Annotated in this window: 104 protein-coding genes and 5 tRNA genes (2 of these 109 running past the window's edge); 80 read left to right on the top strand and 29 right to left on the bottom strand. The window is 45.6% G+C overall.

Annotated features, from left to right (window positions below; genetic code table 11):
- The 4 genes from NWE73_RS04890 to NWE73_RS04905 form a co-directional block, all read left to right on the top strand.
- Positions 1–584, top strand: partial view of a sensor histidine kinase gene (locus NWE73_RS04890; RefSeq protein WP_277577165.1) — the 3' end only. The gene continues 1,630 nt to the left of window position 1, outside the view; 584 of the gene's 2,214 nt are visible here — the last part of the coding sequence; the start codon falls outside the window, past its left edge; the stop codon is at positions 582–584.
- A 46-nt stretch (positions 585–630) separates the two neighbouring features.
- Entirely contained in the window at positions 631–2,007 is a 1,377-nt protein-coding gene (locus tag NWE73_RS04895) for a sigma-54-dependent transcriptional regulator (protein ID WP_277577166.1), read from the top strand.
- Between the two features lie 36 nt (positions 2,008–2,043).
- Positions 2,044–3,546, top strand: coding sequence for a proline--tRNA ligase (gene proS, locus NWE73_RS04900; protein ID WP_277577167.1), 1,503 nt, complete (start codon positions 2,044–2,046; stop codon positions 3,544–3,546).
- Positions 3,547–3,760: 214 nt separating this feature from the next.
- A complete protein-coding gene (locus NWE73_RS04905; RefSeq protein WP_277577168.1) occupies positions 3,761–4,465 on the top strand; it encodes a L,D-transpeptidase in 705 nt (234 codons plus the stop codon).
- A 291-nt stretch (positions 4,466–4,756) separates the two neighbouring features.
- Here the strand turns inward: NWE73_RS04905 and NWE73_RS04910 are convergent, their stop codons facing one another.
- Positions 4,757–6,001 (bottom strand): hypothetical protein, encoded by a 1,245-nt coding sequence (locus NWE73_RS04910; RefSeq protein ID WP_277577169.1) that lies wholly within the window; start codon positions 5,999–6,001, stop codon positions 4,757–4,759.
- Between the two features lie 345 nt (positions 6,002–6,346).
- On the opposite strand from NWE73_RS04910, the gene pyrF reads away from it, so the two are divergent.
- From pyrF to NWE73_RS05150, 48 genes are all read left to right on the top strand, one after another.
- Positions 6,347–7,066: an orotidine-5'-phosphate decarboxylase gene (pyrF, locus tag NWE73_RS04915; RefSeq protein ID WP_277577170.1), complete on the top strand. Its 720-nt coding sequence runs from the start codon at positions 6,347–6,349 to the stop codon at positions 7,064–7,066.
- Positions 7,053–7,970 carry a TrmH family RNA methyltransferase gene (locus NWE73_RS04920; protein ID WP_277577171.1) on the top strand — a complete coding sequence of 306 codons (918 nt, stop codon included), beginning with the start codon at positions 7,053–7,055 and terminating at the stop codon, positions 7,968–7,970. Before pyrF ends, NWE73_RS04920 begins: the two co-directional genes overlap by 14 nt.
- A gap of 56 nt (positions 7,971–8,026) precedes the next feature.
- Positions 8,027–8,102, top strand: a tRNA-Thr gene (locus NWE73_RS04925).
- A gap of 27 nt (positions 8,103–8,129) precedes the next feature.
- Positions 8,130–8,215 (top strand) — tRNA-Tyr (locus NWE73_RS04930).
- Between the two features lie 74 nt (positions 8,216–8,289).
- Positions 8,290–8,366, top strand: a tRNA-Gly gene (locus tag NWE73_RS04935).
- Between the two features lie 20 nt (positions 8,367–8,386).
- Positions 8,387–8,461 (top strand) — tRNA-Thr (locus NWE73_RS04940).
- Positions 8,462–8,536: 75 nt separating this feature from the next.
- Positions 8,537–9,727, top strand: coding sequence for an elongation factor Tu (gene tuf, locus NWE73_RS04945; RefSeq protein WP_277577172.1), 1,191 nt, complete (start codon positions 8,537–8,539; stop codon positions 9,725–9,727).
- 251 nt (positions 9,728–9,978) lie between these two features.
- Positions 9,979–10,054: transfer RNA gene (locus NWE73_RS04950), tRNA-Trp, on the top strand.
- Positions 10,055–10,078: 24 nt separating this feature from the next.
- Complete coding sequence (gene secE, locus NWE73_RS04955) at positions 10,079–10,456, top strand: preprotein translocase subunit SecE (RefSeq protein WP_277577173.1); 378 nt, start codon at positions 10,079–10,081, stop codon at positions 10,454–10,456.
- Positions 10,457–10,466: 10 nt separating this feature from the next.
- A complete protein-coding gene (gene nusG / locus NWE73_RS04960; RefSeq protein WP_277577174.1) occupies positions 10,467–11,000 on the top strand; it encodes a transcription termination/antitermination protein NusG in 534 nt (177 codons plus the stop codon).
- Positions 11,001–11,064: 64 nt separating this feature from the next.
- Entirely contained in the window at positions 11,065–11,490 is a 426-nt protein-coding gene (gene rplK, locus NWE73_RS04965) for a 50S ribosomal protein L11 (RefSeq protein ID WP_277577175.1), read from the top strand.
- A gap of 10 nt (positions 11,491–11,500) precedes the next feature.
- Positions 11,501–12,199 (top strand): 50S ribosomal protein L1, encoded by a 699-nt coding sequence (gene rplA / locus NWE73_RS04970; protein ID WP_277577176.1) that lies wholly within the window; start codon positions 11,501–11,503, stop codon positions 12,197–12,199.
- Between the two features lie 302 nt (positions 12,200–12,501).
- Positions 12,502–13,032: a 50S ribosomal protein L10 gene (rplJ, locus tag NWE73_RS04975; protein WP_277577177.1), complete on the top strand. Its 531-nt coding sequence runs from the start codon at positions 12,502–12,504 to the stop codon at positions 13,030–13,032.
- 82 nt (positions 13,033–13,114) lie between these two features.
- Positions 13,115–13,480, top strand: coding sequence for a 50S ribosomal protein L7/L12 (gene rplL / locus NWE73_RS04980; RefSeq protein WP_277577178.1), 366 nt, complete (start codon positions 13,115–13,117; stop codon positions 13,478–13,480).
- Between the two features lie 682 nt (positions 13,481–14,162).
- Positions 14,163–18,362 (top strand): DNA-directed RNA polymerase subunit beta, encoded by a 4,200-nt coding sequence (gene rpoB, locus NWE73_RS04985; protein ID WP_277577179.1) that lies wholly within the window; start codon positions 14,163–14,165, stop codon positions 18,360–18,362.
- A gap of 26 nt (positions 18,363–18,388) precedes the next feature.
- Complete coding sequence (rpoC, locus tag NWE73_RS04990; protein WP_277577180.1) at positions 18,389–22,522, top strand: DNA-directed RNA polymerase subunit beta'; 4,134 nt, start codon at positions 18,389–18,391, stop codon at positions 22,520–22,522.
- Positions 22,523–22,713: 191 nt separating this feature from the next.
- On the top strand, positions 22,714–23,088 hold the full coding sequence (gene rpsL / locus NWE73_RS04995; protein WP_277577181.1) for a 30S ribosomal protein S12: 375 nt from the start codon (positions 22,714–22,716) through the stop codon (positions 23,086–23,088).
- 14 nt (positions 23,089–23,102) lie between these two features.
- A complete protein-coding gene (gene rpsG, locus NWE73_RS05000; protein WP_277577182.1) occupies positions 23,103–23,576 on the top strand; it encodes a 30S ribosomal protein S7 in 474 nt (157 codons plus the stop codon).
- A 9-nt stretch (positions 23,577–23,585) separates the two neighbouring features.
- The gene (gene fusA / locus NWE73_RS05005) at positions 23,586–25,694 is read left to right on the top strand and encodes an elongation factor G (protein ID WP_277577183.1); all 2,109 of its coding nucleotides are present in this window, start codon (positions 23,586–23,588) and stop codon (positions 25,692–25,694) included.
- A 203-nt stretch (positions 25,695–25,897) separates the two neighbouring features.
- Positions 25,898–26,215, top strand: coding sequence for a 30S ribosomal protein S10 (gene rpsJ, locus NWE73_RS05010; protein ID WP_025308875.1), 318 nt, complete (start codon positions 25,898–25,900; stop codon positions 26,213–26,215).
- A 9-nt stretch (positions 26,216–26,224) separates the two neighbouring features.
- On the top strand, positions 26,225–26,893 hold the full coding sequence (gene rplC / locus NWE73_RS05015) for a 50S ribosomal protein L3 (protein WP_277577184.1): 669 nt from the start codon (positions 26,225–26,227) through the stop codon (positions 26,891–26,893).
- A 1-nt stretch (position 26,894) separates the two neighbouring features.
- Positions 26,895–27,524 carry a 50S ribosomal protein L4 gene (gene rplD, locus NWE73_RS05020; RefSeq protein ID WP_277577185.1) on the top strand — a complete coding sequence of 210 codons (630 nt, stop codon included), beginning with the start codon at positions 26,895–26,897 and terminating at the stop codon, positions 27,522–27,524.
- Positions 27,524–27,802 (top strand): 50S ribosomal protein L23, encoded by a 279-nt coding sequence (rplW, locus tag NWE73_RS05025; protein ID WP_277577186.1) that lies wholly within the window; start codon positions 27,524–27,526, stop codon positions 27,800–27,802. Before rplD ends, rplW begins: the two co-directional genes overlap by 1 nt.
- 2 nt (positions 27,803–27,804) lie before the next feature.
- Positions 27,805–28,623, top strand: a complete 819-nt coding sequence (rplB, locus tag NWE73_RS05030) for a 50S ribosomal protein L2 (RefSeq protein WP_277577187.1) — start codon at positions 27,805–27,807, stop codon at positions 28,621–28,623.
- A gap of 9 nt (positions 28,624–28,632) precedes the next feature.
- A complete protein-coding gene (gene rpsS / locus NWE73_RS05035; RefSeq protein ID WP_277577188.1) occupies positions 28,633–28,920 on the top strand; it encodes a 30S ribosomal protein S19 in 288 nt (95 codons plus the stop codon).
- A 9-nt stretch (positions 28,921–28,929) separates the two neighbouring features.
- Positions 28,930–29,262, top strand: a complete 333-nt coding sequence (gene rplV, locus NWE73_RS05040; RefSeq protein ID WP_277577189.1) for a 50S ribosomal protein L22 — start codon at positions 28,930–28,932, stop codon at positions 29,260–29,262.
- Between the two features lie 2 nt (positions 29,263–29,264).
- Positions 29,265–29,930, top strand: a complete 666-nt coding sequence (gene rpsC, locus NWE73_RS05045; protein ID WP_277577190.1) for a 30S ribosomal protein S3 — start codon at positions 29,265–29,267, stop codon at positions 29,928–29,930.
- The gene (gene rplP, locus NWE73_RS05050) at positions 29,917–30,324 is read left to right on the top strand and encodes a 50S ribosomal protein L16 (RefSeq protein WP_041577922.1); all 408 of its coding nucleotides are present in this window, start codon (positions 29,917–29,919) and stop codon (positions 30,322–30,324) included. Before rpsC ends, rplP begins: the two co-directional genes overlap by 14 nt.
- Before the next feature lie 2 nt (positions 30,325–30,326).
- Positions 30,327–30,518, top strand: coding sequence for a 50S ribosomal protein L29 (gene rpmC / locus NWE73_RS05055; protein WP_277577191.1), 192 nt, complete (start codon positions 30,327–30,329; stop codon positions 30,516–30,518).
- 3 nt (positions 30,519–30,521) lie between these two features.
- A complete protein-coding gene (gene rpsQ / locus NWE73_RS05060; RefSeq protein ID WP_277577192.1) occupies positions 30,522–30,794 on the top strand; it encodes a 30S ribosomal protein S17 in 273 nt (90 codons plus the stop codon).
- Positions 30,795–30,805: 11 nt separating this feature from the next.
- Complete coding sequence (gene rplN / locus NWE73_RS05065) at positions 30,806–31,174, top strand: 50S ribosomal protein L14 (RefSeq protein ID WP_277577193.1); 369 nt, start codon at positions 30,806–30,808, stop codon at positions 31,172–31,174.
- 10 nt (positions 31,175–31,184) lie between these two features.
- Positions 31,185–31,724, top strand: a complete 540-nt coding sequence (gene rplE, locus NWE73_RS05070) for a 50S ribosomal protein L5 (RefSeq protein WP_277577194.1) — start codon at positions 31,185–31,187, stop codon at positions 31,722–31,724.
- 8 nt (positions 31,725–31,732) lie between these two features.
- Positions 31,733–32,038, top strand: a complete 306-nt coding sequence (rpsN, locus tag NWE73_RS05075) for a 30S ribosomal protein S14 (protein ID WP_277577195.1) — start codon at positions 31,733–31,735, stop codon at positions 32,036–32,038.
- A gap of 10 nt (positions 32,039–32,048) precedes the next feature.
- Entirely contained in the window at positions 32,049–32,438 is a 390-nt protein-coding gene (rpsH, locus tag NWE73_RS05080) for a 30S ribosomal protein S8 (protein ID WP_277577196.1), read from the top strand.
- Positions 32,439–32,445: 7 nt separating this feature from the next.
- The gene (gene rplF / locus NWE73_RS05085) at positions 32,446–32,988 is read left to right on the top strand and encodes a 50S ribosomal protein L6 (protein WP_277577197.1); all 543 of its coding nucleotides are present in this window, start codon (positions 32,446–32,448) and stop codon (positions 32,986–32,988) included.
- 9 nt (positions 32,989–32,997) lie between these two features.
- A complete protein-coding gene (gene rplR / locus NWE73_RS05090; RefSeq protein WP_277577198.1) occupies positions 32,998–33,363 on the top strand; it encodes a 50S ribosomal protein L18 in 366 nt (121 codons plus the stop codon).
- A 10-nt stretch (positions 33,364–33,373) separates the two neighbouring features.
- On the top strand, positions 33,374–33,835 hold the full coding sequence (rpsE, locus tag NWE73_RS05095) for a 30S ribosomal protein S5 (protein ID WP_277577199.1): 462 nt from the start codon (positions 33,374–33,376) through the stop codon (positions 33,833–33,835).
- 17 nt (positions 33,836–33,852) lie between these two features.
- Positions 33,853–34,038 carry a 50S ribosomal protein L30 gene (gene rpmD, locus NWE73_RS05100; protein ID WP_277577200.1) on the top strand — a complete coding sequence of 62 codons (186 nt, stop codon included), beginning with the start codon at positions 33,853–33,855 and terminating at the stop codon, positions 34,036–34,038.
- A 3-nt stretch (positions 34,039–34,041) separates the two neighbouring features.
- Positions 34,042–34,479 (top strand): 50S ribosomal protein L15, encoded by a 438-nt coding sequence (gene rplO / locus NWE73_RS05105; RefSeq protein WP_277577201.1) that lies wholly within the window; start codon positions 34,042–34,044, stop codon positions 34,477–34,479.
- Entirely contained in the window at positions 34,479–35,807 is a 1,329-nt protein-coding gene (gene secY / locus NWE73_RS05110) for a preprotein translocase subunit SecY (protein WP_277577202.1), read from the top strand. Before rplO ends, secY begins: the two co-directional genes overlap by 1 nt.
- A complete protein-coding gene (locus NWE73_RS05115) occupies positions 35,807–36,442 on the top strand; it encodes an adenylate kinase (RefSeq protein WP_277577203.1) in 636 nt (211 codons plus the stop codon). Before secY ends, NWE73_RS05115 begins: the two co-directional genes overlap by 1 nt.
- Before the next feature lie 129 nt (positions 36,443–36,571).
- Positions 36,572–36,685, top strand: a complete 114-nt coding sequence (gene rpmJ, locus NWE73_RS05120; RefSeq protein WP_011165332.1) for a 50S ribosomal protein L36 — start codon at positions 36,572–36,574, stop codon at positions 36,683–36,685.
- 2 nt (positions 36,686–36,687) lie between these two features.
- The gene (gene rpsM, locus NWE73_RS05125) at positions 36,688–37,062 is read left to right on the top strand and encodes a 30S ribosomal protein S13 (protein WP_277577204.1); all 375 of its coding nucleotides are present in this window, start codon (positions 36,688–36,690) and stop codon (positions 37,060–37,062) included.
- Between the two features lie 17 nt (positions 37,063–37,079).
- Positions 37,080–37,478 (top strand): 30S ribosomal protein S11, encoded by a 399-nt coding sequence (rpsK, locus tag NWE73_RS05130; protein WP_277577205.1) that lies wholly within the window; start codon positions 37,080–37,082, stop codon positions 37,476–37,478.
- 10 nt (positions 37,479–37,488) lie between these two features.
- Entirely contained in the window at positions 37,489–38,115 is a 627-nt protein-coding gene (rpsD, locus tag NWE73_RS05135; protein WP_277577206.1) for a 30S ribosomal protein S4, read from the top strand.
- A 20-nt stretch (positions 38,116–38,135) separates the two neighbouring features.
- Entirely contained in the window at positions 38,136–39,167 is a 1,032-nt protein-coding gene (locus NWE73_RS05140; protein ID WP_277577207.1) for a DNA-directed RNA polymerase subunit alpha, read from the top strand.
- A 183-nt stretch (positions 39,168–39,350) separates the two neighbouring features.
- On the top strand, positions 39,351–39,884 hold the full coding sequence (gene rplQ, locus NWE73_RS05145; protein ID WP_328517224.1) for a 50S ribosomal protein L17: 534 nt from the start codon (positions 39,351–39,353) through the stop codon (positions 39,882–39,884).
- 108 nt (positions 39,885–39,992) lie between these two features.
- The gene (locus NWE73_RS05150) at positions 39,993–40,553 is read left to right on the top strand and encodes a TlpA family protein disulfide reductase (protein ID WP_277577208.1); all 561 of its coding nucleotides are present in this window, start codon (positions 39,993–39,995) and stop codon (positions 40,551–40,553) included.
- 87 nt (positions 40,554–40,640) lie between these two features.
- Here NWE73_RS05150 and NWE73_RS05155 read toward each other — a convergent pair whose 3' ends face one another.
- From NWE73_RS05155 to NWE73_RS05165, 3 genes are all read right to left on the bottom strand, one after another.
- Positions 40,641–41,732 carry a hypothetical protein gene (locus NWE73_RS05155; RefSeq protein WP_277577209.1) on the bottom strand — a complete coding sequence of 364 codons (1,092 nt, stop codon included), beginning with the start codon at positions 41,730–41,732 and terminating at the stop codon, positions 40,641–40,643.
- A 496-nt stretch (positions 41,733–42,228) separates the two neighbouring features.
- Entirely contained in the window at positions 42,229–44,196 is a 1,968-nt protein-coding gene (locus tag NWE73_RS05160) for a TIGR03545 family protein (protein WP_277577210.1), read from the bottom strand.
- A gap of 12 nt (positions 44,197–44,208) precedes the next feature.
- Positions 44,209–44,733 carry a TIGR03546 family protein gene (locus tag NWE73_RS05165; RefSeq protein ID WP_277577211.1) on the bottom strand — a complete coding sequence of 175 codons (525 nt, stop codon included), beginning with the start codon at positions 44,731–44,733 and terminating at the stop codon, positions 44,209–44,211.
- 104 nt (positions 44,734–44,837) lie between these two features.
- On the opposite strand from NWE73_RS05165, the gene NWE73_RS05170 reads away from it, so the two are divergent.
- On the top strand, positions 44,838–45,815 hold the full coding sequence (locus NWE73_RS05170; protein WP_277577212.1) for an HAD-IIIA family hydrolase: 978 nt from the start codon (positions 44,838–44,840) through the stop codon (positions 45,813–45,815).
- 68 nt (positions 45,816–45,883) lie between these two features.
- Here the strand turns inward: NWE73_RS05170 and NWE73_RS05175 are convergent, their stop codons facing one another.
- Positions 45,884–46,879 (bottom strand): lysylphosphatidylglycerol synthase transmembrane domain-containing protein, encoded by a 996-nt coding sequence (locus tag NWE73_RS05175; RefSeq protein ID WP_277577213.1) that lies wholly within the window; start codon positions 46,877–46,879, stop codon positions 45,884–45,886.
- A 161-nt stretch (positions 46,880–47,040) separates the two neighbouring features.
- Between NWE73_RS05175 and NWE73_RS05180 the strand changes: the two genes are divergently transcribed.
- Complete coding sequence (locus NWE73_RS05180) at positions 47,041–48,417, top strand: mannose-1-phosphate guanylyltransferase/mannose-6-phosphate isomerase (RefSeq protein ID WP_277577214.1); 1,377 nt, start codon at positions 47,041–47,043, stop codon at positions 48,415–48,417.
- A 61-nt stretch (positions 48,418–48,478) separates the two neighbouring features.
- Here the strand turns inward: NWE73_RS05180 and NWE73_RS05185 are convergent, their stop codons facing one another.
- Positions 48,479–49,279 (bottom strand): murein L,D-transpeptidase catalytic domain family protein, encoded by an 801-nt coding sequence (locus NWE73_RS05185; protein WP_277577215.1) that lies wholly within the window; start codon positions 49,277–49,279, stop codon positions 48,479–48,481.
- Between the two features lie 265 nt (positions 49,280–49,544).
- On the opposite strand from NWE73_RS05185, the gene NWE73_RS05190 reads away from it, so the two are divergent.
- From NWE73_RS05190 to NWE73_RS05205, 4 genes are all read left to right on the top strand, one after another.
- Positions 49,545–49,802, top strand: a complete 258-nt coding sequence (locus NWE73_RS05190) for a hypothetical protein (RefSeq protein WP_277577216.1) — start codon at positions 49,545–49,547, stop codon at positions 49,800–49,802.
- A gap of 181 nt (positions 49,803–49,983) precedes the next feature.
- Positions 49,984–50,574 (top strand): hypothetical protein, encoded by a 591-nt coding sequence (locus NWE73_RS05195; protein ID WP_277577217.1) that lies wholly within the window; start codon positions 49,984–49,986, stop codon positions 50,572–50,574.
- The gene (locus NWE73_RS05200; protein ID WP_277577218.1) at positions 50,552–51,505 is read left to right on the top strand and encodes an HTTM domain-containing protein; all 954 of its coding nucleotides are present in this window, start codon (positions 50,552–50,554) and stop codon (positions 51,503–51,505) included. The genes NWE73_RS05195 and NWE73_RS05200 overlap by 23 nt, the downstream gene beginning before the upstream one ends.
- Before the next feature lie 226 nt (positions 51,506–51,731).
- Entirely contained in the window at positions 51,732–54,773 is a 3,042-nt protein-coding gene (locus NWE73_RS05205; protein WP_277577219.1) for a hypothetical protein, read from the top strand.
- Between the two features lie 92 nt (positions 54,774–54,865).
- Here NWE73_RS05205 and NWE73_RS05210 read toward each other — a convergent pair whose 3' ends face one another.
- Entirely contained in the window at positions 54,866–56,416 is a 1,551-nt protein-coding gene (locus NWE73_RS05210) for an acyl-CoA dehydrogenase family protein (protein ID WP_277577220.1), read from the bottom strand.
- A gap of 125 nt (positions 56,417–56,541) precedes the next feature.
- Between NWE73_RS05210 and NWE73_RS05215 the strand changes: the two genes are divergently transcribed.
- The 4 genes from NWE73_RS05215 (at position 56,542) to NWE73_RS05230 (ending at position 60,266) form a co-directional block, all read left to right on the top strand.
- Complete coding sequence (locus tag NWE73_RS05215; RefSeq protein ID WP_277577221.1) at positions 56,542–57,429, top strand: S1 family peptidase; 888 nt, start codon at positions 56,542–56,544, stop codon at positions 57,427–57,429.
- A gap of 143 nt (positions 57,430–57,572) precedes the next feature.
- The gene (locus tag NWE73_RS05220) at positions 57,573–58,226 is read left to right on the top strand and encodes a chalcone isomerase family protein (RefSeq protein ID WP_277577222.1); all 654 of its coding nucleotides are present in this window, start codon (positions 57,573–57,575) and stop codon (positions 58,224–58,226) included.
- Positions 58,227–58,235: 9 nt separating this feature from the next.
- Positions 58,236–59,228, top strand: a complete 993-nt coding sequence (locus NWE73_RS05225; protein WP_277577223.1) for a hypothetical protein — start codon at positions 58,236–58,238, stop codon at positions 59,226–59,228.
- 69 nt (positions 59,229–59,297) lie between these two features.
- Positions 59,298–60,266 (top strand): YeiH family protein, encoded by a 969-nt coding sequence (locus tag NWE73_RS05230; RefSeq protein ID WP_277577224.1) that lies wholly within the window; start codon positions 59,298–59,300, stop codon positions 60,264–60,266.
- On the opposite strand, the gene NWE73_RS05235 is transcribed toward NWE73_RS05230, so the two are convergent.
- Genes NWE73_RS05235 through NWE73_RS05245 form a run of 3 tightly spaced genes read right to left on the bottom strand, consistent with a single transcriptional unit; the run spans position 60,263 to position 63,165 of the window.
- The gene (locus tag NWE73_RS05235) at positions 60,263–61,540 is read right to left on the bottom strand and encodes an Nramp family divalent metal transporter (RefSeq protein ID WP_277577225.1); all 1,278 of its coding nucleotides are present in this window, start codon (positions 61,538–61,540) and stop codon (positions 60,263–60,265) included. The two genes, NWE73_RS05230 and NWE73_RS05235, sit on opposite strands and share 4 nt — an antisense overlap.
- Positions 61,541–61,566: 26 nt before the next feature.
- The gene (locus tag NWE73_RS05240; protein WP_277577226.1) at positions 61,567–62,196 is read right to left on the bottom strand and encodes a hypothetical protein; all 630 of its coding nucleotides are present in this window, start codon (positions 62,194–62,196) and stop codon (positions 61,567–61,569) included.
- Between the two features lie 18 nt (positions 62,197–62,214).
- Positions 62,215–63,165: a YajG family lipoprotein gene (locus NWE73_RS05245; protein WP_277577227.1), complete on the bottom strand. Its 951-nt coding sequence runs from the start codon at positions 63,163–63,165 to the stop codon at positions 62,215–62,217.
- A 378-nt stretch (positions 63,166–63,543) separates the two neighbouring features.
- Here NWE73_RS05245 and NWE73_RS05250 point away from each other — a divergent pair, with 378 nt between their 5' ends.
- The gene (locus NWE73_RS05250; RefSeq protein ID WP_277577228.1) at positions 63,544–63,753 is read left to right on the top strand and encodes a hypothetical protein; all 210 of its coding nucleotides are present in this window, start codon (positions 63,544–63,546) and stop codon (positions 63,751–63,753) included.
- A 56-nt stretch (positions 63,754–63,809) separates the two neighbouring features.
- Here the strand turns inward: NWE73_RS05250 and NWE73_RS05255 are convergent, their stop codons facing one another.
- Entirely contained in the window at positions 63,810–64,595 is a 786-nt protein-coding gene (locus NWE73_RS05255; protein WP_277577229.1) for a transporter substrate-binding domain-containing protein, read from the bottom strand.
- Positions 64,596–64,723: 128 nt separating this feature from the next.
- Here NWE73_RS05255 and NWE73_RS05260 point away from each other — a divergent pair, with 128 nt between their 5' ends.
- From NWE73_RS05260 to NWE73_RS05280, 5 genes are all read left to right on the top strand, one after another.
- Positions 64,724–65,137 carry a CBS domain-containing protein gene (locus NWE73_RS05260; protein ID WP_277577230.1) on the top strand — a complete coding sequence of 138 codons (414 nt, stop codon included), beginning with the start codon at positions 64,724–64,726 and terminating at the stop codon, positions 65,135–65,137.
- 155 nt (positions 65,138–65,292) lie between these two features.
- On the top strand, positions 65,293–65,562 hold the full coding sequence (locus NWE73_RS05265) for a hypothetical protein (protein ID WP_277577231.1): 270 nt from the start codon (positions 65,293–65,295) through the stop codon (positions 65,560–65,562).
- A gap of 89 nt (positions 65,563–65,651) precedes the next feature.
- Positions 65,652–66,902: a TolC family protein gene (locus tag NWE73_RS05270; RefSeq protein ID WP_277577232.1), complete on the top strand. Its 1,251-nt coding sequence runs from the start codon at positions 65,652–65,654 to the stop codon at positions 66,900–66,902.
- Positions 66,899–67,351, top strand: coding sequence for a hypothetical protein (locus NWE73_RS05275; RefSeq protein ID WP_277577233.1), 453 nt, complete (start codon positions 66,899–66,901; stop codon positions 67,349–67,351). Before NWE73_RS05270 ends, NWE73_RS05275 begins: the two co-directional genes overlap by 4 nt.
- Before the next feature lies 1 nt (position 67,352).
- Positions 67,353–70,493, top strand: coding sequence for an efflux RND transporter permease subunit (locus tag NWE73_RS05280; RefSeq protein ID WP_277577234.1), 3,141 nt, complete (start codon positions 67,353–67,355; stop codon positions 70,491–70,493).
- 76 nt (positions 70,494–70,569) lie between these two features.
- Here the strand turns inward: NWE73_RS05280 and NWE73_RS05285 are convergent, their stop codons facing one another.
- The 3 genes from NWE73_RS05285 to NWE73_RS05295 form a co-directional block, all read right to left on the bottom strand.
- A complete protein-coding gene (locus tag NWE73_RS05285) occupies positions 70,570–71,220 on the bottom strand; it encodes a hypothetical protein (RefSeq protein WP_277577235.1) in 651 nt (216 codons plus the stop codon).
- Positions 71,221–71,380: 160 nt separating this feature from the next.
- A complete protein-coding gene (gene chrA / locus NWE73_RS05290) occupies positions 71,381–72,559 on the bottom strand; it encodes a chromate efflux transporter (protein WP_277577236.1) in 1,179 nt (392 codons plus the stop codon).
- A 38-nt stretch (positions 72,560–72,597) separates the two neighbouring features.
- Positions 72,598–73,452: a LysR family transcriptional regulator gene (locus NWE73_RS05295; protein ID WP_277577237.1), complete on the bottom strand. Its 855-nt coding sequence runs from the start codon at positions 73,450–73,452 to the stop codon at positions 72,598–72,600.
- A gap of 86 nt (positions 73,453–73,538) precedes the next feature.
- On the opposite strand from NWE73_RS05295, the gene NWE73_RS05300 reads away from it, so the two are divergent.
- Positions 73,539–73,883, top strand: a complete 345-nt coding sequence (locus NWE73_RS05300) for a hypothetical protein (RefSeq protein WP_277577238.1) — start codon at positions 73,539–73,541, stop codon at positions 73,881–73,883.
- On the opposite strand, the gene ubiG is transcribed toward NWE73_RS05300, so the two are convergent.
- From ubiG to asnS, 4 genes are all read right to left on the bottom strand, one after another.
- Entirely contained in the window at positions 73,880–74,641 is a 762-nt protein-coding gene (gene ubiG / locus NWE73_RS05305; protein ID WP_277577239.1) for a bifunctional 2-polyprenyl-6-hydroxyphenol methylase/3-demethylubiquinol 3-O-methyltransferase UbiG, read from the bottom strand. The two genes, NWE73_RS05300 and ubiG, sit on opposite strands and share 4 nt — an antisense overlap.
- Before the next feature lie 72 nt (positions 74,642–74,713).
- Entirely contained in the window at positions 74,714–75,619 is a 906-nt protein-coding gene (locus NWE73_RS05310; RefSeq protein WP_277577240.1) for a LamG domain-containing protein, read from the bottom strand.
- Between the two features lie 7 nt (positions 75,620–75,626).
- Positions 75,627–77,663 (bottom strand): hypothetical protein, encoded by a 2,037-nt coding sequence (locus NWE73_RS05315; RefSeq protein ID WP_277577241.1) that lies wholly within the window; start codon positions 77,661–77,663, stop codon positions 75,627–75,629.
- Between the two features lie 155 nt (positions 77,664–77,818).
- Entirely contained in the window at positions 77,819–79,210 is a 1,392-nt protein-coding gene (asnS, locus tag NWE73_RS05320; RefSeq protein ID WP_277577242.1) for an asparagine--tRNA ligase, read from the bottom strand.
- Positions 79,211–79,426: 216 nt separating this feature from the next.
- On the opposite strand from asnS, the gene NWE73_RS05325 reads away from it, so the two are divergent.
- Positions 79,427–80,011: a hypothetical protein gene (locus NWE73_RS05325; RefSeq protein ID WP_277577243.1), complete on the top strand. Its 585-nt coding sequence runs from the start codon at positions 79,427–79,429 to the stop codon at positions 80,009–80,011.
- A gap of 13 nt (positions 80,012–80,024) precedes the next feature.
- Here the strand turns inward: NWE73_RS05325 and NWE73_RS05330 are convergent, their stop codons facing one another.
- A complete protein-coding gene (locus NWE73_RS05330; RefSeq protein WP_277577244.1) occupies positions 80,025–80,789 on the bottom strand; it encodes a substrate-binding periplasmic protein in 765 nt (254 codons plus the stop codon).
- A 105-nt stretch (positions 80,790–80,894) separates the two neighbouring features.
- Between NWE73_RS05330 and NWE73_RS05335 the strand changes: the two genes are divergently transcribed.
- A complete protein-coding gene (locus tag NWE73_RS05335; protein ID WP_277577245.1) occupies positions 80,895–82,727 on the top strand; it encodes a sensor histidine kinase in 1,833 nt (610 codons plus the stop codon).
- 15 nt (positions 82,728–82,742) lie between these two features.
- Here the strand turns inward: NWE73_RS05335 and NWE73_RS05340 are convergent, their stop codons facing one another.
- The 8 genes from NWE73_RS05340 to NWE73_RS05375 form a co-directional block, all read right to left on the bottom strand.
- Complete coding sequence (locus NWE73_RS05340; protein WP_277577246.1) at positions 82,743–82,952, bottom strand: hypothetical protein; 210 nt, start codon at positions 82,950–82,952, stop codon at positions 82,743–82,745.
- Positions 82,953–83,223: 271 nt separating this feature from the next.
- On the bottom strand, positions 83,224–87,600 hold the full coding sequence (locus NWE73_RS05345) for a tail fiber domain-containing protein (protein ID WP_277577247.1): 4,377 nt from the start codon (positions 87,598–87,600) through the stop codon (positions 83,224–83,226).
- A gap of 151 nt (positions 87,601–87,751) precedes the next feature.
- Complete coding sequence (locus NWE73_RS05350) at positions 87,752–88,075, bottom strand: KH domain-containing protein (protein ID WP_277577248.1); 324 nt, start codon at positions 88,073–88,075, stop codon at positions 87,752–87,754.
- 122 nt (positions 88,076–88,197) lie between these two features.
- Positions 88,198–89,064, bottom strand: coding sequence for a hypothetical protein (locus tag NWE73_RS05355; RefSeq protein WP_277577249.1), 867 nt, complete (start codon positions 89,062–89,064; stop codon positions 88,198–88,200).
- Between the two features lies 1 nt (position 89,065).
- Positions 89,066–89,971 (bottom strand): TIGR02147 family protein, encoded by a 906-nt coding sequence (locus NWE73_RS05360; protein WP_328517225.1) that lies wholly within the window; start codon positions 89,969–89,971, stop codon positions 89,066–89,068.
- A 6-nt stretch (positions 89,972–89,977) separates the two neighbouring features.
- Positions 89,978–90,325: a KH domain-containing protein gene (locus NWE73_RS05365; protein ID WP_277577251.1), complete on the bottom strand. Its 348-nt coding sequence runs from the start codon at positions 90,323–90,325 to the stop codon at positions 89,978–89,980.
- Positions 90,326–90,477: 152 nt separating this feature from the next.
- The gene (locus tag NWE73_RS05370; protein WP_277577252.1) at positions 90,478–91,329 is read right to left on the bottom strand and encodes a hypothetical protein; all 852 of its coding nucleotides are present in this window, start codon (positions 91,327–91,329) and stop codon (positions 90,478–90,480) included.
- The gene (locus NWE73_RS05375) at positions 91,326–92,072 is read right to left on the bottom strand and encodes a TIGR02147 family protein (protein ID WP_277577253.1); all 747 of its coding nucleotides are present in this window, start codon (positions 92,070–92,072) and stop codon (positions 91,326–91,328) included. Before NWE73_RS05375 ends, NWE73_RS05370 begins: the two co-directional genes overlap by 4 nt.
- Before the next feature lie 254 nt (positions 92,073–92,326).
- Here NWE73_RS05375 and NWE73_RS05380 point away from each other — a divergent pair, with 254 nt between their 5' ends.
- From NWE73_RS05380 to NWE73_RS05415, 8 genes are read left to right on the top strand one after another with little or no spacing between them, the layout of a single operon-like run.
- On the top strand, positions 92,327–92,578 hold the full coding sequence (locus tag NWE73_RS05380; RefSeq protein WP_277577254.1) for a hypothetical protein: 252 nt from the start codon (positions 92,327–92,329) through the stop codon (positions 92,576–92,578).
- Complete coding sequence (locus NWE73_RS05385; protein WP_277577255.1) at positions 92,571–103,094, top strand: hypothetical protein; 10,524 nt, start codon at positions 92,571–92,573, stop codon at positions 103,092–103,094. The genes NWE73_RS05380 and NWE73_RS05385 overlap by 8 nt, the downstream gene beginning before the upstream one ends.
- 50 nt (positions 103,095–103,144) lie before the next feature.
- Complete coding sequence (locus tag NWE73_RS05390; protein WP_277577256.1) at positions 103,145–103,720, top strand: class I SAM-dependent methyltransferase; 576 nt, start codon at positions 103,145–103,147, stop codon at positions 103,718–103,720.
- Complete coding sequence (locus NWE73_RS05395) at positions 103,720–104,742, top strand: glycosyltransferase family protein (RefSeq protein ID WP_277577257.1); 1,023 nt, start codon at positions 103,720–103,722, stop codon at positions 104,740–104,742. Before NWE73_RS05390 ends, NWE73_RS05395 begins: the two co-directional genes overlap by 1 nt.
- Complete coding sequence (locus NWE73_RS05400) at positions 104,714–107,983, top strand: RCC1 domain-containing protein (protein WP_277577258.1); 3,270 nt, start codon at positions 104,714–104,716, stop codon at positions 107,981–107,983. The genes NWE73_RS05395 and NWE73_RS05400 overlap by 29 nt, the downstream gene beginning before the upstream one ends.
- 38 nt (positions 107,984–108,021) lie before the next feature.
- On the top strand, positions 108,022–108,849 hold the full coding sequence (locus NWE73_RS05405) for an FkbM family methyltransferase (RefSeq protein WP_277577259.1): 828 nt from the start codon (positions 108,022–108,024) through the stop codon (positions 108,847–108,849).
- Positions 108,846–110,255 carry a tetratricopeptide repeat protein gene (locus NWE73_RS05410; RefSeq protein WP_277577260.1) on the top strand — a complete coding sequence of 470 codons (1,410 nt, stop codon included), beginning with the start codon at positions 108,846–108,848 and terminating at the stop codon, positions 110,253–110,255. The genes NWE73_RS05405 and NWE73_RS05410 overlap by 4 nt, the downstream gene beginning before the upstream one ends.
- Positions 110,256–110,257: 2 nt before the next feature.
- Entirely contained in the window at positions 110,258–113,530 is a 3,273-nt protein-coding gene (locus NWE73_RS05415) for an RCC1 domain-containing protein (RefSeq protein WP_277577261.1), read from the top strand.
- A gap of 53 nt (positions 113,531–113,583) precedes the next feature.
- Here the strand turns inward: NWE73_RS05415 and NWE73_RS05420 are convergent, their stop codons facing one another.
- Together NWE73_RS05420 and NWE73_RS05425 are read right to left on the bottom strand one after the other, a co-directional pair.
- Positions 113,584–114,306 carry a substrate-binding periplasmic protein gene (locus tag NWE73_RS05420; RefSeq protein WP_277577262.1) on the bottom strand — a complete coding sequence of 241 codons (723 nt, stop codon included), beginning with the start codon at positions 114,304–114,306 and terminating at the stop codon, positions 113,584–113,586.
- A 59-nt stretch (positions 114,307–114,365) separates the two neighbouring features.
- Positions 114,366–114,620 carry a hypothetical protein gene (locus NWE73_RS05425; RefSeq protein WP_277577263.1) on the bottom strand — a complete coding sequence of 85 codons (255 nt, stop codon included), beginning with the start codon at positions 114,618–114,620 and terminating at the stop codon, positions 114,366–114,368.
- A 179-nt stretch (positions 114,621–114,799) separates the two neighbouring features.
- Here NWE73_RS05425 and NWE73_RS05430 point away from each other — a divergent pair, with 179 nt between their 5' ends.
- Positions 114,800–115,343: the 5' portion of a hypothetical protein gene (locus NWE73_RS05430; RefSeq protein ID WP_277577264.1), read on the top strand. 299 nt of this gene lie beyond the right edge of the window; the window shows 544 of its 843 coding nt (coding positions 1–544); its start codon is at positions 114,800–114,802; its stop codon lies beyond the right edge, outside the window.

The following is a 115,343-nucleotide window of genomic DNA, read 5'->3' on the forward strand; positions in this document are numbered from 1 at the left end:
CGGATCCTGCATTCAACGAATGTACGACTATGATTGTTAAGCAAGTCGATGGCCTGAAAAATCTTGTGAATGAGTTTTCTAATTTTGCCCGTTTGCCTCAGGCTCGTCCGGTGGTGGCTAATTTGAATTCAGTGGTTGAGGAGTCCTTGGGGTTATATCGCCAAGCTCATCCACAGGTTCATTTTGATTTTGCTCAAGACTTCGAATTGCCTGATTTTAAATTCGACCCTGATCAGATCAAGCGGGTTTTGGTCAATCTGGTTGATAATGCGGTGTCGGCTGTTGCGAAAGAGCCACAACCAACTGTGCAAATTATCACCCGTTACGACCGCGACATCAAAACCGTGCGCCTGACAGTGGCAGATAACGGCGAAGGCATCCCTGCGGCGGATCGAAATCGCATTTTTGAGCCTTACTACTCTACAAAAGAGAGTGGAACTGGATTAGGATTAGCCATCGTGAAAAGAATCATCGAAGACCATAACGGTTTCATCCGCGCTACTGCGAATGAGCCTAAAGGGGTGAAGATGGTGATCGAAATGCCCGTGAATGAAGTTGGCGCTTGGAAGCCATCTGAAGAGTAAACTGTGGTATCGGCATTTGCCGATACAATGACGAAAGAAGGTCGCTATGACGGCTCTATCTACTAAAATTTTGATTATCGACGACGAAGCTCCGATTCGTGATGTGCTTTCGGCCTCTTTAAGAGACGAAGGCTACCAGGTTTTCTTGGCACATGATGGGGAGTCGGGATTGAAAGCGATCCGCGAGGTTCAGCCTGATATCGTTTTCCAGGATATTTGGATGCCAGGAAAATACGACGGTATCGAAGTTTTGACCTTGGCTCGTAAAGAATTCCCTCATGTGGAATTTGTGATGATCTCTGGCCACGGAACGATTGAGACCGCTGTAAAAGCAACCAAGCTTGGCGCCTGGGACTTTATCGAAAAGCCGTTGTCGATGGATAAGATCCTGATCGTGATTTCAAACATCATGAGCTACCAACAACAAAAAGAAGAGAAAGCTCTTCTTTTGAACAAACTTAGAAAATCGATCGCTTTGATTGGGGAAGCTCCCGCGATCATCGCGACCAAGCAGATCATCGCGCGTGTGGCGCCAACAAACTCTTGGGTTTTGATCCAAGGGGAAGTGGGCTCTGGTAAAAAACTAGTTGCCGAAAATATCCATTACATGAGCCCTCGTGCCAGCCGTCCTTTTGTAGACATCAACTGCGGTGGCGTGCCGGAAGATCTTTTGGCTTCAGAAATCTTCGGGATTGAAAAAGGGGCTATGCCTGGCGTTGAGCGCACAAAAAAAGGAAAGTTGGATCTGGCTGCTGGCGGAACTCTGTTTATCGCTGAAATTGCAGAGATGAACAAAGAGGCCCAAGCGAAGCTTTTGGCTTACCTGGACGAGAAAAAATATACTCGCGTAGGAAGCACAGAGACTGTTGAGAATGACGTGCGTGTGATCGCCGCTTCCAGTAAGGATCTCGACAAAGAAGTTAAAGAGGGTCGTTTCAGAGAAGACCTGTACTACCGTTTGAACGTGATTCCATTCCGTGTGCCTTCTTTGAAAGAGCACGCTGAAGATATTCCGGTTTTGAGCTCTTACTTCGCTGATAATGTCGCCCGCGAAAGCGGATACCCTAAAAAGGCATTCTCAGAGCAGGCAATGGCACATATGATTTCATACCAATGGCCAGGGAATGTGCGTGAGCTTAAAAATTTCATCGAGCGCGTGTATATTCTTACTCCTGGAGACTTCGTCGATCTTCACGACGTGCGTTTTGCTGGCTTAGTGGATCAAGGGGATGGCAAATCTATGGATTTGCAGGATCTTTCGACCTTCCGAGAAGCTCGCGCACAGTTTGAAAAGGAATATCTTCTTAAGAAGATCGCCGAAAACAGTGGGAATATCAGTCGCACGGCAGAGGTGATCGGGCTTGAACGCAGTTACCTTCACCGTAAGATCAAAGCCTACGGAATTGATTCCAAAGATAATTAATATTTACTAAGTTAAGACTTTTTAGAAAGAAACAACATGGCAGATACAGCGATTACACCTACACGTTCTGAAAACTATCCTGAGTGGTACCAACAGGTCATCACCGCAGCTGACATGGCTGAAAACTCTCCAGTTCGTGGTTGTATGGTGATTAAACCCTGGGGTTATGCGGTTTGGGAAAACATGCAGGCCGTTCTTGATCGTATGTTCAAAGATACAGGACATGTGAATGCTTACTTCCCCCTTTTGATCCCACTTAGCTTTTTGGAAAAAGAAGCTGAACACGTAGAGGGATTCGCGAAAGAGTGCGCAGTTGTCACTCATCATCGTTTGAAGGGTGATGGAAATGGCAAACTTGTTCCTGATGGCGAACTTGAAGAGCCTCTTATCATTCGTCCAACCAGCGAAACGATCATCGGTCACCAATTTGCAAAATGGGTGAAATCTTACCGTGATTTGCCAGTGTTGATCAATCAGTGGTGTAACGTCATGAGATGGGAAATGCGTACACGTATGTTCCTAAGAACGGCAGAATTCCTATGGCAGGAAGGTCATACAGTTCATGCCACGGCGAAAGAAGCTCAGGAAGAAACTTTGCAGATGTTGGACGTTTACTCTGACTTTGCTGAGCAGTACATGGCGATGCCGGTGATCAAGGGTATGAAAACCAGTGATGAACGATTCCCGGGTGCTGTTGACACTTATACGATCGAAGCATTGATGCAAGATCGCAAGGCATTGCAGGCGGGCACTTCGCATTTCTTAGGTCAAAACTTCGCAAAAGCCTCTGGCATTAAGTATCTAAGTGCTGAAGGCAAAGAAGAAACGGCATGGACGACTTCATGGGGTGTTTCAACTCGTCTTATCGGCGGTTTGATCATGACCCACAGTGATGACAACGGATTCGTTGTTCCACCAAGAATCGCCCCATTGCATGTCGTAATCATTCCGATCTATCGCAATGATGAAGAGAAAAAACAAGTTCTCGAGTACGTACAAAGTCTTGCAAAGGAATTGAAGGCGCAAAGCTATTCTGGCGGCGCAGTTCGTGTCAAAGTCGACGACCGCGATATGCGCGGTGGTGATAAAGCATGGCAGTACATCAAACAAGGTGTTCCTGTACGTGTTGAAGTAGGGCCTCGTGATATGGCCAAAGGCGAAGTCTTTGTCGGTCGACGTGATCGTGGACCAAAAGAGAAAGCCGGTCAGGCGCGTGATGCCTTTGTCCAAAACATTTCAAGCACTCTTCAGGAAATTCAAGATGGCTTGTTTGAAAAGGCGAAAAAATTCAGAGACGAAAACATCAAACGTGTGACTTCTTTGGCGGACTTTGAAGCTTATTTCAAGGGCAACGATGAGACTTCGGCGCCAGGCTTTGCACTTGTACCTTGGTGTGAAGAAGGTATTGGTCATGACTTGCTTGCCACGTTGAAAGTGACTCCACGCTGTATTCCTTTGAATCAAGAGCCTGTTCAAGGTAATTGTATCTTCTCTGGAAAGCCTGCAACGAAATGGGTGCTTTTCGCTAAATCGTACTAATTTAGTAAATGGAATGAACTCACAATCAAAGGGACCATAAGTCTTGAGAGAGTGAACCATGTTTCAAAAAAAATCTGGAAATTTGTCAAACGGAGGGGATAACCCTCCGTTTTTTTATTTCATTTTGACCGATTCAAAACCCGAGCAGAATATTATTCCTAGAGCTATGGAGGACGTAAGCTAAACAAACTGACCAAATATTTGGGAGGGTCTGATGAGAGCTTTAATTCTTTCCTTTTTCTTGTTCATAGCCGCTTCTTCCAGTCTTGCAGAGGATGGTCTTAACGGTTCACCACAGCTGGATGACTTAATGACTCCGGACGAGCTTGCTGCGGAAGTAGGGGCACCACGAACGGAAATGAATCGTCCGGTGATTAGTCCTGAGGCTATCGCCGCCAATGACGGGATCGACGTTTTTCGAGAATACGCGATTGTCATCGAAGTGAATAAGGCTGCGTTCGGGTATGGCGCTCAACAAATGACTGTATCAGAAAATGGTGTGACGACGGCTGTCTGGCCCGTTTCTACGGGGCGGGAACAATACGAACGGGCCAAGAGTGGTCGTTGGTATTGGACCGTGACTCCCGCCGGGACGTTTTCGCCCTATCAATTAATCCGAGATCACTATTCGCAAACTTGGGAGGCGCATATGGAGTATGCCGCTTTTTTTAACGGTGGAATTGCGATCCATGCGACAACTCCGGATCACTATAAACAGCTAGGGACCCGGGCTTCTGGTGGCTGTGTTCGGTTGCATAAAGACAATGCGAAAATTATCTACGGAAAAATCCTGGCGCAAGGTCAAAGACTTGTGCCGCTTTTCAATATGAATGGCCGGGTCGCGCGGGACGTGAACGGAAATCCAATTCGTGTCATGGGATGGAATACCCTGATCATTGTTCGTGACGGGCTCTACTAGGTTGGCAACTAATTTTCAGATTAGATAAAAGGCTCGGCATCAGCGGAGCCTTTTATTTTCTCAAGTCTGGGGTTGCAGAACCTTGATTTGCAAAGGTCGGTTCAGCTTTTTTAGGTTCCGTATTTCTCGAGAAGATAAAACTCGAAAAAAATAAAAGCAGACAAATAATCACGGGAGTGATGGCTTTGAGGTTCATATAAATCCTCCGACTGAACTATCTTCGCCAGATCGGAGAGTAAAAGAAACTCTTCTGTAGTAGAGTTTCGATTACATTCTGAACATCATCGGGTGTTACCTTGCAAACGCACCATGCTTCAACAACTTAGGAGCAGCATAAGCTTTGAAAAGCTCATTTTTATTGCGCTCATTGAATTTTCCAGCGCGACTGCACATCAAATTGTCGAGGTCGAACTGATAACTCACAAATGCTTTCTCTGTGTCATCCCAGAACTCAATATAACAGTCTGGAAAGCCCAGTACGTGGCCATACTCATGGCGAATTGTCCACTGTGAGTCCCAAGACTCAATGGATACCTGAGAGTCCATGGTGATTGTGTCGCCACCAACATCTTCCACATATGCCACAGTGCCAGGGATGAATCGGATATTTGCAGCCGCTTTCGAGTCAAAATTTAACTTCAATCCGCCAGTGGTCCATTGCCATTCCGCTTCGACATTGTTTTTCACGAACAAATTGATCGCATCATTTTCGCTGGGCTTAAAACCCATCACCAAGCTACCTGCAGAGCTGTAAATATCTTTTCGAGGATTGGTGACTTCAAAAAGCTTTTCATAATTTCTTTGCGCCTGATCCTGATATTTTTTGTACATCTCAAAAAGAGTGCTATTGCGAAGAGCTCTCTCCATCAAGGTGTCGCAAGTAGGATCCCACTTTGTAGCATTGAAGCAAACGTCCCAAACCCAGCCTTTAAGTTGCTGTTGTCTTTCGACTGGCAAAGACTTGTAGTTTTGAAGTTCTTCTTTGAGTTTCTCATCGCCGATTTTTCCCAGAAAGCGAAGACCGCGGAAATCGAATATCTTCTGAGTGCGGAAGTAGGGAATATTCTTGCGCATTCCATTCCAGCGCAATGAATGAGAGTAAATCACGTCAATTTTCCGCGCCCACAAGCGATAAACCTCGAGGTCGACGGGGAGTGACGTCGGCAGGGAGGCTGTGCCCAGTAAGACGGTTTTGAGTTCCGGTGGCAGATCTTTCTCAATCAGCATCCAGCGCTCATTTAATAGAGCATCATTATAACGGAGCGGATCTTCCATCGGAATGCCTTTGGAGGACCCTGGATTTGAAAGCTGAATCTTATCTTCAGGTTTGCGATGAGCATTGAGAAGATTCAGCCATTCCAAGTTGCGAGGACCGATCGCCAAGGCATTATGCCAAGCTTGAGGAGGTTCTGCGACCAAGCCTTTAGTTGAACGAAACTCTTCAGGATAAGCCATCGAAGAAGCTTCCAAATCCGGAAGGCCATGAAAATGGCGGTGTAAAGCGGGGGAGGCTTCAACAGGGGACCAAAACTTCATTATAAGGAATAGTATCAACATGCGGCGGATAATAAGGAATGATAGTGAGGGGTCAAATGATTCCAACTAACAAGGCGTGTTGAACTGTTGAGCTATCAAGATGATTGCAAGGCTTGTTCTGTCCACAAAGTTGGGCTCATCATTTTGAGAGGATCGCTGTCTCAGTCCGAGCGGTCACGGGGGGAGAGGGGGGGCTCGTATTTGACTTTCATAAGGGCACTTCATATATCTTTAGCATAGAATATTGTTTCTTTAATCTGATGAACTCAGAGTTAAAAATCATTTCAAATGAGTTGAAGTGACAGTCCATTCTTCAGCGGTGCTGAAGTGCAAACCGGAGAGGCTATGAAGCGCAACCTCAAAGCAAGCCCGATGAAAAATCCAATCATCCTTGCTCTCGATGTAGATACAAAAGAGCAAGCCCTCAAAATTGCAGAGGAGCTGTCTGAAATTGTCGGTGGCTTTAAGCTTGGTCCCCGCCTCTGTCTTAGATATGGAATGGACTTCGTCAAAGAGATCGCAAAGCAGGGTCCCATTTTTTTGGACAATAAACACTTCGATATTCCCTCCACAATGGAAGCCGCCGTCAGAGCGAGTTTTGAGGCGGGTGCTTCCTTGGTCACTGTCCATGCTTTAAGTGGTCTTGAGGCCCTGAAAAAAATGGCTGAGGTTGAAAGGGAACTGAATGAACAAAGGCCTTTCCGTGTTCTCGCAGTGACTATTCTCACGTCATGGGATGAGCAATCTCTTCCTTCTAATTTCAAGGAGCAGTCGATCTCTCAGCACGTCGTTGAATTGGCAAATTTAGTTCAGGAGGCGGGCCTTTCCAGCATCGTTTGCTCTCCTCATGAATTAGACCTTTTACAAAATCGCGGTCTATATCTTGTCACTCCGGGAATTCGCACTAGTATGGCAAGCGCGGGCGATCAGAAGCGAATTATGGGTCCTAAGGCAGCACTCCAGTATGGAGCTTCTGCCTTGGTGGTAGGTCGCCCGATTCTAGAAGCAAAAAATATTAAAGAAGCAGCAACAGAATTTGTAATGGCAGTATATGAAGAAAAATAACTCTCGTCCTCCGCAAAAATCCGCACGTCCTCAATCAGGTTCTCGTCCTCAAAGTGGCGGCCGTCCTCAGTCATCTGGGCGTCCTCAGCATGCGGGTGGAAATCGTCCTCAACAAAGCAGCAATGCGCGCTCCGAGAATCATATTCCTCGTGAGTGGAGAATCGTTGTTGGCAATCATGCGATCAAAGAAGTCTTGGCAGTTCGTCCTAAGATGATCAAAGGCATGTGGTTGAAGGCGGGTTGGGAGTCTTCAGCCGATCTTCGTGAGATCGAAGAGCTTGCTCGCATGGCAAAAGTGAAAGTAGAGACTAGACAAGAGTCTGTAATTGATAAATTTGGATCGTCCCATCAGGGGGCGGCTTTATTTGTCGATGGAGCCCCAAACTTCGATATCAAAGGTCTAGAGAAACATGAAAAGTCAGTAGTTCTCATGTTAGACGGTATCGAAGATCCCCATAATTTAGGTGCGATTTTGAGAACCTCCTGGTTGACCGGCGCGCATGGTGTTTTGATCCCCGAAGACCGTGCGGTGGGTCTAACTCCGACCGTCCATAAAGTGGCCTGCGGAGGTGTCGAACATGTCCCGGTTGAGGAGACGACAAACTTCGCTAAGTATGCGGAAGAGTTGAAAAAACAAGGCTATTGGATTTACGGATTAAGCCCTCGTGGAAAGCGTTCCATCTTTGAGCTCGAGCTGCCAGATAAGGTTGTTTGGGCGATCGGAGCGGAAGATAAAGGAATGAGGGTGACAACCGAAAGATTGTGTGATGAATTAGCGTTCATTCCGCAGTCGAGCGCTTCGGCTTCATATAACGCATCGGTAGCCACCGCAATGGCACTAACCGAGACGTTGAGGCAGCACGCACCGCGCGGAAATCGAAAAAAATCTCAGTCTGATGAATAATTATCTTTGACGACTGTAGATTTTATCCAATATAACGTTTCGGTTATCTCAGGTAAGCTGGTTTAGCTCAATTGGTAGAGCAGCTGATTTGTAATCAGCAGGTTGCGGGTTCGAGTCCCATAACCAGCTCCAAATTTCTCTGAGTAAGCATTCACAAGTGGGTAGGTGCCCGAGTGGCTAAAGGGGGCGGACTGTAAATCCGCTGGCTTATGTCTACGAAGGTTCGAATCCTTCCCTGCCCACCATTTTTTTGAATGTTTACTTGGAGAAATTTGAGAGCGAGAGGAAGAGATTCTTCTCGGGCATTTTTTTCTGATGGGCGGGAGTAGCTCAATTGGCTAGAGTATCTGCCTTCCAAGCAGAGGGTTGCGGGTTCGAGACCCGTCTCCCGCTCCAAATATTCAGGAAATAAAGATGCCCATGTAGCTCAGTGGTAGAGCACACCCTTGGTAAGGGTGAGGTCGTCGGTTCGGCTCCGATCATGGGCTCCACTAAGTTGATTTGTTTAATTAGTTTTTGTGTTTGCTAAAGTAATTTAATTTTAAAAAATCTCTGCAGGAGGAATTATGTCTAAAGAGAAATTTAACCGTAATAAGCCGCATGTTAACATCGGTACAATCGGTCACGTCGATCATGGTAAAACAACTTTGACTGCTGCTATCACGACTACTCTTGCAGCAACTGGCAACGCGCAAGCAATGTCATACGATCAAATCGATAAATCTCCAGAAGAGAGAGAGCGTGGTATCACTATCTCTACTACTCACGTTGAATACGAAACAGCAAATCGTCACTATGCGCACGTTGACTGCCCAGGACATGCTGACTACGTAAAAAACATGATCACTGGTGCCGCTCAAATGGACGGAGCTATCTTGGTAGTTTCTTCTGCTGACGGTCCTATGCCACAAACTCGTGAACATATCCTTCTTGCTCGTCAAGTAGGTGTACCTGCTCTAGTTGTTTTCATGAACAAAGTAGACATGGTTGACGATAAAGAACTTCTTGAGCTAGTTGAGCTTGAAGTTCGCGAACTTCTTTCTAAGTACGAATTCCCTGGCGATGATATCCCAGTAGTAAAAGGTTCTGCTTTGAAAGCTTTGGAAGGCGATACTTCTGACATCGGTCGTCCATCTATCATGAGATTGATGGAAGCTTGTGACACTTACATCCCTGAACCGGTTCGTGCTATCGAGAAAACTTTCTTGATGCCAGTAGAGGACGTGTTCTCTATCTCTGGTCGTGGTACAGTTGTTACTGGCCGTGTTGAACGTGGTATCGTAAAAGTTGGTGACGAGATCGAAATCGTTGGTATCCGCCCAACTCAAAAAACTACTGTAACTGGTATCGAAATGTTCCGTAAGCTTCTTGATGAAGGTCGCGCTGGAGACAACTGTGGTGTTCTTCTTCGTGGTACTAAAAAAGAAGACGTTGAACGTGGTCAAGTTCTTGTTAAACCAGGAACTGTTAAGCCACACAAAAAATTCCGCGCTGAGGCTTACATCCTAACTAAAGAAGAAGGCGGACGTCACACTCCATTCTTCAATGGTTACCGTCCTCAATTCTACTTCAGAACTACTGACGTTACTGGCGTTTGTACTTTGAAAGCTGGAACTGAAATGGTTATGCCTGGTGACCGTGTAGAAGTAGCAGTTGAGCTTATCGCTCCAATCGCTATGGAAAAAGAGCTTCGCTTCGCTATCCGCGAAGGTGGCCGCACAGTTGGTGCCGGTGTAGTTGTTGAAATCCTTGAGTAGGATTAACGCAGCATTCGCTAATTAAAAATCGCCCGGGGGACTCCTTGACAAAAGGGTCCCCCTCGGTGTTTCTTGGCATCTCATAAAAGTATTAATTTTTGTGACGCATTTGCAGTCTCAAGCAAATCAAAAAATGAGATTATTGATGAGAATAAATCGATCGCAAGGCGCGAGGAGAAAGCTGTACATAGATGTACAGCGCCGACGAAGCAACGCAGTCGAGCGGTTTATTATCATCAATAAGATAGTGCAGGGGTGTAGCTCCAGCGGTAGAGCGAACGACTCCAAATCGTTAGGTCGTGGGTTCGAATCCCTCCGCCCCTGCCAATTTTGCATCATGGAAGAGGAACAATGGAAAAAGCCAACGCTAAGATTTTGACTCTAAGTTTTGCTATTGCTGGTGCGCTAGTAGGTTTGACTACTCATCTTCTCATCAAAGCTTTTGCTGGAGCTTTCGGTGTTGTTGCGAGAGCCGCTGATTCGGATATGGTAAGACATGGTCTTCCAGTAGCAATCGGTCTCGTATTGTTTGCAGCTCTACAATTCAATCCACGCGTTCGCGCATGGGGCGAAGAGGTTGTGACTGAAATTCGTAAGGTGGTTTGGCCTTCACGTAAAGACACAACTGCTATGACTATGGTTTGCGTAGTTATGGTTTTGATCTCAAGTGTGATCATCAGTACTTTCGATTTGATCTCAGGCTTTTTTATTAACTATCTAATGAAGTAAGGAACGGACTATGGAAAAAAAATGGTACATCGTTAACGTTCAGACTAGCTGTGAAAACACCGCTAAAAAAGCTATCGAAGAGAAGATCAAAACTTCCAAAATGGAAGAGTTCTTTGGCGACATCTTGATCCCTGCGGAAAGCGTAGTGGAGCTTGTAAAAGGCCAAAAACAGGTTAAATCACGTAAATTTTTCCCGGGTTATATCTTCGTTCAGATGTTTTTGAATGATGAGACTTGGCATCTGGTTAGAAATTCGTCTAAAGTGACCGGCTTCGTGGGTGGTACTAAAACTCGTCCTCCAGAGGTTCCGGAGGCTGAAGTTCTTCGTGTAACACAGCAAATGGCTGGCGTTGCTGAAAAACCAAAACCACGCGTGAAGTTCGCTGTTGGTGAGAATGTGACTGTTGTTGACGGTCCATTCAGTAACTTCCAGGGAACAGTAGAAGACGTTAACGAGGACAAAGCGAAGCTTAAAGTTCTTGTGAGCATCTTCGGTAGACCGACTCCAGTTGAGTTGGACTACATTCAGGTAGAAAAACAATAATTTTTCTTGAGGTCACATTGGGTGATCTTGGGAGTTTAAACAAATCCTCTTGCAGGAGTGGGTCATGGCAAAAAAAGTTACAGGAATGATCAAGCTGCAGATACCGGCAGGGAAAGCTAATCCAGCTCCTCCCGTTGGACCGGCGCTCGGACAGCATGGGGTAAACATCATGGAATTCTGTAAACAGTTCAATGCTCGTACGCAAGCATTGGGTGATAGCATCATCCCTATCATCATCACTGTTTATCAAGACAGATCGTTTACCTTTATCACTAAAACACCACCGGTGTCTTCTTTGATCAAAAAGGCGTTGAAATTGGAATCAGGTTCCAAAATGCCTCAAAAAGACAAAGTTGGAAAAATCAAACAAGATCAAATCAAAACTATCGCTACAACGAAGTTGCCTGATTTGAACTGCTTGAAAGTTGAATCAGCAATGTCACAAGTTGCGGGTACAGCTAAGAGCATGGGCATCGAGCTGGAAGGCTAGGGGTTGACATATGGCAGGTAAGAAATTCGCAGCAGCCTCTAAGAAGGTTGATTCTGCAAAAAAATACACTGTTGATGAAGCATTCAAACTCGTAGTTGAGTCCGCTCCAGCGAAGTTTGATGAATCTATCGACGTAGCATTGCGTTTGGGTATTGACCCTAAGCAATCTGATCAACAAGTTCGTGGCGCGATTGCATTGCCTCACGGTCTTGGTAAAGACGTAAAAGTAGTAGTTTTCGCAAAAGGCCCGAAAGAGGCTGAAGCAAAAGCTGCTGGTGCTGACTTTGTTGGCGCTGATGACCTTGTAGCTAAAATTCAAGGTGGCTGGTTGGATTTCGATAAATGTATCGCGACTCCAGACATGATGGCGACTGTTTCTAAAGTTGCTAAGATCCTTGGACCTAGAGGTTTGATGCCGAATCCAAAAATCGGTACTGTGACTATGAACGTTGGCGAAGCCGTAACTGCCGAGAAAAAAGGTAAGTTGGATTTCCGCGTTGATAAAGCAGGTATCGTACATGCTGGTATCGGTAAAAAATCAATGGGCGATGCTAAACTTCGTGATAACTTCCTCGTTCTTTTGGGCGCGCTAGTTAAAGCTAAGCCAGCATCTTCTAAAGGTATCTATCTTAAATCAATCTCTGTAGCTTCAACTATGGGTCCTGGTGTTAAGATTGAACCGAATGCGGCTGCAGCTATCGTAGGATAGTTCAGTTTGTAGGGCTTTGAGCCATCTACTCCGGCAAAGCTGGAGTAGAAATAAATTCGAAGCCCAGCCTTAATCGAGGCTTTAAAGCGATGAAAAATTTAATTAAGTTTTATTGCGATCAGAGACAGTAGGTTTCCAATTGTGGATCTAATCCTTCGCTTGTGAAGGGCCTGCCGAGATAAGGCAAAAAGGTATTCCAAAAATTCCAACATCCGTTGGGATTCAAGAACCTCCAAACCAACCTGATTCGCACAGACTCTCGAGTCATATCGAGGGAAAATCTAACGAAAGGAGGCTCACTTATGATCACTCGCGCAGATAAAGAGCAAGAGATTAAGCTAATCACGGAGAAATTCGGAAAAGCTAAAGGGGCTTTCATCGTAGACTTTAAAGGTATCAAGGTTGAGCAAGTTACTAACTTGCGCAAAAAATTGAATGCTGCTGAGTCTGAGATGAAGGTCGTTCGTAACACTCTTGCAAAAAGAGCGTTCAAAGATCACCCAGCTATTGAAAAAGCATTCGCTAATTCAATGAAAGGTACTAACGCCATCGTATTCTCATACGGTGAAGTGAACGCAACTGCAAAAACACTTGCTGACTTTGCTAAGGACGTTGAAGTTCTACAAATCAAATCAGGTGTGATGGATGGCGAAGCTTTGGATGATTCTAAGATTAAATTCTTGGCAACTCTTCCTGGCAAAGACCAACTCCGCGCTATGTTCTTGGCTACACTTCTTGCTCCAGCAACTACACTTGCTAGATGCTTGAACGTTTACGCTGAAAAACTTGGCGGCGGCGATGCTGCTGGTACTGAAGAAGCTCCACAAGCGTAATTGCTTGCATCCCGACTGTTCGGGATAAATGGTGCTGAATATTTGAATTTTTAAATAATTTTTTAAATCCCTGGAGGATTAAATGTCTCTAACTAACGATCAACTTGTTGACGCATTGTCTGCGAAAACAGTTCTTGAAATCGCTGAACTTGTAAAAATGCTTGAAACTAAATGGGGCGTTTCTGCTGCTGCTCCTGTAGCTGCTGCAGCTGGTCCTGCTGCTGCTGTTGAAGAAAAAACTGCATTCGACGTTATCTTGGTTGATGCTGGCGCGAACAAAATCAACGTAATCAAAGAAGTACGTGGTTTGACTGGTTTGGGTCTTGCTGAAGCTAAAGCTCTTGTTGAAGCTGGCGGCAAAGCAGTTAAAGAAGGCGCGACTAAAGAAGACGCTGAAAAAATCAAAAAAGCTCTTGAAGCTGCAGGCGCGAAAGTTACTGTTAAGTAGTTTTTGTTCTGACATTGATTTTGCCGAAAGCCTCGTGGAAACACGGGGCTTTTTGCTTTTTGGCCCCTTAGCAACGGCGGCCGCCTGAAAGCAAGGAATGGGTTCTATTAAATTCAGACACGCGCTTCCGGCGCTCGCCGGCCTGGAATACCGCATCCTGCGGGGCCGGAGGTCTGAATTTAATAGAACCCATTCCTTACTTCCAGGCTCATTGCTAAAGGACCAAAAATCAAAAAGCCCAACCTTGTTAGTGTTCAGGTGGTTTGGTAAATACCTAAGGAACACAATTACTTGACGCATAAACGAAGTGATCTCTGAGTTCCCGGAGATCTTCTTGTTTTTCCTTTTTCCGGAACATAACTCTGGATCTCTGAATCAGCCTTGCAATGCAAATTTAGCTATTAAGAAATCAGACCTCCGCCCCCGCAGGATGCGGTACCAAAGGGCGGTGAGCGCGGGAAGCGCGTGTCTGATTTCTTAATAGCTAAATTTGCGTTGTAAGGCGGCCTTCGGTGACCCAGAACTACCCCCGCAAAAGATTCAAGAAGCGGGCCAAAACCATTATAATCACTTGATTTATTGAAAACTTCGGGTAGGTTGAGATGCTTGCCTTTTATTTAATGTGGGTCTTGGTTTCTTCCCCCCGAAGTGAAGTTCCGATTTTCTTATCACGGAGAGTACATTGGAAAAAACTCCAGTTACGGCTTCTAACATTCGAGTTAGAAAGTCATTCGCGAAAAATAAGCAAGTCATTGATATTCCAAATCTGATTGAATTGCAGAAGAGCTCTTATGAAGCTTTCATTCAAAAAGATATGGATCCAGATCGCCGTGGCGAAGCTGGTCTTAATGGCGTTTTCAAATCTGTTTTCCCGATCACAGATTTCAACAACACTGCAAGCCTTGAGTTTGTAAGTTACACACTTGAGCCAGCTAAGTACGACGTAGACGAATGCCGTCAACGTGGTATGACTTTCGCTGCGCCAATCAAAGTAACTCTTCGTCTTATCGTTTTCGATGTTGATGAAGAAACTGAAGCGCGTTCTATTCGCGACGTAAAAGAGCAAGAAGTTTACCTCGGTGAAATTCCTCTTATGACTGCGAACGGTTCATTCATTATCAACGGTACTGAGCGCGTTGTTGTTTCTCAGTTGCATCGTTCTCCGGGCGTGTTCTTCGATCACGACGGTGGTAAAAACAATGCTTCTGGTAAACTTATCTACTCTGCACGCGTGATTCCTTACCGTGGTTCTTGGTTGGATGCTGAATTCGATCAAAAAGATTTGATCCACGTTCGTATCGACCGTCGTCGTAAGTTCCCTGTGACAATTCTTTTGAAAGCATTGGGATACAACGCGGAGCAATTGCTTGAGTACTTCTACGATCTTGATGAAGTTTACGTTAAAGGTGGAAAACTTTTCCGTAAGTTGGATATCGAGAGAATGTCAGGTCAAAGAGCATTGACTGACGTCCTAGATCCTAAAACAGGTGAAGCACTTGTTAAGGCTGGTCGTCGTATCACTCGTGCGATCGTTAAAAAAATTAAAGACCTCAACATCACTGAGCTTGAAGTAGAACCAGATGATCTTGATGGAAAAGTTTTGGCTAAGCCACTTATCGATGAATCTACAGGTGAGATCATCGCTGATGCGAATGCTGAACTAAACTCTGCGATCATCCGTCGCGCGATCGAAGCTGGTATCGAAAGCTTCTACATGATCTTCTTCGACGGTTTGACTGTTGGTCCTTACCTAAGAAATACGTTGTTGGTTGATAAAGTGACTAACAAAGATGAGTCTTTGGTTGAGATCTACAAACGCCTTCGTCCTGGTGAGCCTCCAACTTTGGAAGCTGCTACGACATTCTTCGGTCGTTTGTTCTTCGATCCAGAAACTTACGATTTGTCTGAAGTTGGTCGTATTAAGATCAATCACAGATTCGGTATTTCTATGGATGAGTGTCCTCCTTCTCACAGAACACTTACTCACAAAGATATCTTGAGCACTATCAAAACTCTTATCGACCTTAAAAACGGTCGCGGCGTTATCGATGACATCGATCACTTGGGTAACCGTCGTGTTCGTTCAGTAGGTGAGTTGCTTGAGAACCAATACAGAATTGGTCTCGTTCGTATGGAACGTGCGATTCGTGAGCGTATGTCTCTTCAAGATGTTGAGACAATGATGCCTCATGACCTCGTGAACGCTAAACCAGTGAACGCGGTTGTTAAAGAATTCTTCGGTTCATCTCAATTGTCTCAATTCATGGATCAAACGAATCCGTTGTCAGAGATCACGCACAAACGTCGTTTGTCTGCTCTTGGACCCGGCGGTTTGACTCGTGACCGTGCAGGTTTCGAAGTACGTGACGTACATCCTACGCATTACGGTCGTATCTGTCCGATTGAAACTCCAGAGGGACCAAACATCGGTTTGATCGCATCTTTGGCTACTTACGCTCGTATCAACAACTACGGTTTCATTGAGACTCCGTACAGAAAAGTTGATCAAGGTTCTGTATCTAAAGACATCAACTACTTGTCAGCTCTTGAAGAAGCTGGTCACTACATCGCTCCTGCGGCTCGTGACGAAGCTGGAAACAAAGCCATCCAAACTGCAACGACAATCACTCGTCGTGACGGTGAGTATGAGATCGTAGATAAAGAAAAAGTAGCTTTGATGGACGTTTCTCCATCTCAGTTGGTTTCTATCGCGGCGTCTTTGATTCCGTTCCTAGAGCATGACGATGCCAATCGTGCATTGATGGGATCGAACATGCAACGTCAAGCGGTGCCTTTGCTCCGTTCTCGCGCTCCACTAGTTGGAACAGGCGTTGAGAGACTTGTTGCTCGTGACTCTGGTACATCTGTTGTTGTTCAAAATGATGGTATCGTTGAAGAAGTAGATGCTTCTCGTATCGTTATCCGTCGTTTTGCTAAAGGCGGAGAACTTGGTGCGAACGTAGATATCTACAACCTCACTAAGTACCAACGTACGAATCAAAATACATGCTTCAATCAAAAACCAATCGTAACTGTTGGTGACAAGGTTTCTAAAGGCGACATCGTTGCTGACGGACCTTCTACTGAGCTTGGTGAGTTGGCATTGGGACAAAACATCCTGGTGGCCTTCACTCCTTGGCAAGGTTACAACTTCGAGGATTCTATCTTGATTTCTGAGCGTTTGTTGAAAGACGACGTTTACACATCTATTCACATCGAAGAGTTCGAGTGCGTAGCGCGTGACACGAAATTGGGTAAAGAAGAGATCACTCGCGATATCGCCAACGTTGGTGAAGAAGCGCTTAAAGATCTTGATAGCTCTGGTATCGTTCGCATCGGTGCGGAAGTTCGTCCAGGCTTCATCCTAGTTGGTAAAGTAACTCCTAAAGGTGAAACACAACTTTCTCCTGAAGAAAAACTCTTGAGAGCGATCTTCGGTGAAAAAGCGGGCGATGTACGTGATACATCTCTTCGTGCTCCATCTGGCGTTTACGGAACTGTTATCGACGCTCAAGTTTACTCTCGTGAAGGTGCTGACCGTGACGAACGTTTGGCTTCAATCATCGAAGAGAAAAAACGCAAACTTGAAAAAGATTTGGCAGTTGAGCAAAACGTTATCAAAAATAACTCGATCTCAAAACTTCGCGACATCCTGGTAGGTAAAATCACTACTGGCGTATTGTTGAATGAAGACGGAAGCCAAAAGCTTCTTAATAAAGGTCAAAACATCACTGTAGCGGATATCGAAACAATTCCATTTGAATTGTTGAACTATATCCCTCTTGAGCAAGACCTTGAGTTCCAAGTTAACAAAATCATCGACAACGCTCGTAACCAACTTGACGCAGTTAAATTGGTATTCAACGAGAAGATCGATCGTCTCCGTAAAGGTGACGAGTTGCCTCCTGGCGTGATCAAAATGGTCAAAGTTTACGTTGCGATTAAACGTAAAATGCAAGTCGGCGATAAGTTCGCGGGCCGCCACGGTAATAAAGGTGTCGTTTCTAAAGTATTGCCTGTTGAAGACATGCCATACCTTGCAGACGGTTCACCGGTTGACATGGTTCTAAATCCACTGGGCGTTCCTTCTCGTATGAACATCGGGCAAATCCTCGAGGTGCATTTGGGTTGGGCTGCGCACAATCTTGGTAAGCAACTAGGCGAACACTTAACTAAGTGGAATGCTGAAAATGCTCGTAAAGAAATGAAAGATATCTTCAGTGATGACGAAATCAGCGCGAAACTTGACGGTGCTGACGACGCTTCATTGAAAGCAATGGTAACTCGTATGAAGAACGGTGTGCACGTTGGCACTCCAGTATTCGACGGTGCTCGTGAATCAGACGTGAAGGGCTTGCTTGCAAAAGCAGAAGTTCCTAGCTCTGGTAAGTCTATCCTGTTCGATGGTCGTACAGGTGAGCCGTTCACGAACCCTGTTACTGTCGGTATCATGTACATGCTTAAGCTTCACCATCTGGTTGAAGAGAAGATCCATGCGCGTTCTATCGGACCTTATTCACTCGTTTCGCAACAACCATTGGGCGGTAAAGCACAATTCGGTGGTCAGCGTCTAGGGGAGATGGAAGTCTGGGCGATCGAGGCATACGGAGCTGCATACTCACTACAAGAGTTCCTCACTGTTAAGTCAGATGACGTAGCGGGAAGAACACGTATGTATGAAAGCATCGTGAAGGGTGAAAATATCCTTGAGCCGGGCTTACCTGAATCATTCAACGTATTGGTGAAAGAGCTTCAGTCTCTTGCATTGAATGTTGAGTTGATGGAGTCCGACATCCTTCGTGACCAAGATGAAGATCTTGGCGACGACGGTATCGAGGGTGGTGGATCTGTTTCGACTCCAAGTGAGTCGGGTCAGCATTAATTAATAACTAACAACAGGGGTGTTCTTTGAGAGACTTGTTGAATTTTTTCGATAAACCAAAAGATCCACTTTCGTTTGACGCCGTACGAGTATCGTTGGCGTCACCTGAAATGATTCGTGATTGGTCATTTGGTGAAGTTAAGAAGCCGGAAACTATCAACTATCGTACATTCAAGCCTGAGCGTGATGGCTTGTTCTGTGCGAAAATCTTCGGTCCTATTAAGGACTACGAATGCTTGTGCGGTAAGTACAAGCGTATGAAATATCGTGGCGTCGTCTGTGAAAAGTGCGGCGTTGAAGTAACACAAACTAAAGTTCGTCGTGAACGTTTAGGTCATATTGAGCTTGCAACTCCAGTAGCACATATCTGGTTCTTGCGCTCTTTGCCTTCTCGTATCGGTAACTTGCTCAATCTTTCTCTGAAAGATGTTGAGAAAGTTTTGTATTGTGAAGCACACGTGGTTATCGATCCAATGGAAACTACATTGGAAGAGGGCCAAGTATTGACTGAAGAAGCATTGAATGCAGCTTTGAATGAATTCGGTCCAGCTTTCAAATACGGCATGGGCGGCGAAGCTGTTCGTGACCTTTTGAGAAAAATTGACCCTGAATACTTGTCACGCAAACTTCGTCTAGAAGCTAAAGATGTTAAATCTGAAGCGGGTATGAAGAAGATCACGAAGCGTCTTAAAGTTGTAGAAGCTTTCAAAGGCTCTATCAACAAGCCTGAGTGGATGATGTTGGAAGCACTTCCAGTATTGCCACCGGATCTTCGTCCTCTAGTTCCACTAGATGGCGGTCGTTTCGCGACTTCAGATCTAAATGATCTTTACCGTCGTGTTATCAACCGTAATAACCGTTTGAAACGTCTTCAAGAGCTAAACGCTCCAGACATCATCATCCGCAATGAGAAGCGTATGCTTCAAGAGGCGGTTGATGCGTTGTTGGACAACGGTCGTCGCGGTAAGACTTTCACTGGTCCGAACAAACGTCCTCTTCGCTCTCTTTCTGATATGTTGAAAGGTAAGCAAGGTCGTTTCCGTCAAAATCTACTAGGTAAACGTGTCGACTACTCTGGTCGTTCGGTTATTACAGTAGGTCCGACATTGAAACTTCACCAGTGCGGTCTTCCTAAGAAGATGGCTCTCGAGTTGTTCAAACCATTCGTTTACAACAAACTCGAAGAAAAAGGTCTTGCGACTACAATCAAGCAAGCTAAAAAACTTGTTGATCAAGAGACAGTAGAAGTTTGGGATATCCTGGCTGACGTTGTAAAAGAACATCCAGTTCTTTTGAATCGTGCGCCAACTCTTCACAGATTGGGTATCCAAGCTTTCGAACCAGTACTTCACGAAGGTAAAGCAATCCAATTGCATCCTTTGGTGTGTACGGCATTCAATGCCGACTTCGACGGTGACCAAATGGCGGTCCACGTTCCACTTTCTGTGGAATCTCAAGTTGAAGCTCGCGTGTTGATGATGTCTACGAACAATATCCTTTCTCCTGCGTCAGGTAAGCCAATCATCAATCCATCACAAGATATCGTGTTGGGCTTGTACTGGTTGACTCGTATGCGTCCTGGAGCAAAAGGTACTGGCAAAGTATTCTCAAGCGTTCAAGAAGCTCAGTATGCTTACGAGACTGGTCTCGTAGATCTACAAGCTGCTTGTAAAGTGCGTTTGCATGGCAAAGTTCAAGAAACGACAGTGGGTCGTGCGATCTTGTCTGACAACGTACCTAAAGAAGTTCCTTTCAACGAAGTGAACTTGACGATGAATAAGAAACAAATCGCAGCTTTGATCGACAAGACTTTCCGTCTTGCGGGTGCAAAAGCGACTTGTATCTTGGCTGATAAAATCATGGAACTTGGTTTCAAATATTCAACTGCGGCAGGTATGTCTATCGGTATCGATGACATGGTTATCCCAGCTGCGAAGGCAACTTTGATTGCTGACGCTGAGAAACAAGTTACTGAGATCCAACAGCAATACGATGAAGGTTTGATCACAGATGGTGAGCGCTACAATAAGGTAGTGGATATCTGGGCGCAAACTGCAGATAAGATTGCTAAAGAAGGTATGAACGCGATTGAAAAACAAACGTTCGTAGTCAACGGTAAAGAAACTGTTGGACCTTCATTCAATCCGATCTTCATCATGGCTGACTCCGGAGCCCGTGGTTCCGCTGCGCAAATTCGTCAGTTGGGCGGTATGCGTGGTTTGATGGCGAAACCATCAGGTGAGATCATCGAAACTCCGATCACTGCAAACTTCCGTGAAGGTTTGACAGTTATTCAATACTTTATCTCTACGCATGGTGCTCGTAAGGGTCTTGCCGATACAGCTTTGAAAACTGCGAACTCTGGTTACTTGACTCGTCGTTTGGTTGACGTTGCTCAAGACGTGGTTGTTTCTGAGATCGATTGCGGTATCGAAGATGGTTTGGAAATCACTCCAGTTTACGAAGCTGGTGAGATCATCCAAAATATCGGTGACCGTATCCTTGGTAGAACAGCGTTGAAAGACGTTGTTGATCCAGCAACAAACAATGTTGTTGTGAAAGCAAACCAAGAGATCACTGAAAATGATGTTAAAACTATCGAAGGCCTTGGTATCGACAAAGTTGATATCCGTTCGGCTCTCGTGTGCCAATCTAAACGCGGCGTGTGCGTGAAGTGTTATGGCCGTGACTTGTCTCGTGGTGCGACTGTGAACTTGGGTGAGACCGTTGGTATCATCGCAGCTCAGTCAATCGGTGAGCCTGGTACACAGTTGACGATGAGAACGTTCCACTTGGGTGGTGCGGCTTCTCGTGCGGTTGAACAATCTGTTCATACTTCTCGTTACGACGGTACTTTGAAACTTCTTAACGTTCATGCAGTTGCAAACCGTAATGGTAAATTGACTGTTATGAATCGTAACGGTTCCGCTCTAGTAATGGACGAAACTGGTCGTGAAAGAGAGAATTTCAAACTCGTTTACGGCGCTATTTTGAACTTTAAAGAAGGTGATAAAATCACTAAAGGTCAAACGGTTGCTGAGTGGGATCCTTATTCGAATCCAATCATCGCAGAGGTTTCTGCGAAGATCCAATACCAGGATATCGAAGAAGGTTCGACAATGCAGGAGCAAGTGGATGCGGTAACTGGTTTCGCGACCAAAGTTATCATGGAATCCAAATCTTCTGACAACAAACCAACAGTATTCCTTGTTGATGGCAACGGTAAGACGTTGACTCTTCCTGGTCGTGACATCCCTGCGAGATATTTGATCCCAGTGGGTGCTCAACTTCTAGTGACTGATGGACAAGAAGTTCATTCAGGTGACGTGATTGCGAAAATGCATCGTGAGACTTCTAAAACGAAGGATATCACGGGCGGTCTTCCGCGCGTTGCTGAATTGTTTGAAGCTCGTAAACCGAAAGAAGCGGCTATCATCTCTGAGATCGATGGTTATGTGACATTCGGTAAAGACGTTAAAGGTAAACAGCGTGTAATTGTAACTCCTGAAGTGGGTGAGCAAAAAGAATACCTCATCCCTAAAGGTAAGCACGTTGCTGTAAGAGAAGGTGAGTACGTAAGAGCCGGTGAGGCGTTGATGGACGGTCCAACAAATCCTCATGACATTCTGGCGGTTCTGGGTGCGAAAGCCCTTTCTGCATACCTTGTTGACGAAATCCAAGAAGTTTACAGACTTCAAGGTGTGGGTATCAATGACAAGCACATCGAAGTGATTGTTCGCCAAATGCTACGTAAAGTAGAAATCAAGGACGCTGGAGACAGCCGCTTCTTGGCCGGTGAGCAAGCAGAGAGATATGCTTTCGATCAAGAAAACGAACGTATTAATCGTGAAGGTGGACAACCTGCTACATGCAACCCACTTCTTCTAGGTATCACGAAAGTTTCTTTGAGTACTGACAGCTGGATCTCGGCGGCGTCATTCCAAGAGACCACAAAGGTTCTTACGGAAGCGGCGATCAACTCTCGCACAGACTACTTGCGTGGTTTGAAAGAGAATATCATCATGGGTCGTTTGATCCCTGCTGGTACGGGTTTGACTTCATACAAACGCTGGAAAGTGTCTGTAGCTGAAGACGACGATACAAATTACGTGGCAGCTTTGCCAGGTATGACGTCTTCGACTCAGCCTCACCAGGGTTAGAACGTCCATTTTCGGGTTAAACCGGGGTGGATAAGTCTTAAAAAGGTGTAAAAAGCTCCAAAAGGGAATCTCACAGCCCTTTTGGAGATATAAATTTAATAACAAAGTCTTGACCAGGGCGCTTTTGGTAATGTAATTTCCAGCGTCCTGAGTTCGAGGATTTCGAATAAATTGTTTAAGGGGTTTTAAAAGTGCCTACAATTAATCAGCTCATCAAAAATGAGCGTACAGTTCAAAAGAACCAAACAAAGTCTCCGGCTTTGTCATCTTGCCCTCAACGCCGTGGCGTTTGTACTCGTGTTTACACGACTACGCCTAAGAAACCGAACTCAGCGCTTCGTAAAGTTGCTAAAGTTCGTCTATCTAACGGTTTTGAAGTTATCTCTTACATTCCTGGTATCGGTCATAACCTTCAAGAGCATAGCGTTGTCTTGATCCGTGGTGGTCGTGTGAAGGACTTACCGGGCGTTCGTTACCATATCGTACGCGGTGTATTGGATCTTCAAGGTGTGAACGGCCGTCTACGTGCTCGTTCTAAATACGGTACTAAGAGACCTAAGAAATAATAAGGAATTGACACATGTCACGTCGTAAAAAGACCTTTAAAAGAGAAGTAATTCCAGATCCAGTTTTCAAAGATCTAGTTATTGCTAAGTTCATTAACAAAATGATGATCCAAGGCCGTAAAGCTACAGCTCAGAAACTTTTCTACGGAGCTCTTGCTGAGCTTGAAGGTAAAGTTCCAAATGAAGAGCCAATGGCAGTATTCAAGAAAGCTCTTGAAAACGTTAAGCCTTCTATCGAAGTTCGTTCACGCCGTGTAGGTGGTGCTACTTACCAAGTACCGGTTGACGTTCGTCCATCTCGTCGTTTGGCTTTGGCTATGCGTTGGTTGGTAGAGTACTCACGTGCTCGTGGCGAAAAAGACTACGCTAAACGCTTGGCTGGTGAGTTCATCGACGCTTACAACAATAGAGGTAACTCTATTAAGAAGAAAGACGATGTTCACCGTATGGCTGAAGCGAACAAGGCTTTCTCTCACTACAATTGGTAATCTGTATTCATGTCAGCTAAAGATCCTAAAGTTGTAGCTGATCTCAAGTATACTCGTAATATCGGCATCATGGCTCACATTGATGCCGGTAAAACGACGACCACCGAACGTATCTTATACTACACTGGAAAAAGTCATAAAATCGGAGAAGTTCATGATGGCCAAGCCACTATGGACTGGATGGTTCAAGAGCAAGAACGTGGTATCACTATCACGTCCGCTGCTACTATGGCGTTCTGGAAAGATCACCGCATCAATATCATCGATACTCCTGGGCATGTTGACTTCACTATTGAAGTTGAACGTTCTTTGCGCGTACTTGACGGTGCAGTTGCAGTTTTTGACGGTGTAAACGGTGTTGAGCCCCAGTCTGAAACTGTCTGGAGACAAGCTGACAAATACAAAGTTCCAAGAATTTGCTTTATCAATAAAATGGACCGCGTAGGTGCAGATTTTGTGATGTCTTTCGGGACAATCAAAGATCGCCTTCTTGCGAATCCAATCCCAGTTCAAGTACCAATCGGTGTTGAAGATACCTTCCGTGGCGTTGTTGATTTGCTAGAAAATCGCGCTTACGTTTGGAGTCAAACAGCAGCCATTGGCGACAGCTTCGAAACTACCGATGTTCCCAATGATATGAAAGAGGAAGTTGCGCGCTTCCGTACTGAAGTCGTTGAGAAGATCGTTGAGTTTGACGATGTCCTCCTTGAGAAATATCTTAACGGAGAAGAAGTGACTGTTGCTGAACTAAAAGCAGCACTTCGTAAAGGAACTCTCGAGCTAAAAGCATTCCCAGTATTCTGTGGCGCTGCTTTTAAAAATAAAGGTATTCAGCCTTTGCTTGATGGAGTTATCGACTATCTTCCGTCACCAATCGAGGTTCCGCCTATCGTGGGACATGATCCTGAAAAACCTGAAAAAGAAATTCCATGCAAAACTGATTTCGATGCTCACGTAGCAGCGCTGGCTTTCAAAATTGCCAATGATCCGTTTTCGGGTTCTTTGACTTACATCCGTGTCTATTCGGGTGTGGTAAAAACAGGCGATCAGCTTTTGAATCCGCGCACTCAGAAGAAAGAGCGCATTCAAAAGCTAGTTAAAATGCATGCAAATGCACGCGAAGAAGTGGCTGATCTTAAAGCCGGTGATATCGGCGCCGTTGTGGGTTTGAAATTCACCGGTACGGGCGATACTCTTTGTGAGACTTCCCATCCAGTAGTTCTTGAGTCTATTACTTTCCCAGAGCCAGTTATTTCTGTAGCTATCGAAGCCAAGTCATCTGCTGATCAAGAGAAGATGTTGCAAGGTTTGGAAAAGCTTCAGAAGGAAGATCCTTCGTGTAAATTAAGAACAGATCCAGAGACTGGGCAAATTCTTCTTTCGGGAATGGGTGAGCTTCATTTGGATATCTTGGTGGACCGCTTGTTGCGTGAACATAAAGTTCAAGCCAATGTTGGTAAGCCACAGGTTTCTTACCGTGAGACTATTACGGGTACGGCTTCGGCAACTCACGTCTATGAGCGTGAAATTGCGGGGGATGCTAACTTCGCATCAGTCTCTTTGACTCTTGAGCCAATTTCTCAAGCAGACCTTATTCAGTTCAATAGCAAAGTTTCAGTGTCTAAAGAATTTACAGCTCCTTTCTTAAAGGCTGTTGAAAGCGGCTTCCGTGAGGCAGCCGAGGTTGGTCCAATAGCGAGCTACTCTATGCTCGGTATTAAGGGGACTTTGAACTCCGTAGAGGTCCGTCCAGAGGCTTCTACTGAAATGGCATTTAAAGCGGCTGCCTCTTTGGCCTTCAGAGATGCCGTAAAGCAAGCGCAAGTAGAGCTTATGGAACCTATCTTTAAGCTTGAAGTGACTTGTCCTGATGAATTTGTAGGCAATATCGTTGGCGATCTAAATTCTCGCCGCGGTAAAATTCTCACTATGAATGTGCGCCAGGGTGGGGGGCAGGTAATTTCTGCAGAGGCCCCTATGGCGTCTCTCTTTGGTTATGCGACGGATATCCGCAGTTTAAGCCAGGGAAGAGCGAGTTTTAGCATGGAATTCTTGGAGTACGCTATCGTTCCTCCAAAGGTGAAAGCTGAAATTCTCCACAAAATTGGAAGATACTAATTATTTAATATTTTCCCTTTGACAAAGATTTTTTAGTTGCGCATACTCGCGCACTCGTGACGTATAAATCTACAAAAAACCCCCCGCGTTTGGTGAAATCACGGCTGCAAGGGCTAATTCGGGGCAAGTTTTCGATGGGATATTTACGTTAGTTTTTAACATATTTGCTAGTAATTACGCTACCTTACAAGAAGAGAAGTGTTATGCAAAGTCAAAAGATTAGAATTCGCCTTAAGGCGTTCGATCACAAGTTGCTTGATCAGTCGACGAAAGAAATCGTTGAGACTGCTCGTCGTACCGGCGCAAAAGTTGCGGGCCCTATCCCCTTGCCAACCCGCATCAATCGCTATACAGTTCTTCGCTCTCCGCACGTTGACAAAAAATCACGTGAGCAGTTCGAGGTGAGAACTCACAAACGTATGCTCGATATTTTGGAACCTACGCAACAAACAGTAGATCAACTTATGAAGTTGGATCTTTCTGCTGGTGTTGACGTTGAAATTAAATTGTCGGCGATCTAGGAGTAAGACGTGAGTGAATCTACAGAAAACACAAATACTTCTGCGCAAGGCCTAAAGCTCAACGGCTTGTTCGCATTTAAAGAGGGAATGGCTACTATCTATAATGATAAAGGTGAAGCTATTCCTGTTACAGTTCTTCGTTATGAGCCTTGGTTTGTTTCTCAAATCAAAACTAATGAAGAAGATGGTTACGAGGCTATTCAGGTAGCTTGCGAGCCTAAAAAAGCTAAAAACTCAAACAAAGCAGAAAAAGGCCACCTTAAAGGTGCTGGTTTTGAAAATGGCGCTAAGTTCGTAAAAGAACTTCGTCAAAATCTTCCAGAAGGTCTTACTGTTGGTGCTCAAGTTTCTATCGATAGCTTGGTAAAAGGTGATGTTGTAAAAATCACTTCTAAGTCTAAAGGTAAAGGCTTTGCTGGTGTTATGAAGCGTTGGAACTTTGCCGGTGGGCCTGGTTCACACGGTTCTAAATTCCACCGTCGTCCGGGTTCTTCTGGTAACAGAACATGGCCGGGTCGTGTAATGCCGGGTAAGAAATTCCCTGGTCACCTAGGTAATGAGACTGTGACTGTGAAAAATGTCGAGATCGTAGACGTTATCCCTGGTGAAAACGTTCTTATGGTTAAGGGTCCAGTTCCAGGTGCTAGAAACACTTTGGTTAAGTTGGTGAGAGAATAGTATGGCAACAGTAAATGTACTAAACTGGAAAAAAGAAAAAGTTGGATCAATTGATTTGGCTGCTGATGTTTTCGAAACTCCTGTTAAAAAGGAAGTTTTGCACACTGTAGTTCAATGGCAATTGGCTAGCCGTCGTGCTGGTACTCATATGACTAAAACAAAAGGTCTTGTGAGCGGTGGCGGTAAGAAGCCATTCAAGCAAAAAGGTACTGGTGGAGCTCGTCAAGGTTCTAGCCGTTCTATCTTGATGCCTGGTGGTGGTACTGCGTTCGGTCCTCAACCTCGCAGCTACGCATTCGTCCTTCCTAAAAAAGTTCGCCGTTTGGGTTTGAGCATGGCTCTTTCTCATTTACAAAAAGAAGGCAAGTTGTTCGTAGTGGACAGCATGAATTCTGAAGGTAAAACAGCAGAATTGAACAAACGTTTGAAAGCGTTCGGTTTGACTAAAGCTGTATTGGTAGATTCAGAAGTGAATAACAAATTCAATCAAGCTTCTAAAAATTTGCCTACATTCAAATACTTCCCAGTTGAAGGTTTGAACGTATTCGATTTGTTGAAGTACGATGCAGCGGTTATCACTAAAGAATCAGTGGCTAAAATCGTTGACCGTTGTTCAATGGAGAAGGCGTAATGAAACAAATTATCAAAGCACCTCTCATCACTGAGAAAAATACTTATCATAACGCAGCTGGCGTTTACGTGTTCGAAGTAGACATGAAGTCTTCTAAAACAGAAGTAAAGGAAGCTGTAGAGAAAAACTTTAAAGTTAAAGTTGATAGCGTTAGAACTAGCGTCTGCCGCGGTCATTCTAAAAACTCAAAGTTCGGTTTAACAAAGGTCCCTTACTGGAAAAAAGCTTACGTTAAGCTTGTTGAAGGTGAGAAGATCGCTCTTTTTGAGGGAGTATAGAGATGGGTATTAAAACATTTGCCCCACGCTCTCATGGACGCAGAGGAATGACTGGTTTCGATTTCAAAGAAATCACAAAGACAACTCCAGAGAAGTCTTTGCTTGCTCCTCTAAAAAAACAAGCTGCTCGTAACAATCACGGTCAAATTACGATTCGTCACCAAGGTGGCGGACATAAACGTAAATACCGTTTGATTGATTTCAAGCGTAACAAGTTGGAAGTGCCAGCGAAAGTTGCTTCGATCGAATACGATCCAAACAGAACTTCTCGTATTGCTCTTCTTAACTATGCTGATGGTGAAAAAGCTTACATCATCGCTCCAGTTGGTTTGAATGTTGGTGATTCAGTAGTTTCTTCTGATAAAGCCGATATCAAACCAGGCAACTCTTTGGCTCTTATGGCTATCCCAGTAGGTACAGTAATTCACAATATCGAATTGCGTCCTGGTAAGGGTGGTCAAATTTGCAGAGGTGCAGGTGCGAGCGCGACTTTAGCTGGTAAAGGTGATATGTACTGCCAAGTACGTATGCCATCTGGCGAGTTGAAGCAGGTTCTTTCAGTTTGCCGCGCTTCTATCGGGCAAGTTGGAAATACTGACAATGAAAATATCAACCTTGGTAAAGCAGGTCGCTCTCGTTGGAGAGGTATCCGTCCTTCGGTTCGTGGTATGCACATGAATCCGGTAGACCATCCGCTCGGTGGTGGTGAGGGTGTGGGTAAAGGTCATCATCCTGTGACGCCTTGGGGTCAGCCTTGTAAAGGTTACAAGACTAGACATAACAAGAGAACAAACTCTTCAATCATCAAGAGACGTAAGTAGGAGTAGACTGTGGCACGCTCAATTAAAAAAGGTCCATTCGTTGATATTTCTGTTCAAAAGAAAATCGACCATGCGATCGAAAAAAACGACAAAAAAGTTATTAAGACTTGGTCTCGTCGCTCAACAATTCTCCCTGAGACTATTGGACTTACGTTCGCAGTTCATAACGGTAGAAAGTTCGTTCCTGTGTACATCACTGAGAACATGATTGGTCACAAACTCGGTGAGTTTGCTCCAACAAGAACTTTCCACGGTCATGCTGAGAAGAAAGCTGCAGCTCCTGCAGCTAAGAAGTAGAGGTTGGTAATGGAAGTTAAAGCTAGTCTTAAACACGCAAGAGTAGGTGCTCAAAAAGCAAGACTTGTTGTTGACTTGGTTCGCGGCAAAGACGTGAACGAAGCAGTAAAAGTACTTACTTTCTTGAACAAAAAAACTGCAGGAATGGTTAAGAAATTGATCGAATCTGCTGTTGCCAACGCTGAATACAAAAAGGTTATGGATGTAGATAATCTTGTAGTAAAAGCGATCTGGGTTGACCAAGGTCCCGTTCTCAAAAGATTCCGTCCTCGTGCACAAGGTCGCGCGTTCGGTGTTCGTAAGAAAACGAGCCACATTAACGTAGTACTTGAGGAGAAATAATCGTGGGACAAAAGGTTAATCCTATTGGTCTAAGAGTTGGTGTAATCAGAACTTGGGACTCTCGCTGGTACGCGAAGGGCAACCAATATTTTGAGAATCTCCACGAAGACATCCGTTTGAGAAAATACCTAAAAGGTAAACTTAAACACGCGGGTGTTGCGAAAATCGAAATGGAACGTGCAGCGAAGAAGATTAAAATCATCATCTCGACTGCTCGCCCAGGCGTAGTAATTGGTAAAAAAGGTACTGGTATTGATTCGCTTAAGGCGGAAGTTCAAAAATTGACTCCTAACGAAGTCTTTTTGAGCATCCAAGAAGTGCGCAAGCCAGACCTCGATGCTCAGCTCGTTGCTGAGAGCATTGCTCAACAACTTGAGAAACGTATCTCTTGGAGAAGAGCTCTTAAAAAATCTATTGCAGCTGCGATCAAAGGCGGCGTGAGAGGTATCAAGATCCGTGTTTCCGGACGTCTTGATGGAGCAGAGATTGCTCGTTCAGAGTGGTACAATGAGAAGAGCGTTCCTCTTCATACATTGCGTGCTGATATCGATTATGGTACAGCAGAAGCCCTGACAGCATATGGCATCATCGGGTTGAAAGTTTGGATCTACAAGGGCGATATCTTATCTGCTCGCGAAGTTGAGGAGGCAGGTCGTGTTAAGTCCTAAAAGAGTAAAATGGCGTAAACAATTTGTAGGCCGCGCAACTGGCTTTGCAGTTAGAGGTGCTAACCTCGATTTCGGAGATTACGGTCTTCAAGCAATCGAGGAAGGTCGTCTAACAGCTCGTCAATTGGAAGCTGGTCGTATTGCTATCTCTCGTTCAGTAAAACGTGGTGGTAAAATTTGGTGCCGTGTGTTCCCAAATATTCCAGTTACGAAAAAGCCTGCTGAAACACGTATGGGTAGCGGTAAAGGTAATCCAGAATTGTGGGTTGCTCGTGTTCTTCCTGGAAAAGTTCTTTTCGAAATGAACGGTGTGACTCGCGAACAAGCTAAAGAAGCTTTCGAACGTGCAGCTCATAAGCTTCCTTTCAAAACTCGTTTCTTGGTTAGGGAGTAGTTATGAAGTTCGTAGAGATTAAAGATCTTTCTGTAACTGAATTGAAAAAGAAAAGAACAACTCTTTCTGAAGAGTTGTTCCAGGCGCGCATTAAGAATTCAATTGGTCAACTTTCGAACCCAATTGAAATTCGTGATCTTCGCCGTAGCATCGCTAAAATCAATACAGCGATCGTAAAAAAAGTGGCGAGGTAGTAAATGTCAACTGAGACTAATACTAGAGGACGTAAAATCGAAGTTGTAGGTGAAGTTATCAGCGACAAAATGGATAAAACCATTTCTGTCCTCATCTACCGCATGGTAAAACACGCTAAATACGGCAAGTATGTTAAAAAGACATCTGTATTCAAAGCTCATGACGAGAAGAACCAAGCTAAAACTGGTGATATCGTTAAGATCCGCGAAACTCGCCCATTGAGCAAAACTAAACGTTGGGCTTTGGCTGAAATAGTCGAAGCTGCAAAAGCCTAGGGAGTATTTATATGATTCAAATGCAAACTAGACTTAATGTAGCTGACAACTCTGGCGCTAAAGAAGTTATGTGCGTTAAGGTTCTTGGTGGTTCTAAACGTCGTGTAGCATCTATCGGTGATGTTATCGTTGTTTCTATCAAGGAAGCTTTGCCAAACGCTAAAGTTAAAAAAGGTGATGTGGCTAAGGCAGTTGTTGTAAGAACTGTGCAAAAACTTCGTCGCGCTGACGGATCTTATATCCGTTTCGACGACAATTCTGCAGTTTTGATCAATGCCAATAAAGAGCCAATTGGAACACGTATCTTTGGCCCAGTTGCCAGAGAATTGAGAGCAAAGTCGTTCGTTAAGATCGTATCTTTGGCTCCGGAAGTTCTATAAGGGGTATGAGATGAATCGCTTAAAAGCTAAATATCAAAAAGAGATCTCTCCCGCTCTTCAAAAGCAATTGGGAGTTAAGAACATCATGCAGGTTCCTCGCCTCGACAAAATCACTCTAAGCGTTTGCTTGAGTGAAGCTGTTCAAAATCCAAAAATTTTGAACACAGTTGTAGACGAAATCACTGCGATCACTGGTCAAAAAGCAGTGATCACTAAAGCTAAAAAAGCTATTTCTAACTTCAAATTGCGTGCTGGCATCCCATTGGGTGTTCGCGTGACTTTGAGAAAAGAAAAAATGTGGTCATTCCTTGATCGTTTGAACACTTTGGCACTACCACGCGTAAGAGACTTCCGCGGTTTGCCAAATAAAGGTTTCGACGGCCGTGGTAACTACAACATGGGTCTTAAGGAGCAAATCGTGTTCCCTGAGATCAACTTTGATAAAGTTGATAAAACTCGTGGTATGAACATCACAATCTGTACAACTGCTAAAAACGACGCTGAAGGCAGAGCGCTTCTTGAAGCACTTGGCATGCCTTTCAGAAAGTAGGATGAACAATGGCACGTAAAGCAAGTATTGTTAAAAACAATAAAAGAAAAGAAATTGCTAAGCGCTACACTGCTTACAGAGCAGAGCTTAGAACTAAAGCCGTTGACATGAAACTTTCTGAAGAAGAAAGAGGCGAGGCTCGTAAGAAGCTTCAATCTCTTCCTAAGAATACGAACATCAACCGTGTTATCACACGTTGTGAACTTTCTGGTCGCCCTCGTGGTAACTACAGAAAATTCGGTTTGTCTCGTATTGCCTTCAGACAACTTGCGCTTGACGGTAAATTGCCTGGCGTAACGAAAGCTAGCTGGTAAGAGGAAAACTATGGATACTATTTCTCAGTTCCTTACAATCATTAGAAATGCTGGAGCAGCGAAACACGAAAAAGTGGATCTTCCTGCTTCTAAAGTTCGCGCGGGCATCGCTCAAATCCTAGTTAACGAAGGTTTGATCCGTAGCTTCAAGGTTGCTAAAGATAGCAAACAAGGCATCATGCGCGTTTACTTGAAATACGATGAAGCTGGTGGCCATGCTATCAACTCTATCGACAGAGTAAGCCGCCCAGGTCGTCGCGTTTATGTTAAATCTGATAAAATTCCTCAAGTTCGTTCTGGTTTTGGTATGTCCATCATCAGCACTAGCAAAGGGATCATGAGTGGTAAGCAAGCAGCTGAGCAAAATCTCGGCGGCGAATTGCTTGCTACACTGTGGTAGGTGATTTATGTCTCGTATTGGTAAAGCACCCGTTATTTTTGATAACACGGTAAAAATTGATGTTACACCAGCGAACGAAGTTGTAATTAAAGGTGCAAAATCTTCTTTGAAGATTGGTATGCAACCTCAAATTTCAGCTAAAGTTGATGGCAACAAAGTTGTCTTGACTCGCAAAGATGATTCTAAAGAATCACGTGCATTGCACGGTCTTTACAGAGCTCTAGTTCAAAACGCTGTTACAGGTGTTACTAAAGGCTTCACTAAAGGTCTTGAGCTTCAAGGTGTCGGATATCGTGCGAACGTTGCAGGTAAAAAGTTGGAACTCTCTTTGGGTTTCTCTCACCCTGTGATCTTCGATATTCCTGAAGGCATTGAAATCAAAGTTGATAAACAAACAGCAATCTCAATCACTGGCGCGAGCAGAGAACTTGTTGGTCAAGTTGCTGCTAAAATCCGCTCATTCCGTCCACCAGAGCCATATCTTGGTAAAGGTGTTCGTTACGCTGGTGAGAATATCCGTCGTAAAGCCGGTAAGTCTGCTGGTAAATAGAGGTAATGTATGAAATTGAAAATGAGTAAGCATACAAGCGAAAGAAAAGTAAATCGCCTCAAAAAGAAAATCAGAATCCGTAAAACTGTTATGGGTACTGATGAAAGACCACGTCTTTGCGTTTACAGAAGCGGTAAGCATGTGTACGCGCAAATCATCAATGACGTAACTGGACACACTATTGTTTCAGTTTCTTCACTTGGTAAAGAAGACAAGTCTGGTGTTGAAATGGCGAAGCTTGTTGGCGTAGAAGTGGCGAAAGCTGCTTCTGCTAAAAACATTAAAAGCGTGGTTTTCGATAGAAATGGATATCTCTATCATGGCCGTGTTAAATCTCTAGCTGATGGCGCTCGTGAGGGCGGCCTTAATTTCTAAGGAGTGATGTGTGGAGAAAGTTCAAGCTTCTCAAGCTGAATTAGAAGAGCGTGTAGTTGCGATCAACCGTGTAACAAAAGTTGTTAAGGGTGGTCGTCGCTTCTCTTTCGCAGCTCTAGTGGTTGTTGGTAACAAAGCTGGTGATGTTGGTTTTGGTTCTGGTAAAGCAGGCGAAGTGCCTGAAGCTATCGGTAAAGCTAGCAGATCTGCTAAAAAATCAGCTAAATCTGTAACTTTGAAAGAAGGACGTACAATCCCTCACGAAGTGATCGGCAAGTTCGGTGCGGCAAAGGTTATCATGAAACCTGCTGCTCCTGGTACTGGCGTGATCGCGGGTGGTGCGGTTCGTGCGGTTCTTGAGTCTGTTGGCGTAAAAGACATTCTTACTAAATGTGTTGGTACTCGTAATCCACACAATGCAGTAAGAGCAACAATCGACGGCTTGAATCAACTTAAACAGTTGAACAAATAGTCGGAACGGTGGCAAAAATGGCTAAAAAATTCGTTGTAACATTGAAAAAATCGACTATCGGCTGCTCTCAAGAGCAAAAAGATGCGGTTAGATGCCTAGGTTTGAAGAAAATTCGTTCATCTGCAGAGGTGAACGATACTCCAGCTAACCGTGGTCAAATTATGAAAGTACAACATCTTGTTGATGTTGTAGTTAAGGGGTAATCCATGAGCTTGCTTAAATCACTAGCTCCAAAAGCTGGATCCAAGCACAGCCCAAAAAGAATCGGTCGTGGTATCGGTTCTGGTATGGGTGGAACTTCTACTAAAGGTCACAAGGGTCAATTGGCTCGTACCGGTGGAACAGTGCGTAGAGGCTTTGAGGGCGGTCAAACGCCTATGCATCGTCGTCTTCCTAAGTTTGGTTTCAGCAACGTCGCATTTGCTAACAACTTTGAGATTGTTAATATTGGACAACTTGCTAAATTCTCTGGAGAAGTAACTCCTGAGTCTCTACACCAAGCTGGACTTGTTAATAAAGGCGCGGTTAAGATTTTGGGAAATGGCGAGTTGAAAACTGCTTTGACAGTTAAAGCTCACAAATTTTCAGAATCCGCTAAGAAAGCTATCGAAGCTGCTGGCGGCAAAGTCGAGGTAATTAAGTAGTGTCTGCAATAGAGAGCATCGCAAAGAATTCGGATCTTCGTAAACGCATTTTCTTCACATTGGCTTTATTAGCTGTATACAGAGTTGGGGTTCATGTTCCAACTCCTGGTGTGGATGGAACTGCGGTGCTCTCATTTTTCCAGGCTCAAAGCCGTGGAATCTTCGGACTCTTCAATACCTTTACAGGTGGCGCACTTTCTCAATTCAGCATCTTTGCTTTGGGAATCATGCCTTACATCTCTGCTTCAATCATTTTCCAACTTTTGACTTCAGCAGTTCCATTGCTTGAGTCATTGAAGAAGGAAGGGGAGCAGGGACGTCGTAAAATCAACCAATACACTCGTTATGCGACTGTAGCTCTTGCTGTTGTGCAAGGTTATGGTATCAGCAGTTGGTTGATGAATTCGACAAGCCCAGATGGACGTCCTCTTGTGATTGCTCCAGTTGTGGCCTTCCTTCCATTCCAAATCATGACTGTTATTACTTTGACTGCTGGTACTTGTTTTATCATGTGGTTGGGTGAGCAGATCACTGAAAGAGGTATCGGTAACGGTTCTTCTTTGATCATCTTCACAGGTATTGCTGCTGCTATTCCGCAAGGAGCTCAGCGCCTTTTCGAACTAGTTAAATCTGGTGAGATGAAATTTGCTGTTGTTCTTCTATTGTTGGTTTTGATGGTTGCGATTATTGCAGCTGTTATCTACATGGAAGTGGCGCAGCGTAGAATCACTGTACAGTATTCTCAACGTGCTGGTGGCGGCGGAATGCAGTCTATGCAAACTCCAACAAGCCATTTGCCAATCAAAATTAACTTCTCTGGCGTTATTCCGCCAATCTTCGCGAGCTCATTGTTGATGTTCCCAGCAACTATGGCTCAGTTCGTACACGTTCCTTGGTTGAAGGCATTGCAGGAATCTTTGAATCCTTCAGGCACTATCTTCAATATCATGTTCGTTGCGTTGATCGTTTTCTTCTCATTCTTCTACACTGAGATCGTATTCAACCCGACTGAAGTAGCTGATAACTTGAAAAAGTACGGTGGTTTCATTCCTGGCGTTCGCGCAGGTAAAAGCACTGCGGATTATATCCAAAAAGTACTTGAGCGCGTTAACGTACTTGGTTGCGTTTATCTTTCTACGATCTGTATTTTGCCAGGTATTTTGACAAGCCAACTTAATGTGCCGTTCTACTTCGGTGGTACGAGCTTGTTGATCTTGGTTGGTGTTGCTTTGGATACTGCTCAGCAAATCCAATCTCACATGATCACTCAAAAATACGAAGGCTTCATGAAGGGTGCTAAAATCCGCAGCAGAAGGGTTCAATTTTAATGAACTTGATCCTGTTTGGAGCCCCAGGGGCCGGTAAAGGGACTCAGTCTGAGCTTTTGATTAAACGCCAGGGTATGACACAAATCAGCACTGGCGATCTTTTCAGAGCAGCTATTAAAGGCAAGACAGACCTCGGCCAAAAAGCTCAAGCATTTATGGATAAAGGCCAACTTGTACCGGATAGCATTGTTATCGGTATGGTTGAAGAAGTTCTCCAAAATGGTGTTAAGAACTTTATCCTAGATGGCTTTCCAAGAACTGTAGCGCAAGCTGAGGCCTTGGATTCTTTGCTAAACAAAATGAATCTATCGATCGGAAAAGCCATCTTTTTGGAAGTTCCGATGGGTATTTTGATGGATCGTTTGACGGGTAGACGCGTTTGTAAAAATTGCGGGGCTGTCTATCATATCGTCAGTAAGCCTTCTAAGACGGAAGGTGTATGTGATAATTGCGGAGGCGAAGTCATTCAGCGCAATGACGATAAAGCTGAGGTCATTGAGACCCGCTTGAAGACCTACCAAGAATTCACTAGCCCACTTAAAGAATTTTATAAAAAGTCAGGAAAGTACATCGAAGTGGACGGTAATAGAGGCACCGAGGAAGTCTATTCAGAGATCGAAAAAGTAATAAAGTAGGCTGCTGTATTATTTTATCTCTAGACTTTAATGGTTCTCGGTGTTAGCGTGCCGAACCGCATTTGTATTTTTGCTGGAATTTACGACTTATTTTTGAGTCGAAATATTAGCAAGTATGGGAAGACAGTTATGAAAGTAAGACCATCAGTAAAAGCAATCTGTAATAAGTGTAAAGTTATCAAAAGAAAAGGCGTTATTCGCGTTATCTGCGAGAACCCTAAACATAAGCAAAGGCAGGGTTAATCATGGCACGTATTCTTGGTGTCGACTTACCTAGAAATAAGCGCGTTGAAATCGCGTTGACATACATCTACGGCATTGGACGTCCTCGTGCGGCTATGATTTGCAAGCAAGTAGGTATTCCTTCTACTCTAAGAACAGAAGGTCTTACAGATGAGCACATTGCAGCTATCCGTGGCATCATTGAGCAAAGCTTCAAAGTTGAAGGTGATTTGCGTCGTGAAATCGGTTTGTCTATCAAACGTTTGATGGATTTGAACTGCTACCGTGGTATCCGCCATCGTAAGGGATTGCCAGTTCGTGGACAGAACACTCGTTCTAATGCACGCACTCGTAAAGGTCCTAAGAAGACGGTAGCTAACAAGAAAAAAGCCGTATAATCAGGAGTGATTAGCAGATGAATACTGAAAATAAGCAAAAAACAGTTGCTAAGAAAAAAGTTAAAAGAAATGTTCCACAAGGGAACTGCTACATCCAAGCTGGTTTCGGAAATGTTATCGTAACGATGACTGATCCAAACGGTGCTACTGTGTCTTGGTCTTCAGCCGGACATCTCGGTTTCAAAGGAAGCCGTAAAGGTACTCCATTTGCAGCTCAAGTCGCGGCAGAAGATGCTGCAAAAAAGGCTATGGAAGCAGGCATGAAATCTGTGGACGTTTATCTAAAAGGACCAGGCGCTGGTCGTGAACCTGCTATTCGTGCGTTGGCAGCAACAGGAATGAGAATCTTGACTCTTAAAGATATCACTCCTGTTCCACATAACGGTTGCCGTCCACCTAAGCGTAGAAGAATCTAAGGAGTATATCGTGAGCTGCATTAACGAAAGTGTTTGTAGACTTTGCCGTCGCGAAAACGTGAAACTTTTCTTGAAGGGTGACCGTTGTTACACTGATAAGTGTTCTTTCGAAAGAAGACCTTATCCACCAGGACAACATGGTCAATCTCGTTTGAAGTTCTCTGAATTTGCACTTCAATTGCGTGAAAAACAAAAAGCTAAAAGATATTACGGTGTTTCTGAGAAACAATTCGTAAAGTATGTGCATGAAGCCAGCCGTTCAAAAGGATTGACTGGTACTGAGCTTCTTAAAAATCTTGAGATGAGATTTGATAACGTAGTTTATGCTTTGGGATTCGCTAACTCTCGCCGCGAAGCAAGACAGCTTGTTAAGCACAACCATTTCTTGTTGAATGGTAAGAGAGCTAACATTCCAAGCATCCTTGTTAACAAGGGTGACGTTATTCAGGTTTCTGAAAAGAGCCGTGAAGTGGCGAAGGTTCAAGCAGCTATGCAATCAGTTGCTAGACGTTCAGTTCCATCTTGGCTTGAAGCAGATCATGGTGCCTTCAAAGGTACTGTTAAGGATCTTCCTAATCGTGAAGACGTAACAGTTGCAGTTGAAGAAAACATGATCGTTGAATACTACTCAAGATAATTTAACCTCTCGGGGGATCCATGCAAGAGCATTATTATAAATTTTGGAGAGAGATGATCAAGCCGAAGGGATTCGAGGTTGATCGTGATTCTCTTCGTGATGACTACGCAAAGTTCATTATCCGTCCCCTCGAAAGAGGTTTTGGGGTTACTCTTGGTAACTCCCTAAGAAGAATTCTTCTTAGTTCTATGATGGGTTCTGCGATTACTGCGGTTAAATTCGAAGGCGTATTGCACGAGTTTACAACGATCCCTGACGTTCTTGAGGATGTTACTGACATCATCTTGAACCTTAAGGAAGTTCGTTTTAAACAATACACTGCTGATGCTTTGACTTTGAAGATCAATAAAAAAGGTCCAGGCAAAGTAACTGCAGCTGATATCCAAACTTCTGATAAGATCGAGGTTCTAAACCCTGATCACCATATCGCAACTTTGGGTGCAAACGGTAACTTCGCAGCTGAGATCATCGTAAGCTTCGGCCGTGGATACGTTCCGACTGAGAACAGAGAAACTGATCTTCCTGTAGGCTTTATTGGCGTTGACGCTCTTTACAGCCCTATCAGAAAAGTAAACTACAATGTTTCTAATGCACGCGTTGGTCAAAGAACTGACTACGATGCATTGACTTTGGAAGTATGGACTGACGGTTCTTTGAAACCTGAAGAATCTGTAGCTCTTTCATCAAAAATCATGAAAGAACAACTTCAGATTTTCCTTACTTTCGATGAAACAATGGAGCCAGCTGAAGAGTCTCGTGAAATGGGTTCTCCTTCTTTGAATGAGAATTTGTTCCGCTCTGTAGACGATCTTGAGCTTTCTGTTCGTTCTGCGAACTGCTTGAAAAACGCTAACATCCGCTACATTGGTGAGTTGGTTGTTCGTTCTGAAGCAGAGATGCTTAAAACTAAAAACTTTGGCCGTAAGTCACTTAACGAAATCAAGGAGATCCTTGGTGAGATGGGACTTGGTCTTGGCATGAAAATCGACGGCTGGCCTCCAGCTGGTTGGGACCCTAGCCAACCTCCTCAAAAGAGAGAAAGCCAACAGTAATCACCATGTTCGGTGATTAGGCGATGGCTCCCTCAAAAGGGGAGCTATTAAGGCGGGATGCCTGAAGCCAGAAGTCTTAGGTTTAGGCCCAAGGCTTCGAAAAAGCGACACTGAGCAATTAAGCTTGAGTGTTCTATCGTGCTGATACCTTGTACGGTCAGCCCGTTTTAATCGGAGTATAAAATGAGTTCACACAGAAGAAGAATTAAGCATTTCGATCGTAAATCTGGCCCTAGAAAAGCTCTTTTGAGAGGACTAGTTTGTTCTCTAGTTGAGCATGGCCGTATTACTACAACTGTTGACCGTGCGAAAGAAACTCGCCGTCACGTTGAAAGAGCGATCACACTTGGTAAAAAAGGTGACTTGTCTACAACTCGTTTGTTGATGTCTCGTTACCCAAATAAAGACGTTGTTAGCGCGATCATGAAAGATATCGCTCCACGTTTCGCGACTCGTCCTGGTGGTTACACTCGTATCATCAAAATCGGTCGTCGTCCTGGTGACACTGCTGAAATGGCATTCCTTGAGTTCGTAGACTATGACTTCGAAGCTAAAGGTGCAGTAAAAGAAACTAAAGCTGCTAAAGGCGCTAAAGCAGAACCAAAAGCTGATAAAGCTGCTGCTAAAGCGAAAAAAGCTGCTACTAAACTAGTTGCAGCTAAAAACAAAAACGTTAAAAAGATCCAGAAAAAAGCAAGAGCAACATCTCGCGCATAGTTTTCTGAAATTTGATTTAATAGTTTTGAAATCAATTAGATTTCCTAAGAAAGCCCAAGCTAATAACTTGGGCTTTTTTATTTTTGGCTCCTGCGATAGGGTGAACTTATGAAACAACATCTTAAAGCTTTTGCGATCGTCGTTATTTTAGGGGCTCTTGCTATCTGGGGCTTCAATACCTTCTTTTTGCCGAAGGTGCAGCAAGCGCCTACAACGATGGCTACGGTCGAATCCATGGAAAAGGACGGGGTGCCGAACTTCTCTGCGAAGACTTTGAGTGGCGAGTCCATCGAGCTTGAGCAATTTAAAGGCAAAGTTGTTATTTTGAACTTCTGGGCTTCTTGGTGTGGACCTTGCGTTGAGGAAGTTCCTTCTTTGATCAAGCTGGTTAAGGAGTTTAAAGGTGATGTCGTCCTTATAGCGATCTCTGGCGACAGCAATGAAGAAGATATCAGAGTCTTTCTGAAGTCTTTCCCTGAGCTCAATGGTGAGCATATAAAGATCGTTTATGATCAAGATCGCTCTAAGATGAAAATGTTCGATATCGCTCGTCTTCCTGAATCAATGGTCTTAAGCGCGGACCACAAGCTTGCGAAGAAGCTTGTGGGCTCTATTAATTGGTACACGAACGACTCTATTGAGTATATGCGCTCTCTTATTAAGAAGTAGAAGGTAGTTAGCTCAAGGTCTCCTCTATAGGCGAGACCTCAATCATGGGTGTTTTTTTCTTTTTATGCGCAGCCTCGATCGTCAGGCTTATTTACAGTCAAATTTTAGATCGATCTTTGTTCCCTCTATCAAAGGTGTTTTGAATTTCATCAAGTTCTTGTCGATAGTGAACTGAGTGAACTCTTGTGAGTTGATCACGACCTTTACGGTTGCGGGATCAGGTTCACACTGCAAAGTCAGATGAGACATGGAGTTTACGATCTTGTCCTTGAAAGTATTTAGACTGCTAGCAAAGTTGGCGTCACAAATACTACCGACACCTCCATCCGTCATATTGGAAGCTTGAGCGTAGATAGCGCCAGGATGGCTAGGTGAAGTACCGCTGGCATCTTGCTTGGCTTCGCACGTTGAATCACCTGGTTTTACGATGATGGAGTTGAAGGTAAATCGCACGTCAGCACCAAAACTGCTTTGGGCTTGAGAGACTAAATTGATTGGAAGGTCTTCGGCCTCCAGGGGCTGATAGCTTCCAGCTGCATCTGTGGCTTTGACCTTTGATTGATCACCGCCGACAGATCGTTCATCTTCATTGGAGACGATGATCACAGAGACTGCAGCACCTGCGCGGTAGCAGCCATTGCCAGATACATTGCTCAATGCACCGGATTTAAAATGTTCGTATGCAGTTTTGATTCCTCGCTCGTCGCCGGAGCCAGCTCCGCCAATCTGAAGTGAGTTCACGGTGTTCACGAAGATCCCATCAAGGTTGGCTGTTCCTCTTTTTAGAAGACTATTGGGAGTTCCTGCTTTTGGAGTGTAGCCCACCCAATTGTAAGACGTTCCCCAAGTTGGAGAGCCACCGACCATGAGTGAGCGGGTTGTCGTCATACACATCTGCCAGTCTATATCGCTGGATTCTAGTGAGGTCACAAAAGAACCAAGGCTGGCGGCGAGTTTTTGAAGATCGGGAAGCATGGAGTTGGAGTCATCAAAGACGACCAGGAAGTCGACCTGTTTATTTCCATAAGCAACCACCTCAGAGAGTGTCACGGTTTTGCTGGGTGTGATAGCCGCCTCTGTTGTCACATCTACAGGTGAAAAGCTCACCTTCGCACAGGCAGCACAGAGGGTTGTCGCAGCACTTAGTAGGAGTAAATTTTTGAAACTCTTCTTTTCCATAATTCGTACCTCTTAAAAAGGTTATCACGATGAGGCCAAGAAAAAATAGTGGGGAGACGCAAATGCGAGGTAAATAAGTTAATAAAAACAATAAGTTATGGAATGTGTCGAATTAATAAGCAGCGTCCTGTAAAGACGTTTGACGGAAGTTTGCAAGATCCTATCTGTAAAAGCGAAGTTCCAAAAAAGTTAGATTTTTTTTACAGAGCAAAGGGCGAGTTTGAATTGATGAAATTGGCGGAGTGCCCTGGTGGGAAGTCTATTTTATGGCTTTCAAAAGGTTCTGTGCTCTGTATGGTGAATCGGAACAAGCTAACAATCGTGCTCCGTGTTTTGCGGGAACTCTTTGTCATGACAACGATGGCTTGCGTGGGAAAAAAAAGCCCCAGCAGAGTGCCGGGGCTTAGAAGCGATTCTATTAATGAGTCCACCCATTTGAAGGCGGGAGAACCGATCTGAACTTTGATAAGTCCGCGGCTTTCGAGAGATTGGCTGCTTACCAACCAAATTGCTTTTTCAAATCGTCGAGGGCTTTCTTGCCCTGTTCCTCAAGTTGCTTCTTCCCTTGGTTTTCCGCATCTTTTTTCGCAGAGTTTACTTTGCTTTCGACTTGCTTCTTTTGGTCATCCAACTGAACTTGGGCTTTCTTTATTTCGCCTTCAAATTGCGATTTCAGTTTGTTGAGCTCGGCTTCAACTTGTGCTTTTTGTTTTCCAATTTCTTGCTCTACGTAGGCTTGAATCTTTTTGCGAGCTTCATCAATTTTAGCCTGGATCTGTTTTTCAAATCCCTTTTGCAGTTCGGGTCCAAGATTCGAGTTGATGGCAAGATCAACTTTAGGAAGAACTCCTTGTCCCTGAGCTGTCAACGTCACGACCGGAATGCCGGCGAAAACAGCTTTCAAGATTTGATCGGCAATTTCATTTTTAGAGGAAACGCTGTAGTCGATCTTTGTAAACTTATTGTCGAGGCTGACATTTAAATCTTTAAATCCGACAAGGCTTCCTTCAATTCCCAGGGCTCCGGTGGCTTTATTGAAGGCAATATGAACATCAGGAGACTGCACCAGTTCTTTGCCTTCAAGGGCATAAGAATCAACCTTCAAGAGGTATTTAATGATTGCATCATCCTTGCGGTTGTCTAAAGAGAGTTTTGCAAGGAAACCAAAAATCTGCATGCCAGGGAAGTCTCCAGCAAGAGTTGCAACCGTAGGTCTGCCAATGAGACGTTGATTTGATGTGATGTCCAGAATTTCACCTTTGATGTTTCCAGCATTCGGCGATGAGCCCGCTTGAGAGCTGACGGCTGTACGCTTCAACCAGAACATTGGATAGGAATTCGGGCGACCGAACTCATATGAAATGCCTTTTTCACGTGGATGCGGTTGGATCGCAACTTCTTCTTCCTCGGTTTTGTCTTGGCCCTTCTTCAAGAACTTCGGTGGAAGGTATTTTTCTGCCAGGTCTTTGTAGCGGAAGAACTTTGCTTTGTAAGGTGCAAGGTAACGACTGAAGACAGCCATCGTCAGGGCTTTGGCATCCAGTTGGGGAATTTTGAAGTGCTGTTCAAGGGACTTGATGTCTACCTTCACTTGCTTCTCAATGTCCTGATATTGAGTCTGCAGAGCTTTTAAATCTTTGCCCAAGTCATCCGTCACCGCTTGGATTTGTTTGTATTTTCCATCGGCGTCTTTGTAGACAGCATCCAACTGCTGAAGGGCGCTGGTGAGCTCTTGAGGTGATTTGAAATCCTTGTATTGGATTTTATTTAAACGATCTCCCAAGGCTTGAATGTCTTTGCCCTGAGGAAGATTTTTAAGTCTGGCGTCCCAGGTTTGCTGTTTGGACTCAAGATCTTTTTGGAACTTCTCAATCATGGCCTTTGAGGGAAGAGTTTCTTGAAGCTTCTGTAGTTGCGCATTGGGATCTGTTCCGCTGAGCATGCCAATGACATCACCCAGAACGTTGTCGCCATAACGTGCTTCAAGTTCTTTTTGTGCATCTGCTTTGAGCTTTCCGCCTTCGGTAGAAAGAACACCAGGCTCATTGGAGACGGGTGGTGGTGGTGCGACCTTGCCCGGTGATTGTCTTTTTACTCCGAATTCGATTTGTTCAACAGCGGCTTCATTGATGACGAACTTCACGCGAAGAAGAGCGTCCCAAAGCATAGAAAAACGAACGTCGCCAATTTTGATAGAGTCGTGAGTTGGCTTTTCTGCGTCAGTGAGTTCGATCCCTTGGATGCGAATGCTGGCATCGAAAAAGCTGGTTTTAAGATCCGCGATATTAACTTCAGCACCTAGAGCCTTGTAGCCCACCCATTCCATTCCGCGACGAAGATGACCGTCAAAGAAGAAGTGGAAATAAAGTCCAACGAGCAAAGAAATGATAGTGAAGGGAATGATGGCACCCCAACGAATGATGCCTTTTTTCTTTTTTGGTAGAGAGTTGATTTCAGTTGTCATGTTGTTGTCGTCCTAACCGTAAAGTTCGTCGTACTTCGTGTACCAGTTATAGAATTTTGTTGCCGTGAATGCTTTCCAAGCTTTGGTTCCTTTGAATCGTGCGACCACAGTGGCTCTGTAAGCGAGGATCAAGGCTTTGAATGCGTAGAATGCAAAGGGGAACAGGACCAGAGAAACAATCATGGAGCCCATCACAATGCTGTTATTAAAGCGAGTCATCGGGACGATCGGCATGTTGTAAAGGCTGACAAAGAGAGGGCGAAGTGGCTCGGCCTCCAGGACAGATTTTCCGAGTAGGTGGGCTGGATAGTCGAAAAGAAAAGCGACAAATTTAAAGAAGAAAGCAGAAAGGAATGCGGCCCCCAATTGAACCCGGAAAATAAAGATAATGAAAAGAACAATGAAGGTTTGAATTGAGAAGAATGGTGCAAAACCCAAAATCAATCCGAGTGAAAGACCGTATGCAAGGGGGCTTGTTTCGGTATCGGAATTGAGTAGTTTAAGAAAATTAAATATCTGCTTTAAAAGTAATGTCATGAATCCTCCGTAAGCCAGCTAGAACTACTCTGAGTTTAGGTCAAAAATGCATGGCGGCAAGCGAAAAACGAGACAGAAGACATGACTTGTCGTAATACTTTCTTATGCAAATTTGGGAACAATTGATTGCCGATACAGTACAGCTTGGTGGAACCTTGGTCTTTATTAAGGAGCAGGTGCCTGCGGACATGTCGCAATGGTTAGCACCCTTTAAGAATTCATCTAATTGCGATCTTCCAGTCGTCACTCGATCTGTTCAGGATTTACTTTCGCGTAAGTTTCAAACCAAGTCTCAAGATTTGATTTTCTTTTTTGAATCTCAAAAAACGTTTATTTCCTCATTGAACTCTGTCTTACAGGGGCAGCGGATTTTATTGGCCGATGGTTCAGCTATTCAGGGGATTGATTTTGCCTGGAAAGAAGCGTCTTTATCTCAATGGATCAGTTCTTTGAAGGCTGTTGAGGCTTATCTCGCATCCGCTAAACCTCTGCATGAAAACCTAAGCACGCAGGAAGCTCCCTGCTTATTCTTGGATCGCGATGACGTGGTTGTGCGGAATGTTCCCTATAACAACGATCCTGCGAAAGTGGAGCTCATGCCTGGGGCGGTGGAGTTGATCAATCAGGCGCATGCTGATGGCTTTTGGGTGGCTTTGGTCACCAATCAATCGGGCTTGGGACGTGGACGTATTTCTTGGCTTGAGTATAAGGGCGTTCATCAGCAAATGTTGCAGCTATTGGCGGCACAAGGTTGTTGGATTGATGAATGTGTCTGGGCTTCATTCATTGAGAATGAAGCGGTGATCGAGGGTCGCTTGTTTGCAAGTCTTCGCAAACCTCGCGCGGGGATGTTCCAGCTGGTGCATGATAAACTTCGCACCAGGATGGCGGACTCATTTATGGTGGGTGACAGCGCGACAGATCTGATCGCCGCTCACTCTGCCGGAGTGAAGCATCTGCATCTGTTCAATTCGGAAAAATTTGCGAAGGAAGAAGCCACTCTTCGTGAATATCAAAAGAATCATCCGCAATTTCAATTTCATGTTCTAAAAAATTTGTCAGACTTAAAGCTCGGAAACTAAAACGGCTATTACTCGAAACGACGCAATGAGTGAAGCAAAAGGTGCCTGGCACCTTTTGCGTTTGCGGGTTAGCTGACTTGTTCTAGGTCTGAAATTTCGGAGTGGCCCTTGAAGCGCAAGTAAAAGAAAGCGCCGAGCAGACTGACCAGGAAGGTTCCGACTTGGAAGGCTGTGATTGTGGTAGGGCCCAAGTCTGATGTTTTTCCATTGTAAATATTGAATAGGAAATAAAAGGCTGCTTGGCCGACACCGACTCCAGCAGGGGAGATGGGGATGGCCGTTGCCATGAAGCCCAGAGGGGCGACCAAGAAGTAAGTTTTCAAAGAAATATCGTTGTAGCCGGCTGTAATGCCGACAAGGTAAAGAAACAGAATCGCGCAGGATTGGGTGATCAGGCTCAACAAGATCACCCACAAAATGCGTTTACCCTGCCTTCCGTAAAGGTGCATGCTTTCATAAAGCTTCAAAAACTTTTCAGACAAAGGCAGCAGGTTGATGGCTTTTTTAAGAATATTTTTCTTATAAAGTTGCTGTGAGAAAACCATCGCAAGAGCCACTGAAAATCCCAAAAACAAAGCGAGAATAAACCAGAACAGCGTCATCAGGCTTGGAACATGGGTGATATGGTCCATGTCGTAGACCATCACCAAAAGAGCCATAAGGATCATGGCGAAAAGCCCCATCACGCGGTCCATCAGAATGCTTGTGACGGCGACCACTTTGCTGCCTGGATTTTGACGAGCGAAATAGTATCCCTTGATAACGTCGCCACCCACGCCTCCTGGCATCGCGAAGTTAAAGAAAATACCGATGAGACTGAGTTTGAATACTGGCCAAGATTTGGCCTTTAAACCCTGAGATTTTATCAGAACTCGCCAACGTTCGCTGGCTAAGAACAGATTGAGGGCAACGAGGCTGAGGGCCATTGCCGCGGGGCCAGGAGCAAGCAGGGCACGCAGGGCAGAGAAGTTCAGTTTGCCCGAAGAAACGAGCCAATAGATAATCCCCGCTGAGAAGACGATTTTTAGAGCCTGAAGCAGGAATTTTTTTGTGTGCTTGATCATGGCTCAGTCATACCCAAAATCCGGGTCTAACTCTACTTAGAAATGATTCTCAAGCCTTAGTTCCTATGACTAAATGGGCCAAATTGTGATGAAAAATACGCACTTGAAGCCGATGATGATATCAATTAAGACTTTATTCGAGATTAGTTCGGAGGTTTTAAGTGATTCCAGTGATTTTATCTGGTGGCAGCGGAACTCGGTTGTGGCCTGTATCGCGTCAGCAAATGCCGAAGCAGTTTTGCACCATTTTTGATAAGTCTTTGCAGACCTTTACTTTGCAAAGAAGCCTGCGCTTGGGATCGCCTTGGATCGTCACTTCGAAAGCCTTGCAGACTCTGACGGAGCTGAATCTCAAAGATAATAAAGCCTCTGGGGTGCAGGTAGTTTATGAACCCTTCGGGAAAAACACGGCTCCGGCAATCGCAGTTCTTTGTCAGCTTCTAAAGCTACAAGGCAAAGCGGATGAGGTTGTTGGTATTTTTCCTTCCGATCATTTGATTACAAAAGAAGATGTCTTCCTGAACGTTGTTGAGTTCGCAGCTTCGGTTGCAAAAGATAACAAAGTTGTCACGTTGGGCATTAAGCCTTCTTATCCAGAAACTGGTTATGGATATATTCAAACCGAGCCAACGAGTTTTAAAGATAAAGGTTCGTTGAAGGCATTCTCTGTCGTGAAGTTTCATGAAAAACCTTCCCTGGAAAAAGCACAGGAGTTTTTGGCGCACGGAAGCTTTAGTTGGAACGCTGGAATTTTTGTTTTCAAGGTTTCCCACATGGCCAGTCTTTTTGAAAAACACCAACCTGAAATGTGGGCTTTGGTTTCGACATTGAAGGCCGACTCTTCAAATCTTGAAGAGATTTATACAAAAGTAAAAAGCATTTCCATCGACTACGCCATCATGGAGCATTTGAGCGGTGGGGAGTTGACATGCATTCCTGCGGAATTTGGCTGGAGTGATGTGGGCTCTTGGGATGCGGTGGCCTCTTTGCAAAAGGGTCATGAGGTTTTGAATGTCTCTGGTAAAGATAACTTTGTCTTTGGTGACGACGACAAACATTACTCATTTGTGGGGATTGACGACGTTATCGTTGTAGATACCAAAGATGCCCTGATGCTTGTGAAGAAGGGTCATTCACAGGATGTTCGTCATGTTGTCGAAGCATTGACGAAGCAACAATCCAAGCTCGTGAAAGAGCATGTCTACGAATATCGTCCTTGGGGTTATTTTGAAATCTTGAAGGATACCGAGAATTTTAAATCCAAAGTGATCCGTGTAAATCCTCATGCGCAGATCTCTTACCAGTCTCACGCCAAGCGTGAAGAACATTGGACGATCACAGTGGGATCTGGTGAAGTTGTTCTGAATGATCAGGTGATTCCGGTCCAAGCGGGGAGTCATATTCATATCCCATTGGGAGCGAAGCATCGCATTCGCAACAACACTGAGCATATGCTGGAGTTTGTGGAGGTTCAGTTAGGAACCTACTTCGGGGAAGATGATATCGTCCGCTATCAGGATGATTACAAGCGCTCTTAAACAAAAAAACCTTCGCCTTTAGGACGAAGGTTTTTTGCTTTAGAGAGGCTGCAGAAGAAGACTATTTCTTTTGGAAATCCTCTTCTTCATTTGGAAGATCTACGTCAGCCTCGTCTGGTTGATCGTGGATTTCCTGGAGTGTCGGAGTATCTTGAATTTTGCTCATGAGGTCTTTTTGATAGGCATAGATCACGCCTCCGTCTTTAAAGAGTGTAATCATTTTTTTGATAATTCCAGGGGCAACTGCCGGGCAACCCCAGCTGCGTCCTAAGCGACCACTGCTTGCAACAAACTCTGGAGAGACGTAGTTTGCTGCGTGTACAACTATGTCACGAGCTGCAGCTTGGTCGTTTGATTTTTCGAGACCATAGAGGTTCAAAGACTCACCATGGCCGCCGAAGTAGGTTGATCCACCTAGGTAGAATCCCAAGGATGACATTTTAGAACCGTCGAGGTTGGAGAATTTCGTAGCGATACGAACGCCAGATCCTTTTCCGTGAGCTACAAAGTGCTTGGAAACTGTACCTTTTTGCAGATCAAGAATAAGTAGGCGTCTTGAATCTGAAGGCTCTGAGAAATCAATGATAGCGATATAATCCGATTTAATATCGATACTTCTGTCGGTGAGGTAAGCGTCACCTTCTTTGGGACGAACTTTGGTTTTTACTTTGATTGTTTTTCCGCCATTGGTGTCCATAAACTCAAGGGATCTTTGCAGAGCCTGCTCTGGCACCCCTTGTTTTTTAAAGAGATCATAAAGACGTTCGCCATTTATCTTTTTGTCAGCCAAGCCTTCGGCGAAGGCGTGAGTGTTGAAAAAAATCACGGTGAGAATGCTTAACATTTTGAACTTGTTCTTCATGGTACCCTCTGGAACGTGTGAGTGCAGTATCCGAGCGGGGGAATTACAAAGGCCGTGCCATAGAAAGACCAGTCGGAAAGGCCTTAAATTTGAGCTGAATGTTCCATAAGTCATGAAGTGGAGACCGTGGGCGGCACCTGTTAAGTTCTTAGACAGTGAAGATCCGTGCGGTTTGGCAAAGAATAAATAACTGACAATGGGGATAAGGTTTGTTTCTATAAATGAGTCCGAAAAGTTCGGAGTGAAACAAGTTAAGGAGTTTTCTATGAAAATAATGATCGTTCTTGCATCTCTTTTGTGGAGTTCTTTTGGTTTTGCGGCAAAGACATATCAGGTGACCGGCCCTGTTCTTGAGGTGACTGATAGCAAAATTATCGTCGAAAAAGGTAAAGACAAATGGGAAATGGACCGAGGCGAAGCGACGAAAAGCGATGTTAAGGTTGGGCAGAAAGTGACTATTGAGTACACAATGACTGCTAAGAACATTGAAGTGAAAGAAGCTAAAGAGAAAAAGAAAAAATAGTCCTAGGGTTGATTCAATATTTAGGGCTGCTCTTGGAGCGGCCCTTTTTTATTTCAACTGTCTTAAGTTTTGGAAATGTAGGTGTAACATTCTTAACTGAAATTACAGAAGTCTGGATTGATCCCCTTATAGTCAGCCAATAGAGTGCCCTCATTGTTAGAAAGCAAATAGGGGGTGTATCGTGTTTTCGATTTTGTTCAAGTGGCTGAAGAATATTCTGATTTCAGCATTCATAGTCGCTAATGTGATTGTGATTGTTTTTGGCTCGCTTCCTGATCGAAGCGCTGTGGGAAACAGAATATTCAACTGGGTTCGTCCCTATCAGGAGCTTTTCGCGCTTTATCAAGCATGGAGTATGTTTGCTCCTAATCCTTCAAGTTTGAATTCTTATATTGATGTTGAATTGACATTCGCAGATGGCTCCAAGGAGAAGTGGAATTTCCCCAGATCCAGTCAACTCGGCACTGCAGAGAGGCTCGTAAGTGGTGAGCGCTTTAGAAAGTTTGCCCAAGACAACTTGATTCCCATGGAGAAAGAAGACGTTTGGATTGATCTTGGGAAGTATGTCGCTCGAGAAGTATCTCGCCTGGAGGATGAGGGTAAGCATCGATCATTGGAGCGGATGGATTTCTATCGCCATACAAATCGTATTCAACCACCAACAAAGGTTTTTGTACCGCACGGACAACTATCGCGGGAATTTTCCGAGGAACTTGTTTTCCACTTTAAACCAGACTCAAAGGTGAAGTATGAAGCTCGCAACAATAACTAAATCAGTTCAAGATTTCTTTTTTAAACCGATTCAGGTTCAAAACGTCGCTTTAATGAGGATTGGGATCGGTGTTATTCTTTTACTCAATTGGTATATGATATGGAGTCACCTTGGCGTATTCTATAGTGACTCCGGCTTGGTCTCTTGGGAGACGATGAAGCATTATATCTCACCGAATGTGTTCAATCTTTATTTCTATTTTCCTAATGATCCTCGAACAACTTGGTTGTTTGGAGTAATAAACTTACTGGGTGCCATTGGCGTGTTCTTGGGGCTATTCACGCGAACGTCGATTGTATTGACCTTCCTGACGTTGGTGGCTTTCCATGAGAGAAATATTTTTATTTTGAATAGCGCGGATTTAGTTCTGAGAAATTTTCTCTTCTTTATGTTGTTCTCGCCAGCTGGTGAAGCCTATTCTTTAGATCGATGGATTAAGGTGAAGCTTGGTAGCGCGTCTGAAGAGCCAGTTCTGCGTAGGCCTTGGGCTTTGCGACTTATGCAGTTACAGTTCTCTTTCATATATATTGCGACAGTATTATTTAAAATGAAGGGAACTTACTGGGCTGATGGAACGGCAATTTACATTGCCACTCGATTGGATGAGTTTTTCCGAATACAGCTTTCGATTCTCAATAGCATGTTTGCAATAAAAATGCTTACTTGGGGTACTCTGCTCGTGGAGTTTGCTTTGGGAACTTTGATTTGGATTCGCGAATTGAAGTATTGGGTATTGCTTGCAGGAGTCGGTTTGCATTTAGGAATCGAGCTGACTATGAGTATTCCATTGTTCGAATGGGTTATGATTGTGACTATGCTTTGCATGGTTGATCCCGCGGATATTAATAAAGTTGAGTTGTGGTTGCGTCAAAAAATGAGATCAAGAAATAGATCTGGTGTAGTCACTTCTCCCTCAATTAGTGTTTTGTAAATCGGACGCAGATGAAGAGAAAAATCAATCAACGCCAGTCGAAAAACGACTGGCGTTTTTTATTTTTGAAATTGTGTCCTCGATGAAAATGATTTCAAGCATTCAATATATTAAATTTGTCAGAAATTAAAAGACTGAAACAGACAAAGATTTGGCTAACAAAATAAAAACCCATCGAATAGTTTTTTCTCCACGAACAAAACACAACCCATAATTTGGAGGAAATATGATTCGAAAGCACAGGAATATTATTCTTGTTGCAGGTATGGCTCTATTTGTGAATCCGGCGTGGGCAAAGGAAAGTACCGTAAAGGGATATTCTCTTGCACCATCTTCTTCACAGGTAGCGAATAAATCTGCAGAAGGTAAGTCAAAGAAAAATCTAAGTGATTCTACCGAGTACAAAACTGGATTTCCAGTGCGCTCGACATCAAAAAGTGTCAGTGGACAAAGTTGTCAGACCATCAAAGGGAAGCTAGTTTGTACAAATACCTCAAGCCCTAGTAGTACTACCGGTAATAACGGTAACAACGGCAATAACGGTAACAACGGTAACAACGGAAACAACGGAAACAACGGCAATAACGGAAGTACCGGTGGAAGTGGAAGTACTGGTAACAACGGTAATAACGGTAATAACGTAAATAACGGTAATAACGGTAACAACGGTAACAACGGTAACAACGGAAGCACCGGTGGAAGCGGAAGTACTGGTAACAACGGTAATAACGGTAATAACGGTAATAACGGTAATAACGGTAATAACGGTAATAACGGTAATAACGTAAATAACGGTAATAACGGCAATAACGGTAATAACGTAAATAACGGTAATAACGGCAATAACGGTAATAACAGTAATAACGGCAATAACGGTAACAACGGTAATAACGGCAATAACGGCAATAACGGTAACAACGGCAATAACGGTAACAACGGCAATAACGGCAATAACGGCAATAACGGTAATAACGGCAATAACGGTAATAACGGTAATAACGGTAATAACGGCAATAACGGTAATAACGGTAATAACGGCAATAACGGCAATAACGGTAACAACGGCAATAACGGTAATAACGGTAATAACGGCAACAACGGTAACAACGGCAACAACGGTAATAACGGCAACAACGGTAATAACGGTAACAACGGAAACAACGGAAACAACGGAAATACCGATTGCGAACCGACTACAGGTCATCCATCCACATCCACAACTAGCGGTGAGAGTACAACCAGGGGTGAGACTGTCTCCACAAGCACAACTAGCGGTGAGAGTACAACCAGAGGTGAAACTGTCTCCACAAGTACAACTAGTGGTGAGACTGTCTCCACAAGCACAACCAGTGGTGAGACTTCTTCAACAAGTACAACTAGTGGCGAGACAACTACGACCAGTACGACTAGTGGAGAGACGTCTTCAACAAGTACAACTGGTGGAAACGAAGAGAAGAAGAAGCTTAAGCACAAGTTGGAACCTCTGTTCCATCTCGCGTTCGACTTCGGCTCTTACATTGTCAACTTGACTCCTCAAGTGACATTGCCTCAACCGAAATCAGCAGATTTCTATGCTTATGCTCCAAAGGCCGCAAGCTCTATGGATACATTGGTAGTTGGAGATTATCGTGATGGTTTCCAAAAAACTGTTTGGGGATCTGTTGAGGTAGGTTTAGGTGTACAACTGAAATTCTGGTTCGAAAATGCATCAGGAATTGCAAATCAATTCTGGGCATATGTCGGAGTATTGCCAGTTGTTGGTAAAGACACAACTTCAACTCGTTATGTAGGTACTTTGGCCAAAGCTTACGATATGGGAGGAAGATGGCAAATTCCAGAATCTGCATCTGATCTAAATACCTGGGATCCAGGAGATAGTATTTCTTACGTTTCTCGTGGGGGAGTTATCTTCATGGGTAGCGCAGGGGTAGGACCTGTTGGCGTTGGCGCTAGCAGATTGGCTTCTGGTATTTGGGAAACTTATGTAGAAAAAGTTGGAAGTCATAAGGCTTATGTGAAGATTACGAATGGTCGACTTGATAGCTTCTCAGCATTCTTGAGCGCTTCAATTCTGACAATTTCGAAAACTTACTTTAAATCTGCCGATGACGGATTCTCTTATCTGTTTGATTTGAGCACAGAGACAGGTCGCAAAGCATATGAGGATATGATTCGCGGTAACGTGATCGCATCAGATATCTTGTCGAAAGAGAAACCAAGAAACCTGGTTGAAAATGCTCCTGTTCTAAAAGTAGAAACGTTCAGAACAGTTTCTACTGGTACAACAGTAAGCAAAGCGTTCGCTATTCCAATTATTTGGGATAAAACATACAGTACAGGTCGAGTGCAATCGTTCACTTCATCTGATCTGCATATCGATCGCAATACAGCCCGTGTTCACTACGGTATTTTCACGACTTCAGAAGATACAAACTTCTGGTTCAAACATAAAGAAGAAGACTTTATGTTCTATGGTGCGAAGTACTCTATTGAAAATTGGGATACAAAAGCTCGCACAGAAAGTATGTTCGGTAACTACGGATATGCATTCCGCCACGAGAAGAGTAACTCAAGCCGTCTTCAAGCCGGTATCAGAGAGCTTATTGAAAAAACAGGTCTTCAGGCTTTGATGGTCAAAATCCCATATGATGGTGATCTTGGTTACACAGGTCTAGAGTTCAACGTTATGTTTAACGAAGCGAATACTATTAGAATGATGAATGCGGTACGCTCTATGAGCCAGGCTGACTTCGTTTCTAGAGTTTCTTCACTTGCAGATGCATACTTGATGAAGTCTGTAGATCCTTTGGCAATGTGCCCAGTGGCGAAAGGTCAGACTAAGCAAGTTGCTCAGCAACCGGATGCAAACTGCGCTTACACTTTGAAAGCGACGACTGCAACAGGCGCGAGCAAAATGTACGCGGCTTTGAGACGTATGGCTGCAACAGTCAATACAGATCCTCGCGCGTTCTCTGCCGCTTATGGTCAGTTCGGTGAGGCAATGAATGAAAATGCATTCATGTTCAAAACTGCGATGAATCTTGCGGGCCCTGGTGCGACGATTGAATACCTCATTGAGGGTACGAAATTGTCTATGTACTACAAACAATGGGTGACGGATGCGTCAGGTCGTTGGATTGTGGTGACTCAGCCAAGCAAAAAAGGACTTCCTTTCAAACCGGAACTTCGACACTCACGTGTTCGCGGTATCGTGATTGGAAACAATCCTGGTGATGTTATGAATCCAAATTTCGCGCCGTTATTCTAATAACGGAGTGAAATAAAAGCTCTGAATATTTTCAGAGACGGCACAGCCGCTGATCGAAAGATCCGCGGCTGTTTTGTTTTGGTCTTGAGCACTTACAACTCAAAGTTATAGACGGCGGCTTCTCCCATAACGTCTCCCAAAGACAAGGCCAATTGGCGAGCATTTGATTCCCAAGTCTCTGGACTGTTACCGTTGAGTTTGTTGACGAGTTCTTGGAATACAGTCCATTTTGCCATGAACTTTGGCTGATTCGCTTTGGCGGCCGGAGAATTTTTTAGATATTCCATCACGACTGGAAGAGACTGTTCTTTTTCAAACGCCCTGAGCATATCAAGTGCAAGGACATTCGTAGTTCCTTCCCAGATTGAAAATACTTGGCCGTCACGCACTAAGCGTGGCAGACCCGTATCTTCAACATAGCCAGCACCACCAAATATCTCGACAACTTCACTGGAAACGATCATCGCTTTTTTTGCAGTGTAAAGTTTTAAAACTGGAGTGAGGGTGCGAAGCAAAGTCCTTTCCGCTGCAGAGATTTCACCAACTTCTTCTTTTCCCAGCAAATGTGCCACCAAAAAACTAAAGGCGAAAGAATGTCGGAAATCCTCTTCGAGCCAACGTAATGTTTCGCGGTGTAGAGGGTGGTCGATCAGCAATTTCCCAAAGGCTGTTCTTTTTTTGGAGTAGCTTTGTGCAAGGTCCAAAGCTCTGCGCATGTGACCCACGGCGCACATGGAATTATAAATGCGTGTGATATTCAAGACGCTCGCAATGCGCTTCACACCTTCACCTTCGCCACCCATCATGCGGGCGGGTGTGCCCTGAAGGCTCAACTCGGCGGTTGGCAAAGCTTTAGTTCCAAGTTTGTCTTTGAGGCGATGGATCTGGATGTTGTTCAGTTGTCCCTGGTTGTTGCGAAGCTCAAGATAGAAAAGGCTTAAGCCACGCGATCCGGCTGGAGCCCCAGCGGGGCGAGCCAGAGTCAGCGCCATTTGCGATGTCGTGGCGGATGTGAACCATTTTGTTCCATGCAAAGTATGGGTTGCTCCAAAGGAACTTTGTCCTTGATAGGGATGTGCATCCGTTGAAGTTCCACTGACATCGGAGCCGCCAGTTCGCTCCGTCATCCATTGTCCCGCAGTCCAAAAGCTTGTGGAGTCTTTGGAAAGCAGGTGGGACATTCCGCGGGTTTTCAGCTCCGGAGTTCCATAAAGCTCCAAGGCTCGTGCGGCCCCGTCAGTCATCGCCAAGGGACAGGAGAAAATGGCGGAGCTGGGGGAATATATATAGAGTAAAGCCATTTGATAAACGCGAGAAAAAGCTCCGAATCGGCGTTCATAGGCGGTGGCGACAATCCCTTCCTCCGCTGCGACTTTCTCAAGCTGCTTCCAGCCATTGGAGACCTTAATATCGTCGATGCGGCGGCCCCAGGGATCAAATGGAACGTGAACAGGGGGCTGAGCCTCAGCCTCTTGGGCCCAATCGAGCATATCCGTAACCGCTCTTTGACCAAGATGAGCGAGATGAGGCAGGGCTTCCCTTTGGCAATCCGGGGGAAGAACCTTTGTTAAAAACTTCTTCAGGATTTCGTCAGATTCGAAGGTATTCGTAAGGCTGGGGCCTTCTTGATAAAAGTTTTTCATGGTCCTAGTGTAGGTGTCGGCAGAGAGGGGGACAACAATATGTCATCAAGCCCGCCTTTTTTTCGAGAAAACTCTTGCCGACCTGTAATTGTATCCATATAAGAGCCCCTCGTTTAGGAGGCGCCGTGTTCCGTTTATTGTTAGCAGCAAGTTTAGTTACTTTGGTATCCTGCACACCCAAATCTTCGGGTTTGATCGAAAAGGGCCAAAATTCTTCAATTATTAATGGCCATGAAGTTAAGGAAGGCGCTCCCATCACAGCCAGTATCGTGGCGTTGTTTGATACAAAAGAGAACTTCATTTGTACCGGTTCTTTGATCGCACCAAATATCGTTTTGACAGCAGCTCATTGCATGCCAAACCGGGCTTCAGATTTGAAAGTGGTTTTCGCTAATAACGTTGATTCAGTTTTGAACGCTCGCGAACAAGACATTCTTCAAACTTATGTTTTGACAGCAACCGATTTCAAAACCTATTCAACATGGAAAGAGAATTCGCAAGTTCAAGTCGACAGAGGAGACATCGCGCTTGTGAAATTCAAAGGACAAGCTCCTGAAGGTTACAAACCTGCGACCTTCCTTCCAGACCAAAGCGCTCTTAAAAAAGGGGCGATGGTGACTGTTGCTGGTTACGGTGTGGATCTTGTTGAGACAAAAGACTTAGATCCGAAAAAATACCGTGGCAACCTCGATGAGGCGATTGAGTTCGGCGAAGTAATCTGCGACGACAATAAACGTAACTGCATGACTGTGGACATGAGTGGTGACGGCATTCTTCGTCAAACTGAAGCTCCGATTTCATCTCTTCAACAAACTGAATTGCGCTTGGATGAGAGCAAAGCGGGAACATGCAGCGGTGACTCTGGCGGTCCTGCATACATCGAAAAAGATGGTAAGTTCTATCTTTTCGGAATCACGAGCCGAGGCAGCGTGCTCTGCGATGACACGGGCGTATACACAAATGCTTTGGAATATAAGCAGTGGATCGCGGATACCATCAAGGTTTTGAAGTAGTAATTAAATCTGAGCAAGCTCCATTGCTTAGATAAAAAGATAGTGATTTTGACTCCCATAGTTTGCTGACATACGAATTTCTTTTGTTTTTAACAACAGGAGAAATTCGTAATGAACGTCTCCTTGATTTACTGGAGACGTTTATGAAATCAGTGTCCAACTTCTTGGTATCCTCTGCTCTTGTCCTGACTTGCTCACTCGCTCAGGCTTCTCTTTTAAAACTTGAAAAAGGTCCTCGCACTGTCGAGGGAATCAATATTTCCCAATCGGCTGATGCGATTGTGGGCGATCAGTCTGTCCATTTGGGAACTGTGGGTGCTGGCGTTCGTTGGAAGAAAATTCTTCTGGCGAAGTTGAAAGTCTATGTTGCGCAGCTGATGGTTGAAAGTCCCGATCGCTTTATTAAGAAAGACAAAGAGGCATTGAAATCACTTGATGACAGCAGCACAGTTGCCATTCAATTGACTTTCCTGCGGACAGTGGATGCTCCGACAGTGCAAAACTCCTTCCGTGATGCCTTGATGGCCAATAAAATTGATTTAAGTCATGATGCAGTCAAAACTTTTCTTAGCGCGGTAAAGAACGGTGGCGATGCCACTTCTGGAAATAGTTTAACAATCCTCATTCAAAAACACAGCGATGGGACTGAGACCCTGGTGTACGAAGATTCAACGGGCATGCAAACCCAAGTTCAAAGTGACAAGGGATTGACGCAGAAAATTCTGGCGATTTGGTTGGGAACTCCCAGCGATGATGGTGTGGCATCGTGCAAGTCAGATCTTCTTTCAAATAACTAGGATTTGCAGATGATTTTTTCTTTTAAAACTTTTGCAGTCTCAGTTCTGGTGATTTCATTCTGTCTGTCGTTGACGGCCTGCGATGCCGTCGATGCCATGAGTGCGACCAAAGAAATCCCCGAGAAAATGGATCAGACCAATAGCCGCATGAGCAATATGCTGGAGGAGATGAAGAGAACTACTTCCGGAGTTCATGATCAAAGTTTGTTGATTCCTCTGGAAAATATTTTGAAAGAGGAAAATCACGATTCCCTGGCTCCGGTTCCTTTTAAGTTGATGCCTTATGGAAAGAAATTTGCGGAGGCGGCGACAGCCCAAGAGCTGGTGGATTTGACATATATTTGGATCAAAGAAGTTGAGGTGTCTTTGCCGACCAAAGACATTGATGAGGCCACGGGTTCAGAGATTCCCTATACGCGCAGGCAAGTGGCAAATATCAACAACGAGAAGATGGCCAGATTGGTGGCCTTGCAAGTTATTGCGGGATTTACTCCTCAGCCAATTGTAGAGGAAATCATTCGAATGCACATTGTTGGCGCACCCGAACAGGGGAGTCGTCGTTTTGAAGACACCGCTTTGGCATTTTTGATGTTAAGAGCAATGTTTATTCGTGATGTTCTTCTTCAGGAAAGTCTTTTGGCATCGCCTTTGGATAATATTGGAAAAGTGGAAGAGGCAATAAAGTATGCTCGGCAGATTGAGTTCATTGCCAGACTTCGATTTGCAGATAAAGTGTCGTTTAAGACGCGAGGATTTATCGATGAACATGGGCAACAACTTCCTGTAGAGGAGCAGCCTCAAGAGCAGTTGAAAGGAGATGTTGCGGCAAAGCTTTGGCGCAGTATTCTCGAAAAAGCTCAGACTGATTTACGTGTTGTTGAACGCGAAGTTGGCAGCAACAGTGAAGAAGATAAAAAAATCTATGAACAAGAAAAACTCAGAGCGGCCCAGGGGCTTCAGACCTTGGAGGACTATGTGAGATCTTGGGAGCCTCAGTCCTGATCCCTTACTCTGAATACTATCTTTTGTGTGAATCAACAGATAGTATTCTTGGGACGGAGGGATCTGTTCATGCAAACTCTTGAAAAACCACTTTCTCATCATATTAAGGCCTCCGTGATTCCTGTTGCGGGGATTATGTGTTTGACGCCCTATATTTCCTCAGCGGTTGCATTGATTTTGGGAATTGTCATTGCCGTTGCCTTGGGGAATCCCTATATCGCGCGCACCCGAAAACTAACCTCAACTTTGCTAAGTCTTTCAGTCATGGGACTTGGTGCAGGGATGGACTTGGGAGTGGTTGGTAAAGTTGGTTTGGCTGGGGTGGGATACACTGTCGTGGGAATTTCGACCACCTTAGTTTTGGGATACCTTATTGGTAAACTTTTACGAACAGAGCGCGACACCTCTATTTTGATTTCTGTTGGTACAGCCATTTGCGGGGGCAGTGCCATTGCGGCTGTGGCACCAACAATTCGCGCTAAACATCATGAAATCTCAATTGCTCTGGGAACAGTATTTTTGCTGAATGCACTGGCCTTATTTATTTTTCCACCGATTGGTCATATTTTGAATTTGAGTGAGACTCAATTTGGTTTGTGGAGTGCCTTGGCCATTCATGACACCAGCTCTGTGGTGGGATCGACCTTGCAGTATGGCCCTCATGCTTTGGAAGTGGGGACCACAGTAAAGCTGGCTCGCGCATTATGGATTGTTCCCGTTACATTTTTATTTAGCTACTTGTTCGCTCGAGGTCAGAAGAGCCAAGGAGCTGAAAAACCAAAACGTCCGTGGTTTATTTTAGGTTTCTTGATAGCGGCCGCTCTGGTTACGTGGATTCCTGAAATTCGCCCAGCCGGTCATATGGTGAATGAAGTTGCTAAAAAGGTTTTGGTGTTGACGTTGTTTTTAATCGGCACCAATTTGACCAAAGAAACAATTCGCAGTGTTGGCTTAAAGCCTTTGATCCAAGGCATTTCTTTATGGATAGTTGTCGCCAGCGCGACTTTGGGAGCCATCCTGATAGGTTGGATTCATTAATTGAATATCTGCACGATCAGCCAAATGTTCGCGGTGCTGATGACTGCGAACAGCCCCCAGGTGAGAAGCTTCAAAGGTCGACGATTCGCAAAGCTGCCCATCAGTTTCTTATCGCTGGTGAACTTCACCAGGGGATATACGGCAAAGGGCAGTTGCAGACCTAAAATGACCTGAGTGATGACTAATAATTTTCCGGTGGAATCATCCCCAAGCCACGCCACACCAATAAAAGCTGGAATCAAAGCCAGACTTCTGGTTATCAAACGAATTTTCCAGCTGGGAAGCTGCAGGTTCAAATAACCTTCCAAGATGACCTGTCCCGCGATGGTGCCCGTGAAAGTGGAACTTTGCCCTGAAGCTAAAAGAGCGATAGCAAAAAGCAAGGGGGCGAGCCAGCTGCCCATGATGGGCTCCAGCAAGCGATGAGCATCTTGAATGTCAGCAACTTCGTTCCTTCCCGTTCCATGAAATGCGGAAGCAGCTAGAATTAAAATGGCGGAGTTTACCAAGAAGGCCAGGCTTAAAGAGACGACGGTGTCGATGGTTGAGAAGCGAATCGCCTGACGTTTTTCCACTTCGCTTACGCCGATCTTTCGAGTCTGTACGATTGCAGAGTGTAGATAAAGATTGTGGGGCATTATGGTGGCACCGACGATGCCAATCGCCAGATACCAACTATGAGGATCGTGAGCGAGGCTTAGCGATGGAATGTAGCCTGCTAAGACTGATGGCATATGGAGATCTAAAAGCAGAAGCTCCACTAAATAGCAAATCCCGATCGTAGCCACTAAGCCAAGAATAATAGCTTCGATTTTTCGAAAGCCTTTTCCTGCAAAGGCCAGCACAATAAAGGTATCTAAACAGGTGATCGCAACTCCTGTGAGCAGGGAACAACCGAAGAGAAGTTTGAATGCCAAGGCGCTGCCAAGGACTTCGGCGATATCGGTGGCGATAATGGCGATCTCTGCCAGAAACCATTGAAAGAGATTTGTTTTTTTGCCGAATTGCATGCGTGAAGCCAAGGCAAGGTCCATCCCCGAAGCAATTCCTAATTTCAAACTGAGATACTGAAGTGCGATGGCACCCAGGCTGGAAAATAAAACAATAGAAAGAAGAAGATATCCAAAGCGAGAACCGGCTTCGATGTCGGTGGCCCAATTACCGGGATCCATATAGCCGACCGAGACAAGAAGTCCCGGCCCTAAAAATCTGAAAAACTTCGCCCAGGGGGTGCCATCCTTTGGAATGCTGATGCTTCCTTTGAAGTCGGACATCATCCCCCCGGCATAATACAGTGTGATTACTGTGCAGCGGCCTCGATCTTAGCTTCGCAAGCAGCAAGAGATTGTTCAAGCTCTACGCGCTTTTCTGCCAAGCTTTTGCGATAGTCCTGATAACGCTCAATGGTTTCGAGTAAGTTCTCTTTGGTCACTGCTGTCACTTGACCTTTTTCGTTGTAACCAACATCCACAGTGGCATTTGTGTCGCTGCTTTTCTTTTTCTTATTGAAGTTCTTCCATTCAGTCATCATTTCAGGATTCATTGCCTCAGGACCTTGAACGGGCTTTACGGGTGTGCCATCACCGCCGTATTTTTTTGAATTGGCTTTGTTATTACAAGCGTTCACTTTGCCCGCAAGACCTTTGCTGGAGTATTCGCGAATTCCATAAAGAGCTTCATACTCTTTAAAAGTTTCATACTTCAGATTTTGCAAATATTCTGTCAATTGAGTTTTGTCCATGTGCATGACGTTGCCTTCTTGATCGACACCAATGGAGGAATCGCCACCAAGAGATTCTTCTTTTGAAAGATTAGTGGAAATGCTTTCATCCTTCAAAACTTGAGTCTCACGCTTTTTGGCACTTGAACATCCAGTAGAATAGCCCGCGATGAAGAGAGCTGTTGCTGTAAATAAAAGAGTCTTTTTCATAGGTCACTCCGTCTTAAGTTAGTTGTTCCAAAGATTGCTGCCTCTGCGCAGACAGTTTTTTCCGCCAGGCACGATATCGGCGGAGTCATTCATCCAAGACTTCAAAGAAGGATTTGTGGTGTTGTCTTCGATCTCGGATAATTTCGCTCCTTTGTCAAAAGCCAAAGCCCAGCCACCAAGACGCAAAACATTGGGGCGTTCTGCTTGATTGGAATCGACGACCTTTAATGAATTCACCGGCATATCCTGGTCAAAGTCTTCTTTCATGATCCATTGCTTGGACAAAGCGGTCTTTACCAGATCATTCATCTTTGCCCCTTGTCTGACGTAACGGCATACATACCGATCGAGTTCGGATGTTGTATTGGTAATTGGCGGGTACTTGCTAAGATCAAGTTTCGCCTGTTTTGCATTATAGGTTTTACGCTCTAAATTGGCGTTGCAGATCTTAACTTGAGTCTCGTACCAGTCTTTACGCTTTTTATAGGTGGCCTTATAGTTTTCAAAGCGGCGAATACGGTCTCTCAAATAGTCAGTCGAAACTGCGACAAGATTTTTCTTTTCATCCAGACCGATTTTCTGGAATTGATCTTCGCGATCGGTAAGGCGCGCTTTTTCCGGCATCTTCACGTAGGTGCCTTCGCCGCCCATCTCTGCAGAGTTCTCTTTTGTCTGGCATTCTTCCAGAACACCCCAAAGACCTCGATTGCCGGATTCATCCCCGCCATAAATGGTATCTTCAAGGCCATAGACTTCGAATTGAAGTTGGCGAACATAGTCAGCAAGGCGTATTTTCTTTTGCATGACCATTTCGTCTTTTTCGTTCAAACCAATAACGGTCCCGCCACCCATATCATCTGTTTTTTGAATCTCAGTATTCAGCTTTTCAGCTTTATTGGGATTCGATGCGCATGCAGCAAGAATAAATGATGCTGTAATTGGAAGAAGGAGAGAACTAACTTTCTTCATTTGATATCACCTCAGTTAAGGTTGGATGCAGAAACAAGTTTGCATTTGTAAAAATCTACTCCTTCAAAATGAGATAGGGTAGTGGCAAAATGAGACAGGGTAGTGTTTGCTGCAAATTGTGTTTCGGGCAATGGTCTTGATGCGTCCGTCCACTTGTATGTATCTGAAACTAGTTGATATTTATGAACCCGGTATTGACGCATATTTGCTCGTCTTTTGACTTTGGTCCCGATGATTAAGGGAATCTTAATCTTGGGGTAAAAAAGAATTAATACCGTTTTAATCGGTGATTAAGGACTCTTTGCTAATCTGTCTTCAGTGGATTTGATGATAATTAAAGTTATCTATAACCAAATAAAAAAACCAACGGAGGTTTTTATGAAATTCGCAACAGTTCTTATGTCTCTTCTTTTCGCTGGAATGATGGCTCACGCTCAAGGAGAAGCTCCTGCAACGACACCTGCTGGTGGTGCTGAAATGAGCGCTCCGAAAGCTGAAACATCAGTTAAAAAAGATAAAAAACACAAAAAACACGGCAAAAAAGAGAAATCAGAAAAATCAGAAAAAACTGAAGGCATGACTAAGTAATTAAGTTTTGCAAATGCTGATGAAAAGGGAACTGGAGACGGTTCCCTTTTTTATTGCTAGAAGTGATAGTAACTATTGAAGTCTTCTTCCGGAACGTATTTCAGTATGATTTTCTTGAGAGTCCCATCTGTTTTCATATCTTGGATAACCTTCTCAAACATTTTGAGTTCAAGGGGCTTCATTCTTTTCTTGGAAAAGAAGATAGCGAGTTCCAGGCGTTTACTGTCATCAGCAACTACCATCGTCTTTTCTTTGATTTTATATTGAATTGCATATCGACGTAGGAAGATTGGTGAGGTGAATGCGGCTTGTACTTTGCCTTTCGAAAGGAGATCCATAACACCATCTGGGAAGGCGACAAAGGTGGCTCGATGGGCCTTTTGAAGGGCGGCTATTTCCACGGAACTTGAAAAGAAGCTGCCTCCCGAAAGCATGGCAAAATTGACCTTGGAGTCTTTGAGGTAGTCTGCAACTTTGGCGCCGGGTTTGTAAAATTTATTTTGAACCAATAAAAGACGATTCACTGAATATATGGGGATAGAGGTGGCAAATTTGCTCCAGGATTCGTTCGTAAAAGAAAAAGCAAATATATCTATGCGATTATTCCGCAAATCTTCAGCGGCTCTGGAGAATGAAATAACTCTTTCATTGTAGACGCAATCAAGTCGTTTTTTAAGTTCGTTGAAGATCTCAATGGAAATAAGATTTGCACCGGCCTTGTCTTTTGAAACAGCATCCGTATTCGTGCCTACGCTGTAGACTCGATTGCAAAGGGCCTTTGCATGGAGTGGGTTGGCAGTTAAAAGACAGAAGAATAGGATTTTTGACAGGATGGTCTTCATTTGTGAAGTATATGGGCGCATTGCCGAACACACAAGCTGCCTGATGACAGATGGCTAAATACTGACGTTGAAAATACAAGGACAAGTCGGAACGAAGTCGCCGTATGCTTTTCTAAAAAGGAGTCACTATGCGTGTCAAAGAAGTCATGAGACCTCGAGCTGAAGTTATTCATTTTGATCACACAGTTGCTGAGGCAGCAAAGATGATGCTCAAGGGGGATTACGGCTGCATCCCCGTGGAGCGAGCCGATAAAATGGTCGGAATGCTGACCGACCGAGATATTGTCGTTCGAGTGGTTGCGAAGGGGTTAGACCCGGCTAAGACGACTGTCGAAGAGTGCATGAGCGAGGGTATCAATTACTGTTTCGATGACGATGATATTGCCGTTGTTGGTCAAACGATGATTTCGAAAAAAATACGCCGCATGCCAGTCATTAACAGAAGTAAGAGATTGGTCGGGATGCTGAGCTTGGGGGATATTGCAAACCGAGCTCAAAACAGGAACTTAAGTCACGATATTCTTTCTCACGTGTCTCATTAATAGAAAAGAATCCAACCCGCAGGCTTGTAGCCACCTTTAAGTGGTTGCGAGGCCTGCTGAATTACGGCTATACTTTGGCAGTGAAAAGAAATGTGAAGTCATTGATATTGTGGGCCGTTACAGTCTCGCTAGTCTCGGTACTGGTGGGGGGCTTCTTGTCTTTTCATCTCGAATTCAATTCCAATCTCTCCCAAAGTGCAATCCAGCAAACTGAGTTTCATGCGAAGGATCTACACTCTCACGACAGTGATTTCGATCCTTGCAGTCAGGGCTATTGCCACTTGGGGCATTGCGCGGTTGTTCTCATTCCTCGCGTTGCGGGATTGGTTGATCAATCCTTGTATACACTTTCCTATCGTTCACAAGAGTTCCCTATAATAGGTCGATTTCTGGAAGGTCCCTTCCAGCCTCCGCGACTTGGCTAGTTCCAAGTCTTCATAAATGCAAAATCTAATATTTATGCTCTGACCGTCGTTTGGATGTGGTCGGAGTGAATTTTAAAAAAGGTGTACCTATGTCTTTAAAGGCAAAAGTGATACCTATGATTTTAATGGCGTCTTCTGCTTGGGCAGAAGGGGCGGAATCATGTGGTGTCTTGTCGAATCTTAAACAAGTGATTTCCTGTGCAGAGAGTCGCTCTCCTGAAGTGATCAAAGCACAGTTGGAAGTGAAACAAAAGCAGGCTTCCGTTGAGGCCGCCGGTCAGTTGTTAAATCCTGAACTTTCTGCGGATGCGCTGTCTGGAACTGTTCAGTCTGAAACTCGATCCGAAACAAATCTTTCCTTACTTTTCCCGGTTGAATTAGGGGGGAAGAGGCGCGCCAGAAAAGATGTGGCCTCCGGAGCGGCTTCCCGTGCTGAGCTGGAACTTTTTAATGCCACAGCGGAAGTAAGAAAAAATGTATTATTAAAAGTTCTTCGACTTCGGCAAATTGACAGCGAATTGGATCTGGTCAACGAGTCCGCCGAGGCCTTTGGCAAGTTGGTCAAACAGTATGAAGGGCGTCCTGCGCTCAGCCCGGAGCAAGAGGTGACGCTGACGGTATTCCGTATTGCTAAAGATGACTATAGTTTTAAGCGCATGGAATATGATGAGGAGCTTTCTCAGCTGGCATCCTTCTTCAGGATTTCGACGGGTCAGGATCTCGGAGCGATACGAAAAGTTATGCCGGCACGTATGCCTAATCTGATGATTAACTTGACGAAAACACCTGCCGAAAATAGCGATCTCAGGAATTCGCCTCTGTTGCTAACTTATGATGCTGACATAAAGGTCGCCCGTGCGGAATTAGATCGGGCACAGGGTGATGCCTGGCCGACTTTAAATGTGGGGCCGGCCGCGAAATTCTCCAAGGAAGCAGGGCAAGACATTCAGCAATGGGGTTTGAGCTTAAGTATGCCATTGCCTGTATTGAGTCTTAATCAAGGAGAGAAAGCCGCAGCAAATGCCACGGTTCGTTCTTCGCAAACTCGCCGCGAACTTGCGGAGCAAGAGCTGAGAGAACGTCGCGCATTTTTGGTCGAGATTTACAAAAAGTCAGCGAAGGCTTTGCAGGAAACCTCTAATGCACATGTCTTGGAAAACAAGCACAAAAAAGTTGAGAGTATGTTTGTCAAAGGATTGGTTCCCAGCTCTTTGGTGATTGAGGTCCATCGTTCTTTGGTGGAGTTCGAGAAAACCCGAAATCTGAGAGAACTCAAAGCGGTTGAAGCTATTTTTGATATTCAAATAATCGATGGCGCGAATGTGGAGTTGGGCTTATGAAGGCAAAATTAATTTTGGCAATTGGAATGTGTATAACAGCGGGGACGTCCTTGGCAGACACTGAGCATGCGGAGAGCCATGAGGAAGTAAACTCCAGCGTAGGACCTGACAAAGGAATTACAGAAGCAGATGAACACGATGGAGTTAAACTGTCTTCAGAGGCGATCAAAAACTTTGAATTAAAAACCCAGATTCTTTCCGGAGCGGCTCCGTGGGAGATTCCTAGCAGCGCCATTTTGACTGCTGGAGAAGAAGTCAATATTTACAGATTGAGAAATGGTTTCTACAAGCGGATTGATTTTAATTTGATTTCGAAAAGTGGATCTTCGCTGAAGGTAAATTCCAAAGATCTAGTAAAGGGTGACGCTGTTGTGATGACTGGTGTTGGCTTTTTAAGAACGGCAGAAATAACTGCATTCGGTGGCGCTCCAGAAGGGCACAGTCATTAGTATGATTAACAAAATAATACATTTTTCAGTCTATAATCGAGCCCTGGTTCTGCTTTTTACCGTGATGGTCGCAATTGCAGGCGTTTATTCATTCCAGCATTTGCCCATTGATGCAGTTCCAGATATTACCAACAACCAAGTTCAAATCAATACGACGATCGAGGGTCTGGCGCCGGAAGAGATCGAGAGATCCATAACCTATCCGATCGAATCCTCCATGCGAGGCATCGCTGGGGTTTTGCAAGTAAGATCAATCACTCGCTTTGGTTTGTCACAGGTGACAGTGGTCTTTAAAGATGCCGTAGATGTTTATCGCGCAAGGCAGATGGTCACAGAACGTCTGCAAGGAGTTTTAGCCGAACTGCCCAAAGGGGCCGAGGCCAAATTAGGACCGATCTCTACAGGACTGGGTGAGATCTTCCAGTACACGTTGGATTATGAAAAGCCTGCTACGGACTCTCAAGAACGTTTAAAGCAATTGATGGAAGTCAAAGCGTTGCAGGATTGGTTCATCAAACCGCGTTTGTTAACCGTGGAGGGAGTGGCTGAGATTAACACCACAGGGGGCTATGAGAAGCAATATCATGTTCAACCTGACATTAAAAAAATGGCGTCTTATGGGATTCATTTCGAAGAAATTGTCACAGCGCTGGAAAAAGTAAATCGCAATGTTGGTGGTGGATATATTGCACAAACCGCAGAGCAGTTTCTTGTTCAAGGTGTGGGGCTTTTCAAGACAGCAAAGGACATTGAGAAAGTTCCAGTTAAGCAGTTGGATTCATTCCGTGTCATTCGAGTCGGTGATATAGCCAAGGTCAGATTGGGCAAGGAGCTTCGAACCGGAGCCGCAACATACAACGGACAAGAGACCGTGTTGGGCACCGTGATGATGTTGTTAGGGGAGAACAGTCGAACTGTTGCAACCCGAGTTAAAGACAAAGTCGATGAGGTTAGAAAGACACTTCCTGCCGGGATGGAGATGACGACGGTCTACAACCGTTCGGACCTGGTTGATTCAACCTTGGGAACTGTCGAACACAATTTGATTTTGGGTGCGACTCTGGTCATCGTGATTTTGTTTCTGCTCATTGGCAATATTCGCGCGGCCGTCATTACTGCGATCACTATTCCGCTGTCTCTTTTGGCAACCTTTCTGGTGATGAAGCCACTGGGGTTGTCGGGAAATCTTATGAGTCTTGGTGCTTTGGATTTTGGGATCATTGTCGATGGCACCGTGATCTTAATCGACAATTGTGTGCGCTATGTGCATGAAAGAAGCAAGGCCCTGGGAAGAAAGTTGAGCCCGGAAGAAGTGCAAGCGGCGGTTTATGAAGCCGCTGTCGAAGTTCGTGTTGCGGCGGGATTTGGTGAGTTGATTGTTGTCGTGGTTTTCCTTCCAATCTTTGCCTTGACTGGCGTTGAAGGGAAAATGTTTACACCGATGGCTGCGACCTTTGCCATTGCCGTGGCTTCGGCTTTGATTTTGTCGTTTACGACAGCTCCGGCTTTGGCATCTCTCATTTTAAAGGGCAACGCTGAAGATAAAGAACCTCAAGTCATGCAGTGGATACGCAAGGTCTACACTCCGTTGTTCAATCTGACCTTTAGGCACCGTTTGGCGACTCTGGTGATGGCCGGCTCTGCCGTTATCGTCGGGGCCGTTCTATTTGCGAGCCGAGGAGCTGAGTTTTTGCCACAACTGAGTGAAGGATCGTTTGCGTTTCATATGATTCGCCCTGTGAATCTGAGCCTGGATCAATCGATCGCTTTCCAGTTGAAGGCCGATCAAATTGTGAAAGACTTCCCTGAGGTGGATAAGGTTTTCTCTCGCATAGGAACAAGCGAGGTCGCAACGGATCCGATGGGTGTGAATATATCTGACACCTACATCATGCTGAAAGAGCGGTCGGACTGGCCGAAGTCGAATGAAGGTCAAAGACACAGCTATGAAACCTTGGTGAATGCTTTGGTAGCTCGTCTTGAAAAGGAACTTCCTGGACAAAACTATTTGGCCTCTCAGCCTATTCAAATGCGCTTCAATGAGCTTTTGGAAGGAACCAGAGCGGACGTTTCGGTGAAAATCTTTGGGCCGGATTTGCAAGTGAATATGGATCTGGCCAAGAAAGTTCAAGAAATCGTGGCGAAGGTACCTGGCGCGGGAGACGTCGAAGTCGATCTTGCTGGCACGAGCCCAGTTTTGCGAGTTAAGCCCAAGGAAGAGGCGATTAGAAAGTATGGCGCGAATGAGTCGGATGTGATGAGCACTATCTCAATCGCCTTGGGAGGTCAGGAAAGTGGCTTTCTTTATGAGAATGAAAGAAAGTTTCCAATAGTGGTCCGCCTGAGTGATGAAGAACGTTCTGACTTAAGCACAATCAGAAATCTTCCAGTCGGATTGGGAACTAATACGACCACGCCGCTTGCGAACTTGGCGACCTCTGAATTTTCAGAAACTTTTAGCTCGATCAATCGAGAGGATTCAAACAGAAGATCGGCCGTGTTAATCAATTTACGTGGCCGGGACACTGAAAGCTTTGTGAATGAAGCGCAGAAAGTGGTTGAGCAAGAAATCAAATTGCCACAAGGGTACTACATGCAATGGGGTGGGAACTTCAAAAATCTTCAGGAGGCGAGAAGCCGATTGATGGTGTTAACGCCTATTGCGTTGGTGCTTGTGCTCTTGATGATTTACGCTGCCTTTAGAAGTATTGGTCAAACTATGCTGATCTTCGCTTGCATCCCTTTCGCCCTGGTGGGCGGTGTTCTGGGACTGATCGCGAATGGTTTGCCGTTTAGTATCTCTGCCGGTGTGGGCTTTATTGCCTTGTCTGGAATTGCCGTACTGAACGGCGTGGTCTTGGTGAATTACTTCAATCAATTGAAGACGCAAGGATTGACTGGAAAAGAGTTGGTGCTGAAGGGGACGCTGGTGCGCTTGCGACCTGTGCTCATGACAGCCTTGGTGGCGATCTTTGGCTTCTTGCCAATGATGCTATCCACGGGAATCGGAGCTGAAGTGCAAAGGCCTCTGGCTTCGGTGGTTATCGGAGGGATTGTTTCTTCGACGATTCTTACGCTGATTGTTCTGCCGACCTTGTACTCAATTTTTGAGAATAAATTCAAAGGCCGAGTGGCTCATTAGTTCTTTGATTTTTAAGAGAAGGGCCTGTGAATGGCCTGTGCGGCCTTTCTCTTTTTATTCACAAACTGTGAAATTTTTAAATACAGCTTTTTCCCCAGGTATTTGCAGTTTTGTCGCCCACACCAATATGCAAAGAGGCGCTTCCGTAGTGGCCGATGGCTCTGATTCTTTTTGCCGCGCGCATTTTGCAAAGTTCTTTGAAGGCGCGATCTGCATCTCCGTTGGTGCAGAATCTTACGTCTATCGCAGTCCCAAAGGGATGGCGTCCTGCGGCCCCATGGACATTCTTATTATAGGGTTCTGGTCTCCACCAGTTATAGATCTGGCAGACTTTCAAACCTTTGGCCTGAAGATCCTGAATGACTCGAACTCCTTCGATGGGATATTTCCAGGTGGCTTCATCAGGATGGATGAGTTGATGAATTTGATTGGAGCCGTAAGTGCACTTGAAGGCATTATAACTATTTTCATTGGGACGAACCAGTTGCGCACACCAAGCGGAGTTGTTGGTTTCTTTCGCACACAAACTTAGAAAATCATTTTTTTTATCGTTGCCGAGATCAACTTGATAGCGTTGATTGCTGTTGGCTTTCAAGCAGCCCAGAGCCTGAAAGTCCTGTTCTGTGATTTCTGATGAATCTTGAGAGTCGTGTTCGTGGGGAGCTTGTGCGTAGGAACTTGAAGTCGCAAAAGCTATCAGCGCAGTCATCAAAATTAATCTAATCACTCAGTATCCCTTCATTCGCGCTCTCTACACTTTGCTTTGTTTGAGTAGATGAACGCTTTGCAATTGAAGGGATAGATTATGTGGAGGGACATATGTGAAGCTACAGTCTAGCTGTAGCTTCTAGTGCTTTGACTAGGAAAAAAATCAGAATCAACTGGGCCTAATATCCAGGAATAACCAATCCTGCAAGAACCCCCAGCAGAACGACCAGCCATGAAGGGGCTTTTGCCAAGGTCAGCAAAAGGAAGGCAGATAGGGCTAAAAGAAAGTCCTTGAGGTTTAGTATTCCACTACTCCACACGGGATGAATGAAAGCAGAAAGAAGAAGGCCTACGACAGCAGCATTGATACCCAACATGGCAAGGCGCATTTTTTCAATTTTGCGAAGTTGTTCCCAGAAGGGGAGAGTGCCCAAGATTAGCAGAAATGCCGGCAGGAATGCCGCAAGCAAACAAATCAAAGCTCCCAGCCAGCCATTCGGTGGAACATTCGAAATCGCTCCAAGATAGGCAGAGAATGAGAAGAGCGGGCCGGGAATTGCCTGAGCCGCTCCGTATCCCGCCATAAAGGCGCTGTCTGAAACCCAACCTGTTGGCACCACTTCAGACTGTAGCAGCGGAAGGACAACATGGCCCCCACCGAAAACTAAAGATCCGGCTCGATAAAAGCTCTCAAATAACTTAAGACCTTGAGCTTGGCTGAACTTCGCAGCCATTGGCAACAACACCAAGAGTGAAAAAAACAAAGTCAAAAGAGTGGCGCCCACTTTCTTGGAAAGGACTGCTGGCATGGGAGTGTGAGGAAGTGCTGTCGATTTTTTAAAGAAAAATGCAGCAAGAATTCCGGCGACGGCCAGAGTGATCAGTTGTATCCAAGCTGATGGAAACGCACTGGTGGCTGCGCAGGCAAGCAAGGCGATACCCAGGCGTTCTTTGTCAGGACAAAGTTTTGTGCCCATGGCCCAAATCGCTTGGGCAACCACGGCGACAGCGATCACCTTTAGGGAATGAAGCCATCCGGAATCAAGACTCCCCGAAAAATGAGAAATACCAAAAGCAAAGAGCACCAGCAAAATGGCAGAGGGCAGGGTGAAACCAATCCACGCGACGATGGCTCCGAGCAAGCCAGCTCTGTTCAAGCCAATCGCCATGCCGACTTGGCTGCTTGCGGGACCGGGAAGGAATTGGCAAATAGCTACCAGCTCGGCATAGGCTTCTTCGTGAATCCATTTGCGGCGATTTACAAACTCATTGTGAAAATATCCCAGATGAGCAATCGGTCCTCCAAAAGAGGTCAGGCCTAAGCGCAAAAAGATAAGAAAGATTTCTAATAGCTTCATGAATTCTGTTTCCTATTTAAGATCTGATCCAGATGACATCACAGCAGAAGATCAACAAAAGCTTTTGCTTGTCTTGTGAGTTGATGATCGCCTTGATGAATCAATAGAACGCGATATTTTTGTTTGGACGCCAATTCTTTAAATTCATCCAGAGGACGAAGGTTGTCCCAGTTCTTCAAAAGAAGATCAGGCAGAAATCCTACACCCATTCCCAAAGTGCAGAACTTCGCGATCACTTCCCAGCTTTCGACCTGCATTGCGATTGTGGCTGGTTTTCCGAATTTCTTTTTAAAGATCTTTTGCAGTTCATCAACACCGGGGCTTTCTTTGGTGGCCAGGAAGGAGGCGCTCTCGCCCGAAACCTTTTGATTTTTTCCCGCAGCGCAGACGAATACTCCTTCGTGGAGAATGGACTTATGAACGCCTTGAACTCTTCCATCATCTACGATAATGCCCAGATCAACTTGGCCCGAACGCACCTGTTCTAAGATGGCAGGCACGTCGCCGAAGTTGATTTCGGCTGAAAGCAGAGGATGTTTGTGGCGAAGCTTCTGGAGGGACTTTGGCAGAAGGCTTTGTGCCAATGTATCCGCCGTGGCGATTTTGACAGTCCCGGAAAGTTCCTTCAGAGAGCCGTCTATATCGCTGCGTATACTGGTCAGAGTTTTAAAAATTTCTTCAGCTCGGCCGACCAGGAGCTTGCCCTCATCGGTGAGTTTAAAACGATTTTTGGTATGAATCATCAGCTCGCAGCCCAGAGTTTCCTCTAACTTGCGAATTCCCTGGCTGATCGCAGGCTGACTGACGTTGCAGGCCTTTGCCGCCGCCGCCAAACTGCCCAGCTTTGCGGCGGAGCTAAAGTATTTTAGGTGATGGATATTGGGTTCATTCATAATAATATAATCTTATAGTTAAATTAAAATTAATCCAATTTTATAATTGTCAAAAATGATATAGTTTGCGCGGCAAGGAGATCTCTATGAAATCGTTGAAGTCAGCTCTTTTGCTTGGATGTGTTTTCACCGTACCTAAAATGGCTCTCGCTGCGGGTCTTCCTCAGTGCACTATCGATATCAAGGACCAACAGGGACACAGACAGATGGTTGTTGATTTGCAGGTGCAAACCTATCCTCAGTCAGATCTTGCGTCCTATGTCTTTAGAGACGAGGTTGAGGGAGCTCAGGTTTCAATCTCAACCTGTGATGGAAACTATATTGCTTCAGTTCGATTCAAAAATGGTTTTTCGTCTTCGACCTATAGTCAAGATGGAGTGAATCTGGAAGCGGGCTCTGAAACAAAGTCCCTGTCTATTGTTTGTCCTTAATTCCTGCTTGGTGAAGTTTCTTTGATGGCCTGGCCGCAATAGGACAGAAGCTTCATTGGCGTCTGTCTGAAGACGAGATTCTCTGGGACAACACCGGAATAGAGGAGCTTAAAGAAGGCACGGTTCAGAATCGGGCGTATACCGATAAAGCCGGTGACTTTCATTCCCGCTTGTTGGCAATAGCTTTCGATTTCTTTGGGTTTGATAAATAAGGAAATAACATGAAGGTCATGCGGAGTGCTTTTCACAAACCACTCCATGCCTTTGATGGCAATCATCCATGATAGGAAATTTCTGCCGAAAGTATGAAAGAGCATTTGCCCACCGGGCTTCAGTACGCGCGCGATTTCGGCAATAACCAGCTGAGGCTCGGAAACATGTTCTAAAAAATCAAAAACGATCACGGCATCAAAAGAATTTTCTGCGAAAGGCAAGTGATAGGCATCGCCTTGAATGTAACGAACGGAATGAGTGAGATCCATTTTCTTTGCAATATCCAGCGAAGGCTGAGAGAAATCCAAACCGGTGAGTTGAAAATTCTTTTGCGCCAAAAAATTGGCGACAAAACCAGCGCCGCAACCGACATCCAAAACTGTTCTCGAATTTTTCTCTAAAAGAAGAGGCAAGGCCCAATTTAATTTTTCCCGGGACTCGGCTCTGAGTACAGCGATGGGGTGATCGTGGGCGGCATACCACTTTTCATTAAGATGGTCATAAATTGCATTATTGATGATTTGGCGATCCCTTAATGCATCCATGATTCTTTTATATAACGATTGAGGTCTTTTGGGCGCGCAAAAGAGGCTTCACTGTTAAATAACTGCGAAGTCTTAATTGCACTTTTGGTGACGATAAAGTTTCTCGATCTCTGTCGAATTCAGAACTCTATTCCAGACAGCGAACTCGTCCATGGTTCCAGAAAATGCGCCAGCGGCAGGATTTGTTGTCGTACTTGCTGGACTGCCAAGCAGAATGAAGGGGCTGGTTGCATCGGACGCAAAACCGCTAGTGCCATTCTGAACATAACTGCCATTTCCGCTGGACGTGTCGAATCGGGGATCCGCGACGTCGTAAACCAGTTCTTTGCCATCCATGTAGAGTTTTGCGCCAGTACCTGTTGAAGTTCCATTCCAAGTGACTACAATTTGGTGCCAGCTATTTGAAAAATAAGCACTGGCCAGTGGGGAAGAAAAATTCTGCAGATTAGAACCGTTGTGTACTTTCGCAAATTTCAGTTTTCGATCGCTGTCTATCAATAAAAAGTACCCGTTAGAGCTGTTGTTGTCGCTTTTATAGAATAGCTTTATCGCGCTCCCAGCAGTCACTTTAATCCACATCATCCAGGTTGCAGCAGAAAGATTGGCGAGCGCTGCAGGTGTTCCCGCGCTGATATAATCAGCGGAGGTTCCGTTAGCGGTGATGCCTTGATTTATAATACCAGAAGCGGTGTATGAGAGGGAGTTGGAACTAATAGTCGCTGTCGCCGTAGGACCGCCTGTAAAGCCAGAGCTCAGAGTGGCTCCATTGGTGATTACTCCAGCAGCACCGTCCATTTTCCAGTGGGCGACAAGATTGGTGTTATAGCCAGGTGTTTGCGGATTATAAAGACTTCGGCACTCTTGAGCATCAGCTGTCAGGAGTCCCCGAAAAAATAAGTTTTGCGCTTGTGCAGAGGATGCTCCCACAAATAAAAACGCAATCAGATTTTTTAAGACTCTTTGACTAAGTATATTCACAGTCCCTCTACTGAAATCCTGTCGACCAAGTGATGTAACAATCATAGTTGGTGCCGTTATAGACAGAAAGAATGGCATAGATAGATGGAGTTCCTGTCGTGGTTGCTGTGTTCGGAGGAGAGTATTTGCTGGTGTTGCATCCTGTGAATGTGTAGGTGCGTGAAGTGGTATCTTGGATCACCAATGTGTAGGTTCCGCCGTGAGACAGATTATTTAATGTAATTGCGGGCCCACCTGCGGCAGTCAAAACTTGTGTATTGCCTGCCGCCAAGTTTACAGTGGCCCCCGTGATGGGCGAAGGTGGTGTACTGACAATGGTACCAGCGACGGTCAAGGACGATCCGGGTGAACTTGTTCCGATCCCAACATTGCCAGTGGAAGTCACTCGAATTCGTTCGATGTTTCCCGTGGCCAAGACCAGTGGTTTGGTGTTCATACTTGAGAAGAATACTGTATCCGGTAAAATTCCCACACTAGGATTCGCATAGCCAATAGCTGCTTGATTGGTTCCGGCAGAGTCTGTGAATACACTTCCGGAATAACCATTTACTGACGTATTTTGAATCGCAAAATTGAAGGTCCATGCTGCGGAGTTACTTATAGAAGCGCTGCCTGTATAAAGAGTTCCCGCAGAGACAGTTGTTGCCGTTGATGCTATTGATGCGATGGTTCCATTGACCTCGAGAGCGGAGCTTGGCGTCGTTGTGCCGATTCCAATATTGCCTCCGCTTTGGATTGTCATGCGAGTCAGATTATTTGTTTTGAGATTCAAATCGTAGTTGTCGTTATTGCCGATATTTGAAGTGGCACCAAAGGTGTTTCCCCCATTGATAAAACCCGAATATAACGAACTCAAAGAATAACAACCATAATTTCCCGAGGCATCAAAGCTTAAAATTTGATTTAAGCTGCATGAGATTGCCTGTTGGGCTGTCCCTGTCCCATTGCTGGCAATCAAGCGATTGGCAGCGAATGAAGTTGTGCCAGTCCCACCATTGGCAAGAGGTAAAGTGCCTGTCACCTCAGAGGTTAGATTGATATTACCGCCGTTGGCTGCCGCCGTAATTCTGCCTTGAGCATCGACCGTAATATTAGTGCGAGTGTAAGATGCAGGAGTCACGGCGGTGTTCGCAAGATTCAGCGTAACGGTACCGGAAGTGCCGCCGCCACTCAGGCCTGTTCCAGCCGTGATTCCAGTTATTGTTCCCACGTTTGAGGAGTCTGCCCCAGGAGCCCACTTTGTACCGTCATACTTTAATACCTGGCCTGTTGAGGGCGCGGTGCCGTCTACTGCGACGGATTGAATTTTCAGTGCATTCCCGAAGCGATTGTCGTCGCCAGCGGCGACGGTGCCGCTGACTGTGCCCACTGAGATACCTAATGTTGGAGATGAGGCGGCACCAGATTTAGTCAGGGGAGCCGTGACGTTCACATCACTCAGCATGCCTGCGCCACCAGCATCAGTTGCGCAGGAAAATCCGGCGAAGACATCATAAGTAAGATACTGGCCGGCTGTACAACTTGTTAGATCAGTTTTTGCAACAAAATCAGTGGGAAGTTTATCTCCCAGTTTAGCTGCGGAATCGGCAAAAGAGGCGTAGGGAACAGAGCGGAGTTCTGAATTAGGAGTTATGTCTTTCCAGCCGGTGCCATCATGAAATTGAACGGCGAGTACTCGACCATCGCCCTCGGAAGGAGTGTAGGTGGAGCCACCTTCGCAGTTCTGAAGAACAGAGTTATTAAAGGCATCGCGAAGCTTAAATGTCGCAGAAGCAGGATATAGCTTTGTGCCACCAGATCCAATGGGCACATCGAAGACGCCTTTGGATCCTTGCATGTTGATATTGTCTCGCTGTTCCCGGTAGAGCACACAGTTGCCTGATGTGTTCATGATCGAAAATGAAAAGCTGACATTGTTATATTCAAGCGGAGTTCCATCGTCGCGAACAATCCGACCTTGATAAGTGAAGACGCTCGGCGAAGCCAAGGATGTGGCTCCAGAGAGGAGCATGAAAAGAGACATCAGGTACGTACAGGTTTTCATACTGTTCTTATCGGATACTTAACAGCATCCGAGAGTTACAAATATGAAGGTCGCTTGAAGGTGAATAACGCTCACCGTTTAGCGAGCAGGGGAGACTTGTGGAGCAAATAGAACGTTCCGTTTAAGAAGCTTAAACGGAACGTCTCATTTAGTATCTAGAACAAAGCATTCTTAGGGGTGCGAGGGAACGGAATCACGTCACGAATATTGGTCATACCGGTGATGTACATCAACATGCGCTCGAAGCCCAAACCGAAGCCAGAGTGCGGGAAGCTGCCATAGCGACGCAGATCCAAATAGAATGAGTAGTCTTCAGGGTGAAGGTTCACTTCCTTCATACGCGCTTCCAGCAACTCAAGATTGTCTTCCCTTTGCGAGCCACCGATGATCTCGCCAATGCCCGGAGCCAGCAAGTCCATCGCTCTGACGGTCTTTTGATCCGGATTGAGTTTCATATAGAAGGCTTTGATCTCTTTTGGATAATCAGTCACGAAGACCGGTTTTTTGAAATGTTCTTCCGCCAAGAATCTTTCATGCTCAGACTGCAAGTCGATACCCCATTCAACTGGGTATTCGAATTTCTTACCGGATCTTTTCAAGATTTCGACAGCTTCAGTGTAAGTCACTTTGCCAAAGTCATTGTTAAGGACGTTGTTCAATTTCTCGAAAAGACCTTTTTCAATAAACTGACTGAAGAACTCCATTTCTTCCGGACATTGCTCCATCACGTAGCGAATGATGTATTTGATCATCGCTTCACCCAATTCCATGTTTGCAGAAAGATCGGCAAATGCGATTTCTGGTTCAATCATCCAGAACTCAGCTGCATGGCGAGACGTGTTTGAGTTTTCAGCGCGGAAGGTTGGGCCAAAAGTATAAATGTTTCTAAAGGCCGCACAGAAAGTTTCACCGTTCAACTGACCGCTGACCGTAAGGTTTGTTTCTTTGCCGAAGAAGTCTTGAGTGGAATCAATTGTTCCATCCGCATTGCGAGGCGGTTTGTCCAACTTCAAAGTTGTAACACGGAACATTTCACCAGCACCTTCAGCGTCAGACCCAGTGATGATCGGAGTGTGAACGTTCACGAAACCTTGCTCTTGAAAAAATTTGTGAATTGCATAGGACAAAACCGAGCGCACACGGAAGACTGCAGAGAAGGTGTTTCCACGCGGTCTGATGTGGGCGATTTCGCGCAAGAACTCGAAAGTATGTCGTTTGTTTTGCAACGGATATTCTGCAGAGGCCTTTTGATAAACTTCAACTTTGGAAGCGATCACTTCGAAAGTTTGGCCTGCACCTTGCGATTTCACCACTTTGCCAGTGACATAAACAGAGCTTGCGATAGAAAGTTTCGCGATCTCTTCGAAGTTTGAAAGATTGCTGTCGAAAACGACCTGCACCCCTTTAAAGAAACTGCCGTCATTGAGTTCAATGAAGCCGAAGCTTTTTTGATCGCGAATTTTTCTGACCCAGCCTGAAAGCTGAACTTCTTTATCGAGATGTTTTTCAGTGTCTCTAAAAAGTGATTTTACAAGAGTCGTTTGCATTTCGTAGCCCTTTCGACAATTCGTCTAACTTAGCGTTATTTCGGAGGAATGTCTAAGACTGGATGGGGAAATTCAGCGTCGCTTCAGGCGAAAGTCTTAGATGTTATGTGTTATTAACATAATAACTATCGTAATATACCTTTTATGTTTGAATGATAGCCCTTTATACCTCTCTTCATCCATTTGCAGACAACTTCCCGACTGAAAGAGATCCGTATGAAAAAACTAATTTTGGCTTTGATCACCGGCTTTTTAGGGCCCCACGTATTTGCCTCGACATTAAGAATTCCTTTGGTCCTTGAGGGTGACAGACTGATTCCCGCAACTGAGATCAACACAAAACTGAAAGCATTGAGAATGCCGCTGTTGCCGTTGTATTACGAGATTTCCGATTCAGATAATGGGTATCAAAAAGTGAAAGCTTTGGATGCTTTCATCGCGAAGTCGCTTTCGGCTTTAGGGGCTGAGTATGAAAACATGGGACGAGTATGGGGGCGAGTTCCTGGCTCCGGGGATGTGGCAGGCTTTGCAACTTGCTACATGGGAAATCCAGAAGGGGTCGTGAATATTGTCAGTAATCTTGCAGACGTTGTGTACTCGGATCAACTTAATGTTTTTGGGTATAGATATAAAAATCAAAAGAAAATTTACAGCGAAGATGAGTCTACTGAGGAATTTCTTTCAGAGAGCTCGCAGCTTTGGCGCGGGTGGACGGGGCAAGGAGAGAACTTGTTAATTCTCTCTTCAGTGGGCGATGGCGGAGATGACGTGAATGAGTCTTTGATTCAAAGATGCAAATAAGGAAGATGGGAATCTAGTTGGGATATTTGCTGAGAATATCCCGATAGGCCTTGGTTTTGGAAAAGGCGAGAAAGAGCTTGTTGAATTTTTCGAAGTCCTCATTGAACTTGGAATTTTTATTAACTAAAAAATAGAAATCCAGGTTGTCGATAAAGATAGGAATCTCTTTGATCTTATCTTCGAGATTCATTTTCTTAAGATAATACCTGACGACAAGACTGTTATCGACAACGACATCGCCGTGACCTCCCACTAGCTTTCGAATTGAGCTTTCAATACTGCTGGAGTATTCAATTTTGCTGGCAGGAAGATGATCTGCTGCCCACCCGGCACCAACATAAATATTAAAAATAAGTGGAGCCTGAGTGAGGGATTTTAGGTCTTGGATGCCCTTAACTTTTGCCAGTTCAGAGGGGGTGTTACGAATGTAAACTCTTACCATACCTCGGAAGACAGGGTGCTTGGACGCATTCATAAACTTCAACCGCTTCTCGCTGGCGATGGAGCACAAGGCATCGTATTTTCCCCGGAAGGCATCTTCCTGAGCGCGACTCCAGGGAAGACCCACATACTGGACCTGATAGTTCATCTGTTTTTCCAGAATCTCTTTGAGGATATCCACCGACATGCCTTGTACCTTGTTGAGCTGTCCGTAAGACCAAGGATAGTAGTCCTCACTCAAGGCGATCTTGATCCTTTTCTGTTGTGCCAGCGCGGAGGAGCTTGTCAAAAAGAACAGAATTGGCAGAACCGATGTAATGAAATGCTTCCAGCTCATGAAAGTCCTTTGAGTTTCATATGGCGTTCATAAAACATGGTTGTCTGATAACAGCTTGTTCGCAAGGAGATTATTTTTAATTCTCAGCGATGTTAGTATTTATTCATGGAACGAAATAGGGAACGAAAGAGCCGTTTCGCTCTGACTGTATCATTTTTCATTTTATCTCTCTTTTTTCTAATCTGTGCCTCGGCCTGGTTCATTCTTTCTGTATTTTCGCGCTCCATCGAGGACAATCTTGAGAAAGTGTATAAAACCCAGGCTCAGTCCGTCGGTGAGCAGATCGGCTCGCAGTTTTTTGAGCGTTACGGCGATGTGCAAGCGATGGCACAAGCCGCAAGTTTGGCGCTGGATGTGCCCAATTCGAAAAAGCGTCTGGTGGAACTCTTGAACAGGTATGCCCGGCTGTATCGTCTTTACGACTTTATTATGGTCGTTGATATGACGGGCCAGATTATTGCCGTGAACAGTGAAGACGTTATGGGGGGAAAGCTTACACCTGCGATGTTTTCAGCGATGGATGTTAAGCATGCCGATTGGTTTGCAAAACCTGTTGCGGGAATTTTTACCGAGGATCGCGGCAGAAATCTTCAAGGGACTTTTTTCTATCTTCAAGAGTCTGATCCTGAAGTTGTCAAAATCTACAACGACAAATCGGTGCGCGCTTTGTTCTCGGCATTGATATACAAAAACAATCGCCCCGTGGGGGTGATCGTCAGTCACTCGCGGTTAGACTGGCTGACTCTGGAAGTGCAGGAGCAATATCGGAAATTTATAAAGCTCGGGATGGGCTCCAGTGCTATTCGGGTGATTGATGGCGCGGGGAAAGTCCTCGCAGGCTATGGGACTCAGGAATCCTTTGCGGATGTTAAAAAGACTGACGAGGGAATCTTGATTGAGGCCCCGATTGAAAGTCCTCGATTTCCGATGAGTCTGGATTGGCGCGTGCAGATCTTTAGTCCTCGTTCCGACGTTCGACAGTTTGTTCAGTATTGGAAGATCTACTATATTCTGTTGGCCTCAATCTTCTTTGTCGTTTCCGCCATGGTGACGGTTTATTTTGGCCGCCGCTTTAAGCTTCTGGCTTTGGAGTATGAACAAGCCATCGCGGCACAAACTCAACTTGAAGATCGCGTTCAAGAGCGGACCCAGGCTTTGGAAGAAAACATTCGCGAAATCAAAATCATGCAGAATCAAATGATTGCGCAAGAGAAAATGGCTGGTTTGGGAATCATGGCTACGGGGCTCGCCCATGAAATTAAAAATCCCCTGAACATCGTACTTAATTCAGCACAGTTCCTGAAAGACTATTATCTGCCGGATGACGCTTCAAAGGTGGATGTCAAAGAGGCCCGAGAGTTCACGGACATGATTGTTAAACATTCGGAACGTATTGATTCGCTGATTAAAACAATTCTTATGTCAGCACATCGGGATTCCAAATTGCCAGAGGTTGTAGATGTGAATGAACTCATCTCGGAAAGTTTACAGATTTTATTAAAGACCTTTCAGATTCAGCATCAAGTGGCAATGCCGGCGGAGTTAAAAACTTCGCGAACACCAGCGAATGTGAAGGTTGATATCGAAGAATTGCGGCGCGTGATTTTGAATCTGATGGACAACTCGATCTATTCGCTATGGCGCAAGTGGGGGAAAGAAAATATCCAGCAAGCTCTCTTGAAAATTCAAATCGAAACTCTGGACAAGCAAGTGAGGATCACCGTCGAGGATAATGGACTGGGTATCCCCGAAGCTGAAAAGAAAAATATATTTACGCCATTTTTTACGACGAAGGAGCCGGGGCAGGGGACAGGATTGGGCCTGGTCATGAGTGCGGATATATTGAAAAAGTATAGTGGTACAATCCGCTTTGAGTCCGAAGAAAACAAGTACTGTCGGTTCTATATCGAGCTCCCAATGCACAAGGAGCCTGTTTAGAGTACTCGGTTGATTCTATTCTTTGTCGTCAGATTGAAGCGTAATGAGAGCCATATGGCGCTGGTTCGGCTGTTCGCTGATCTTTTGAAAGAAGGAATCTAGTGGGTCCACACAGCCTGATTGTATTTCAAAGAAGTGTCCCCCGAAAGCTTCGGTTTCCATCTCTTCATACTGTGAAATTGTCGTAGGCACCTTTTTAGTTTTGCTATTTTTGGCTCTAGACATTGAGATCTCCTTATCTGATGTCTTTAGATTACAGAATGTTAATGTAAAGCGAAAGAGATGAGTGAGAGGATGTCTCGTAAACAACCTATGTCCCTCATGTCGCACTGTTAGCTGTCACCTTGAGTTGGGAAATCACAAAAAATAGCTGTCAATTGGCATAGTTAGCCATGGCCGGGGTGTTAACTCATAGTAGCTTTTATTTACCCATTTTGAGACGCTATTCATATTTGATATTCTCGTCTTTGATCGTGATTTGGACGCATGTCCTCGTCTATTTCAGATCTTTTGAGTTGAGCACTTTCTCGATTTTTTCTAAACGAGCTTTGATCTCCGCATTCTCTTGTTTCAGTTTTTCATTTTCAGCTTGAACCGAAGCAATCGCTCGCGCTTGATGTTCAGAATTTTTAAATAGCTCCTTGATTGCTTCAATAACTGGGGCCACGAGGTTTGAGTAGCTCACTGACAGAAAGCCTTCAGAATTCTTTTTAACAGCCTCTGGGAAAACTTTCTCAACGTCCTGGGCGATCAGACCAATCTGACGATCCGTGCCCAGTTTGGTTTGATCTTTCCAATCGTAATGGATTCCGCGCAACGAAGAAATTTTTTCGAGTGAGTCCTTAGACTGAAGATACTCAACGTTGGTTTTCAAACGAATATCTGAAGTCTGAGTGTATCCACCGGAGGCGTTCACACCACCACCTTGAACATCCAGCTTGTAGCCAGGGGTTGTGGTTCCAATACCCACGCTGCCGCCGAATCGTTGCATCACGATATTGGCTGCTCCGGTGCCTGCATTGGTACCTTGGATCCAACCAAAGGTTCCGGCATCGTTGCCGCCGAAATTAATGCCCAAGTTTCCCTCGTGAAATCGGGCGCCGTCAGAGGTGGAATAGGAGCCCGATTGCGAAAGTCCTCCGACATCAAGTTTGTTGGTCGGATTGGTGATATTGATACCGACGTTACCAGAAGAATCGATGCGCATTCTTTCATTGGCACCTCCGGTATGAAACGCGATTCTAGCGGCAGCTTCACCGGCAGTAATATTTAACGCAGCCGTTGATACGCCTAGTCCATAATTGGGTGTTGCGCCATTATTCCAGAGTGAAACCTTATTAATGAGCTGGGCAAGTGTGGTCGGTGTTCCTGAATAGAAAGTATTGCCCATATCCAAAGATGTTGTGGGAGCTGATGTTCCAATCCCAACTTTGCCGTCAATTAAACGCATCACTTCTGTCAAGCCATTGGCACCTGTAGTTGTTGTCTGGAAACGCAGTGAACCGCCGGTAGTCGTTGTTGTTGTATTTTCTGAAGTGTAGGCGGAAATGCGGGCCGAAGGATTCGGTGCAGAGGCGCCTGTTTCATTTGTGCCATAGAAATTAAGTTGTCCCAATCCCTTGTTGGCGACTGTCTGGGAGGTCGCAGATTCGGTTGCATCAGCTGCGGTATAGAAATCAGTGCCCGGGCCAATGCCAGTCACATCAGTTCTTTTCATCTTGATGGAACTGGCGACATATCCAGATCCCAAGATATCAATTTTATAAGTTGGAGACGAATTGCCAAGACCAACAAATCCATTTGGATCGACACGAAGACGTTCTGTTGGTGTACCAGCATTTGCCGAGTTGGTTGAAATAACAAAGTTACTTCCGTTGGTTGCAGAAAGCTGACCAATGCGAACTTGATCTGGTTTCCCTGAGCTGTCGAATTGAATCCAGCCCCCTTCATTGGCGCCAGATCCCTGGTCACTAATTCGAAGAGCTTCTTGAGTGCCTGCCGTGTTGGTAGGGCTTAAATGCAATGAGGCTTGAGGTGCTGAATTGCCGATACCGACTTTCCCATTTGAATCAATCATCATTCTTATTGTGCCGTTCGCAGTGCTGCCGTTATAGAAACGAATCTTACCAGAGGGTTGGTTATTGATGATATTTAAGTTCTTCGTGCCATCACTGGTTCCGCCGGCGTTGTATATATATGAATCTCCCGGAGCGCCATATCCAGTCAGCGTATTTGCAGAGCCAAGGACTCCCATAATGATTCCATTTTTGTCGTTATAGGCTTGGAAAGAAGCCTGAGCATTCGGATTTGTTGAATCGCTATTTGTGATGCGGATAGCTTCGTTAATTGCTGAATTCGTAACAACATCAATTCTGTTTGCTGGCGTAGTTGTTCCAATTCCTATCTGGCCCCCGTTTGGAGCCAGCAGAATATTTCCTTTGGTTGCATGAGAGGTGGAATCCAAAGTTAAAGTGCCGCTAGCAGCAGTGCTGCCATAAACTATTGGGGAATAAAGACTTGTGTCAGAGGAAATACTTCCAGTTGAATAAATATTTCCACCAGCATTGATGTTACCACTGACTCCAACGCCACCGCTGACGACGAGTGCTCCATTATTGGGAGCCGTTGAAGCCGTGGAGTTCGTAATAGTGACAATACTTGGGGATGTCACAACACCAGTTCCCGACGCTTGCAATGTCACATTTTGGTTTGTCCCACCTGCAGAAATCGTGACGGCACCTGATCCATTCGTAGTTACATTCGAGCCACCCGCCGATGTAGTTAAGCTGACCCACGCGCCACTTTGATAAACCTCTGCCAAGTTTGTCGTCGTGTTGTAGCGAAGCATCCCATTAGAAGGAGAGCCGGGCTGTTGGGCAGTGGTTCCGTTAGGCAAAAGTATCGCGTCTGTTTTTGAGCCTAAATCAAGAGACACAGACGGCGCATTCGTTCCAATCCCGACACTGCCATTCCCTTTAATGGTCAATCTCGTTAACACAGCACCATTATTATTTGGATCAGAAGTTTGAAATTGCAATTCGGAGTCTTTATTAGTGGCAGGTGAGCCCGAGTTGTAAGTACCCGTAGCGTTATTATGAACTGCGATAATTCCACTGTCGACTTGCCCTGATGAGTTAAAAAATCCGATCGAATTGTAGACGCCGTTAGTGGTGTTGTTGTTACGCAATATTAAGTCTTTTGAGTAGTCCGGACTTACGATAGTCGTATCATTGTTGTTAGAGGATAAGCTTAAAAGAGCGTAGGGTGAAGTTGTTCCAATACCAACATTACCACCCATCATAGAAAGACCAGCACTTGATGCTAATCGCTCCATATAAGTGTCTGGAGGATTTGTGCCATCGCCAAACGAAATTCTTCCACCGCCGCTGATCGCCAAACGATCATTTGTGTCTCCACTCATTCTAGAGCGAATAGCATTGTTTGAACTTGCAGTGGACTCTGCCACAATTTGCGCGTCTTTTGTAATACGAATCTTCCTTGTTGAGTCAACGTCAACCACGGACAATAAATCAATTGTCGCTGTCGGAGATTTACTAATTTCAAATTTAGCGCTTGGACCAGAGGTTCCAACACCGACATTGCCACTGGCATTGACAGTCAAACGAGTGGTGTTGTTCGTCTTGATTTCGAGGGAGTTGTTATCATTTGTTCCCAAAGTGGCCGTCGCACCAAAACTGTTTCCATTATTTTTAAAATAAGTGGAGTCATAGGCATTTGCAGGAAGATCCGCTGTCGTGAGTGCTCTAAACGTAGGATTGCCAGCAGCTCCATTGGGAGCAGCCAAAACCGTATTCGCAGCTTGTGAACCAAACGCAGTCCCAGTGATGGCAATGTCAGAGCAATTCCAAAAACCAGTCGGTGAGGAGAACGTGAGTGTTTGATTTGCAGCGCAGTTCGCTGGCATTTTCGCTTGATCCAGTTTGTTGCTTAGCTGAGTCGTAAGATTTGCGATATCAGAGATAGCCAAAGTGGCATTGATCCAGTTCGTGCCATCATATTTCAAGGCCTGACCTGAAGTAAGCGCTGACATTGATAATGCTGTGCCATTGATCTTTGCCACTGTTGGATTGGGATAGGATCCGGAAAGATCACCGCCCGCAGTCGCGCCAGTTTGAAGAGCATTGACGATACGCGAATCATTTCCGGCAGCGACCGTGTTGGCCGCTGTTCCCACATTGACAGTCAATGCCGGTGTCGTCGTTCCGGAGGTGACGGTGAGGTAAGCACTTGTTGAAGTGACATTCGTAACAGTACCACCAGAAGCACCAGCGACAGATTCACAGGTTAAATTGGATCCACTCCAGGCAAGAAAAGTTCCCGCAGAACAAGTGGGCAAGCCCGCTTTTATTAAGAAGTCGGCGGCAACATGATCGCCAAGTTTTTGGGCCGAGACTGCGTAGCCAGAAAAAGGCACGGAACGAATCACTGAATCAGGCGAGATCGTTTTCCAACCAACCCCATCATAAAATTGTACACGCAGTTTTCGTGAATCACTCGCGCCAGAATTGTAGGGAGCGCCACCTTGGCACACAAAGGCCTGGCCATTTTTAAAGGCGTCTAAAACAGTGAATGAACCTGAAGTCGGATAGGTGACAGTTCCTTGCCCGATAGGCACATCGAATACACCTTTCGAGTTCACCATATTGTAACCGTTAATTTGCTCTTGATAGATGACACAGGCGCCGGAAGGATCCGTGATTTGAAAAATAAAAGAGACCGCAGAATACTCAAGAGCTGTTCCATCGTCTTTAACGATGCGACCTTGATAGGTCAGCAACGCAGGCGACGCCAGCACCATAGAGGTTTGCAGCAATATAAGAACGAATAAAGCAAGTACGTGCCGGTAAGTCATGTACGGTACTTGTCGGCTTTTTAACAAAGAATATTTAGAGGCTTAGCTATAATTTAAGAGCTGATAATCAAAGGGCTTTCAGCCGACACGAGCGCAGCTCATATTAAGCCTTTCTTTAAGAGAAGGGCTTATTCGATTTTCTCAATTTTGTTTACTTATTAGGATAATGAGGCACTTCAATAATAGCTCTGAAACCTTTGCGCGATGAAATTGAAGTCATCAGAACTCGAATGCCGGTGATGTTTTTCCCGCGTGTACCAAGAACCTGTCCAATCACTCGCTGTGGACAATTCAAGGTGTAAACTGTGGTTTGATCTCCATCTGCATAGGTCAGCTGAATATCTTCGGGATAGCTCACAAGATCTTTCAGAATCATTTCGATTAAATGTCGAAGTTCTTCTTTTTGGGAATCAGGTGTCGAGTTGGTTTTTCTTAATCGGATGACGTTCGGGATTGCTCTGTTGTCTGCGTTCATATTCAAAGTGTGCTTGAATAAAAGGACGCAGTGAAGAAACGTATGTAGATAACTAGGCTTTGTGGAGTCGATTCTGTGGCTCACATCACGTGGCCACAGATCTCATTAGAGCTCCAAAGAATTTACTGGAGCGGGCAGGTAAGTTGTGAAGAGACTTTCGCCTTCATCAATTCAGGCAAAGCGGAATTCGAGTTGGAAATACATGCATCTGCTACTTCAGTTGGGCATTGAAACTGTGTCTTGGCTCCACCTTCCAATAAGGCATTGAGCGTTTCAACGAAAGATATTGAAGAGTCGGCGTTTTGGAACAATTTAGTGAGCGGTGTGTTCGAACCCGAGTAATAGCATACATTAAAATCGTATCCCCAAGAGGTCAGGCGTCTTAAGAACTCCGCACAACGTGATTGAACCGCAAGGAACAGCATGTCCATGCGATCATTGGGTTTAAAGATTTTTTCAAAGCGATACTGGGTAAGTTGACTGATCACATCTGGCTCACAAGTGCGGATCGCACTGATGTAACCACGTCTTTCATCAGGTGACTTGTCTTCTGTGAGGCTCTGAAAAATGGCATTTGAATTTGCATAGTCTTTATCGTTGATTCCTACGAGTGGAAGAACTTCGTGAAGAACTATTAGCTGCTTTTGCGCAAGAAGGATGCGACCCCAATAAGATCGAGAAATAATGATCTGTGGGCTGGTCGGATGCGGGCGATTGACGGCGCCTTTCTCCACTCCATCCAAAGTGATTTTTTCTTCGCTAGAAATTCTCACGATACTTCGAACTCTTTGTAGCTCGTTTCGGTCGAGCCCTTGCCCATTCGGAAGGGAAAAGTAGGCAGGAAGTAGAGGTGTAAAGCGATCCCATATATTGAAGAACTCTGCCGCATAAGGATCGCCGCCATTGGTCTCTTGACCTTTGAGAATGATCGCAAAGGCGTTGTTGGTGTTTAACAGAACTATCAAGAGGAGTGAGAGGAGTGATTTCATATTAACCTTTAAGAATGGGATAAAGAGCCATGGTTAGGTTGTAAACGCAGTCCGCGGATTCTTCCCGAGCTAGGGCAAAATGGTTTACGCGTCTTCGGGCTTTTTTCAAAATTGCTTTGATCTCTCCGATATCGTTCTTCGATAGAGAGACTGTTAAAGTCGTGTTGTCTCGTTCTTCAAAAGGGACTTCGTTCAAAGCTGCTTCTGCCAGTTGAAGATATTTTTGCTGAATCTGACGTCGTTTTTGTGAAGTCAGGGGCAAATGCACTGTGGTGTTGTGATTACGTTGAAGCATTGCAGAGTTTTTTGAACTGATGCGAAGCTGCTTCAGGATCTTAAGAATTTCGATATCGCTTGCGAGCTTTTCAACACTGATTCCCAAGGCTTTGGCAACCAAAGATGGATTTTCATTGTAAGCTTTGATCGAAGAGGCTTCGAGCAGAATCGGAAAATACCAGTCGTAATTGCTTTCAAAGACCTCCGCAGGCATCTGCACAAATTTAAGACCGTTTTTCTTTTTAGGACGTGGCGCAGTTGTTAGCTGTAGAAGAAGTTGAGCTTCTTCGGTGTTAAGGCTCAGGCGGCTGATCCATCTTTGAGCAGTGTCAGGAGACGGGATGCGCTTTCCCTTAAGAACTTTACTGAGAGAACTCGGATCCATTTCCAACATTTTGGCAAATGCCCGAAGTGAAAACCGGGGGTTCTTGATTCTTCTTTGATTGAACTGTTCTAATATAAATTCCTGCACGTTCATGGGCAGGGATCTTAGCAGTGTGGCTCGTATTATTGAAATAAAAGTTATAAATAATGCGTGGCTCGAGCCACACCACCTATAAACGATTATAGTGGTTTTGGGGTGGAAATTTTTTCTCGAATCCGTGTCTACTCCGACGAGGTCGGAGTGCATGTCGGCCTAGTAATCTGATTGCGAGCTTCCCATATGAGGAGTGTGGGGGGCTTCTAAAACGACACGGATTTGATGGCGAGCCATGATTGCACGTAGAACGACTCGGAGGCTGTTAATTGTAGTTCCTTTTTTTCCTAGCAGATAACGATAGTCATCCAAATGAACGGCAATGTTGAAAACAGTTGTGCGTTCACCCGTCATGCAAGTCACAAGAACATCGTCGGGATTTTTTACGATTCGTTGTAGAAGAGTTTTAAGAAGTGCGCCTGTTTCTTTGCGAACACATTCTTGCGAAGTCGTAGGAGCAAAAGTATCTGAAATTTCTGTTCCGGAAAGAGTCACTTGCAACGACATTAATAACCTCACTCGTGTGTCTTCTCAAAGATGGCTTCTTCGTCAAGTACACTTAAAGTGAGGGATCTTTGCAAGTTTCAGGCAAATAACAGACAAACAATCTGAGGCTAGAGCACAGGACTCAGGCCGTAGGGGTAGAAGATCTGATTTTTTTAATTACACTGAAGGATGTTCAGCACGAGATTCTTTTGCCATGATTTGACAATTTTTCTGGTCTCATCGCAACTGTCATTGAGGCGCGCAGAGCAGGTTTTAACTGATGGAACCTTTGCCTCACTCAACAGCTTGAGGATCTCAATGCTTTGATTGGTCTCGCCAAAATCCACGCGAAGGTGCCAGTTCATCAGGCTGATTGCGCCAATGCAAATATCCATATTGATATTCATGGCGCTGTATTTTTGAACAAGAGCCGAACATCTTTGATTCAAAGCTTGAACCAACAACGCATTTTTTTGATTTTGCGTCGTCATTCTCATGAAGGCTTCTTCGGGAATGGCATTAATAATTGAAGTATCACAACGATCAACGGCTGACTGCAGGGCTGGATACGAAATCAACGTGGCCTCATCAATCAAGCGAATAACCGCCGTCGAGTTTTTGTAGTCGGCATCGAAAACTCCCACGATAGGGAAGAGTTCATGAATTACGAGTTGAGTTTTTTGAGCTTCTGAAAGGGTTTTCCAAGAAGAGCGAGAAACTTTGATTGTCGGTGGACTTGTGAAGGGTTGATTGACGGCAGAGACTTCGCGGCCGTCTAACTGCAGAGATTCTTCAGAGGAAATTTGCACCTTCGTGCGTGCCACCTCAAGGATATGACGATCCAGGGCGACGTTGTTTTCCAGAGGGATTGTCAAAGGCATGCGAGAAAGAGCGCTGTCCAGAACCAAAAAGAACTCTGCGACATAGGCATCACCGCCATTGGTTACCTGTCCATCGTCCATCACTTTTCCGTGACTAAGACTTGAAAGGAAGCAGACACAAACCAGGGCGATTAGAGCTTTCATCGATGAGACTCCTCAATGACAGGGTAAAGTGCGGAACTAAAATTATAAACGGTGTTGACCTGATCTTTACGCTTTTCGGACAGCTTATTGATCTTATTTTGCGCTTCGCGAATGATATCGCGAATGGCAGGAAGGTCATCAGAGTGAACAGCGACGGTCAAAGTGCTGTTGTCTCTTTTTTCAAAGGGAACTTCCTCGACCGCATTCAACGCCAGTTGTAAATATTTCTTCTGCAGGTTTCGGCGTAAATTTGTCGTGTAGGGAATGGGGATCGTCGTGAGATTCGTTGGCAGATAGCCTTGACCCTGAGGATTTTTATAGAGGATTTTATTTTGCGCCAAGAACTCGATGGTCTGCTGAAGCTGTTCAGGTGTCATTCCGAAATACTTCGCCAAGTGAGTGATTCGATTGAGCGAGTTTGGAAGCTTCATGGATTCCAATAAAATCGGATGCACCCAGCTGTATGTGGACTCAAAGAATTCGCAACTGAGTGGATTGAACGCGTTCGCATTTAATGCGGCTCCACGAAGTGCGCCAGCTTCTTCATCAGAAAGTTTTAATTTGCTGACCCATTTTTCGATCGTTTCTTCAGAAGGAATACGGAGGCCGTTAAGAACTTTTGATAACGAGCTTGGGTCTGTCTCAAGCAAGCGTGCAAAGGATCTTAGAGAAAACTTGGCGTTCTTCTCTTGGCGGCGCAGGAGCTGGATTTGCATGAATTGCTGAACTGTCATGCTGGTCATTAATTCACACTTCTTAACTGCTATAAAACAAAAAAGTGAGGCCGCAGGGCGAAATGTGGCTTTTTTGTCGAGCCACACTGTGCGTTGCAGGTCGGAAATTTGGCTGGACAATGGACTGCCGGTCCAGCCGCTCAAACCCACCAGGCTTCACTTCCACGACATAGTGTGGCTGTTAAATCGAGCAACACTGAGATTAATCCGAAGCATATTTTAGATTTATGTCAGTTGTCCTTACTTTATGCGGAGACCTAACAATGAAGGTCATGAACCTATTTGGAATGTTTTTGGTGTTTTTAACGCTCACGGGCTGTTCCCTTGATGCGAGCTTAGTCGATATTAAAGCGGCATATGACACATTTGTCGCGCCTCATCGCACTGATGCGGACTATCAAAACACTGAAGTATCGGTCTCCGGCAATTTCGTAGTCAGCGGGCAAATCGGTGAAACTGCAGAAAAGCAAACCAGTGGAACGTATGTGGTCGAAGGAGTCATCGCTTATGAATAGGTACAAACTGTTAGTTTTGAATCTGTTTATTGTTTCTTCTTTGGCTCAGGCTCAGGTGACCAATGGCAACAAAGGTATCACCTTTCAAGGGGTCATTAAAGACACAGCGAACCCATCCAGTCCGACTTATCCAACTGTGACATCTGATGTGGTCGTTCAAGTTCTGGGAGTTCGCAGCGACTCTAATTCCTGCATTCTTTGGGAGGAAACTCACACAGGCGTGCAGATTGATAAAGGTTATCTTTATTTGGTTGTTGGACGTGGAGTGAAATCTGCGTCGCCTCTTTTAAGTTTTAAAGACGTTTTTGATAATAAACCAAAAAGCGGTTTGAATTGTTCAGGCGGCTTTACCGATTATACTCCTGTGGCGACTGACGCCCGCAAATTGCGTATCGTAGTGAACAGCCTTGGTATCACCGCTGATTTCAATATGCGCGCGGCTCCTTATGCGGTCCATGCTGAAAATGCGGTGAGCGCAGAAACTTTGGATGGAAAAGCGGCGACAGATTTCCTAGCCGTGAATAATGGCGTGGGCTTGACTCAAGCTGCGGCAGAAACTTGGTTTAACAGCGCCGTGATGGCGAATTTGTTGGCTGGAACTTACAACGCACCTACGGCAACAACGGCCGTGACGGCGACGAATGTTAGTGGTGTGGTGGCTTTGGCAAATGGTGGTACGGGTGCAACAAGTGCCAGTGCTGCCAGAACCAATCTTGGTCTTGGTCCTTTGGCGACGGTGAATCCGACAGGAACTGCCGATGCGACGACTTATTTGCGTGGTGATGGAACTTGGGCTGGTTTGCCATCGGCGCCGACTTTGGTGGGCGACGTTAGTGGCGCACCTGGAAGCAATACTGTAGATAAAATCAAAGGCACCGATGTTAACACCACTGCTTTGGCGTCTGGTGAATTTCTTCGTTATAACGGCAGTGCTTGGGCGAATAGCCCGATTGGTGCAGGTGACGTTCCTGCATTGGATTGGTCAAAAATAACAACTGGAAAACCGACAAATCTTTCTGGATACGGAATCACGGATGCCGTCAGTAAAAACGGCGACACAATGAATGGCGCTTTGAACATGGGGAGCAATGATCTAACCGCGACCGGTTATATCTTGATGAGCCCGCAGCGCACATTGGGTCTGGGGTCTTATACAAATGCCCAGGAAACAACATTGGTGGGTGGTCTGACGGCCGCTCACAAAGGTTATACTTGGTATAACAGCGACACAAATCAAGTGAAGTACTGGAATGGCGGCGTGGCAGTGGCTTTGGGCGCTGCAGGAGCCGGGATTACTAATATCGCTGGTCAAACAGGCGGCTCTCAATCATTTGCTACAGGCACGGCTGGAGCAGCACCGGCATGGAGTTCGGCTTCAGATGTTCACACTTTGAATATCCCGATGGCTTCTTCTGCGGGAACGACTGCCGGTCTTTTAAGTAAAACTGATTACGATTCTTTCGCGGGCAAACAAGCGGCTGGCAACTATGTGACGGATTTAACCGGCGATGTTTCAGCGACGGGTCCTGGTTCAGCGGTTGCTACAATTTCAGCGAATGCTGTAACGACTGCAAAAATCCTGGATGGCACTATCTTGGGTTCTGATTTGAATTTCACGGGAGTGAACTCTGCGACTTCAGGAATTGCGGTGGTGGACTCTGCCGGTAAGTTCTTTAATTTTGCCTGCGCAACTGCGGGTGATGTTCCGACTTGGACGGCCTCTGGATTTGCATGTCAGGCGCCGACGCCTCTTTTGCCGGCGTTGACGAGCGGACAGATCTGGGTGGGTGATGGTTCGAATGTACCAACTGCTCAAACATTGAGTGGTGATGCGACGATTTCAAATGCAGGTGCTTTGACACTTACAAACTCTGGTGTGACGGCAGGTACGTATTCAAAAGTGACTGTGGATGCCAAAGGACGTGTGACTGTTGGTGCTAACATTGCCTCTGGCGATGTGACGACAGCTTTGGGCTACACGCCACTTAACAAAGCCGGCGACGTGATGACGGGAAGTATCGGTCTTGGTAACTTCACGAATGCGACGGAAGCTACTTTGATTGGTAGTTACGGAGCTGGTGATAAAGGTAAAACTTGGTTCAATACAGATACAGGCCAAGTCAAATATTGGAATGGTTCGGGCGTCATCGCTTTGGGGGTTGCAGGAGCAGGTATCACTTCATTCGGTGGTCAATCTGGTAATGCGCAATCATTGGCCATTGGAACTTCTGGATTGGCTCCGTCATGGAATTCAGCTTCGGATACTCATACATTAAATATCCCAATGGCTTCTGGTGCGGGGGTGACAGCGGGTCTTTTGAGTAAGACCGACTACGACGCTTTCTCCGCAAAACAAGCTGCGGGAAGTTACATTACAGCACTCACTGGTGATATCACAGCGGCGGGGCCTGGCTCTGCAGCGGCGACAATCGCTAATGATGCTGTGACAACGGCTAAGATTTTGGATGGAACTATTCTTGGTGCGGATATGAACTATACCGGTGTGAATGTGGGAACATCGGGTATCGCGATCAAGGATAGCACTGGAAAGTTTTATGATTTTGCCTGCGCGACTGCAGGTCATGTTGCAACTTGGACGGTGACAGGTTGGGCCTGTCAGGCTCCAGCAACAAATGGAACTGTGACAAGTGTTGCGACAGGTACTGGCTTGACCGGTGGAACGATCACTGGAACTGGTACGATCTCTTTGGCGAACACGGCGGTGACAGCAGCTTCTTATGGTTCCGCGACTCAAGTTGGAACTTTCACAGTGGATGCTCAAGGTCGTTTGACGGCGGCTTCGAATGTGACGGTGACTCCTGCTTGGTCTTCGATCACTGCAAAACCAACGAATCTTGCGGGTTATGGAATTACAGATGCTGTGTCGAATACGCTAGCTGATGGAAAAATCTTAGTTGGTAGCGCAACCAACGTTGCGACTGCTCAATCAGTGAGTGGTGATGCGACTTTGTCCAATACTGGTGCTTTGACACTCGCTTCCAGCGGTGTGACAGCGGGAACTTATTCTAAAGTGACCGTCGATGCTAAAGGTCGCGTGACTGTCGGTGCGAACATCGCTTCAGGTGATGTGACAACTGCATTGGGATACACGCCGCTGAATAAAGCGGGCGATGTAATGACGGGTAGTATTGGTTTGGGTAACTTCACGAACGCAACAGAAACCACTTTGATCAGTGGCTATGGTCCTGGTGACAAAGGTAAAACTTGGTTCAACACAGATACAAGTCAGGTGAAGTATTGGGATGGTTCTGGAGCTGTTGCATTGGGTGTATCGGGCGCAGGCTTGACATCATTGAATGGTTTGGGTGTTTCGACTCAGACTTTTGCGACGGGCACTGCGGGAACGAATTTCAATATTTCTTCGTCAGGCTCAACTCACACATTCAATTTCCCGGATGCTTCGGGCACGAATCGTGGTCTTTTAACTTCTGCTGACTGGAATACATTTAATTCGAAACAGCCTGCGGGAAGCTATGTGACAGCCTTGACGGGTGATGTAACTGCGGCAGGACCAGGCTCAGCGGCAGCGACGATTGCTGCGAATGCAATCACAACAGGTAAAATTTTGGATGGCACTATTTTAGGTGCCGATATGAACTTCACTGGGGTGAACACTGCGACTTCTGGTATTGCGGTTGTTGATTCCACAGGAAAATTCTATAACTTTGCATGTTCGACGACAGGCCATGTTCCTACTTGGACTGCTTCTGGATTTGCCTGCCAAGCTCCGTCGCCACTTTTGCCAGCACTTGCTGATGGAAAAATTTGGGTAGGCAATGCCTCGAATGCAGCAATCGCTCAAACAATGAGTGGTGATGCGACGATTTCAAATACGGGGGCCTTGGCTCTTAAAGCGACAGGCACAGCAGGAACTTACACGCAGGTGACAACAGACGCTCAAGGTCGTGTCACTTCAGGATCTAGCCCAACGACGCTTGCTGGTTATGGAATCACAGATGCGATTTCTAATCTGGGTGGCACACCGAGTGTACAAACAGGTTTATTGGCGTCTCGTCCCGTATTTGGAACAGCGGGCAGACTTTATATCGCTTCGGATAATAATACCCTTTACCGCGATACAGGTTCTGCTTGGGTTGCGATTGGTGATGGTGCTGGTACAGGTACTGTGACTTCAATCACAGCTGGAACTGGCTTAACTGGTGGCACGATTTCGACTTCGGGTACCATTGGTTTAGGTACAGAGTTGACAGGATTGAACGGAATTTCAACGACGGGCTTTGTGAAACGCACGGGCGCGGGGACTTATACTGCCGGCACTGCAAGTTTGACTACTGATGTTTCAGGGGTCTTGCCAGTCGTCAACGGTGGTACTAATTCTTCAGCACCTATAACTAGTAACAAAGTCATGGTTTCAAGCGGCGGTGCGATTGTTGAGGCGACTGCAATCACCGCAAATAAAGCTTTGATCTCAGATGCGAATGGCATTCCGACGGCATCTTCAGTCACAAATACTGAATTGGGATATGTTTCCGGTGTGACTTCTTCAATTCAGACTCAGTTGAATGCAAAATCATCTTCAACGGGTTGGGCGAATTACAGTGTCATTGGAACAAATGGTTCTGGTGCAATGACTGCCGTTTCTGGTTCGACAACAGGAACTATCTTGCAGCATTCTCCAACGGGTCCTGTTTATTCGACAGCAGCTTATCCAAGCTCAACGACGGCGAATCAGTTGTTGTTCTCTTCTGCGAACAATGTAGTGGGTGGATTAACTTCAGCGAATGATTCGGTTCTTTTGACAAACGGTACGGGTGTGCCTGCTTGGGCTGCAAAAACAGCTGATACATTCACGCAGTACGCTTTGTTGGCAGGTCGCGCAGGCGGTCAGTCATTAAATGGTGGAACAGCAGCAAGCAACAACTTGACGTTAGATTCTACGAGCAATGCCACTAAGGGTTACGTATTGTTAAATCCCACGGGTGGTAATGTCGGCGTTGGAACTGCAACTCCTGCTATCAAGTTGGATGTTGCGGGTGCCGTTCGAGTTGGTACGGATGCAACGGCCTGTGCTGCCGGTGTCGCGGGCGCGATTCGCTATAACGGCGGTAATGTCGAGTATTGTAACGGAGCGGCTTGGACTGCCTTTGCCGCAAGTGGCGCTGGTATTACTTCGTTGAACGGTTTGACTGGAAACACACAAACTTTTGCCATTGGCACCAGTGGGAATTCGCCAGCATTCAACTCTGCGACAACTACGCACACCTTAAATATTCCGATGGCGTCAGTTGCTTCGGTAACTGCGGGTCTCATCAGTAAAACTGACTATGACAACTTCAATACTAAGCTGGGAACAGCGTCGACATTCTCTGGCGACGTGTCTGGAACTTCTAGCACCATGTCAGTAGATAAAATTAAAGGCAAAGCTGTTAGTGTAACTGCGCCTACCGATACTCAGTTCCTCGTCTATAACAATGGTGCGACTCAATATGCTCCGGTGAGTATGTCGGGTGACGCTACGATGGCGAATACGGGTGCTGTGACTTTGAAAAGCACAGGTACTGCCGGAACTTATACTAAAGTTACGACAGACGCTCAAGGTCGTGTGACTTCTGGTACTACTCTTGTAGCTGCAGATATTCCAGGATTGGATTGGACTAAGATCACTTCCGGCATACCAACAACACTGAGTGGTCATGGAATCACCGATGGCGTGCAAAACAATGGTGGCACACCAAGTATGCAAACGGGAACATTTGCCACTCGTCCGGTATTTGGAACTGCGGGTAGAATTTATATCTCTTCTGATACGAATACGATCTATCGCGATACAGGTTCTGCATGGGTTGCAATTGGTGACGGTGCTGGCACAGGTACTGTGACTTCAATCACTGCAGGAACTGGCTTAACTGGTGGTACGATTTCGACTTCCGGTACTATTGGCTTGGGTACAGAGTTGACGGGATTGAACGGACTTGCAACGACCGGTGTTGTTAAGCGTACAGGGGCTGGTGCTTATACTGCTGGTGCGGCAAGTTTGACGGCTGATGTTTCAGGAGTCTTGCCGGTAGCAAACGGTGGTACAAATTCTTCGACAGCATTAACTAATAACAAAGTCATGGTTTCAAGCGGCGGTGCGATTGTTGAAGCTGCAGCGATCACTGCGAACAAAGCTTTGATCTCAGATGCCAGCGGGATTCCGACGGCATCTTCAGTTACAAATACTGAATTGGGATATGTTTCAGGCGTGACTTCTTCAATTCAGACTCAGTTGAATGCAAAATCTTCTTCAACGGGTTGGTCAAACTATAGTGTTATTGCAACGAATGGTTCTGGCACTATGACTGCTGTTACTGGTTCTGTAAACGGAAGTATTTTGCAGTATTCTGCAACAGGACCTGTTTATTCGACGGCTTCTTATCCAGGTACAACAACAGCAAATCAGTTGTTGTTCTCTTCTGCGAACAATGTAGTGGGTGGATTAACTTCGGCGAATGATTCAGTTCTTTTGACGAATGGTACTGGTGTGCCTGCTTGGGCTGCAAAGACAGCAGATACATTCACACAGTATGCATTGTTGGCAGGTCGTGCTGGTGGTCAGTCATTAAATGGTGGAACAGCAGCAAGCAACAACTTGACGTTAGATTCTACGAGCAATGCCACTAAGGGTTACGTATTGTTAAATCCTACGGGTGGTAATGTCGGCGTTGGAACTGCAACTCCTGCTATCAAGTTGGATGTTGCGGGTGCGGTTCGAGTTGGTACGGATGCGACAGCATGTGCGGCTGGCATTGCGGGTGCGATTCGTTATAACGGTGGTAACGTTGAGTATTGTAATGGAACGGCTTGGACTGCTTTTGCAGCAAGTGGCGCGGGGATTACGTCGCTTAACGGTTTGACGGGTGCTACTCAAACTTTTGCGATCGGTACGAGCGGAAATTCGCCGGCATTTAGTTCTGCCACAAGTACGCATACTTTGAATATTCCGATGGCATCGGCATCAGGAACGGTAACGGCGGGTTTGTTGAGTAATACTGATTGGACGACATTCAACAACAAACTTGGAACGGCTTCAACATTCTCTGGTGACGTGTCAGGAACCTCTACTACGATGTCAGTTGATAAAATTAAAGGTAAGGCAGTTAGTGTAACTGCGCCTACTGATACTCAGTTCCTAGTCTATAACAATGGTGCAACTCAATATGCTCCGGTGAGTATGTCGGGTGATGCAACGATGGCGAATACGGGTGCCGTGACTTTGAAGAATACTGGTACTGCTGGAACTTACACTAAAGTGACAACAGACGCTCAAGGTCGTGTGACTTCTGGTACCACTCTGGCGGCAGCAGATATCCCAGGATTAGATTGGACTAAAATTACTTCTGGTAAACCGACAACGATTGCAGGTTATGGAATCACAGATGCCATTTCTAATCTGGGTGGCACGCCAAGTGTGCAAACAGGTCTATTGGCTTCGCGACCAGCAGTTGGTACGGCAGGCAGATTGTATATCGCTTCAGATAACAACACGATCTATCGTGATACGGGTGCAGCTTGGGTTGCAATCGGGGATGGTGCGGGTACAGGTACTGTGACTTCGATCACAGCGGGAACTGGCTTAACGGGTGGTACGATTTCGACTTCTGGTACTATTGGTTTAGGTACAGAGTTGACTGGATTGAACGGACTTTCAACAACGGGCTTTGTTAAACGTACTGGTGCTGGTGCTTATACTACCGCTGCAGCAAGTTTAACGGCCGATGTTTCTGGAGTTTTGCCGATTGCTAACGGTGGTACAAATTCATCAACAGCATTAACAAATAATCAGCTCATGTATTCAGGTGCAGGTGCGATTAAAGAGCTGGGCGCGATGACAGATGGTCAAATCGTTGTTGGTAAAAATGCCAGTGCTCCACAAATTGTTACTATGAGCGGTGATGTGACCGTTTCGAATACTGGTGTGACGACGGTTGGAAAAGTGAATGGTACAACCGTTACGGGTGTGGGCTTAGCAAATAACAATATTTTGCAGAATACTTCTGGTTCTGCGATTACGGCTAATAACATTTTGTTGAGTAACGGAACTGCGACAGGTGTGACAGCACTGACAAGCCCTGCTAGCGGTGTGTTGACTTCTTCGGGTACTGTTCCGGCTTGGTCTGCATCTTTGCCAGCGACGATGGGTGGTACGGGGCAGACTAGCTTTGCGATTGGTGATTTGTTGTATGCGTCGACTACGACAGCGATGTCTCGGTTGCCAGCTGCAACATCTGGTTATGTTTTAACTAGTAACGGTGCGGGAACTGCACCAAGTTGGCAGGCAGTTTCTGGTGTTGTCGCAGGATTGACTGCGGGCCGTGTGACCTTGTCTACGGCTGCTAATTCGGTGGGTGATAGTCCGAACTTTACATTCAACTCATCATCTGGCGCGTTGGCGATCGGTGGTACTACACCAGCCTTTACATCTTCAGGTGCATTGACTGTGCAAGGTGCCTCAGGTTCCGCAACGACAGTGGGTAACTCGGGTACGACATCAAGTCTGGTGTTGCAATCTGGGTCTGGTGGCATTTCTCTTGCGGGCAATACTTCTGTTTCTGGTTCGAATACTTTTGCAACTGGCACTGGGGCGGTGAGTTTGAATGGTGCGACGACAGTTGCTGCCAATCAGAACTTAACGATGGCTTCTGGTACTGGTGTTTATACTCAGACCTTCACGGGAACAACAACGGATGCGGCCTCGATCATTGCGAACTCGTTGACGACAGGAACTGCTCTAAATCTAACATCCAGTAGTGCGACTCTAAATTCAACTGATGGCTTGTTGTATGTTGCGAACACAGGTGCTTCAACTTCTGGAATGGTTGCGAGAATCCAATCGAACTCTACGGCTGGAACAGGTTTGACGGTTTTAGCGAGCGGTAACGTGGGTGTCGGTACAGCGGCTCCAGGGGCAGCTCTTGAAGTTGCGGGCCAAGTTAAAATCACTGGCGGCACTCCAGGTGCAGGCAAAGTATTGACTTCAGATGGGGCGGGTTTGGCGACTTGGACAACTCCTGCTGGTGGCGGAGCCCTTTCTGCGATCACAGCAGCAACAACAACGAATACTATCGACAACTTGAACTTCGGGCAAATCTGGAACTGGTCAACAGCGACGACTCAAAGTCCGATGAGTATCAGTGCGAATGCTTTGACTACAGGTAGTTTGATGAGTTTGACTACTTCAAATGCAACGGTGAACTCTACGAATGGTTTGTTGTATGTAGCGAACACAGGTGCTTCAAACAATGGTATTGTTGCGAGAATGCAGTCAAACTCTTCAGGTGGTTCAGGATTGACAGTGCTTGCGAGTGGTAAAGTTGGTGTGAGTACAACAAGTCCATTTGGAATGTTTGCCAATAACACCAGCAACACAGCAGGGTCTGACTCTAATGGCATTAACACCTCCAGCGGTTTTAACTGGGCAGTAAATAATGCTGGCTATGCCGCTGCGATTTACAACGGAAATAACGTTGCAGCGTCAAATGGTTTGGCGGTTAAAGTGGCTAATACTGCAGCTACTACTATTGCTCTCGATGTCTCGACTAACGCAGCTCAAGGCACAGCAGGGACTTCGTTATTCTCGGTTCTGGGTTCTGGTAATGTTGGTATTGGTACAAATGCGCCAGCTTCTGCTTTAGATGTTAATGGAGCGGTGACTAATCGTGGAATGGCTGCGCCTGCAGTATCATCGGCGGGACAAGGTCGCATATATTTCGATTCAACCGCGAATAAATTTAAAGTTTCTCAGAATGGTGGCGCGTATACGGACTTGGTAGTCTCAGGGGCGGGGGACTTCATGAAGGATGGATCCGTCACAATGACCGGGGCCTTCAAGGCGGCAACAGGTACGGCGGCGAATCCAGGTATTGCTTTTGGTTCTGACGCTAATACAGGATTGTGGTCTGGTGGATCTGGTCTTCTTGAATTGTCAACATCTGGAGTTTTGCGCTTTGAATTTGGCTCAAATGGCATGCTGTCACCAAATGCAAATGGTGCATTGGTGCGATCTGCGGCAGGCACAGCGGCGTCACCGGCCTTTACATTCAATGGGAATCAGAGCGCGGGTATGTATTCTCCATTTGTCAATGGATTGGCCTTCTCAACAAATGGCACTCAGCAAATGGTCATTGATACAGCGGGAAATGTCGGTATAGGAGCCACTTCTACTGGGCCGAAACTGCAAGTGAGCGGTGCGATCGCTTCAGTGGCGGTGAGCGAGACAACTCCAACAACGATGGATTTCAGTACGGGCAATGTGCAGTACACTTCGACGGCATGTTCGGGTGCAACATGGACTATCACTAATATGGTTGAGGGGGCGACCTATACGTTGGCTGTTCAAAATAATACGCATACCGGCTCGTGTGTCTTCGCTAATGCTGGTTCGACGTTCAAGTATCAGCCAGCGAATGCGACACCGTCCTCTGGACACGTGGTTTACTCGTTCATGAAGATCGGAACCACAGTTTATGTGTCATGGATTGACGGATTCAATTAATGACATAGAATTTTGATACAAAATTAAACCTCAACAAAATACAGGGACGTATGTTGAAGCTTAACTTAGGTTGTGGATTTAAAAAGAAAAAAGACTTTATTAATGTCGACTCTTTTGATGGTTGCGAGCCTGACGAGTGCATAGACCTGGCAGGCGCAAATTGGCCATGGGCGGACTCTTCCGTCGATGAAGTGGTTTTCGATTTCTCGCTAGAACAAATGGGTGAAAGCAAGAAAGATCTCTTTTTTATTATCAAAGAACTCTATCGGGTTTGTGCTCCACAGGCCAAGGTGTCCATCAAGGTCGTTCATCCTCATCACGACAAATTCACCATGAATCCGCAGTGTGTCCACCCCTTGGGGCCACAGTTTCTTAGTTTGCTCTCTGTTTCAAACAACCTAAATCAAATAGCCCAAGGGGAGTCGGATTCTTGTTTGGGTATGATGTGGGGAGTGAATTTCGCCATGGGGCCGGTGAGGTTTATAATCGGATCGCAATTTGAAGAAGCGGTTCGTACGGGGCAGATTTCTGAAAATGACCTTCGTGTGCGGATGCATAGCGAGCGCAATATTTGTGAGTTCATCGAAATGGAGCTTGTTGCAATTAAAAGTGTCGAGGGAGCTTAATGATTTTAAATCAAAAGCACGCGGACCTTTTGAATGAACAGGTGGCAGCCGGGTTGCGCGGGGACTTTCAGCGCGGATGGCAGATTGCCGAAGAATTGAAGTCCGTGGCTCCTTTATGTCGAAAGGCGGCCTTCAACCGCGGATGGTACGAGATGAATCGTGGGGATCTCTTGGCGGGACTTCGCTGTCTTGACAATGGGCGCTGGGAAAAAGTTTTCGGCGATCAGCCGTTACCAACAACCAAACCAATTTATCGCAATGAAGACCTACGTGGTAAAAATCTTTTGCTCTGTGGCGAGGGTGGTTTGGGCGATGAAATCCTTAATATTCGTTTTGCGCAAAACTTTGCAGAAAAAGGGGCCCAAGTCACAGTCACTTGTGATCCCTCGTTGATGAGTGTTTTTGCACGGGTGCCAGGCGTGGCTTCTGTTGTAGCACATCGTGCTGCGCCTGATGTCTTTCATGATTATTGGGTTCCAGCAATGAGCGCTGGAAGTGTCTTGAACACGACTTATGAAAGTCTACGCGGTAGTACTTATCTTTCGGTGGACCGTGAATACGATAGAAAATGGCAACAGATTGTTTCGACAAAATTTCGCTCTGAGGACCTTAAGTTGGGTTTGAGATTTTACGGCAATTCCAATTTTGAGCAGGACAGTCTTCGTCGGTTTTCGCCAGAGAGCTTAATTCAGACTCTGAATGGACGTCCCTGGGTGAACCTGCAGAAAGAAGAAACTGATCTGCCGATGCAAAGTTGGGAAGATACTTTAGGGCTTTTGAATCAATTGGATTTGGTTATCACCTCGTGCACCAGCGTGGCTCATGCCAGTGCAGCGTTGGGGAAAGAGACCTGGGTTCTTGTGCCAATCATGCCTTATTATCCTTGGGCGCAACCTGGATCGACTTCTGGTTGGTATAATTCCGTGCGGATCTTCCGGCAAAAAACTATTGGAAGTTGGCAGGCAGTTTTTGCGGAAGTTCATGAGGCCTTGAATGAGAGGAACCCGTACTATGATAGATAAATCGCGACGTACTTTTTTAGTTAAAGTGATGGCTGTTTCTGGCAGCACTTTTTTTAATTACTCAAAAGCCTGGGGTTTTTTTGCGGCGCCTGGCTTCTGGCGTAAGAAGAAAAGTGCCGGGATATTTTCGGCGGGAGATAATTCAAACGGAGCGCTGGGAAATGGAAGCGCTGTTGTCGGTGTTTCGTCCTTAGTTCAGATCGCGTCAACCTCCAATTGGACGAAGATTTCCGCGGGATTGTCTGCGTACCATATAGCTATTAAGTCCGATGGAACATTGTGGGGTTGGGGAAACAATGATCACTATCAGTTAGGCAATGGCACAGTTATTAGCGTCTCGTCTCCTGTTCAGATTGGGGCGTTGACAACATGGTCAAAGATTGCAGCAAGTCGTTACTCTACGATGGGGCTAAAGACGGATGGGACTGTGTGGGTTTGGGGAGCAAATATTTATGCTCAGTTGGGAATTCAAAATAGCGTTCCGTCATTAGTCGACACGGCTGCCACTTGGTCAAAGATTTCTGCTGGTCTTAGTTATTGCATCGCCATTAAGACGGACGGGACACTTTGGAGTTGGGGATCGAATGGCTATGGCCAGTTAGGCGATGGGGGCATTTCGGATTTCTATAAGCCCCGACAAGTAGGGGGCGCGACCAATTGGTCAGATGTCTACGCGGCTGATACTCATTGCTTGGCGTTGAAGGCGGATGGAACCTTGTGGACATGGGGAAATAACGTTTCCGGGCAATTGGGTATGGGAACCACAGGTACCATGAGAACCCCAAATCAGGTGGGGACCTTAACGACATGGTCAAAGATTTCCGCGGGAACTTCTCACAGTTTGGCTGTTAAAACTGATGGGACCTTATGGGGCTGGGGTGCAAACACCTATGGCCAAATCGGGAATGCATCCGTTGTAAGTATCTCTTCGCCGATTCAAATTGGATCTTTTGTGGATTGGTCCACAGTAGGCGGCTCTGCCGCGGCGACGGTGGGTATTCGAACAAATGGCACATTGTGGTCCTGGGGAGCAGGCAATACTACTTATGGAGAGCTAGGAGTTCCACAGTGGTATTCAAGCCCCATACAAGTGGGATCTTCAAATATTTGGTCGAAAGTTGCTGCGGGCTCAAGTTCAACCTTGGCGATCAAGTCTGACGGAACTCTATGGGGTTGGGGTTATAATGCCAGCGGACAATTGGGTGATGGCACACTGACTGTGCGCTATATGCCTGTCCAGATTGGCGCTTTGTCGAATTGGCTCGATGTTTCAGCCGGTGGGGCTTTCAATCTGGCATTAAAGACTGATGGAAGTTTGTGGGTTTGGGGGTTGAATTCCAACGGGCAATTGGGTGATGGAACTGTCGCCAATAAATCTTCTCCGACTCAAGTAGGATTGTTAACTAATTGGTCCAAAATTTACGCCGGCGATTCTCACAGTCTCGCCATAAAATCAGATGGTACTTTGTGGACCTGGGGTTCTAATCTTTCAGGGCAGTTGGGTGATGGGACATCGGTTACTACGTCTTCACCTATTCAGATTGGAACCTTAACAAATTGGTCTCAGGTGGCCGGTGGAAATTTGCATACTCTGGCCGTCAAAACGGATGGAACTCTTTGGGCCTGGGGGGCGAGTCCTTCAGGACAGTTGGGTGATGGGACAACGGCTTCTAAGTCGTCGCCGATTCAAGTGGGAACACTTACCAATTGGTCCAAAGTGAGTGCTTCAAAATCGGTGAGTGCTGCAATTAAATCAAATGGAACCTTGTGGGCTTGGGGATCGAATACTTTAGGTGGTTTGGGCGATGGGACCAATGTTAACAAGTCTTCTCCAACTCAAGTCGGGACATTGACCACTTGGACCCGTGTTTCCGTCGGAGAAAATAGCAACATGGTAGCTATCAAGACGGATGGAACTTTGTGGGCCTGGGGCGGAAACACTTATGGAACATTGGCGGATGGCACGAACGTTAACAAATCTTCCCCGATTCAAGTAGGGACTGCGACCAACTGGGCACAGGCATCTAATTCTGCACGAGGAGTCCTTGCGATTAAAACCGACGGAACCCTGTGGGGATGGGGAGATAACTCAGATTCTAAGTTAGGCTTTGACCTTATTCCTCGTCAAGTGGGAGCTGCGACAGATTGGTCGAAGTTATCAGTCGGCAATGCGGTCTTGGCAGTTAAAACAAATGGCAGCTTGTGGGCTTGGGGCTCTAATTCGAACGGTGAATTGGGTGACGGTACAGTCGCTGCGAAGTCGTCACCTGTTCAAGTTGGATCTCTAACAAATTGGGCAAAAGTTTCGATTGGGAGTATCCATGGTCTGGCGATCAAGACGGATGGAACTCTGTGGTCCTGGGGATATAACAATTATGCTGGTGGATTAGGAGACGGCAGCACCGTTTCGAGGAGCTCACCAGTACAAGTTGGGAGCGCCACCAACTGGACAAATATTTCAGCAGGCGTTGGATTTTCAACTGGAACCACCTCCACAGGAGCCGGATTAGCATGGGGAATGAATGATGTAGGACAACTTGGTATTGCCTATTCCACGCCCGTTCAACTTGGGACCCTGTCTAATTGGGCAGACATCGCTATTGGACGTGGAACAGCTGTTCCTGCGGGTGCTATCAAGACCGATGGAACGTTATGGACATGGGGCTACAACGGAGCTGGCCAGCTTGGTAATGGAACAGTGGTGAATTCAAACTCACCAGTTCAAGTCGGAACATTGACAAACTGGTCGAATTTATCCGTAGCGGCTGACTTTTGCCATGCTGTCAAAACTGATGGCAGCTTATGGGGCTGGGGGAGTGGTGCTGTGGGACAGGTTGGTGATGGTACAAATGTCAATCGAATCAGTCCTGTTCAGATCGGCCTATTAACTGATTGGGCAAAAGTCGAAGCAGGAGCGAGTTCTGTTTTAGCACTGAAGACAAATGGAACCCTATGGGCTTGGGGGCAGAATACTTATGGTCAGTTGGGTGATGGGACTATCACAAGTAAGTCATCTCCGATTCAAATCGGGTCACTTAGTACATGGTCAAAGATTTCTTCACGAAGTTTCAACTGCCTAGCTATTCAAACCAACGGAACCCTGTGGGCTTGGGGAAATAATTCGAGTGGTCAACTAGCGGACGGTACGAGTGCAAATAAATCATCGCCCATTCAAATCGGAAGCGATCAAACCTGGATCACGATTTGTGCTTCAGCCACCATTGTAGCGGTAAAGACATAAGTAAGTTATTTAAAAGCCCGAAAGGATCGGATTGGCGAATGCAAAAATTTGAGATTTTTCCCGGTGAAAGTTTTTATCTGAATCTGCATCCAGAAAAAGAGATTCTGTCTGAGATCATTCGGGAAAAAGGTTTCTATTCATATAATGATCTTTATGTCTTTCGCAAAATCTTATCTGCTGGGGGAGTTTTTGTTGATGTCGGTGCCAACATCGGTTGGCATACGATTTCCATGGCGAGTTACTTGTCTGAAGGTCAAGTTATTGCGTTCGAGCCCGATGTTGCAAATTTTCGATTGCTTGAAGAAAACACCAAAAAGAATGATTTTTCAAATGTGATCTGTGCTGAGAAGGCACTTTCAAATTACAACGGTCCTGGTCAGCTATCATTGTCAGGGGCAAATTTCGGCGATCACATTTTGGATCCTACGAATTTGCTGGATCCTCGTTCAAAAGTTAGGGTGGACGTGGTGACTGGCGACTCTTATTTTTGGAATCAGGAAAATTTAAAAAGAATGGATTTGATTAAAATTGATGCTCAAGGCAGTGAGTGTAAAATTCTGGAGGGATTTAAGAAAATCATTCAGCACTATCAACCAGCCATCATGATAGAATATTCTCCGCGCCATATTAGCGCTGCCGGCGATTCAGTTTTTGAGATTTTCGCCTTTATTGAAAAATCAGGGTATTTTCCATTCCAAATTGTTGAGGACCTGGATCGCGAACCGAATCGGTTGTTGGATTTTGTCTCTATCGAAAATCTTCTTAGTGCCACCAAAGTGCTCATGGAGCGAGGAACGGGTGTGGACTTGTTACTTTTAAAACCTCAGCAAATTGAACATCTTCAGCGTCAAGGATTTGTATTATGAAACCACTTCCACGGATTCAGGATCTACCCACAGAATTTCAAGCCACCATTGAGTGGTTACTTCGCGTAGAGGATTATCAGTTAGCGAAATCTTTGCTAGAGCGAGTGCTTGCCCACGGACCACAGGATAATCCGGCCCTGATGGATTATCAGGCCATGGTGCTTTATCATGGGAAGTTTTATCACGAAGCGCAGGAAGTCGCAGAGCGAACGCTCAAGTTGATTCCGGGTAATGTAAATGCGTCATACAATTTGGCGCGCTGTCAAAATGCGAGCGGCCGACCTGATCTGGCAGAACAAGCAATGCTTCCTGTGCTGGCTGCGAACCCTCAGTGGCCTTCGGCAATTATCGATATGGCTGTGTATGTGTGTTCGCAAGGAAGATTTGACGAAGCTTATGAAATGCTTCTTAAGGCGCAACAATCACTACCCGCCGGGCACACGGAACAAGAGATCGTCAGATTCAATTTAGGCTGGCATTTGATTCGTAAAGGAAAGTTTAAGGAAGGCATGGAATGCTTGCGCATTGGACGGAAGTTGCGCATCTGGGGAGCTTACTCGAACAACCTAGTTAAGCCTGTCTTGGAAAAGCATACGAATATTCAAGGTAAAAGAGTTGCCATCATTGGTGAGGGCGGTGCTGGTGATGAAATCATCAATGCTCGTTTTGCTCAAGTTCTTAAGGAACGTGGGGCTATTCCTATGATGGTCACAGGGCAGAAGCTTGAGGGGATTCTATCAAACGCACGTGATATGGCGTGGGCCGGAAATAGAAAAGATCTTTCAAACATGGAGTTTGATTACTGGGCTCCAGCGATGGACATGCCACAAATTCTAGATTTGGATTTGCATGAAATTCCGTCGGGGGCCTACTTACAAGCCTCACCAGAATATTTGAGTAAATGGCGCACTATGATCCCGCCAAATAAGAAAATTAAAATCGGACTGCGCTGGCAGGGAAATCCTCTTTACGAAAGAGATCTTTATCGTTCCGTTCCATTCACGGAGTTCAAAACATTTTTCGGCAATCCCAATTTTGAATTCTATTCCCTGCAAAGGGATTCCGGAGTCGAGGAGTTGGATCCTGGTTCACCGGTCAAAGATCTTTCAGCAGAATTGAAAACCTGGGAAGATACGGCAGCGGCAATTTCTTGTTTGGATTTGGTGATTTCAAGTTGCACGTCGATCGCCCATTTGGCGGCAGCACTCGGGAAAAAGACCTGGGTTTATACTCCGATCAATCACTATTATATTTGGGCTTCTCCCGGTGAAAAGTCCGCTTGGTATCCCGATGTCACATTGTTTAAACAAACGACCTTCAAAGAATGGTCAGATTGCACAAGTCAGATGAAACCTTTGTTGGAGGCACTGGCAGCTTCCGGAAAGTCTGAACTGGTTGAGGTGTAGATATGAACAAATCCAGAAGAACCTTTCTGATTCAAGTCATGGCTGTGTCGGGCAGCGCCTATTTTAATTATTCCAAAGCCTGGGCGGGCTTTGCTGCACCTGGTTTTTGGAAAAAGAAAAGATCTGTCATTGGATTTTATGGCTGGGGCTATTCAGGCAATTATCAGATTGGTGATGGGACGAATATCACCAAGAGTGCTCCGGTGTTGGTTTCGACAGCTTTAAACTGGTCCGACGTTTCTCCTCAACCAAATCACGTTCTGGCTTTGTATGGCGATGGCTCGATCTGGGGATGGGGAATCAATACGTACTGTCATATGGGACAGAGTGGATTTGCAGTTGCTTCAACTCCGATCCAAGTTGGTGGAGGAAGTTTATGGACTTCGGCAACGTCAACCGCCTTCGGTGGAATGGCTGTTAAGACCGATGGAAGTCTTTGGGGTTGGGGAGTTCAATCAGGCATGGAGCTTGGAATTTCCTTTCAACAACCGGTTCAGGTTGATTCCGGGACTCAGTGGGCGCAGGTTTGTTCAGCGGATACGTTTACGGTGGCTCGTAAGTCTGACGGAACTTTGTGGAGTTGGGGAAGTCACACCAGTGGTGAAACGGGGCAGGGACTTACAACGGGCACGGCCTTCATTCCTGTTCAAATAGGAAACTTAACCACCTGGGCGAAAATTTCTGCCAGTCTTTATCATACCTTAGCAATCAGAACGGATGGCACCTTGTGGGCGTGGGGGGCAAATTCCGTCGGTCAGTTAGGGACTTCGGATGTAGTTGATGCATCAAGTCCGGTACAAATCGGGACTGCAACGGATTGGAATAATGTTTTTACTGGAAGTGCGTCTGCGAGCTTTGCAATTAAGAACAATGGCACTTTGTGGTCTTGGGGCTCCAATAGCTTTGGGCAGCTTGGGATCGGGGTGTATGGAGCGCGGTCTTCTCCAATTCAGGTAGGCAGTCTTACGACTTGGAGCAAGGTCGGAGTCGGTGGGGCTGGCTTTGCAGTAGGTCGTCTCACGGATGGAACCATTTATTCGTGGGGAATAAACACCTATGGTTACCTCGGATATGATCGGGACTACTCCAGCCCGATGCAGCTTCAAGGAAGTGGCTGGTTAAAAGTGGCATCGAACACAAATGCGTCCTATGGGATCAAGTCGGATGGAACCATTTGGTCATGGGGTAAAAATGACTTCGGCAATCTTGGCACCGGAGGTGCTACGAATCAGTATTCACCGGTGCAGATCGGGGCGCTCACTGACTGGGGGGCTGTCACTCCGGGTGCCTTTCATGCTTTGGCTATCAAAACGGATGGTGGTCTGTGGTCATGGGGCTACAACTCGAATGGTCAATTGGGGCATGGGAATATCACAAATAGAAGTTCACCTGTTCGGGTCGGAACAGATACAAACTGGAGTAAAATTGCAGCCAGCGGCTCCCATTCGCTGGCGGTGAAGACAGACGGCTCATTGTGGGTCTGGGGATATAATTTGAATGGAGAGCTGGGTGATGGAACGGTGGTTTCACAATCCAGTCCCATTCAGCTGGGATCTGATTTGAACTGGTCGACGGTGTCCACATACGGCACCTTCAGCTTGGCATTGAAATCTAACAATACACTGTGGAGTTGGGGAACGGCGACCGCTGGACAGTTGGGTATTGGCATTGCGACTGGGACACGCTCTTCTCCAGTACAGATTGGAACTTTATCATCGTGGTCTGCAATCTCTTGCGGGGCCGAGTATGCCTTGGCACTGCAAAGCAATGGAAGCCTTTGGGCATGGGGACATAATGTTAGTGGAGCCTTGGGGCTGGGAGATACTGCGCATCGCAGTTCACCGGTGCAAGTGGGCTCGTTGACAACATGGTCAAAAATTTGGGCAGGGACCTCTTTCAGTATGGCGCAGAAAGCAGACGGAAGTTTGTGGGTTTGGGGCGCCAATGCCTATGGGCAACACGGAAACATGTCGGGAACCAACACGAGTTCTCCGGTTCAGGTAGGGACTTGGACAAATTGGATTTCGAACGCCGTAGGGCAGAACCATTCACATGGCGTCCGCAGTGATGGCAGTCTTTGGGGGTGGGGAGGCAACTTAAACTACCAGCTAGGGTATAACGAGGTTGTGCCGAAACAGATTGGTACTGGCACGACGTGGACCGATATCGCGGTGGGAGATCATTTTGTTTTGGCCGTTCGCTCGAATAATACCGCGTATGCCTGGGGCAACGGAAGTTTGGGATGTCTTGGCGACAACGCTACCAGTAACAACAGATTCAGCCCTGTCCAAATCGGGGCCTTAAGCGATTGGAACAAAGTCTTCGCTGCTAAATCCCAAGGCATGGCGATAAAAACCACTGGAACATTATGGACGTGGGGAGTTAACACTTATGGACAGCTGGGACATGGTGGAACCACTCCCCGCAGCTCACCTGTTCAAGTTGGGACCGATACTGATTGGCAATCTGCAACAGGATCATATTATGCGATGGCGATGTTGAAAACCAACGGAACCCTTTGGGCGGCAGGAACGAATGATTACGCAGGAGTGGGAATTGTTTATTCAAGTCCTGTGCAAATTGGAACAGCAACGAATTGGGCTAAGATTGCAAGCAGCGCTGGCAACGCCGGCGCCTCCGCAAGCTTCTCCATCGGCCTTAAAACCGATGGAACCCTGTGGAGTTGGGGCGCCAACGGTAATGGACAACTTGCGAGTGGGTCCATAGCGGCTAAGATCACCCCTGTTCAAGTGGGTACTGATACGACGTGGAGTAAAATAAGTGTGAGTCGCACGGGCGCCTTCTGCCATGCCATCAAGAACAATGGAACTTTGTGGGGTTGGGGTTATAACTTTGGTGGCAGTTTAGGCGATGGAACGTTAGTCAGTAAATCATCTCCAGTTCAGATTGGCTTGGATACAAATTGGGCGAGTGTGAAACAGGGGAGTTCTTTTACGGTTGGTTTGAAATCAGACGGGACTTTGTGGACTTGGGGGTACAACTCTGATGGTCAATTGGGTGATGGAACGGTTCTGACCCGATCATCACCAGTTCAGATCGGTTCGGGCACGAATTGGTCCGTGATTGCAGCAGGAAACGCAAGCAGCTACGCACTCAAATCAAATGGCACGCTTTGGTCATGGGGAAACTATGTCCAAGGAGTCTTGGGGGACAACTCTTCGGTAAAAAGATCTTCTCCAGTGCAGGTGGGCTCATCTGTCAATTGGACGAAAATCTTTGCAGCAGATTTAACGACTTTTGGAGTTCGTGAGTAGTTCGAAAGTTACTTGTGGATTAGGGCTAGAGCGCAATTCCGCGCTCTGGTTCTTTAGCGATACTTTTGAAAGATCTTATCCAAAGTGCCGTCGCTCTTGATTTGATCGATGGCTTTGTTGAGGTCTTTCAATTTCAATTCAGAACCTTTGCGCACCCAGCAGCGCACGGCGATTTCTTCGACAACAAAACCAGCGCGATTGATTTTGGATTTCGGATGATTGCGAAGGTAATAGGCAAGATGATGATTGTCGACCAAGGCATATTGGTAGCGATCACTTTCAAGTTTTAATAAATTGGCTTCTTCATTGGTCGCATCATCGCGAATCAACTCTTTGGAATCAAACTTACTTTGTACGGTGGGATAATTGTATCTGAGTACTGTGCCGACTCTGGCGCCCTCAATGGCTTTCAAAGATTTTACCGGACCGGTGTTTGAGACGATCATATTGTTGACGACGAAAAGAGCATGCGACCATTGGAACTTTTCAGAAGAAGTTCCCGCCCAAGTTGGGGTGGTGTAGCAGTTAAAATCAATGAGGTCTTTTTCGTAATATTCGCGAATTCTAAATTTGGGAAGGATCAGAATTTCAATTTTTTGATTTAATTTTTTTTCGATAGCGTGAAGGTAATCAGGAATAATGCCATCTTCATTTTTTTTATCGGCGAAATACCAAGGGGGCGACATGTTTTCACCAATAGCAGTCTTGATCGGAGCTGCCTTGGCACTCATGCCGATGAGGAAAGTTAGAATTGCTGTAGAACAGACTTTAAACAAAACCACCTCATTTAGCACTGCCAGTAAATCAAACTAGCAGTGCCTTAATCATATCCCGATTACTTCGGTTGGCAAGTTGCCGTGTAAAGGACGTGGTTGAAACGACCCGATTTGATCGCCAAGCATTTCATGTTTTTTTCAGAACAGTTTTCGCGAACATAAACCTGGCCCTCGGTCGTTTGACCCATGACATTGTTTTGGTCACACCAAGAAATGAAGTCAACTTGGTAGTCGTCATTGTAGCTGCTATCAACGCCGTAAGCGGCAAAAGCAGGGCTGGCAGAAAGAACAAGAGCGAAGATTACTGATTTCATAGATTCTCCTAATTGAAGCTTTAGATCAAAGTGGAAGGGGAATACCACGAGGCTTCTGGCAGCTCAAGGGACTCTGAAAATATGACTTGGAGGCTTCAGGTGAGTTCAAATTTGTTAATGAGCATGTCCCGGCGGCACGGGGGTTGCTGAGTAAGTTGTATTCAATCTTGGAGGCTCTCGTGAAAGCAAAACTGACCATTCTTTTTACACTCGTCAGCCTTCTGGTGGGCCTCACGGCTTCTGCCAAAGAGATCAATAGCGCCTTGGATGTCATGACCTTCGAAGACAGCTTCACCTGCCAGGATAAGTTCCCCCATCACAGTTTCTGTGAGGCCGTGGAATTCAAGCCCTGGAGTGCCGCCGACAAAGAGATCGTGAGCCGTTATCTTCAAAATATCAACGATCCTCGGTTGAAGTTCCTGCTTCAGACTATCCAGGAAAAAGGTATCACCAAACTCCACCGCGTGGGCTACACCTCCAGCTGGAGCAACAATATGGCGCAAAGACGGGTGGAGTTTCATAGAACTGCGGAAAAGGCTATTTTGTGGGTCAATCCCGTCACTCATGTCATTGGCTTTACCGACGCCTTCTTTAACGGAACTCCGTTTGTGGATCCCTATGCGAAAGTGGAGCGTAAGCAGCTCAACGTTTTTCATGAGCTCGTGCATGTTTACGATATAGCTTTGAATCATATCTCTACTGAGGATGGATTCAAAAAGGCCG

This window comes from Bdellovibrio svalbardensis, from assembly GCF_029531655.1.
In the GTDB taxonomy this organism is placed as follows: Bacteria; Bdellovibrionota; Bdellovibrionia; order Bdellovibrionales; family Bdellovibrionaceae; genus Bdellovibrio; species Bdellovibrio svalbardensis.

What these genes read in the sequence shown, in the direction of transcription:
- NWE73_RS04895 (WP_277577166.1), top strand. Translation starts at nt 631, where the DNA reads ATGACGGCTCTATCTACTAAAATTTTGATTATCGACGACGAAGCTCCG.
- proS (WP_277577167.1), top strand. Translation starts at nt 2,044, where the DNA reads ATGGCAGATACAGCGATTACACCTACACGTTCTGAAAACTATCCTGAG.
- NWE73_RS04905 (WP_277577168.1), top strand. Translation starts at nt 3,761, where the DNA reads ATGAGAGCTTTAATTCTTTCCTTTTTCTTGTTCATAGCCGCTTCTTCC.
- NWE73_RS04910 (WP_277577169.1), bottom strand. Translation starts at nt 6,001, where the DNA reads ATGAAGTTTTGGTCCCCTGTTGAAGCCTCCCCCGCTTTACACCGCCAT.
- pyrF (WP_277577170.1), top strand. Translation starts at nt 6,347, where the DNA reads ATGAAGCGCAACCTCAAAGCAAGCCCGATGAAAAATCCAATCATCCTT.
- NWE73_RS04920 (WP_277577171.1), top strand. Translation starts at nt 7,053, where the DNA reads ATGAAGAAAAATAACTCTCGTCCTCCGCAAAAATCCGCACGTCCTCAA.
- tuf (WP_277577172.1), top strand. Translation starts at nt 8,537, where the DNA reads ATGTCTAAAGAGAAATTTAACCGTAATAAGCCGCATGTTAACATCGGT.
- secE (WP_277577173.1), top strand. Translation starts at nt 10,079, where the DNA reads ATGGAAAAAGCCAACGCTAAGATTTTGACTCTAAGTTTTGCTATTGCT.
- nusG (WP_277577174.1), top strand. Translation starts at nt 10,467, where the DNA reads ATGGAAAAAAAATGGTACATCGTTAACGTTCAGACTAGCTGTGAAAAC.
- rplK (WP_277577175.1), top strand. Translation starts at nt 11,065, where the DNA reads ATGGCAAAAAAAGTTACAGGAATGATCAAGCTGCAGATACCGGCAGGG.
- rplA (WP_277577176.1), top strand. Translation starts at nt 11,501, where the DNA reads ATGGCAGGTAAGAAATTCGCAGCAGCCTCTAAGAAGGTTGATTCTGCA.
- rplJ (WP_277577177.1), top strand. Translation starts at nt 12,502, where the DNA reads ATGATCACTCGCGCAGATAAAGAGCAAGAGATTAAGCTAATCACGGAG.
- rplL (WP_277577178.1), top strand. Translation starts at nt 13,115, where the DNA reads ATGTCTCTAACTAACGATCAACTTGTTGACGCATTGTCTGCGAAAACA.
- rpsG (WP_277577182.1), top strand. Translation starts at nt 23,103, where the DNA reads ATGTCACGTCGTAAAAAGACCTTTAAAAGAGAAGTAATTCCAGATCCA.
- fusA (WP_277577183.1), top strand. Translation starts at nt 23,586, where the DNA reads ATGTCAGCTAAAGATCCTAAAGTTGTAGCTGATCTCAAGTATACTCGT.
- rpsJ (WP_025308875.1), top strand. Translation starts at nt 25,898, where the DNA reads ATGCAAAGTCAAAAGATTAGAATTCGCCTTAAGGCGTTCGATCACAAG.
- rplD (WP_277577185.1), top strand. Translation starts at nt 26,895, where the DNA reads ATGGCAACAGTAAATGTACTAAACTGGAAAAAAGAAAAAGTTGGATCA.
- rplW (WP_277577186.1), top strand. Translation starts at nt 27,524, where the DNA reads ATGAAACAAATTATCAAAGCACCTCTCATCACTGAGAAAAATACTTAT.
- rplB (WP_277577187.1), top strand. Translation starts at nt 27,805, where the DNA reads ATGGGTATTAAAACATTTGCCCCACGCTCTCATGGACGCAGAGGAATG.
- rplV (WP_277577189.1), top strand. Translation starts at nt 28,930, where the DNA reads ATGGAAGTTAAAGCTAGTCTTAAACACGCAAGAGTAGGTGCTCAAAAA.
- rpmC (WP_277577191.1), top strand. Translation starts at nt 30,327, where the DNA reads ATGAAGTTCGTAGAGATTAAAGATCTTTCTGTAACTGAATTGAAAAAG.
- rpsQ (WP_277577192.1), top strand. Translation starts at nt 30,522, where the DNA reads ATGTCAACTGAGACTAATACTAGAGGACGTAAAATCGAAGTTGTAGGT.
- rplN (WP_277577193.1), top strand. Translation starts at nt 30,806, where the DNA reads ATGATTCAAATGCAAACTAGACTTAATGTAGCTGACAACTCTGGCGCT.
- rplE (WP_277577194.1), top strand. Translation starts at nt 31,185, where the DNA reads ATGAATCGCTTAAAAGCTAAATATCAAAAAGAGATCTCTCCCGCTCTT.
- rpsN (WP_277577195.1), top strand. Translation starts at nt 31,733, where the DNA reads ATGGCACGTAAAGCAAGTATTGTTAAAAACAATAAAAGAAAAGAAATT.
- rpsH (WP_277577196.1), top strand. Translation starts at nt 32,049, where the DNA reads ATGGATACTATTTCTCAGTTCCTTACAATCATTAGAAATGCTGGAGCA.
- rplF (WP_277577197.1), top strand. Translation starts at nt 32,446, where the DNA reads ATGTCTCGTATTGGTAAAGCACCCGTTATTTTTGATAACACGGTAAAA.
- rplR (WP_277577198.1), top strand. Translation starts at nt 32,998, where the DNA reads ATGAAATTGAAAATGAGTAAGCATACAAGCGAAAGAAAAGTAAATCGC.
- rpmD (WP_277577200.1), top strand. Translation starts at nt 33,853, where the DNA reads ATGGCTAAAAAATTCGTTGTAACATTGAAAAAATCGACTATCGGCTGC.
- rplO (WP_277577201.1), top strand. Translation starts at nt 34,042, where the DNA reads ATGAGCTTGCTTAAATCACTAGCTCCAAAAGCTGGATCCAAGCACAGC.
- NWE73_RS05115 (WP_277577203.1), top strand. Translation starts at nt 35,807, where the DNA reads ATGAACTTGATCCTGTTTGGAGCCCCAGGGGCCGGTAAAGGGACTCAG.
- rpmJ (WP_011165332.1), top strand. Translation starts at nt 36,572, where the DNA reads ATGAAAGTAAGACCATCAGTAAAAGCAATCTGTAATAAGTGTAAAGTT.
- rpsM (WP_277577204.1), top strand. Translation starts at nt 36,688, where the DNA reads ATGGCACGTATTCTTGGTGTCGACTTACCTAGAAATAAGCGCGTTGAA.
- rpsK (WP_277577205.1), top strand. Translation starts at nt 37,080, where the DNA reads ATGAATACTGAAAATAAGCAAAAAACAGTTGCTAAGAAAAAAGTTAAA.
- NWE73_RS05140 (WP_277577207.1), top strand. Translation starts at nt 38,136, where the DNA reads ATGCAAGAGCATTATTATAAATTTTGGAGAGAGATGATCAAGCCGAAG.
- rplQ (WP_328517224.1), top strand. Translation starts at nt 39,351, where the DNA reads ATGAGTTCACACAGAAGAAGAATTAAGCATTTCGATCGTAAATCTGGC.
- NWE73_RS05150 (WP_277577208.1), top strand. Translation starts at nt 39,993, where the DNA reads ATGAAACAACATCTTAAAGCTTTTGCGATCGTCGTTATTTTAGGGGCT.
- NWE73_RS05155 (WP_277577209.1), bottom strand. Translation starts at nt 41,732, where the DNA reads ATGGAAAAGAAGAGTTTCAAAAATTTACTCCTACTAAGTGCTGCGACA.
- NWE73_RS05160 (WP_277577210.1), bottom strand. Translation starts at nt 44,196, where the DNA reads ATGACAACTGAAATCAACTCTCTACCAAAAAAGAAAAAAGGCATCATT.
- NWE73_RS05165 (WP_277577211.1), bottom strand. Translation starts at nt 44,733, where the DNA reads ATGACATTACTTTTAAAGCAGATATTTAATTTTCTTAAACTACTCAAT.
- NWE73_RS05170 (WP_277577212.1), top strand. Translation starts at nt 44,838, where the DNA reads ATGCAAATTTGGGAACAATTGATTGCCGATACAGTACAGCTTGGTGGA.
- NWE73_RS05175 (WP_277577213.1), bottom strand. Translation starts at nt 46,879, where the DNA reads ATGATCAAGCACACAAAAAAATTCCTGCTTCAGGCTCTAAAAATCGTC.
- NWE73_RS05185 (WP_277577215.1), bottom strand. Translation starts at nt 49,279, where the DNA reads ATGAAGAACAAGTTCAAAATGTTAAGCATTCTCACCGTGATTTTTTTC.
- NWE73_RS05190 (WP_277577216.1), top strand. Translation starts at nt 49,545, where the DNA reads ATGAAAATAATGATCGTTCTTGCATCTCTTTTGTGGAGTTCTTTTGGT.
- NWE73_RS05200 (WP_277577218.1), top strand. Translation starts at nt 50,552, where the DNA reads ATGAAGCTCGCAACAATAACTAAATCAGTTCAAGATTTCTTTTTTAAA.
- NWE73_RS05205 (WP_277577219.1), top strand. Translation starts at nt 51,732, where the DNA reads ATGATTCGAAAGCACAGGAATATTATTCTTGTTGCAGGTATGGCTCTA.
- NWE73_RS05210 (WP_277577220.1), bottom strand. Translation starts at nt 56,416, where the DNA reads ATGAAAAACTTTTATCAAGAAGGCCCCAGCCTTACGAATACCTTCGAA.
- NWE73_RS05220 (WP_277577222.1), top strand. Translation starts at nt 57,573, where the DNA reads ATGAAATCAGTGTCCAACTTCTTGGTATCCTCTGCTCTTGTCCTGACT.
- NWE73_RS05225 (WP_277577223.1), top strand. Translation starts at nt 58,236, where the DNA reads ATGATTTTTTCTTTTAAAACTTTTGCAGTCTCAGTTCTGGTGATTTCA.
- NWE73_RS05230 (WP_277577224.1), top strand. Translation starts at nt 59,298, where the DNA reads ATGCAAACTCTTGAAAAACCACTTTCTCATCATATTAAGGCCTCCGTG.
- NWE73_RS05235 (WP_277577225.1), bottom strand. Translation starts at nt 61,540, where the DNA reads ATGTCCGACTTCAAAGGAAGCATCAGCATTCCAAAGGATGGCACCCCC.
- NWE73_RS05240 (WP_277577226.1), bottom strand. Translation starts at nt 62,196, where the DNA reads ATGAAAAAGACTCTTTTATTTACAGCAACAGCTCTCTTCATCGCGGGC.
- NWE73_RS05245 (WP_277577227.1), bottom strand. Translation starts at nt 63,165, where the DNA reads ATGAAGAAAGTTAGTTCTCTCCTTCTTCCAATTACAGCATCATTTATT.
- NWE73_RS05250 (WP_277577228.1), top strand. Translation starts at nt 63,544, where the DNA reads ATGAAATTCGCAACAGTTCTTATGTCTCTTCTTTTCGCTGGAATGATG.
- NWE73_RS05255 (WP_277577229.1), bottom strand. Translation starts at nt 64,595, where the DNA reads ATGAAGACCATCCTGTCAAAAATCCTATTCTTCTGTCTTTTAACTGCC.
- NWE73_RS05260 (WP_277577230.1), top strand. Translation starts at nt 64,724, where the DNA reads ATGCGTGTCAAAGAAGTCATGAGACCTCGAGCTGAAGTTATTCATTTT.
- NWE73_RS05270 (WP_277577232.1), top strand. Translation starts at nt 65,652, where the DNA reads ATGTCTTTAAAGGCAAAAGTGATACCTATGATTTTAATGGCGTCTTCT.
- NWE73_RS05275 (WP_277577233.1), top strand. Translation starts at nt 66,899, where the DNA reads ATGAAGGCAAAATTAATTTTGGCAATTGGAATGTGTATAACAGCGGGG.
- NWE73_RS05280 (WP_277577234.1), top strand. Translation starts at nt 67,353, where the DNA reads ATGATTAACAAAATAATACATTTTTCAGTCTATAATCGAGCCCTGGTT.
- chrA (WP_277577236.1), bottom strand. Translation starts at nt 72,559, where the DNA reads ATGAAGCTATTAGAAATCTTTCTTATCTTTTTGCGCTTAGGCCTGACC.
- NWE73_RS05295 (WP_277577237.1), bottom strand. Translation starts at nt 73,452, where the DNA reads ATGAATGAACCCAATATCCATCACCTAAAATACTTTAGCTCCGCCGCA.
- NWE73_RS05300 (WP_277577238.1), top strand. Translation starts at nt 73,539, where the DNA reads ATGAAATCGTTGAAGTCAGCTCTTTTGCTTGGATGTGTTTTCACCGTA.
- ubiG (WP_277577239.1), bottom strand. Translation starts at nt 74,641, where the DNA reads ATGGATGCATTAAGGGATCGCCAAATCATCAATAATGCAATTTATGAC.
- NWE73_RS05315 (WP_277577241.1), bottom strand. Translation starts at nt 77,663, where the DNA reads ATGAAAACCTGTACGTACCTGATGTCTCTTTTCATGCTCCTCTCTGGA.
- asnS (WP_277577242.1), bottom strand. Translation starts at nt 79,210, where the DNA reads ATGCAAACGACTCTTGTAAAATCACTTTTTAGAGACACTGAAAAACAT.
- NWE73_RS05325 (WP_277577243.1), top strand. Translation starts at nt 79,427, where the DNA reads ATGAAAAAACTAATTTTGGCTTTGATCACCGGCTTTTTAGGGCCCCAC.
- NWE73_RS05330 (WP_277577244.1), bottom strand. Translation starts at nt 80,789, where the DNA reads ATGAGCTGGAAGCATTTCATTACATCGGTTCTGCCAATTCTGTTCTTT.
- NWE73_RS05335 (WP_277577245.1), top strand. Translation starts at nt 80,895, where the DNA reads ATGGAACGAAATAGGGAACGAAAGAGCCGTTTCGCTCTGACTGTATCA.
- NWE73_RS05340 (WP_277577246.1), bottom strand. Translation starts at nt 82,952, where the DNA reads ATGTCTAGAGCCAAAAATAGCAAAACTAAAAAGGTGCCTACGACAATT.
- NWE73_RS05345 (WP_277577247.1), bottom strand. Translation starts at nt 87,600, where the DNA reads ATGACTTACCGGCACGTACTTGCTTTATTCGTTCTTATATTGCTGCAA.
- NWE73_RS05350 (WP_277577248.1), bottom strand. Translation starts at nt 88,075, where the DNA reads ATGAACGCAGACAACAGAGCAATCCCGAACGTCATCCGATTAAGAAAA.
- NWE73_RS05355 (WP_277577249.1), bottom strand. Translation starts at nt 89,064, where the DNA reads ATGAAATCACTCCTCTCACTCCTCTTGATAGTTCTGTTAAACACCAAC.
- NWE73_RS05360 (WP_328517225.1), bottom strand. Translation starts at nt 89,971, where the DNA reads ATGCACTCCGACCTCGTCGGAGTAGACACGGATTCGAGAAAAAATTTC.
- NWE73_RS05365 (WP_277577251.1), bottom strand. Translation starts at nt 90,325, where the DNA reads ATGTCGTTGCAAGTGACTCTTTCCGGAACAGAAATTTCAGATACTTTT.
- NWE73_RS05370 (WP_277577252.1), bottom strand. Translation starts at nt 91,329, where the DNA reads ATGAAAGCTCTAATCGCCCTGGTTTGTGTCTGCTTCCTTTCAAGTCTT.
- NWE73_RS05375 (WP_277577253.1), bottom strand. Translation starts at nt 92,072, where the DNA reads ATGACCAGCATGACAGTTCAGCAATTCATGCAAATCCAGCTCCTGCGC.
- NWE73_RS05380 (WP_277577254.1), top strand. Translation starts at nt 92,327, where the DNA reads ATGAAGGTCATGAACCTATTTGGAATGTTTTTGGTGTTTTTAACGCTC.
- NWE73_RS05385 (WP_277577255.1), top strand. Translation starts at nt 92,571, where the DNA reads ATGAATAGGTACAAACTGTTAGTTTTGAATCTGTTTATTGTTTCTTCT.
- NWE73_RS05390 (WP_277577256.1), top strand. Translation starts at nt 103,145, where the DNA reads ATGTTGAAGCTTAACTTAGGTTGTGGATTTAAAAAGAAAAAAGACTTT.
- NWE73_RS05395 (WP_277577257.1), top strand. Translation starts at nt 103,720, where the DNA reads ATGATTTTAAATCAAAAGCACGCGGACCTTTTGAATGAACAGGTGGCA.
- NWE73_RS05400 (WP_277577258.1), top strand. Translation starts at nt 104,714, where the DNA reads ATGAGAGGAACCCGTACTATGATAGATAAATCGCGACGTACTTTTTTA.
- NWE73_RS05405 (WP_277577259.1), top strand. Translation starts at nt 108,022, where the DNA reads ATGCAAAAATTTGAGATTTTTCCCGGTGAAAGTTTTTATCTGAATCTG.
- NWE73_RS05410 (WP_277577260.1), top strand. Translation starts at nt 108,846, where the DNA reads ATGAAACCACTTCCACGGATTCAGGATCTACCCACAGAATTTCAAGCC.
- NWE73_RS05415 (WP_277577261.1), top strand. Translation starts at nt 110,258, where the DNA reads ATGAACAAATCCAGAAGAACCTTTCTGATTCAAGTCATGGCTGTGTCG.
- NWE73_RS05425 (WP_277577263.1), bottom strand. Translation starts at nt 114,620, where the DNA reads ATGAAATCAGTAATCTTCGCTCTTGTTCTTTCTGCCAGCCCTGCTTTT.